We start from the raw sequence: 98,622 nt of genomic DNA on the forward strand, positions 1-98,622 counted from the left end.
CACTGCCTGATACATCGACCTGACAAGCTGTTCGCTTACCGGGTCAGGGAGGCGCATTCTACAGGGTTGAAACACCTTGTCAACGCCTTCCTCACATCCCTTTCCACTGCCTGGCAATCCTGCTGCTGACCTGCCCCGGCGGTGAGCGGCGCATTATAGAGTGATCAGCAACGACGTCAAGCCCTTTTCTCAAACTGAGTTCGTCTCATCCTGCCGGCGACCGTGACGACGCCAGCGCCAGAGCGCCTGGACCGGCCCCGAGAGACTGTAGGCAATGAAGATAACCCACAGGATACGCGACGGGTCGGTGGATATGATCGCAAAAACCAGTACCACCAGCAGGATGACAAAAAACGGGACGCGCCCGCGCATGTCGAGATCCTTGAAGCTGTAATAGCGGACATTACTCACCATCAGCAGCCCGCCCATCGCGGTCAGGATGCCAACCAGCCAGGCAATATCCTGCCCTTCGATGCCGAAATCGCTCAATGACCAGACCATGCCCGCCACCAGCCCCGCCGCTGACGGACTGGCCAGACCGGTGAAGTAGCGCTTGTCGGTGGAGCCGATATGGGTGTTGAAGCGCGCCAGGCGCAGCGCCGCCCCGGCTACATAGATGAACGCGAAGATCCAGCCCACCTTGCCCATGCCGTCGAGCGCCCAGGTGAACGCCACCAGCGCCGGCGCCACGCCGAAGGCCACCATGTCCGACAAGGAGTCGTACTCGGCACCGAAGGCACTCTGGGTGTTGGTGAGCCTCGCCACTCGACCGTCCAGACCATCCAGCACCATGGCCACGAAGATGGCTATGGCGGAGTGGGAAAAATTGCCGTTCATGGCACTGACTATCGCGTAGAACCCGGAGAACAGGGCTGCGGTGGTAAACAGGTTGGGCAGCAGATAGATACCCCGACGGCGGACCTTCTTGCCATCCGGCCCCGGCACTTCTTCGATATGCTCATCAATGGGCAACAGGGTGTGCGCGCCTTCGTCTTCGAAATGTGATTCTTGCTGATGCTCGTCTTTCATATCCTGAACCTTGACCACGTCGGCTGAGCGCCCAGTGTCGCAAACTTGACTCATGTATAGCCAGTCCCAGCGCTCCCCGGAAACGAAAAACGCGGCCGAAGCCGCGTTTTTCTCTGACCGAGAGCCGAATCAGTTCTTGGTCTTGTCAACGATCTTGTTGGAAGCGATCCACGGCATCATGCCACGCAGCTTCTCGCCCACCTGCTCGATCGGGTGCGCAGCGTTGTTGCGACGTGCTGCGGTCATGGACGGATAGCCCAGAGCACCTTCGGAGATGAACATCTTGGCGTACTCACCGGACTGGATACGCTTCAGCGCATTGCGCATTGCGGCGCGGGACTCATCGTTGATGATTTCCGGACCAGTCACGTACTCACCGTACTCGGCGTTGTTGGAGATGGAGTAGTTCATGTTGGCGATGCCGCCTTCGTACATCAGGTCGACGATCAGCTTCAACTCGTGCAGGCACTCGAAGTAGGCCATTTCCGGCGCGTAGCCCGCTTCGGTCAGCACTTCGAAACCGGCCTTGACCAGCTCGACCGCACCACCACAGAGAACGGCCTGCTCACCGAACAGGTCGGTTTCGGTCTCGTCCTTGAAGGTAGTCTCGATGATGCCGGTACGACCGCCGCCCACGCCGCTGGCGTAAGACAGGGCAACATTCTTGGCGTTGCCGGAAGCGTCCTGATAGATGGCGATCAGGTCGGGAATACCACCACCCTTGACGAACTCGGAGCGAACGGTGTGGCCTGGCGCCTTGGGAGCAACCATGATCACGTCCAGATCCTTGCGCGGCACGATCTGGTTGTAGTAGATGGCGAAACCGTGGGCGAAGGCCAGGGTAGCACCCTGCTTCAGGTTCGGCTCGATCTCGTCGCGATACAGCTGGGCCTGGAACTCATCCGGAGTCAGGATCATGACCACGTCGGCGGCGGCAACGGCAGCCGGCACGTCGGTCACTTTCAGGCCATGGGCTTCGGCCTTGGCGATGGAGGATGAACCGGCACGCAGGCCGACGGTAACGTCAACGCCGGAATCCTTCAGGTTGCAGGCATGGGCATGGCCCTGCGAACCGTAACCGATGATGGCCACTTTCTTGCCCTGGATGATGCTCAGATCGCAGTCTTTGTCGTAATAAACTTGCATGTGAATCCCCTTCCTATGCGGCCGTGCCAGGCCGCGACTCAATTGTTTTAGATACTCAGAACCTTCTCGCCGCGCGCAATGCCGGACACGCCGGTGCGCACGACCTCCAGTACCGTCGCCGGGCCAACCGCTTCGATGAAGCTGTCCAGCTTGTCAGACGTCCCTGTAAGCTGAACGGTATACACACTGCTGGTCACATCGACGATCTGGCCGCGGAAGATATCGGTGGTCCGCTTGACTTCCGCGCGCTGGGCGCCGGTAGCCTTGATCTTGACCAGCATCAGTTCGCGCTCGATGTGTGCGCCTTCGGACAGATTGACCAGCTTCACCACCTCGATCAGCTTGTTGAGGTTCTTGGTGATCTGCTCGATGACATCCTCCTGACCGATGGTGGTCAGCGTCAGGCGCGACAGCGTCGGATCCTCGGTCGCCGCCACGGTCAGGGTTTCGATGTTGTAGTTACGCTGGGAAAACAGCCCGACCACACGGGACAGCGCACCGGGCTCGTTCTCCAGCAGTACGGAAATGATATGTCTCATGTCAGGTACGCTCCGTCTTGCTCAGCCACATGTCACGCATCGAGCCACCCGCGATCTGCATCGGGTAAACGTGCTCGGTATGGTCCACACGGATATCCATGAACACCAGACGCTTGGTCTGAGCGAACGCCTCTTCCATCGCCGGCTTCAGATCTTCCGGCTTTTCGACACGCATGCCGACGTGGCCGTAGGACTCGGTGAGCTTGATGAAGTCCGGCAGCGATTCCATGTAGGAGTGCGAGTAACGACTGTTGTACTGCATGTCCTGCCACTGGCGAACCATGCCCAGCGCCTGGTTGTTAAGGGTGATGATCTTCACCGGCAGGTCGTACTGCAGACAGGTCGACAGCTCCTGAATGTTCATCTGGATGCTGCCCTCGCCGGTCACACAGGCGACCATCGCGTCAGGATGGTGCAGCTGGATGCCCATGGCTGCCGGCAGGCCGAAGCCCATGGTACCGAGACCACCGGAGTTGACCCAGCGGTTGGGTTTGTCGAACGGATAGTACTGGGCCGCAAACATCTGATGCTGACCGACGTCGGAGGTAACGTAGGCGTCGCCCTTGGTGACCTCCCAGAGGGTCTCGATCACGGTCTGCGGCTTGATGATGGAACCGTCGCCCATGTCGTAGGGGAACAGCTTGCCGTCACCGCGCCACTCGTCGATCTGCTTCCACCAGGCAGCCAGTACCTCGGCCCTGGGCTTGAGCTTGTGCTCGCGGGTCATGCCCAGCATTTCATTCAGCACGCTGTCCACCGGACCGACAATCGGAATATCCGCCTTGATGGTCTTGGAGATGGACGCCGGGTCGATATCGATATGGATGATCTTGGCGTTCGGGCAGAACTTGGACGCACCGTTGATCACCCGGTCGTCGAAGCGCGCGCCGACGCACATGACCACGTCTGCATGGTGCATGGCGACGTTGGCGGTGTAGCTGCCATGCATGCCCAGCATGCCGAGGAACTGGCGATCGGTACCCGGAAAGCCACCCAGACCCATCAGGGTATTGGTGACCGGGACACCCAGCTCCTTGCCCAGCTCTGTGAGCTGCTTCGCAGCGCCGCCCATGATCACGCCACCACCGGAGTAGATGATCGGGCGACGGGCTTCGACCAGCAGGTCCAGCGCCTTGCGGATCTGACCGGAGTGGCCGCGGACCGCCGGGTTATAGGAGCGCAGCTTGACCTTCTTCGGGTAGCTGTATTCGAACTTCTCGGCCGGGTTGGTCATGTCCTTCGGGATATCGATGACCACCGGACCGGGGCGACCGGTCTGAGCGAGATAGAAGGCCTTCTTGACGATTTCGGGGATCTCGCGCGGATCCTTGACGATGAAGCTGTGCTTCACGATCGGGCGGGAGATGCCGACCATGTCGGTCTCCTGGAAGGCATCGGTGCCGACCATGTGACTGGCAACCTGGCCGGAAATGACTACCATTGGTATGGAGTCCATGTAGGCCGTTGCGATACCGGTAATGGTATTGGTGGCGCCGGGACCCGAGGTCACCAGCACCACGCCCGGCTTGCCGGTGGCACGCGCGTAGCCATCAGCCATGTGTGCGGCGGCCTGCTCATGACGCACCAGCACGTGGGTCACATCATCCTGACGGAAAATCGCGTCATAGACGTGCAACAGCGCACCGCCCGGGTACCCGTAAATAAATTTAACACCCTCGTCACGCAGTGAGCGGACGACCATCTCAGCGCCGGATAAAAGTTCCACTTTTGAATCACCTCTAGCATACCGTTCACCCTTTGGGCGAGCGGCAGGATACCTGTTTACTGCTCGGCAGTGCATTGGCAACGGTGGTTGTCATGCAACAGCTTGACTGCGTGCAATGGAGACTGTCTCCCTGCAGGTAGCGGGAGCATCTCACCCAGCGCGAGGTAACGCGTTCGGGGCCAGGCCGGGAGCTTGTGGGTCAAGACCTCCCGGATTGAGCAACAAAGCAGGCTGCCCCGGTCGCCGAGTAGGCACCGATCACAGCATGCTTATGAGAACCCCGAATTGTTTACATTCATGACCTACAAGTCAAGTGAAGATGAGACGAAAGCCGCACCTCTGACATGACGGGGAGGTTGCCATATACCCCGGTTTCGGCAATTGGCTATAGTAGCGACATTCGATGCTCAACACAGGGATGACGATACATGCGCAAGCTGATGACACTCGCAACGCTGAGCCTGTTCTGCTGCAGCGCCACGGCCCAGCAGATATATCAATGGACTGACGAGCGCGGTCGAACGCAATACGGGCAGCTGCCTCCGGCGAACACCTCCTACCAGCAGGTGGACATACGCGCGCCCGCCCCCATCGGCGGCCAGCTCCGTGCGCCGGCCGGCACTCCCGCCGCGCCGGACCGAGCGGAAGCAGCCCGCGCCACTGAAGAACGGCAGCGTGAACGGGCGCGGGCGGAAGCCACCCAGGCGATGTGTGAGGAACTGGAGAAGGATCTGACCACTCTGGAGAACAATCCGCGGCTGCGCCGAACCAACGCGGATGGTGAAGTGGAGCGGCTAGGTGAAGACGAGCGCCAGCAACTCATTCAGCAGACCCGGGACAATCTGCAGCAACACTGCCGCTAGGCCTGGCAGCAGTCAGCCCCGGCTTGCCAGCTGACCCGCGGCGTGGTCGATACGACCGAGGATTGCAACCAGACCGGCAGCGTGACTGCCGAGATGAGCGAAGGCTTCCTCGCCCATCGGCCGGATATTGCACCCCGCCGGCATGCCGCCGCCAGCCTCGATGATCTGCCCCATCCGCGGGATGAAGATCCACTGCAGCCAGCCTTCGAAGGGCAAGGTATCCACGCAGAACGGCTCGCGGCTGGCCAGCGCCGCCGGCGAGGGCGGCAGCGCCGCCCACAACTCCAGCGCACGCAGCTCCTGCTCCAGCTCGAGCAGAGCATCGGCCAGGCCATGCCACTGCTGCATCACAGGTTCACCCTGGCACGCTGACGGGCCTGCTCCGCCCCGGCGGCATCACCCTGACGCTCCCGCGCCTCGGCTACCAGCCCCCAGAGTCCGGCCTGCAGGGTTGGCCTACCGGATGCATACGACAACCCGCGACGCGCCAGTTGCTCAGCCTGGGCCGCGTCGCCCTGGTCCAGCCGGACCCGGGCCAGGCGATACAGCACCTGGGGCTCCCGCGGCGCGATCCTGAGCGCCCGCTCGAGACTGGCTGAAGCACTGTTGAGGTCGCCACTGCTTTCCTGCTGGCGAGCTGACGTCAACAGCGCCAGCACCGGCCCGGAGAGCTGCTCGTCTTCCTGCAGGGCGTTGCCGGCACCGGGCCTGCTGCCCGTCGCAGGCTCGCTGCTGACCGGTGAGCTATCCAGCGGGTACGACTGAACTGCGCTGGAGCCACCCTGACCATCGGGCACCAGCACGACCACGCCGGCGTCATCCCGGACCTGCTCCTGCGGCTGCACCTGGGGTTGGCCGCGCATGCCCGCCCCCGTCTGCAGATCCTCGTTGGATACCGGACGGCCCGAGTCCACGACCGGCGCGTGACCACCGGTGCCGGCGCAGCCTGCCAACAGCATGATACAACCGGCCAGCAGGCCAATGTGCTTGGTACCCATTGCTTCACTCCTCATGTTCATTGCAGCCATCCGCGGATGACATCCATTACCCGCCCGGCGCCCTCACGCACCGGCGCGGTGTCAATCAGCGGCTGGCAACCAGGCCCCGGCAGCGGCTCGAAGCCATGCCGGAAGGGCACCCGAACCGTATCAGGGCAACTCGGGTCACTGCCTTCACCGGTCAGTCGGTCGACCCAGGCGTAAACGATACCCTCCGGCGGCACGTCGGACAGACTGCGCGGATGCGCCTCGGCCATGAACGCAGTCCACACCCGCAGAGCGCCGGTAGCGCCAGTGAGACGCGTCTGGCCATTGTCGTCACGGCCAAGCCAGGCCACCGCTACCAGATCATCCGAGAAGCCGGCAAACCAGCTGTCGCGCAGGTCATTGGTGGTTCCGGTCTTGCCAGCCAGACGCACACTCGACGGTATCCGATTATAGGCCGAACGCCCCGTACCTTCCGCCATGACCCGACTCATCGCCTCCTGAATGAGGAAGATGGTCGCCGAATCGAACTGCTGCTGCACTTCGAACGGATAGCGCCGCAGCTGCTCGCCGTCGGCGGTCAGCACGTTGCGGATGGCCCGCAACGGCGTATTGAAACCGCCGTTGGCCATTGTCTGGTACATGTCTGTCACCTGCATCGGCGTCATCGCACCCGACCCGAGCAGCATCGCCGGATAGGCCGGCCAGCCATGGCGAACGCCCATGCGCTCGATGGTATTGAGCACCCGGTCCACGCCCACTTCCACACCCAGCCGCACCGTGGCCTGGTTGTAGGAGCGCGACAGCGCCTCATGCAGCGGCACGATGCCGTGGCTCTGGCGGCTGTAGTTCTGCGGCGACCAGGTCTTGCCCGGCTCGGCGGTCAGGGTGATCGGCGAGTCGTCCACCGGCGTGATCAGCGAATAGCGCTCGGGCTGTTCCAGCGCCGCCAGGTAGACCGCCGGTTTGACCAGCGAGCCTATCGGCCGTGACGCATCCAGTGCGCGGTTGAAGCCGGAGAAGCGCGGATTGCGCCCCCCTACCAGCGCAAGTATCTCGCCGGTCTGGGCGCCGGTGACCACCATCGCCGCTTCCATTTCATCGGCACGCTCACCCAGGCTCTTCAGCGAATCGGCTACTGCCTTTTCCGCCTTCGACTGCAGCAGCGGATCGAAACTGGTGAAGATGCGCAGCCCTTCGCTGGTCAGGTCCTCATCCATATAGTCCTCACGCAGCTGACGCCGGACCAGATCCATGAATGCCGGATAGCTGCTGTCCGCCAGGCTGCCCCGCACGGTCACATCCAGCGGCTGACCGATGGCCGCTACCGCCTGCTCGGAACTGATCACCCCCTGCTCCTGGAGCATCTGGATGACCAGATCACGGCGCTTCTTGGCACGCTCGGGCTGGCGACGGGGGTTGTACAGCGACGGCCCCTTCACCATGCCCACCAGCAGCGCGACCTGATGCAGCTGCAGTTCATGCAGCGGCTGGGCGAAGTAGTACTGGCTGGCCAGACCGAAGCCGTGCACGGCGCGGCGGCCATCCTGACCGAGGAACACCTCGTTCAGATAGGCCTCCAGAATCTCCTCCTTGGAATAATGGAGCTCAAGCAGTATGGCCATGATCGCCTCGGTGCCCTTGCGCACCAGGCTGCGCTCACTGCTGAGGTAGAAGTTCTTGACCAATTGCTGGGTCAGGGTACTGCCGCCCTGCACCACCCCACCGGCGGTGAAGTTGACGTAGGCCGCCCGGGCAATGCCTTTGGGCGAGACGCCAAAATGCTGGAAGTATTCGCGGTCCTCCACGGCCACCAGCGCCTCGACCAGATAGGGCGGCGCCTGATCCAGCCGCACCAGGATCCGGTCCTCGTTGTGTGCGGGATAGATTCCGCCGATCATCAGCGGCTCCAGACGCGCCATCACCACATCGCCGCTGCCCGACAGACCGGACACCTGACGGCCGTCAAAGCGCACGCTGATGCGCTGGGCCGGCTCAGACCCTTCGAAGGACTGGAAACCGCGGGTATAGACATCCACCCGGCCCGCCGCAACGGACATCTGACCGGGCTGACTGATGGCGCTGACCTTGCGATAACCCAGTGCCGAGAGCTCCGTGAGAAAATCATCCCGACTGAGCTGCTGCCCCGCATAGAGTTCCAGCGGACGGGCAAACACCTTGGCCGGAACGGCCCAGCGCTTGCCGGAGAACTTTTCCTGGACCACCGCGTCCAGATAGATCGTCAGACCTGCCAATACCACCAGACCCACCAGCGCCAGCTTCCACAGCAGCCCCGTCCAGCGCCGCCAGAACCCGACCCTGCGGGCTGACTTCCTACTGCGTTTTCTACCCATAAAATCCCTGTTCACCCCATATCACGGGAAAGCAACACTTCCAGCAACGGTTGGCCTCACTGCGGCCAGGCTTCATAATGCCCGCATCGCCCGCCTACCACAGGATCCGACGTGAGCCAGACACTGCTTGATGCGCTGCAAGACCCGGCGCTGTACGACCACCCCGTCAGCAATTTCACGCTGATGGAAATCCACATATCCTGGGTTCTTCTCACCGGCGACTTCGTCTACAAGATCAAGAAGCCGGTCAACTTCGGCTTCCTCGATTATTCCACACTCGAGCAACGCGCCCACTACTGCGCCGAGGAGCTGCGGCTCAACCAGCGCCTCGCCCCGGATCTGTATCTGGAGGTGGTCGCCATCCGCGGCAGCGAAACCGCTCCCAGCCTCAAGGGCGACGGGCCGATCATCGAATACATGGTCAGGACCCGCCAGTTCCGCCAGGAGGATCTGCTCGGCAACCTGCAACGGGCCGGTGGGCTCATGCCCGGGCATATCGACGACCTGGCCACCACCCTGGCGGCGTTCCATCAGCGTATCGAGCGGGCCGCGACCGGCACCCCATGGGGCGAGCCGGAGCAGGTCCACGCGCCGGTAACACAGAACTTCGAACAGATCCGGCAGCTGCTCACGGACCCCACAGACCTGGCACAGCTCGAGCGACTGGAGCACTGGGCGCATACTACCTTCCAGCGGCTGATTCCCCAACTGGCACAGCGTAAAGCCGACGGGCTGATTCGGGAATGCCACGGTGACATCTATCTGGACAACGTCACATTGGTCGACGGACAAGTGACCCTGTTCGACTGCATAGAGTTCAATGACGCCTTCCGCTGGATCGATATCATGAGCGACGTGGCATTCATGGCCATGGATCTGGAGGACCGCGGCCTGCCACAACTGTCCCGCCGCTTCGTCAACGCCTGGCTGGAGCATACCGGCGACTATGCCGGGCTCGCCGTACTCAACTATTACAAGGCCTACCGTGCCATGGTCCGCGCCAAGGTGGCGCTGTTTCGCCTGGGCCAGGCCGAGCTGAGCGCGCAGGAGCGCGAACAGGTACTGGCCCGCTACCATGGCTACGCCGCCCTGGCCGAAAGCTACACCGACATCCCCCGGCGCTTCGGCCTGCTGACCCACGGGGTCTCCGGCTCCGGCAAGAGCACGGTCGGCGGCGCGCTGGTCGAGCGTCTGGGCGCCATCCGGGTACGCTCGGATGTAGAACGCAAGCGGCTGGCCACGGAGGGTGGCAATACCGGCGAGCTGTACGGCGAGGATGCCAGTCGCCAGACCTACGCCCGGCTCGCAAGCCTGGCCAGCAAGATACTGGCCGCCGGCTACCCGGTGATCGTCGATGCAACCCACCTGCAACGCTGGCAGCGCAACCAGTCACGCCAGGCAATCGAGAGCCAGGGCGTACCCTGCGTCATTCTGCATTGCCAGGCGCCGCTGGATACCGTGGAAATCTGGCTCAACGAGCGCCAGCGCAAGGGTGGCGATCCCTCCGATGCCGATATCCACGTGGTCAATCTGCAGCTGCAGGAGCTCGAACCGCTGGATGAAGAGGAACGCCAGATCACCCTTGTCGTCGCCACCGATCGCTCTGACAGCCTCGACCAGCTCACAGAACAGCTACAGCGCCGCCTGTGACGGACCCGCCAGCTGTACGGAACGGCTGGCGGCAACTAGACTGAACTCGGGACCCAATAAAAAGAAGCCCGATGCCATGCCACAAAACCACATCTGCCGTCTCCAGCGGGCCGGCGCAGACGCCGTCTGCACGGCCACCTCCGTTTCCCCCGCAGCGAGGTGGCCATGCCTGAAACGGAACTGATCAATCTGCGCAACCTGGGCAAGACCTCCGTGCAATGGCTGCGCGCCATCGGCATCCATGACGCCGCCGAGCTGCGCCGCCGCGGCCCGGTCGCGGCCTACAGCGCAGTGCGTGCGCGCGGTTTCCGGGCGTCGCGGACACTGCTCTTCGCCATCGCCGGTGCGCTCCAGGACATCCACTGGAGCAAGCTCGACCCCGATTACAAGCAACAGCTGCTGCAGCAGCTGGATGAATACGACCGCAGGGAATGAGCTGCCGCGCGAACAGACCTCTCGCGGCGTGCTTAAGCGTTAGCCGCAGGTGATGCTTTTGCAGTATCGTATCGATCAGCCAAGGAACAGGATCAAGGAACTCGTTATGTATCTCATCGGCGACCAACCCCCTTACGCGGAAAAGCTCATCAATAGTCTGCAGCGCATTCCCGCCCAGCTGCTGGATGGACTGGAGCCCCACGGCGAGCCCATCGCGCTGGAGGCCGTCGCCGACCTTTATCAGGTCATCGGCAATCGCGATCTCTATTTGCTGCGAAGCGGCCTGCTGCACGCGCTGATCGACGGAAAGCCATTGTTCTACATCCAGGAAGGCGATCTGATCGGGCTGCGCCAGGGGCTCAACGCGGCACCCTGCACCTATATGAGCGAGGAGCCGCTGGTACTGGTCCCCTATGATCGCGAGTCGCTGTTCCGGCACATCCACGCCAGCAATCAGCGCCAGGAGCTGTTCACCCAGTACATACTCGGCCAGGCCGCATTGATGTCCGATGCCCTGGCGCGCAGCAAGCCTGCCGACGTACGGCCGGTTACCGGCTTCCGCCACTTCGCGGCCGGTGAGGAGCTGATCAGGGAAGGTGACGATGCGGACCACGTCTTCATCATCACCGAAGGCCATGCCGAGGCGTTTGTCGGCGGCATCAAGGTGGGAGACGTTCAGCGCGACGAGATCTTCGGTGCCATGGCCCTGTTCACCCGGGAAAAGCGCTCGGCCACGGTAATTGCCAGCAGCCCGACCACGGTGATGATGATTCCCAAGGAACAGTTCCTGGCGCTGATGCAGAGCAACCCGCGGATCGCCCACAGCCTGATCGAAAGCATGGCCCGCCGCATCGACCTGATGAACAAGGAACTGACCCATTACAAACAGCTGGCCGCAAATTAATTTTGCGAGAAGCCTTGACTCTCAAATGATAACGATTATTATTAACAGCAAGTCACCGCAAGGTGGCTTGGGTAACGGGAGGTCGCAAGACTGACGGTTATCTCCTCATCAGGCTAATCACGGATTTTGGCCCGCTCCCTGAGCGGGCCATTTTTTTGCCTGTCAGGCTTCCGGTTCTGCCGAGGCCGCTGCCACTTCTTCCACCTGCCAGCCACCACCAAGCGCCTTGAACAAATTCACCTCGCTGACCAATTGATTGCGACGGTCATTGACCAACTGCTGCTGGGCCGTGAGCAATTGGCGCTGGGCATCAAGCAAGGTCAGGTGGCTGTCCACCCCGGTGCGATAGCGGCGCTCGGCCACCTCGTAGTAATCCTCGCTCACTTCCAGCAGGTTGCGCTGCGCCTGGACCTGCTCGACGTAAGTCTCGTGGGCCGCAAGGCCGTCTGCCACGTCGCGGAACGCATCCTGAATCGCCTGCTCGTACTCGGCCACACGGATATCCCGGGAGATTTCCGCGTAGTCGAGATTGGCCCGCAGGCGACCGGCCGTGAATATCGGAATGCTGATACTCGGCGTGAAGCTCCAGTAGCCGGATCCGCTGCTGAACAGATCGGACAGCTGAGTGCTGGCACTGCCGGCGGCGCCGGTCAACCCGATGCTCGGGAAGAAGGCGGCGCGGGCCGCGCCGATACTGGCGTTGGCCGCCATCAACTGCCGCTCGGCGGCAATGATATCAGGCCGTTTGAACAGCAGTTCGGAGGGCAGGCCCACTGGCAGATCCGCCAGCAGGTCCATTTCCAGCTTGCCTTCGCCGATGTCATCCAGTGCCACGTTCTGACCGAGCAGTTGTTGCAGCGCGTTGCGGTCCTGGGCCACCTGACGGCGGTACTGCGCCTCGGCGGCGCGGGCTGTCTCGACCGCGGTGCGGGCCTGGGTCAGTTCCAGGGTCGAGGCAACGCCGACGTCGTAGCTGCGCTGGACCAGGGCCAGGCTTTCCTCATAGGCATTCAGAGTCTGCTGGGTAACCCTGAGCAATTCCCGGTTGGCCTGCCAGGTGAAATAGCTGTTGGCCACGCCGGCGATCAGGCTGACCTGGACACTGCGCTGGGCTGCCTCGCTGGCGAGAAATTCCTGCAGCGCCTGTTCGCTGAGGCTGCGCAGTCGACCGAACAGGTCCAGCTCCCAGGCTACCCCCAGGGTGGCAAAATACTGCCCCCCGGTGGTCGCTTCGCCGGTGGGGCTCAGGTTCTCCGGGGTGCGGCTGCGGTTGCCGCTGGCGTCAGCGGAAACCGAAGGCAGCAGCGTGGCATGCTGGATGCCGTAAAGGGCCCGGTAGGCCTCCACATTCAATGCCGCGATGCGCATATCACGATTGTTCTCCAGCGCAACCTGGATCAGTTCGCGCAGCGCCGGGTCCCGGAAGAACTCCTGCCAGCTCAGGTCCATCGCTTCGGTCTGCGAATTGAGTTCGCCGTAGGCTTCACCGGCCGGCCAGACGTCGGCAACCGGCATCGCCGGCCGCTCGTACTGCGGAATCATCGAACAACCGCCGAGCAGGCCCAGCACCGCCAGACACATCAGGGAAGGTTTCACTGTGCGTTCTCCTTGTCGTCGGTGACGACCCTGCGTGAGAAGATGGACGACACCATCACGTAGAACAGCGGCACCCAGAAAATCACCAGCACCGTCGCCGTGAGCATGCCGCCGACCACACCAGTACCAATCGCATGGGAGCTGCCGGCGCCGGCACCAGTGGCAATCGCCAGCGGCACGACGCCGAGGGTGAATGCCAGAGAAGTCATGATGATCGGCCGCAGACGCATGCGACAGGCCTCTACCGCGGCATCGAACAGCGACATCCCCTGGGCATGCAGGTCCTTGGCGAACTCGACGATCAGGATAGCGTTCTTCGCCGTCAGACCGATCGTGGTCAGCAGCCCCACCTGGAAGAACACGTCGTTATCCAGCCCACGGCCCATGGTCGCCAGCAGCGCCCCTATCACGCCCAGCGGTACTACCAGCATCACCGCAAAGGGAATGGACCAGCTCTCATAGAGCGCAGCCAGACACAGGAAGACCACCAGCAGGGAAAGGGCGTAGAGCGCCGGGGCCTGATCGCCGGACAGCCGCTCCTCGAATGACAGCCCGGTCCAGTCGATGCCGATGCCCGCCGGCAGCTGCTGGGCCAGTCGTTCCATCTCGGCCATGGCATCACCAGTACTGTATCCGGGAGCCGCTTCGCCCTGAATTTCCATGGCCAGCACCCCGTTGTAGCGCGCCAGTTTCGGCGGGCCATAGACCCACTCGCCGGTAGCAAAGGCGCTGAACGGAACCATCTCACCCTGGTTGTTGCGTACGAACCACTTGCCCAGATCCTCCGGGTTCATCCGCGCTTCCGCTTCGCCCTGCAGGTAGACCCGCTTCACCCGCCCACGATCGATGAAGTCATTGACGTAGCTCGAGCCCCAGGCAATCGACTGGGCAGCGTTGACGTCACTGAGCGCCACGCCCAGCACCTGAGCCTTTTCGTCATCGATGATCAGCCGGTACTGCGGCTCGTCATCCAGGCCATTGGGCCGCACCGAGGTCACCACGTCGCTTTGAGCCGCCAGGCCGAGCAGCTGATTGCGCGCCTGCATCAGCGCATCATGGCCCAGCCCTGCGTTGTCCTGAAGGAAGAAGTTGAAACCGGTGGCGTTACCCAGCGCCATCACCGCCGGCGGCGCGAAAGCCATGACCTGCGCGTCACGGAAGGAAGCGAAGCGATCCATGGCGCGCTCGACCAGAGCAAAGACGCTCTGCCCATCCTCCTCACGCTCCGCCCAGGGCTTGAGGCCGACGAACGCAATGGCGGCATTCTGGCCGCGACCGGCGAAGCTGAACCCGGTCACGGTAAAGACCGACTGAACCACGTCACTCTCTTCGGTGAGAAGGTACTCGCGCATCTCGTCCACGGTCTTCTGCGTACGCTCCATGGTGGAGCCTGCCGGCCCCAGCACCTGAACGAACATCACCCCCTGGTCCTCATCCGGCAGGAAGGAACTGGGCAACTTGCCGAACAGGAATATCATGCCGCCGACAATCGCGACATACATCAGCAGATAGGGCGCCTTGCGCCGCAGTACTGCCGCCACTCCCCGCTCGTAGCGACGCACACCCTTGTCGAAGTTGCGGTTGAACCAGCCGAAGAAGCCACGTTTCTCATGAGCCTGCCCCTTGGGGATGGGCTTGAGAATGGTCGCGCACAACGCCGGCGTGAAGATCAGGGCCACCAGCACCGACAGCGTCATGGCCGAAGCAATGGTGATTGCGAACTGGCGGTAGATTACCCCGGTGGATCCACCGAAGAAGGCCATCGGCACGAATACCGCTGACAGCACAAGGCCGATACCGATCAGGGCGCCCTGGATCTGGGTCATGGATTTGCGCGTCGCCTCAAGCGGTGACAACCCTTCCTCGGCCATCACCCGCTCGACGTTCTCCACCACCACAATGGCGTCATCCACCAGCAGACCGATGGCCAGCACCATGGCGAACATGGTGAGGATGTTGATGCTGAAGCCGAACACCGAAAGCACCCCGAAGGTGCCGAGAATCACTACCGGCACAGCGAGGGTGGGAATCAGCGTGGCGCGGAAATTCTGCAGGAACAGGTACATCACCAGGAACACCAGGGCGATGGCTTCCATCAGCGTGTACACCACCCCGGTAATGGATTCGGAGACCACCGGCGCCGTTTCGAAGGGGTAAACGACCTCGACTCCCGGCGGGAAGAACGGCTTCAGATCGGCGATGGTCTGCTTGACCGCCCGGGTGGTTTCCAGTGCGTTGGCACCGGTGGCCAGCTGAATGGCGATACCGGTGGCCGGCTGGCCGTTGTACAGCGCACGGAAGTTGGCATTCTGTGCCCCGAGCTCGACCCGCGCCACGTCACCCAGACGGACCTGGGAGCCGTCGGAGTTGACCTTGAGCAGAATGGCGCGGAACTGCTCCGGTGTCTCGAAACGGGTCTTGCCGATGATGGTTGCGTTGAGCTGCTGCCCCGGCACCGCCGGCGCGCCCCCGAGCTGGCCACCGGATACCTGCACGTTCTGTGCGGCAATGGCGTTGCGCACGTCAACCGGAGTCAGGTTGAAGCGGTTGAGTTTGGCCGGATCCAGCCAGATGCGCATGGAATAGGCCGAACCGAATACCTGGAAGTCACCGACTCCGTTGGTCCGGGAAATCGGGTCCTGGACCGTGGACACGATAAAGTCCGACAGGTCCTCGTTGCCCATGCTGCCGTCGGTGGAGATCAGGCTCACCACCATCAGGAAGTTGGATGATGCCTTGGTCACCCGGATCCCCTGCTGCTGAACCTCCTGGGGGAGCATCGGCGTCGCCAGCTGCAGCTTGTTCTGCACCTGAACCTGGGCGATATCCGGGTCGACGCCCTGATCGAAGGTGACGGTGATCCGCATGCTGCCATCGGAGCCACTCTCCGACCGCATGTAGCGCAGACCATCGATGCCGTTCATCTGTTGCTCGATTACCTGGGCGACCGTGTCCTGCACTGTCTGTGCTGAGGCACCGGGGTAGTTGACCGCGATGTTGACCGCGGGCGGAGCAATGCTGGGATACTGGTTGACCGGCAGGCCGAGCACAGCCAGCCCGCCCATCAGCATCACCAGGATCGCCAGCACCCAGGCGAAGATGGGGCGGTCGATGAAATAATGTGGCATGGGAGATTATCCTTCCTGTCCGGCAGCGTTCACGGGCTCGACATTCTCTGCCGGCACCGGCTCGACCTTCATGCCCGGTCGTGCCATGTGCACCCCTTCGGTTATCAGCCGGTCGCCTACGTTGAGACCTTCGCTGACCAGCCAGCGGTTGCCCACGGTACGGTCGGTAACAATGATGCGCTGCTCGACCACATTGTCGTCGTTGACCAGCATCGCCACGGCCTGGCCCCGGGGGTTGCGCCCGACGCCCTGCTGCGGCACCAAGATCGCATCGCTGCGTGCCCCGGCGACCAGCTGCGCATGCACGAACATGCCCGGCAACAGGATCCGGTCAGGGTTGGGGAACACCGCCCGCAGCGTTACCGAACCGGTACCCTCGTCCACGCTCACTTCGGAGAATTCCAGACGTCCCTCGTGTTCATATTCGGAGCCGTCATCCAGACGCAGGACCGCCCGGGCCGCGTTCTCGCCCGCCTTCTCCAATCGCCCGCTGTCCAGATCACGGCGTAGCGCCAGCATGTCGCGGGCCGGCTGTGTCACGTCCACATAGATAGGGTCAAGTTGCTGGATGGTGGCCAGCGGCTGGGCCTGGCCATTGCTGACCAGCGCCCCCTCGGTCACCGCCGACCGGCCGATCCGTCCGGAGATCGGTGCGGAAACCCGGGTATAGCGCAGATCGATCCGAGCCCGTTCGAGCGCCGCATCAGCCTGCAGCTTGGCGGCACGCGCCTCGTCGTAGGCCTGACGGCTGACCGCCCGATCCTCGACCAGCACCCCATAACGCTCCGCCAGGGTACTGGCGGACAGCTGGGTGGCCTCGGCGCTCTTCACTGCCGCTTCATAGACGGCCGCGTCGATCTGGTACAACTGTTGTCCGGCCTTGACCTCGCTGCCTTCCTCGAACAACCGCTTCTGAATGATACCGTTGACCTGCGGCCGAACTTCCGCCACCCGGTAGGCACGGGTCCGGCCCGGCAATTCTGTGGTTACGACAAAATGTTGGGCTTCGACGCTGATGACCCCGACCTGCGGAATGGGCTGGGCCACCTCGTCCGGTTGCGGCTCGGAGCAGGCGGCGAGCAGGACGACGGCGGTAAACAGGGGGATCAGAGCAGCGCGTGCTGGCTTGACTGGCATGGGCGGGGCACCTCTTTGTGCAAACGTTTAACGCGATGCAGCGGCAGGGAAATAGTTCGTTTCGAAGCAGACAATAATACTTACATTCACGAATGTTTGTAAGTTGTTTTGCGATTGCTTAACATTTGTACACCAATTCAGTGGGATGTCTCGCATCCCCTCGCCATGACCGTACAGAGGGCTTACCAGCCAGATGGCCAGACGCACCAAACAGGAAGCCCAGGAAACCCGCGCCCAGATTATCGACGCTGCGGAGCTGTGTTTCTCCAGCAAGGGGGTGACGCATACCTCGCTGGCAGAAATAGCCAAGCGCGCTGGCGTCAGCCGCGGTGCCATATACTGGCATTTCCTCAACAAGGACGAAGTGTTCGAAGCCATGCTTCAGCGCGCCCGGACTCCCCTCCAGCACCTGGAAGAGGCCACCCGGGATATCGACCAGCCCGCCCCCCTTGACCGGCTGCGCGAACTCATTGCCGAAGTGCTCCGTCAGACCGAGCGCGATCCCGCGACCCGCCGGATAAACGAGATCGTCTTTCACAAGTGCGAATTTACCGATCGGATGTGTGATTTGCGTGAAAACATGCGCACCATGCGCCGGGCATCGCTGGATAAGCTGGAAATGGCCCTGCGCAACGCCGTCGAGAAGCAGCAGCTGCCCCCGGCGCTGGATATTCCGGTCGCAGCCCGCTGCATTCAGGCCCAGCTGATCGGCACGCTGGATACCTGGCTGCTGCGCCCGGAAGACTACTCCCTGGCCGATCAGGCCGAACGGCTGGCGGACATCATTCTGGATACGCTCAGATACAGCCCGGCGATGTTGCAGGAGCAAGCCGCCGGTGGGAAGTGAGCCGACTGTTCCGGTCTTGCTGTGCCGACTGGATGAGCTGGCGGACCCGGGCAGCAGAGGCTTCGAGCTGGCGGGGCGCCGGCTGTTCCTGGTACGCCAGGGGCAGCAGGTGTTTGCCTACCACAACCGCTGCCCGCACCGCGGCGTTCCACTTGAGTGGGTGCCGGATCAGTTTCTCGACCGCTCCGGGCGTCTGATCCAGTGCGCCAGCCACGGCGCGCTGTTCCTCCCCGAGTCCGGTGAATGCGTGGCGGGCCCCTGTGCCGGGGCCTATCTGATGCCCCTGGCCTGCGAGGTAAGTGCCGGCCAGGTGTGGTTGAATCAGCTGCCGCCCGCCGGCTGATCCAGCTCCACAGGTAGCTGACCTGCCAGCACCAGGCCCTGGGGCGTCGGCTCCACCCCCCAGGCGAGTACCGACACACCGGCGGCGCTGGCTTCACGCAACAGCATGCCGTAAACCGGATCGATCTCATCCGCGGGGCGCACCCGCGTGATGCCTCCGTGCATCACGCAGAACAGCAGGCAGCTTCGCCGGCCCGCGCGCGCCAACGCCGTCAACTCACGCAGATGCTTCTGGCCGCGCAGGCTGACCGCATCGGGAAAGGCGCCGATGCCACCTCCCAGCGCCAGGGTGACGCTCTTCACCTCTACGACACAATCGCCATCCGCGCCGGCAAGCAGGAAGTCGAAGCGGCTGCCGCCCACCTCGACACACACCTCGCGCCGTATCTCGGTAAAAGCAGCCAGCGGTGTGATGCGCCCCTGCGCCAATCCCGTCGCGACCACCGCGTTGGCCCTGGCGCTATGTATGCAGGCCAGCCCACCCGGCGTGGTTTCCACCAGCTCCCAGGTGCCCGGCAGCTTGCGGCCGGGCCGTGGGTTGAGGTCAACCCATACACGGCTGCCGGCCTCGGCACAGTTCTTCATTGATCCGGTATTGGGGCAATGCACGGTCAACTCCTGACCATCATGGAGCTGAACATCTGCAAGAAACCGCTTGTAGCGCCGAAGGAGTATGCCCGGCACCAGCGGCCGGTCGAACGGGATCAGCATCCGGACCAGTCCCGCAGCCCGCCGGCAATGCGCTCCACCGCCTGTGCCAGCCGTGGCAGGTCACTGGCGTAGGCGAAGCGTACATGTTCGCCCGCGCGGTGGGTGCCGAAGTCCAGCCCGGGGGTAATGGCCACGTGCTGGGTGTCGATCAGGTGTTGGCAAAGGCGTTGGGAGTCGCTGCCGAAGGCGCTGGCATCGGCATAGAGGTAGAACGCCCCTTCCGGTGTGTGGGGAATCGAGAAGCCCAGTTCCCGCAGTGCCGGCAGCAGGAAGTCCCGGCGCTGATGGAAGGCTTCACGTCTCGCCTCGCAGATGGCCAGGGTCTCGTCGCTGAAAGCAGCAAGTGCCGCCTGCTGGGACAGGTGCGGGGCGCAGATGTAGAAGTTCTGCGCCAGCTTCTCCAGCTCCGGCACCGCCTCCTCGGGAGCGACCAGCCAGCCCAGCCGCCAGCCGGTCATACCGAAATATTTGGAGAAGCTGTTCAGCACCCAGGCATCCGGCGCGACCTCCAGCGCCGAGACAGCATCGCAGCCGTAGGTCAGGCCGTGGTAGATCTCATCGACAATGAGCTGTCCGCCCAGGCGGCGGGTGGTGTCCGCCAGGCTGCGCAGCTGCGCAGCACTGAGCACACTGCCGGAGGGATTGGCCGGCGAGGCCGCCAACACCGCAACGCTGTCACCGGTCCAGTGCTGCTCTACCTGCTCCGCCGTCAGCTGGTAGCCGCTCTCCGGCCCGGTGGGAATCAGCCGCCCGCGCCCTTCGACCAGACGCAGGAAATGCCTGTTGCAGGGATAGGCCGGATCGGCCATCAGCACCCGATCGTCCCGCCCGACTAGCAGCGCGCTGATCAGCAGCAGAGCACCGGAGCCGCCGGGGGTGATGATGATCCGGCGAGGGTCGAGATCCACGCCATAACGGCGCTGGTAGAAAGCCGCGATCGCTTCGCGCAGCGCCGGCAACCCCAGCGCCGGGGTGTAACCGGTATGTCCGGCAGCCAGCGCCGCTTCGGCGGCACGCATGATCGGCTCCGGCGTGCCGAAATCAGGCTCGCCGATTTCCATGTGTATGACGTCATGGCCCTGCGACTGCAGAACCCGGGCCCGGTCCAGTACCGCCATGACATGAAAGGGCTCGATGTCACCCAGCCGTTGCGCCCAGCGCCGCTCCTTCATTGCAATCCTCCGCCGTTACGGCGCCAAAAGCCCGCATGATACCTCGCCGGACGCCAGTTGGCCCGCCGACAACCCGCCAGCCATCGCCGCCAGCGCGGAAACAGTCACGCCTGGCGGCCTTGGCACTATGCTCAGAACATGCACTATGATCTGCCGTGGGTAAAAAGTAGCGCCGTCGTGCGCGTTCTGGTAGCTTTGCCCGCTTGCAGGCCACAGGCCGCACCCCCGCCGGTCAGCACATGGTTTCGACCTGGCACAGGATGATTGAGCTAAGAGTGAGGCTGTCTATGCCCAGCAATACCAAAGAAAAAAATGCATTGTTGATTCGCGGCTTTGTTCCATACAAGGAAGAAAAGGGCGAGGAATACATGAACGAGCGCCAGCTCGCTCATTTCGCCGACATCCTGAACAGCTGGAAGCGCGAGCTGATGGAGGAAGTGGACCGCACCGTGACCTATATGCAGGACGAAGCGGCCAACTTTCCCGATCCGGCCGACCGCGCCAGCCAGGAAGAGGAATTCAGCCTGGAGCTGCGCACCCGCGACCGTGAGCGCAAACTGATCAAGAAGATCGACCAGACCCTGCAGCGCATCGAAGATGACGACTACGGCTTCTGCGACTCATGCGGTGTGGAAATCGGTATCCGCCGGCTGGAAGCACGCCCCACCGCCACCCTCTGCATCGATTGCAAGACCCTGGCGGAGATCAAGGAAAAGCAGATCGGCGGCTGACCCGCTTCCGGCCTGCTGGCAGGCAGTACACTCTACTGTCTGCCGCTGACCTGCCATGTCCTCCCCTCGCTACATCGGACGCTTCGCCCCTACCCCGAGCGGCTACCTGCATTTCGGCTCACTGCTCACCGCCGTCGCCAGCTATCTCGATGCCATGCATCATCAGGGATGCTGGCTGGTCCGCATGGAGGATCTGGACACCCCGCGCAATATCCCCGGCGCCAGCGACCACATCCTGCGCACCCTGCGCACCTACGGCCTGCACTGGAATGGCGAGGTGCTCAGGCAGAGCGATCGCCTGCAGCGCTACCAGCAGGTCATCGACCAGTGGCTGGAGAGCGGCCAGGCCTATTACTGCGACTGCCCTCGGCGGGAAATCATTGCCAACAACGGCGTTTACCCTGGCACCTGCCGCGAGCGGCAACTCCCCGCTGCGCCCGACCATGCGGTTCGGCTGCGGGTCACTGACCAGCCGCTGAGCTTCGATGACCGCCTGCAGGGAACCATTACCCGGAACATCCTGCAGACATCGGGCGACTTCATCATCCGGCGGCGCGACGGCATCATCGCCTACCAGCTGGCGGTCGTGATCGATGATATCGATCAGGGCATGACCGATATCGTCCGCGGCGCCGACCTACTCGACTCCACCCCGCGTCAGCTCTGGATGTACCAGCTGTTGCGACACCCCGCTCCGCGCTACCTGCATGTGCCGCTGATCATGCGCCTGGACGGCGAGAAGCTCAGCAAACGGCTGGGCTCCGCCCCGCTGGAAGCGGACCAGGCGGTCGCCACGCTGCATCGTGCGCTGCGCATCCTTACGCCCGATATCCCGCCGGAGCTGGCCTCTGCCCCGGTAGCCGACCAGCTGGAATGGGCCGTGCGGCACTGGCAGCCCGAGCGCCTGCCGCAGAGCCGTCAGATACTCGACCCGACCATGGTCCAGGGGTGACAAGCCAACCGGGCGTCATTACCATCGAGTCTCAGCCCGAGGACGTCTCCATGTATATCTACCGCCTGGTATTGCTGCTGGTCATCGGCATCTACCTGTTCTCTCCAGCCATCATGGACTGGTGGATAGAGCCCATGGGAGCCTGGTATCGCCCCTATGTGCTGTGGCTGATCCTGATCATCGCCGGCATGCTGCTGCAGAGTCCAAGGGATACCGATGAGCTTTGAACTCAGCCTGCTGATTCTGCTCAGCGTCGTCTATCTCATCATCCTGTTCAGCGTCGCCTGGGCCACCGAACGGGGCCTGCTGCCCAAGGCGCTGGTGCGCCATCCGGCGGTATATACCCTGTCGATCGGTGTCTATGCCAGCGCCTGGGCTTTCTATGGCACGGTGGGCCTGGCCTATCAGTACGGTTATGGCTTCCTCACCTATTACCTGGGCGTCTGCGGTGCCTTCCTGCTGGCACCGGTGCTGCTCAACCCCATTCTGCGCATTACCCGCACCTATCAGCTGTCTTCGCTGGCAGACCTGTTCGCCTTCCGTTTCCGCAGTACCTGGGCGGGCACCCTGACCACGGTCTTCATGCTGCTCAGCATGCTGCCGCTGCTGGCCCTGCAGATCCAGGCGGTGACCGATTCGGTACAGATCCTTACCCTGGAACCGCGCCAGCATCCCGTGGCACTGGGCTTCTGCCTGCTGATCGTCATGTTTGCCATCCTGTTCGGCGCCAGACATATCTCCGCCCGGGAGAAGCACGAGGGGCTGGTGATCGCCATCGCCTTCGAATCCCTGGTGAAGCTGGTGTGCCTGTCCGCAGTGGGCCTGTATGCACTGTTCATCGTGTTCGAAGGGCCGTCTGGCCTGGAGCTGTGGCTCAGTCACAACCAGGAAGCGCTCAAGACCCTGCACAGCCCCCTGCAGGAAGGCCCCTGGCGGACGCTGCTGCTGGTGTTCTTCGCTGCAGCCATCGTCATGCCGCACATGTACCACATGGCTTTCACCGAAAACCTCAACCCCCGGGCGCTGGGCGCTGCGAGCTGGGGCCTGCCGCTGTTCCTGCTGCTGATGAGCCTGGCGGTACCGCCGATCCTCTGGGCCGGGCTGTATCTCAACGTGCCGACCAATGCCGAATACTTCACCCTCGGGCTGGGCGTGGCCGCCGGCGCTGACTGGCTCACACTGGTGGCCTTCATCGGTGGCATTTCCGCCGCCAGCGGGCTGATCATCGTGGTCACCCTGGCGCTGTCGGGAATGGTGCTCAACCACATGGTGCTGCCGATCTACCAGCCCAGTGCCGACAACAACATCTATCGCTGGCTGCTGTGGACCCGGCGCGGCCTGATCGCCGCCATCATCATGGCCAGCTACGCCTTCTATCGCCTGCTCGGTACCGATCAGCACCTGTCCAATCTGGGCATAACCTCGTTCGTCGCCACGGTGCAATTCCTGCCCGGCGCCCTGTCGGTTCTCTACTGGCCCCAGGCCAACCACCGCGGCTTCATCGGCGGGCTGATCGCCGGCATGCTGGTCTGGGCCTCGACCCTGCTGCTGCCGCTGTTCACCGGCATCGATGTATTGCAGCTGCTGGGCGTGCAGCTGGCCTTCGACGAGGAAACCTGGCACATCGCGGCCATTGCCTCGCTGGCGGTGAACATCATCGTCTTTACCCTGGTATCGCTGTTCACCCAGCGCCCTGCGGACGAAGTCAGCGCCGCCGAAGCCTGCCTGGTGGACAACGTGCGCCGCCCCCAGCGCATGGAGCTGGTAGCCGGATCACCCCAGGAATTTGCCCAGCAACTGGCCAAGCCGCTGGGCAACCGGGCTGCCCAGCAGGAGGTGGAGCAGGCCCTGCGCGATCTCAAGATGCCCTTCGACGAGCGCCGGCCCTACGCCCTGCGCCGCCTGCGGGATCGCCTGGAAGCCAACCTCTCAGGTCTGATGGGCCCCGCCGTGGCGCAGGAAATGATTGAGACCTTCCTGCCCTTCAAACTGGCCCGCAATGCCTACGTTACCGAGGACATCCATTTCATCGAAAGCCGGCTGGAGGATTACCATTCCCGCCTCACCGGTCTGGCTGCCGAGCTGGACGCGCTGCGGCGCTATCACCGGCAGACCCTTCAGGACCTGCCGATGGGCGTCTGCTCACTGGCCGAGGACAGCGAAGTACTCATGTGGAACCGGGCCCTGCAGGCGCTGACCGGCATCCCCGAGCAGAGCGTGATCGGCTCCCGCCTGGAGAGCCTGCCCGAGCCCTGGGGAGAACTGCTGCAGCGTTTTGTCGCCGACGAATCGGCCCATCTCTACAAGCAGAAGCTGGTGATCAACGGCCATACCCAGTGGCTGAGCCTGCACAAGGCGGCGATCGATGAGCCGGGCAATGCGCGCGGCGGTCTGGTACTGCTGATCGAGGACCAGACCGAGACCCAGATGCTGGAAGAGGAGCTGATCCATTCCGAACGCCTGGCCTCCATCGGCCGGCTGGCCGCCGGAGTGGCCCACGAGATCGGCAACCCGATCACCGGTATTGCCTGCCTGGCGCAGAACCTGCGCGAGGAAACCAGCGAACCGGAGCTGCAGGAGATGGCCGACCAGGTGCTGGACCAGACCCGCCGGGTGTCGCGCATCGTCCAGTCCATGGTCAACTTCGCCCACGTCGGCAGCCGCCATCAGGGCGCCGCGGACGAGGTCGACCTGGCCGCCTGCACCAACGAGGCCATCCACCTATTGTCGCTCAGCCGACAGGGTGCCGAAATCGAGTATGTTAACCTGTGTGATCCAGCCCACCGGGTCGCCGGCGACAGCCAGCGGCTGGTGCAGGTACTGATCAACCTGCTGGGCAACGCCCGGGATGCCAGCAGCGATGGCGATCAGGTGACCGTGCGCACCGTCCAGGACGAACACCAGATACTGCTGAGCGTAGAGGACCAGGGCAGCGGTATCGACCAGGCACTGAAGGACCGTCTGTTCGAACCCTTCTTCACCACCAAGGCGCCGGGCAAGGGAACCGGGCTGGGTCTGGCACTGGTGTACTCGATAGTCGAGGAGCATTATGGTCAGATAACCGTGGACAGTCCGATCGATGAAGCCGGGCAGCGCGGGACGCGGTTCACCATTACCCTTCCCCGCTACGGCGTCTTTAGTTCCGGTTCTTCCGCCTGAGGTACAGCGGTAGCAATCGCAAGAGGTATATATGTCGCACATTCTGGTTGTTGAAGACGAACCCATCATCCGCTCCGCACTACGACGGCTGCTGGAACGCCACCACTACCAGGTCAGCGAAGCGGGGGCGGTACACGAAGCGGTCGAGCAGCACGATCTGAATCAGTTCGACCTGATCATCAGTGACCTGCGGCTGCCCGGCGAACCCGGCACCGAACTGATCCGCCGGGCACCCGATACGCCGGTGCTGATCATGACCAGTTACGCCAGCCTGCGCTCGGCGGTTGATTCCATGAAACTGGGCGCCGTGGACTATATCGCCAAGCCGTTCGATCACGACGAAATGCTGCAGGCGGTGGCGCGCATCATCGAGACCAGCAAGCGACCGCGGGCCCCGGCGGCCGCCGAGCCGCGGGCGCAGCGCAGCGAGCCCGCTGATAAGGATATGGGCATCATCGGCGCCAGTCCGTCGATGCAGACGCTGTTCAAGCGTATCCGCAAGGTGGCACCGACCATGTCCACGGTGCTGATCCAGGGTGAATCAGGCACCGGCAAGGAGCTGGTGGCACGGGCACTGCACGAAAACTCCCCGCGCGCCCAGGCACCGATGATCTCGGTGAACTGCGCGGCCATTCCGGAGACCCTGATCGAGTCGGAACTGTTCGGCCATGAAAAAGGTGCGTTCACCGGTGCCGTCGCCGGGCGGACCGGCCTGGTGGAAGCGGCCAACGGCGGCACCCTGTTTCTCGACGAGATCGGTGAGCTGCCCCTGGAAGCCCAGGCGCGTTTGCTGCGGGTGCTGCAGGAAAGCGAAATCAGGCGCGTCGGCTCGGTGCAGTCGCAGAAAGTCGACGTGCGCCTCGTCGCCGCCACCCACCGCGGCCTCAAGGCACTGGCTCATCAGGGCCTGTTCCGCGAAGACCTGTATTACCGCCTCAATGTGATCGAATTGCGGCTGCCGCCGCTGCGCGAGCGCGGCGAGGACGTGATGCTGATCGCCGAAGCGCTGTTGGCACGCATAGGTACCGGCATGAATACCCCCAACCTGCATTTCAGTCAGGAAGCAGCCGAGGCCATTCGCCGCTATCGCTGGCCGGGCAACGTCCGGGAACTGGAGAATGCAATCGAACGCGCGGCGATCCTGTGTGACGAGGACGAAATCTCAGCGGACCTGCTGGGTATCGAGCCGGACCTGGGCCAGGAACGGAGCTCCCACGCCACCAGCGCGCTGAACTCCATGCGCACCCCGGAAAAGACCGGCAGCGAGCCAGCGGAAAACCTCTCGCTGGAAGACTATTTTCAGCACTTCGTGCTGGAGCACCAGGAACACATGACCGAAACCGAACTGGCCAACAAGCTGGGCATCAGCCGCAAGTGCCTGTGGGAGCGGCGCCAGCGGCTGGGCATTCCGCGCAAGAAGACCGCCAGTTCCTGACCCCTTCTTTTCACCCTCCCGGCCAGGGACAATTGCCGATTCGTTACCTGTTACCCGCACAAAGTGTTACCGCTCCGCGGGGAGCGGTAACACTTAACCGAGGCATACGGTAACACTTCCCCACACCGGCTCCGCCGCCGCCCGAGCCCGAACAAACTAACCTGTTGATTTATAACGATTTATGCAAACTGGCATGGCAAGTGCTTTATTACATGCACAACAAGAATAAAAACCAGGCAGCACCCATAACAAGAACAAGATCGAACTCCACCCATAACAAGAACAAGACGTGCGAGTGCAGCAAACTGATTTTTTTGGAGAATGGGAAATCCAGCCGGCGAACGATGAGTTCGATTGGAACCGAGAAGAATAAAAGTTGCTCAAGCAACCCACCGGATCCGATGTCAACCTGACCACCGCTGCTTCCTGCGCGTCCAAAGCAATCCGCTTGCTTTTCGGCAACCCGGGATGGGTTTACGGGGTGGCACTGTCGCCCAGCCAAAAGAACAAGAAACAGCTCATAAAACAAGAATAAAAAAACCATTAGGGGGAGTGAAAACTCCCCTTGAGCTTTCCCCTCCCCCATCGATGTATTACACATCCCCCGGCATTCGAGTTAGAATGCGCAGCTTGTCATCACAGAACATCTTCTAAAACTCAGCCATGCACTTGCTGGCACTATGCCCCCAGCGACATGCATGTTAACGTCGGCCTTTTGCAGTCTCGGCGACCTGGCGACACAGGCGCAGCGGAGGCTGGACAAGCCGGTGGACTACCCACTCATATGATTCGCAAGCTACTGAAAAGAATTCCCTCACCCTTCGGGCGTCCTGCCCACAGGCGAACTACGCCCGCCATCATTCCCGCCAGCCAGCACCCGGTCAAGCGCAGCCAGATCAGCCGCAACGCCGTGACTGTGGTCGAGCGCCTGCAGCAGGCGGGCTACCAGGCCTTTGCCGTAGGCGGGTGCGTGCGGGACCTGCTGCTTGAGCTGGACCCCAAGGATTACGACGTGGCCACCAGTGCCACCCCGGAGCAGGTGCGCTCGACCTTCCGCAACAGCCGCCTGATCGGCCGTCGCTTCAAGCTGGCCCATGTTCACTTCGGCCGGGAAATCATCGAGGTGGCGACCTTCCGCGCCGCTCATGCGGAGGACGATGACGCCGCCCCGGGGCGTGAGCACTCGCTGCAGAGCGAATCGGGCCGGCTGCTGCGTGACAACGTGTACGGCAGCCTGGAAGACGATGCCCAGCGCCGCGACTTCACCATCAATGCACTCTACTACGACGTATGCACCGGCAATATTCATGACTACGTGAACGGCGTCCAGGATATCCGCAATGGGCGAATACGGCTGATCGGCCATCCGGTACAGCGCTACCAGGAAGACCCGGTGCGCATGCTGCGAGCCATCCGCTTTGCCGCCAAGCTGGACTTCGAGATCGAGCCCCACACGGCCGCACCGATCACCGAGCTGGCCGAGCTGCTGCATGACATACCTGCCGCGCGACTGTTCGATGAAGTGCTCAAGCTGCTGCTGGGCGGCCACGGCGAGCGGACCTTCGACCTGCTGCTGGAATACGATCTGTTCGCGCCGCTGTTTCCGGACACCGACGAGGCCATCGACGAGCAGCCGGACTACACCCTGAAGATGATTCGCCAGGCACTGCGCAATACCGACCAGCGCATCCGCGAAGGCCGTCCGGTAACCCCGGCCTTCCTGTTTGCCGCCCTGTTGTGGCCCGCGCTGCCCCAGCGCACCCGTGAACTCGAACAGCAGGGCATCCCGCTGATACCCGCACAGCAGCAGGCCGCCCACGAGCTGCTCGCCGAGCAGTGCCGGCACACAGCCATTCCCAAGCGCTTCAGCATTCCCCTGCGGGAAATCTGGGATATGCAGCCCCGGCTGGAGCGGCGCAACGGCCGCCGTGCCGACCAGATGCTCGAGCACCCGCGGTTCCGCGCTGCCTACGACTTCCTGCTGCTGCGCGAAGCGGCCGGCGAGCAGACCGACGGGCTGGGTGAGTGGTGGACCCGCTACCAGGATGCCAATGCAGAGACCCGCCGCCGCATGATCCAGCAACTGGGCAGTGGCTCCGGGCCGCGCAAACGCTCACGCACACCCCGCAAGCGCAAACCGTCCGGTGGGGCACAGCAGTGATGCAACGCTGTTTCGTGGCGTTGGGCAGCAACCAGGGCGATCCGATGGCCCAGGTCACCCGCGCCTTCGACGAACTGCAAGCGCTGCCGCAGTCCAGCCTCGCCGGTCGTTCCTCGCTGTATCGCAGCGCTCCGCTCGGGCCCCAGGACCAGCCGGCCTTCATCAACGCGGTGGCGATGCTGGATACCCAGCTGGAACCGGAAGCACTCTTGGATGCGCTGCAGGCTATCGAGCAGCGGGCCGGCCGGGTGCGCAATGCCGAACGCTGGGGCCCACGGGTCCTTGATCTCGACCTGTTGCTGTACGCCGACCGCAGAGTCGATACGCCACGCCTGCAGGTCCCGCATTATCATATGCACGCCCGTTCCTTTGTGCTGTATCCGCTGGCAGAATTGGCCGCGGATCTGATCCTGCCCGACGGCACGCCCTTGCAGCAGCTGCTGCTCGGCTGTCCTCCGACAGGGCTGGAACGCCTCAGCGACGCCGCTGGACGGGATTGATGGATGTACAGTCAGGAAGACTATACTGTGCGGGCAGCGACCGGCCCGCACAGTCGCAACGGCAGCCGGGATACCCGTCTGCCGATCATCGCCATGTTGCCTGCCGAAGGCCGAATTACTGGAATCTGCCATGCCTGACATTACCCTGACCACTCTCAACAAGCTCAAGCAGTCCGGCGAGAAGTTTGCCTGCCTGACCGCCTACGATGCGCTGTTTGCGCATCTGCAAAGCTCGGCGGGCGTCGAGTTGCTGCTGATCGGCGACTCGCTGGGGATGGTGTTGCAGGGCCACGACACCACCCTGCCGGTCACCGTCGAGGACATGGAATACCACACTCGGGCGGTGAAGCGCGGCAATCAGGGCGCACTGATCATGTCGGACCTGCCCTTCATGACCTGCGCTACCCTTGAACGGGCGCTGGACGCCAGTACCCGCCTGATGCAGGCCGGCGCCCACGTGGTCAAGCTGGAAGGTGCCGGATGGCTGGCGGAAACCATCAGCGTGCTGACGCGCAACGGCATTCCGGTATGTGCCCATCTCGGCCTCACCCCGCAGAGCGTCAACGTGACCGGCGGTTACAAGGTGCAGGGCCGTGAAGAGACCCAGGCCCGGGAACTGCTGGCCGATGCCATCGCGCTGGAACAGGCCGGTGCTGCGTTGCTGCTGCTGGAATGCGTACCCAGCAGCCTGGCCGCGGAGATCACCCGTTCGGTCAGCATTCCGGTGATCGGCATCGGCGCGGGGCCGGATACCGATGGGCAGATGCTGGTGATGCACGACATGCTCGGCCTGAGCACCACCGGGCGGCTGGCGCGCTTCGTACGTAACTTCATGCCGGGGCAGCCGGATATTCCCTCGGCTTTCAAGGCGTATGTTGCGGCGGTCAAGGCCGGCGAGTTCCCCGCCGCCGAGCACGAGTTCTGACCATGAATACGGTACATACGGTTGCCCAGCTGCGTGCTGCACTGAGCCGCGCCCGTCAGGAAAACAAGCGTATCGGCCTGGTGCCGACCATGGGCAATCTGCATGATGGACACCTGGCCCTGGTGGAGATGGCGCGGCAGCGTACCGACTACGTGGTCGTGAGCATCTTCGTCAATCCCCTGCAGTTCGGACCGAACGAGGACCTGGACAGCTACCCGCGGACCCTGGCCGAGGACCAGAGCCGGCTGCTGGATGCCGGTGCGCATCTGGTGTTCGCCCCCAGCGTCAACGAGATGTACCCCCACGGCATGGAGGGCCACACACTGGTCAGCGTCCCGGGTGTCTCCGAGGGGCTGTGCGGTGCCAGCCGGCCGGGGCATTTCGACGGCGTATCCACGGTGGTCACCAAGTTGCTGAACATGGTACAGCCGGATATCGCCGTATTCGGCGAGAAGGATTTCCAGCAGCTGGCGGTGATCCGCAAGATGGCCCACGACCTCTGCCTGCCGGTCCAGATCATGGGCGCGCCCATCGTGCGTGCCGCTGACGGCCTGGCCCTGTCGTCCCGCAACGGGTATCTGAGCGAGGCCGAGCGCCGTACGGCACCCAGGCTCCATCAGACCCTGAAATATGTGGAGCAGCAGCTGCTGGCGGGCAGGCGTGACTTCGCGTCGCTGCTCGATGAGGCCACCCGGCAGCTGGTCGATGCCGGCTTCCGCCTCGACTATCTGGAACTGCGCGACGCTGCTTCCCTGCAACCGGCATCAGCCCGGACCAGTGACATCGCCATTCTCGCCGCTGCCTTTCTCGGCACAACCCGCCTGATCGACAACCTCGTCCTCAAGCTCACCTGACTCCCCCGGCCGGCGCCCTGCCGGCCGCGCTCCCTTCATATCAGACCAAAGCAGGGTTGAACTGGCGGGTGTTCTGATCAAACCTTGATGTCAACAGCGCAGCTGTGTGCATCACCTCAGGCCCCAGAGCCCGACAATAACAATAGAGGAAGATCCATGTACAAGATTCAGAACCACAAGGTATCCGAGAATCCGCTCCGTCAGACCCACCTGGATCGGGATGGCTACGAGCGCATGTACCGCCAGTCCATCGAACAGCCGGACATGTTCTGGGCCGAGCAGGCGAACCGCTTCGTCGAATGGATGCAACCCTGGAGCAAGGTCCACCAGAGCAACATGGAAACCGGCGAAGCCGCCTGGTTCATCGATGCCAAACTCAACGTCAGCGTCAACTGCATCGACCGCCACCTGAAGAAGCGCGCCAACCAGACGGCCATCATCTGGGAAGGCGACAATCCCGACGAGTCCCGCCACATCACCTACCGCGAACTGCATGACGAGGTCTGCCGCCTGGCCAACGTGCTCAAGCAGCGCGGTGTCGGCAAGGGTGACCGGGTCTGTCTGTACATGCCGATGATTCCCGAGGCGGCCTTCGCCATGCTCGCATGTGCCCGGATCGGTGCCGTGCACTCGGTGGTGTTCGGTGGATTCTCCCCCGAGGCGCTGCGCGACCGCATTCAGAACGCCGAGTGCGAGGTGGTGATCACAGCCGACGAGGGCGTGCGCGGCGGCAAGATCATTCCTCTCAAGCAGAACGTCGACAAGGCGTTGAGCGCCTGCCCGGGCGTTCACAGTGTGATCACGGTGAAACGGACCGGAGGCGAGATCGGCTGGGAGAGCGGCCGCGATGTCTGGTACCACGAGGCCTGTGCCGAAGCCAGCACCGAATGCGCGCCTGAGCCGATGGACAGCGAGGACCCGCTGTTCATCCTCTACACCTCCGGCTCCACCGGCAAGCCCAAGGGCGTGCTGCACACCACCGGCGGCTACCTGGTCAGCGTGGCGCTGACCCACCATTACGTGTTCGATTATCAGGAAGGCGAGGTCTTCTGGTGCACCGCCGACGTCGGCTGGGTCACCGGCCACTCCTATATCGTCTACGGCCCGCTGTGCAACGGCGCCACCACGCTGATGTTCGAGGGCGTGCCGACCTACCCGACCGCCTCGCGTTGCTGGGAAGTGGTGGACAAACACAAGGTCAACATCTTCTACACCGCGCCCACGGCCATCCGTGCGCTGATGGCGCTGGGCGAGGAGCCGCTGAAAGGCTCATCCCGCGAGACGCTGCGCCTGCTCGGATCGGTCGGCGAGCCGATCAACCCCGAGGTGTGGGAATGGTACTACCAGGCCGTCGGTGACAGCCGCTGCCCTATCGTGGATACCTGGTGGCAGACCGAGACCGGCTCCATCCTCATCGCCCCGCTGCCCGGTGCCTGCGATCTCAAGCCCGGCGCTGCCATGCGCCCGCTGTTCGGTGTGGTGCCTGCTCTGGTAGACAACGAGGGTAACGAGCTGGAGGGCGTGGCCGATGGCAACCTGGTGATCAAGCAATCCTGGCCAAGCCAGATCCGCACCGTCTACGGCGATCATGACCGGCTGATCGAGACCTACTTCAGCACCTACAAGGGCACCTACTTCACTGGTGACGGCGCCCGCCGCGATGCGGATGGCGATTACTGGATCACCGGCAGGGTGGACGACGTCCTGAATATCTCCGGCCACCGGATCGGCACCGCCGAGGTAGAGAGCGCCCTGGTGCTCAACGACTACATCGCCGAGGCGGCGGTGGTCGGCTGCCCGCACGATATCAAGGGCCAGGCGATCTATGCCTACGTCATCCCGATGAAGGGGGTTACCGTCACCGAGGAGCTGATGACCGAGCTCAAGGCCATCGTCACCGCCCAGGTCGGCGCCTTCGCCAGGCCGGACTTCATCCAGCCGACCGCCGGTCTGCCGAAGACCCGCTCGGGCAAGATCATGCGCCGCATACTGCGCAAGATCGCCTGTGACGAGCTGGACAACCTGGGCGATACTTCGACCCTGGCTGATCCTTCGGTGGTCGACAGCCTGATCGAGAATCGGCTCAATCGGGGCTCCTGACGAAAGTCGGTTGTCCAACCTGACCGCGGCCACTATTCTTGCCGGTTCGTCAGATTGTCAGAGGTAGTCGTTCATGCAAGAGGTCGTGATTGTTGCTGCCACCCGGACTGCCATCGGCAGTTTCGGTGGCCAGTTCGCCGGTGTGCCTGCCCATCAGCTGGGTGCCACCGTCATCCGGGCGCTGCTGGAGCAGACCGGAATCGAACCGGCCAGTGTGGACGAGGTCATCCTGGGCCAGGTTCTGACTGCGGGATGCGGTCAGAACCCGGCGCGCCAGGCGGCCATTTATGGTGGCCTGCCGCACAGCGTGCCGGCACTGAACATCAACAAGGTCTGCGGCTCCGGACTCAAGGCGGTCCATCTTGCTGCGCAGGCCATCCGCTGCGGCGATGCGCAGATCATGATCGCCGGCGGCCAGGAGTCCATGAGCCTGTCCCCCCATCTGCTGCCGAACTCCCGTACCGGCCAGCGCATGGGCAACAGCCAGCTGATCGACAGCATGGTGCACGACGGCCTGTGGGACGCCTTCAACCACTATCACATGGGCATAACTGCGGAGAATCTCTCCGAGCGCTATGAGGTCAGTCGCCAGCAGCAGGACGCCTACGCCCTGGGCTCCCAGCAGAAGGTCGCTGCAGCGCAGCAAGCCGGCCGATTCAGGGACGAGATCACTCCTGTAGAAGTGCCTCAGCGCAAGGGCGAAGCCCTGCTGGTTGACCAGGACGAGCAGCCCCGTGCCGACACCACCCTGGAATCCCTCGGCCGGCTGCGCCCGGCCTTCCGCCAGGACGGTACCGTCACCGCCGGTAACGCCTCCAGCCTCAATGATGGTGCAGCCGCCGTATTGCTGATGAGCGCCGCCAGAGCGGCCGAGCTCGGCCTGCCAGTACTGGCCCGCATCGCTGCCCATGCCAGTTCCGGCGTGGACCCGGCAGTGATGGGTATCGGCCCGGTGAGCGCCACCCAGCGCTGCCTCAACCGCGCTGGCTGGAAGGTCGAGGAGCTGGATCTGATCGAAGCCAACGAGGCGTTTGCCGCCCAGGCGCTGGCAGTGGCCAGTGATCTGCGCTGGGACATGAGCAAGGTCAACGTCAACGGTGGGGCCATCGCGCTGGGTCATCCCATCGGCGCATCCGGCTGCCGAATCCTGGTTACCCTGCTTCACGAAATGCAGCGACGCGATGCCCGCAAGGGGCTGGCTACGCTGTGTATCGGTGGCGGTCAGGGCGTGGCGTTGGCGCTCGCACGGGACTGAGTACCCTGATCAGCGCTTCGCCAGGCTGAAGCGCTCGATCACCTCGTAGCGCACCCCCGACGGCCCCCCGTGGCTTACGTACAGGCAGAACTCCTGTACCTCGAAGGGTGGCAGCCGAAAATCCCGATAACGCTGCAGAAAATCCTGCAGCGCCTCCCCACCTTCCTTCACCCTGGCCAGGGTGACATGCGGCCGGTAAGGCCGCTCATCCCTGATCAGGCCCAGAGGCAGCAATTGCTGTTCCACGCGCTGCTGCAGTTGTGCAAGCAGCGCGCTGGCCTCCACCCCTGCCCAGAGGACGGTGGGCTTGTGCACCGGGCCGAAATGGCCGACGCCCGCCAGCTCGAGCGTCAGCGCGGCGCCATGCAGGTCCGCCAGCGCCGCTGCCATCTGCCTGGCCTGTGCATCTTCCACATGACCGATAAAGACCAGCGTCAGATGCAGTGCCTCCGGTGGATGCCAGCGTGCCCCCGGATAATCGGTGCGCAGGGTGGTCAACTTCATCCGTGCCGATGCTGGAATCTCGATACCCACAAAGAGTCGTTGCTGCATTTGTCCTCCCAGAGCGGCCAGGCGCGGGGCACAGCGGCCCGGGCCTGCCGTTTGGTTTAGCAGAAAACCCGCTGCTATGCTTAAAAGCCCCATCATCTGTGAGGCGATGCCCATGCATAACATCATTGCAGGCCGATTCACGTTGCAGGATCAAGCCGACATCGCACTGGCGGAACTCCAGAAAGCGGGATTCCCCCGGGATGCGCTGGCCGCATTCTATCTGAACCCCAACGGTCAGCACGATCTGTATCCCATCGGCGGCGACGCTGAAAGCTCCGCCGGTGCGCGCCATTCCGGTTCCGGCGCGGCCAAGGGCGGCGGCGTGGGGGCCGTGGTGGGTGCCGTCGCGGGCGCAGCCGCCACGCCGGTGATCGGCCCTGCAGGCATCGCCATCGGCGCGGGACTGGGTGCCTATACCGGTTCACTGGTCGGTGCTGTCAGCAGCACCGACAAGCAATCCGATGTGGACGAGCAGACCGGCGAGCCTTCCTTTGCCCAGCCAGATGTTACCGAACGCGCCGCCGGCGTGCTGGTTGCTGTGCGGGTATCCGAAGACACTCGCCAGACTGCCATCGATACCCTCACCCGGCTGGGCGCCGAGGACGTGGAAGAGGCCGAGGGCGAGCTGCGTGACGGGCACTGGTACGACTTCGATCCGCACGCCGTGGTGCGCCGGGTCTGAACGCAGGCAAATAGGCTGAATCTTCAGCCGCCGCCAGCGTCAACCGAAGGGACAGATGTGGAGGTGACCATGAACGATTCACACGAACCCGACGAGAAGATGCTGACCGACGCGGTACGCCGCCAGGTGGAAGCCGACAACCGCGAATCCGCCGCCGATGACAGCCCCATGGGCCCGGTTGGCAACGTGCCATCGCGCCAGGAGAGCAACCAGCGCGCCGCGGAAGGCGGCCTGACCGCAGCAGCCAGGCCGGGACAGGGCCCGACGGCGGACGACGCCGCGCCGGAAACCCTGCTGCCGGATGATGGCAGCCGCTCCCCCGCGGAGGCGGTGATCGAGGATGGTGCCGCCGACACCGAGCTGACCGAAGTCGGCCGTGGCGACATCGGCGGCGGCCGCGGTCTGGACGAGGCGGAACTGGGCCGGGCCCGACCGCTGGACGGCAAGCCCTGGGACGGCGATCCCGACGAGCCGCTGGAGCCGGCAACCGCAGTGGATAATAATCTGGCCACGCCTCCGCTGGACGAGTCCGACAAGGCCTGACGGGCAGCGGATCGGGCCATTCGAGCGATCACAAAAAACCCCGGCGCCTGCGGCTACCGGGGTTTTTCATGCGGACCGCAAACCGCGGCCCGGGGATCGTCAGACGCCGCTGTCTTCAGCCGCCTCGACGTCCTTCATGGACAGCTTGATGCGGCCGCGGTTGTCCACGTCCAGTACCAGCACCTTCACTTCCTGGCCTTCCTGCAGCACGTCGGTGACCTTCTCGATACGCTGGTTGGCGATCTGCGAGATGTGCACCAGGCCGTCCTTGCCCGGCAGGATGCTGACGAAGGCGCCGAAGTCGACGATGCGCTCGACCTTGCCGGTGTAGACCTTGCCGATTTCCGCTTCGGCGGTGATGCCGTCGACCCGGGCCTTGGCAGCGTTGGCTGCGTCCTTGCTGGCAGCGAAGATCTTCACGGTGCCGTCGTCGGTGATGTCGATGGACGCGCCGGTCTCTTCGCAGATGCTGCGAATGGTGGCGCCGCCCTTGCCGATCACGTCACGGATCTTGTCGGAATCGATCTTCATGCTGATCATGGTCGGCGCGTTGGCGGACAGCTCCTTGCGCGACTCCGGCAGTACCTGATTCATCTGGCCGAGGATGTTCAGACGCGCCTCATGGGCCTGGTGCAGGGCCAGCTCCATGATTTCCTCGGTGATACCCTTGATCTTGATGTCCATCTGCAGCGCAGTGACGCCCTTCTCGGTCCCGGCGACCTTGAAGTCCATGTCGCCCAGGTGGTCCTCGTCACCGAGGATGTCGGTCAGTACGGCGAACTTCTCGCCTTCCTTGACCAGACCCATGGCAATACCGGCCACCGGCGCCTTCAGCGGCACACCGGCGTCCATCAGTGCCAGGGAGGCACCACAGACCGAGGCCATGGAGCTGGAACCGTTGGATTCGGTGATCTCGGACACCACGCGGATGCTGTAGGGGAACTGGTCCATGTCGGGCATGACCGCCTGGATGCCGCGGCGGGCCAGACGACCATGGCCGATCTCACGGCGACCGGTGCCACCCATGCGACCACACTCGCCCACCGAGTAGGGAGGGAAGTTGTAGTGGAACATGAAGGGGTCTTTCTTCTCGCCTTCCAGGGTATCCAGCAGCTGCGCGTCTCGGGCGGTGCCGAGGGTGGTGACCACCAGCGCCTGGGTCTCGCCACGGGTGAACAGTGCCGAGCCGTGGGTGCGATCCAGCACGCCGACTTCGATGTTCAGCGGACGCACGGTGCGGGTGTCACGGCCGTCGATACGCGGGTTGCCGTTGACGATGTTCTCGCGCACGGTGCGGTATTCGATCTCGCCGAAGGCTTCCTTCACCTCGCCGGCGGAGGGCTTGCCCTCTTCGTCACCGGCCAGGGCCGCAACGGCGGCTTCACGCAGCTCACCGAGACGGTCGTAGCGCGACTGCTTGTGGGTGATGGTATAGGCTTCGCTGATGCCGGCACCGAACTGGGACTTGATGGCGTCCAGCAGTGCGGTGTTTTCCGGCGCCGGCTGCCAGTCCCAGGCCGGCTTGCCCGCTTCGGCGGCCAGCTCCTTGATGGCGTCGATCGCCGGCTGGAATTCCATGTGGGCAAACAGCACCGCGCCCAGCATCTGGTCTTCGGTCAGCTCCTGGGCCTCGGACTCGACCATCAGCACGGCGTCTTCGGTGCCGGCTACCACCATGTCCAGGCGGGAGGTCTTGAGCTGCTCATAGGTGGGGTTCAGCACATAGCCCGCCACGTCGTCGAAACCGACGCGGGCACCGGCGATCGGGCCATCGAAGGGAATGCCGGAAATGGCCAGCGCGGCGGAGGTGCCGATCATCGCGGCGATATCCGGATCGGTGGTCTTGTCAGTGGACACCACGGTGCAGACGACCTGGACTTCGTTCATGAAGCCTTCGGCGAACAGCGGGCGGATGGGACGGTCGATCAGGCGGGAGGTCAGGGTTTCCTTCTCGGTGGGACGGCCTTCACGCTTGAAGAAGCCACCGGGGATGCGGCCTGCCGCATAGGTCTTTTCGATGTAGTGAACAGACAGAGGGAAGAAATCACGTCCGGCTTCGGCGGTCTTGGCGCCCACTACGGTTGCCAGCACGCTGACCGAGTCATCGATGCTGACCAGAACCGCACCCGATGCCTGACGCGCAATGCGACCGGTCTCCAGGGTAACGGTGTTATTACCTAATTTGAATTGTTTGATAACCGGTTTCACGGCGTATTCTCTCTCTGCTGTTTGCTTTACTTGCCCTGCGGGGAAACTCTGGGCACGACCGGGTTTCGGACCCGGCCATGTCCAAACGGGACTGGTCTCAGCGACGCAGACCCAGGCTGCTGATCAGGCTTGCATAACGGCCCAGATCCTTGCTCTTCAGGTAGTCCAGCAGCTTGCGACGCTGGTTAACCATGCGGATCAGGCCGCGACGGGAGTGGTGATCCTTCTTGTTGTCCTTGAAGTGACCTTGCAGCTTGTTGATGTTTGCGGTCAACAGAGCAACCTGGACTTCAGGAGAACCGGTATCACCTTCACCACGTGCATACTCGGATACGATTGCAGCTTTTTCTTCAACGCTCAGTGCCATGACAGCTTTCCTCTGAGGTAACAGGCCGGGAGGTTGGTCCCGTGTTTTAAATCGAGGAATGACCGCGCCTGTTGACAGCCACCCTCGTTGCGACCCGTTACGGGTCAACTTCGGAGCGAGCCCTAAGGGCTCGCCGAATTCTTCAGCCATTGAAACGCATCAGGCGCTTCGGAGCTACCCGGGCGTCCTCGGTCATTTCACCGATACCGATGAACTGACCTGTGTGGTCACGCAGACGTACCATGCCGAACGCCGGACTGCCCGGCACGCGAACCGCCTGCCCATGATTCAGATAATAGGCGGTCTGCTCGGTGAGCTTCACTTCCGGCCAATCCAGCAGGCCGCTGTCGCTGGGCAGCAGCAGATGATCCAGCGCCTGGGCACCGCCTTCGGCGTGCAGCGTTTCCAGCTGCTCCAGCGTCACTGCCTGGCTCAGATCGAAGGGCCCGGCCTGGCTGCGGCGCAGCTCGGCAACATGCGCACCACAGCCCAGTGCGGCGCCGATGTCCTCCACCAGAGTGCGGATATAGGTGCCTTTGCTGCAGTGTACTTCCAGTCGCAGCCGGTCGCCCTCGAGTCCGAGCAGCGTCAATCGGCGTATGGTAACAGATCGCGCCTTGCGCTCCACTGTTTCCCCGGCCCGGGCCAGCTTGTACAACGGCTGACCTTCATGCTTGAGCGCCGAATACATCGGCGGGATCTGCTCGATGTCACCGGTGAAGCGCGGCAGTACCGCTTCCACGTCGGCCTGGCTGACCTGGCATGGCTTCATCTCCAGTACCTCGCCCTCGGCATCGCCGGTGGTGGTGGTCATGCCCAGGCGTGCCTCGGTGACATAGGTCTTGTCGGCATCGAGCAGGTACTGGGAAAATTTCGTCGCCTCGCCCAGGCATAGTGGCAGCACACCACTGGCCAGCGGATCAAGGCTGCCGGTGTGACCGCCCTTGTTCGCGTTGAACAACCAGCGAACCTTCTGCAACGCGGCATTGGAGGTCATGCCCAGCGGCTTGTCGAAAATCAGGATGCCGTCGATATCACGGCGTTTGCTGCGTGGCGCTGACACTGTTATTCCTCATCATCCCTGGCATGCTGGCGATCCTCGGCGACGGCACGCTCGATCAGCGAGGACAGGTGCACACCGCGGCGCACGCTCTCGTCGTAGAAGAAGTGCAGTTGCGGAATGCTGCGCAGCTTCATCACCCGACCCAGCTGGGCGCGCAGAAATCCTGCGGCATCCTTGAGGGCGGCGAGGTTGAGCGCGATGTCATCATCACTGGCCTCGCCCATCAGGGTGATGAAGATCTTCGCGTGCGCCAGGTCGCGGCTGACCTCGGCGGCGGTCACGGTAATCATGCCGACACGCGGGTCACGCACTTCACGCTGGATCAGCAGCGCAAGCTCACGCTGCATCTGGTCGGCTACGCGCTGGGTGCGACTGTATTCTTTGGCCATAAAAATGCACTCAAAAATCGGTGGAGCTGAAAACGCCAAAGCCGGAAGCCACCCATGGGGCGACTTCCAGCTTCAGACTGTCAGCTTGAGAATCCCTTACAGGGTTCTGGCTACCTGAACCCGCTCGAAGACCTCGATCCGGTCGCCGACACGCACATCGTTGTAGTTCTTCACGCCGATACCGCACTCCATGCCGTTGCGCACTTCGCCGACGTCATCCTTAAAGCGGCGCAGGGATTCCAGCTCGCCTTCGTAGATGACCACGTCTTCACGCAGTACACGGATCGGACGGTTGCGGTACACGGTGCCTTCGATGACCATACAGCCGGCCACCGCGCCGAACTTGGGCGAGCGGAACACGTCACGCACTTCCGCCACACCCAGGATTTGCTCGCGGACGTCGCTGCCGAGCATACCGGACAGCGCCTTCTTGACGTCTTCGATGATCTCGTAGATGACGCTGTAGTAACGCAGGTCCAGACCTTCGTTCTCGATGACCTTGCGCGCCGACGCGTCGGCCCGGACGTTGAAGCCGAAGATCACGGCGTTGGAAGCCAGTGCCAGGTTGGCGTCGGTCTCGGTGATACCGCCCACGCCGCCGGATACGATCTTGACCTGAACCTCGTCGTTGCCCAGCTCGCTGAGCGAGCCCTGCAGCGCTTCCAGGGTACCGCGCACGTCGGTCTTGACCACCAGATTGAGGGTCTTCTTCTCGCCCTGTCCCATGTTCTCGAACATGTTCTCCAGCTTGGCGGATTGCTGACGTGCCAGCTTGATCTCGCGGAACTTGCCCTGACGGAACAGCGCCACTTCCCGCGCCTTCTTCTCGTCAGCCACCACGGTCAGCTCGTCGCCGGCCTCGGGGGTGCCATCCAGACCCAGGATCGCCACCGGAATGGACGGACCGGCTTCCTTCACGTTCTTGCCGTTCTCGTCAAGCATCGCCCGGACCCGGCCATGGTTGAAGCCAGCCAGCACCACGTCACCCTGACGCAGGGTGCCGTTCTGCACCAGTACGGTTGCGATCGGACCACGGCCCTTGTCCAGACGGGATTCGATGACCACGCCGCGCGCCGGGGCGGTGGGCTGGGCCTTGAGCTCAAGTACCTCGGCCTGCAGCAGCACGGCCTCCAGCAGCTCGTCGATGCCGGTACCGACCTTGGCCGACACATGGACGAACTGGGTATCGCCACCCCACTCCTCGGGGATGACGTCCAGCGCACCCAGATCGTTCTTGATGCGATCCGGATCGGCCTGCTCCTTGTCGATCTTGTTCACCGCCACGACCAGCGGCACACCGGCGGCCTTGGCGTGCTGCACGGCTTCTTCGGTCTGCGGCATGACGCCATCATCGGCGGCGACCACAAGAATCACGATGTCGGTGGACTTGGCACCACGGGCGCGCATCGCGGTAAACGCGGCGTGGCCGGGGGTATCCAGGAAGGTGACCATGCCACGCTCGGTTTCCACGTGGTAGGCACCGATGTGCTGGGTGATGCCACCCGCCTCGCCGGACGCCACACGAGTACGACGGATGTAGTCCAGCAGCGAGGTCTTGCCGTGGTCAACGTGACCCATGACGGTCACCACCGGAGCACGACTCACCTCCTCGCCCTCGAATTGCTTGGCGGCAGCGGTCACGCTGTCCTCCAGATCGGTCTCGCGGACGTTCTTGACCTGGTGCCCCATGTCTTCGGCAATGATGGTCGCCGTTTCCTGATCGAGCACCTGGTTGATGGTCACCATGGTGCCGTTCTTGAACATGTACTTGATGACTTCGGCAGCCTTGATCGACATCTTCTGGGCCAGCTCGGCCACAGTGATGGTTTCACCGATAACAACTTCTCGCACTATTGGCCCTGTCGGCTTCTCGAAGCCGTGCTGATTGCGTTTCTTCTGAGCCTTGAGCTTGCCACCGCCACCGCGGCGGCGCGCCATGCCCTCGTCGTCCACACCGCGTGCAGCACCGCGGCCCTTGCCCGGGCCACCGGCACGCTTGCGACTGCGCTCTTCTTCCTCGGCGCGGTCCTTGCGGCGCTGCTCATCCTTCTTCTTGGCGATAACCGCAGGAGAGGGAGCAGCCTCCACCTCGGCAGCCACTTCAACCGCGGGCTCGACAGCCTCGGGCGCCGGGGCGGCGGCTTCGGCCTGCTCGCGAGCGGCCTGTTCCTGGGCGGCCTTCTGCGCGGCCTCCTCAGTGGCCTTGCGCGCTTCCTCTTCCTCGGCCCGCAGGCGTGCTTCGGCGGCGGCCTGGCGTGCCTCTTCGGCGGCACGCAGCTCCTCGAGCTCACGCTGACGCTCGGCTTCCAGGTCCACTTCGTCGCGCTTGACGTAAGTGCGCTTCTTGCGCACCTCCACGTTAACTGTCTTGCTGCCAGGCACCTTGAGCTTGCTGACGGTCTTGCGCTTCAGGGTGATCTTGCGCGGCTCGCCGCCACCTTCGCCATGGGCGTTCTTCAGGTGCGCCAGCAAGCGCTGCTTCTCATCATCGGAAACCGTCTGCTCCGCCGCCTTGTGCGGCAGTCCTGCTTCCTGCATCTGTTGCAACAGGCGCTCTACCGGCGTACCTGTCACCTCAGCCAACTCTTTGACCGTCACTTCAGCCATTCACTTTCTCCTCAGTCGGGGGCCTGGCGTATCCGCCTGGTGTTACTGCCAGCCGACCGGTTTATTCAAACCAGGGGGCCCGCGCTGCCATGATCAGCGCAGCGGCACGGGCTTCGTCGATTCCATCTATGTCCAGCAGGTCGTCCACGGACTGCTCTGCAAGGTCCTCCATGCTGAGGATGCCCCGGGCAGCCAGCTGGAGTGCCAGCGGACGATCCATGCCTTCCATATTCAGCAGGTCGTCGGCAGGCTGAACCTCTTCCAGTTTCTCCTCATTGGCGATCGCCCTGGTCAGCAGGCGGTCCTTGGCCCTCGAGCGCAGCTCGTTGACGATGTCTTCGTCGAAGCCGTCAATCTCGAGCATTTCTTCCATGGGCACATAGGCGACTTCCTCGAGCGAGGTGAAGCCTTCATCAACCAGAATCTGCGCCAACTCCTCATCCACATCCAGCTCTTCGATGAAGCTGCGCAGGACGTCGCCGGTCTCGGCTTCCTGCTTCGCGCGGATGTCTTCCTCGGTCATCACGTTCAGCGTCCAGCCGGTCAGCTGACTGGCCAGGCGCACGTTCTGACCGCTGCGGCCGATGGCCTGGGCGAGGTTGTCCTCGGCCACGGCGATATCGATGGTGCGGGTATCCTCATCGAGAATGATCGAGGCCACCTCGGCCGGGGCCATGGCGTTGATCACGAACTGGGCGAGGTTGTCGTCCCACAGTACGATGTCGACCCGTTCGCCACCCAGCTCACCGGATACCGCCTGCACGCGCGATCCGCGCATGCCGATACAGGCACCCTGGGGATCGATGCGCTTGTCCTTGGAGCGCACCGCGATCTTGGCACGGGAGCCCGGATCACGGGCCGCGCCCATGACTTCGATCAGCTCCTCGGAGATCTCCGGCACCTCGATGCGGAACAACTCGATGATCATTTCCGGGCAGGCACGGGACAGCACCAGCTGCGGACCGCGGTTCTCCACCCGGATTTCCTTGAGCAGCGCGCGGATGCGGGTGCCGGTGCGGAAGGTCTCGCGGGGGATCATTTCCTCGCGGGGCAGCACCGCCTCGGCGTTGTTGCCCAGGTCGACGATGACGCTGTCGCGGGTCACCTTCTTCACGGTGCCACTGATGATCTCGCCGATGCGGTCACGGTAGGCGTCGACCACCTGGGCGCGCTCGGCCTCGCGCACCTTCTGCACGATGACCTGTTTGGCGATCTGGGCGGCGATACGGCCGAACTCCTCGGACTCGATCTTCTCTTCCACCACGTCACCGATGTCCAGGGCTGGGTCGCGTTCGCGGGCCTGGTCCAGCGTCAGCTGCATGCCGGGCTCGACAAATTCCTCGTCGGCGACAACTGTCCAGCGACGGAAGGAGTCGTGATTGCCGGTCAGACGGTTGATCTGTACGCGGATATCAACTTCTTCTTCGTAGCGCTTCTTGGTAGCCGTAGCCAGGGCCAGCTCCAGAGCCTCGAATATGACTCCGGGCGGTACGCCCTTCTCATTGGAAACGGATTCCACAACCAGCAGCACTTCTTTGCTCATCGTATGCCTCGCCTAACGCCATCCATTGGGGCCACTGGAGCCCGGAAAATGCTCAAAACCGCGGAACGATCTGACCTTTGTCGATACTGTCGATGGGCAGCAGGTACTCATGATCCTCCACCTGCAGAACCACCTCATCGCCTTCCACCCCGCGGATGACACCCTGAAAGTTGCGCCGCCCTTCGTAGGGCGCGCGCAGTCTGATCTTCGCCTGCTCACCTGCATAAGCTGCATACTGCTCCAGGGTGAACAGCGGGCGGTCCATACCCGGCGAAGACACCTCCAGGGTGTAATCGCCGCTGATCGGGTCCTCCACATCCAGCACCGCGCTGGCCTGCCGGCTGACCGTGGCACAGGCTTCGACGCTGACGCCATCGGGATGGTCGATGTACACGCGCAACAGGCTGTGCCTGCCCTGGGAAAGAAATTCTATTCCCCAGCAACGATAGCCCAGAGCTTCGACCACCGGGATCAGCAACTGCTCCAACTCGGTAAGTTTGCCGGACAATTTGACCGCCTTTCTTCACGAATAAAAAATGGGCCTGATAGCCCATCCTGGTTCCGGCCACTTCATGAAGATGAAGTCCGGAGTTAACAAAAAGCCCCTGAAAAGGGGCCTTTGACTGGTTGCGGGGGCAGGATTTGAACCTACGACCTTCGGGTTATGAGCCCGACGAGCTACCAGACTGCTCCACCCCGCGGCGAATCCAAGGCAGAAATTATACGCCCGCCTGCCGGTTATGACAACCGCGGGCATTTCCTGCCGGAAAAAAACAGGGCCTGCGCGAACGCAGGCCCTGTCTGATTGGTGCGGAAGATGGGACTCGAACCCATACACCCTAAGGCACTACCCCCTCAAGATAGCGTGTCTACCAATTCCACCACTTCCGCAAAACTGTTGGCTCAATCCAGTGTCGGCACGTCGTCCGATACGGGGGCCTGAGGAGCCTGCACTTCATCCAGAACAGGTACATCATCGCTGGCCGGAGCGGCCGGCTGGCTCTGCAGTGCCGGAACCGGCAGACCTGCGTCGCGAATCTCGCTTGCCTTGTAACTGGCGTAGTACGCCAGGCCCAGCGAGGTCAGAAAGAATACAGTGGCCAGCACAGCTGTCAAGCGGCTGAGAAAAGTAGCCGAACCCTGACTGCCGAAAACGGTGCCGGACGCGCCCGCGCCGAAAGACGCACCCGTCTCCGCGCCCTTGCCTTGCTGGATGAGAATCAACCCAACCAGGGCAATAGCGACCAGAAGATGCACAACAACAATCAGGGTTTCAATCATTAAGCTTGTCCCGCGGCGCGCGCAATCGCGCCAAATTCATCTGCATTGAGAGAGGCTCCACCCACCAGCCCTCCGTCGATATCCGGCATGCCGAACAAGGCTCGAGCGTTCTCCGCCTTGACGCTGCCGCCGTAGACAATCTGCACGCACTGGGCCTGCTCGTCATCCAGAACCGCCAGCCGCGCACGGATCATCGCGTGCACTTCCTGCGCCTGCTCGGGGCTGGCTGTCAACCCGGTGCCGATTGCCCAGACCGGCTCATAGGCCACCACACCCTGGGCCAGACCGCTCACACCGAAGCGCTCCAGGATCACCTGCAGCTGACGCCCGACCACCTCGGCGGTATCACCCGCGTCGCGCTGCTGCCGGGTTTCGCCGACACACAGGATCGGTCGCAGACCGCAGGCCAGTGCCGCAGCGAACTTGCGACATACGACCTCATCGGTCTCACCGAACAGGCTGCGGCGCTCGGAATGCCCTACCAGCACGTACTCACAACCGGCATCCCGCAGCTGGGCCGGGGACACCTCGCCGGTCAGCGCGCCGGGCTCGGCCTGATACGCACAGCTCTGACCCGCCAGCTTCAGGGGAGAGCCGTCAAGCGCTTCACGGCATTGCTGAATATACAGGGCCGGGGGCGCTATCAGCAGATCGACCTGATCCGGCCACTGCTGGGCGTTCAACCCCGAGAGCAACTCACCAATCGAGTGCCGGGTACCGTGCATTTTCCAGTTTCCGGCGACCAGCGGACGACGCATGCCAAACCTCTCTGCTCAAGCGGGCGCCAATGTTACCCAGAATGCCCGCCTGAAACAACCGCTTTTCAGTCCGCGGCAAACATTTTGCGCACCTGCTCGGCGAGGGTCTCCGCTTCCCGGTTCACCAGCTCGGCATCCTGCCCTTCCACCATCACCCGGATGACCGGCTCGGTGCCCGACAGACGCAGCAGCACGCGGCCGGTATCGGCCAGCCTGCCCTCGGCTGCAGCCACTGCGGATTTCAGCTCGGGAGCCTCGAGCGGCGATTGGCCGTTGCTCTGATAGCGCACGTTGATCAGTTTCTGTGGACATTTGTTCATTCCCTGGCAGGCTTCGGCCAGGGTCTTGCCGGACATGCGCAGCGCCCGCAGCACCTGCAGCGCGGCAATGATGCCGTCACCGGTGGTGGTGTGCTTGAGGCACACCAGATGGCCGGAGGATTCGCCGCCCAGATGCCAGCCACGCTGGTGCAGCTCGGCCATGACGTAGCGGTCGCCGACCTTGGCGCGGACAAAGGGAATGTCCCGCTCGCGCAGGGCCAGCTCGAGCCCCAGGTTGGTCATCAGGGTGCCGGCAACCCCACCTTCCAGCGCGCCGCGCTCATAGAGGTCGAGGGTCATGATGTAGAGCAGCTGATCACCGTCCACTTCGTTGCCTGCCGCATCGACCATCATCACCCGGTCGCCGTCGCCGTCGAAGGCAATACCCAGGTCGGCCTTCTGCTCCACCACCGCCCTGCTCAGCGCCTTGAGGTGGGTGGAGCCCACCCCGTCGTTGATGTTGAGCCCGTCGGGGGTCACCCCGATGGTGCTGACGGTGGCACCGAGTTCGCGGAACACGCTGGGCGCCACCTTGTAGGTCGCCCCGTGGGCACAGTCGAGGACGATCTTCATGCCCTTGAAGCTGGTACTGGTGGGCACACTGCTCTTGCAGAACTCGATGTACCGACCGGAGGCGTCCTCGACGCGCGCCACCTTGCCCAGCAGGCTGGCTTCCACCAGCTCCATCGGCGAATCCACCAGCCGCTCGATCTCGTGTTCCAGCGAGTCGGCCAGCTTGGTCCCCTGGGCCGAGAAGAATTTGATGCCATTGTCGTAATGGGGATTATGCGAGGCGCTGATGACGATCCCGGCGTCGGCCTGGAAGGTACGCGTCAGATAAGCAATGGCCGGCGTGGGCATCGGACCGAGCAGCTGCACCTGGGCACCCGCCGCGGACAGACCCGCCTCCAGGGCGGATTCGAACATGTAACCGGAGATGCGCGTGTCCTTGCCTATGACTACCCGGCAGTGACCGTTGTTTCTGAAGGCCTTCCCCGCCGCCCAGCCGAGCTTGAGCATGAATTCCGGGGTGATGGGGTGAGTGCCGACAAGTCCTCGAATACCGTCGGTGCCAAAGTAGCGTTTTTCCATGTGTGAGTATCCTGACTCGATTATCGGGAGCAACCCGAAAGCGGTTATCTTCTAGCCCTGCTCCGCCGCCAGTACCGCTTCGGCCATGCGGACAGCGTCGACGGTTTCCGCGACGTCGTGCACCCTTATGATGCGTGCGCCCATGGTCACGGCCAGCGTCGCCAGCGCCAGGCCGCCCGCCAGACGCTGGTCGACCGGCCGATCCAGCGCCTGGCCTATCATGCTCTTGCGGGATACGCCGACCAGCAGCGGCAGATCAAGGGGCCGTACCTGCCGCATGGAGGCGAAGAGTTCCAGATTGTGCTGCAGGCTCTTGCCGAACCCGAAGCCCGGATCCAGAACCAGCCTGCTGCGTTCGATGCCGGCATCCAGACAGGCTTGGACCCGGAGCTCGAGGAAGGAGTTCACCTCGGCCAGCACCGAATCATATACCGGAGCCTGCTGCATGGTCTGCGGCTCGCCCTGCATGTGCATCAGACATACTGCCAGACCGGTGTCGACCGCCGCCTCCATCGCCCCCGGACGAAGCAGCGCGCGGATGTCATTGATCAGTCCGGCACCGACCCCGGCGGAACCGCGCATGACCTCGGGCGTGCTGGTGTCCACGGATACCACCGTATCGAATCGCGCCGTGATCGCTTCGACCATCGGCACTACCCGGTCGACCTCCTCCTGGACACTGACCAGGGCTGCACCGGGGCGCGTGGATTCGCCGCCGACATCGATGATGGTGGCACCGGCGGCGAGCATCTGCTCGACGCGCTGGAGCGCGGTATCCATCCGATTGTAGCGACCGCCGTCGGAGAAGGAGTCAGGGGTGATATTGAGGATACCCATGATCTGGGTACGGGAAAGGTCGAGCTCCCGGTTGCCGCAGGGCAGCCGGGAGTTATTGCGATCAGTGTTCATCCGGGACTCAGTGCTCGCCAGCGGGCCCGCCAATGATGCCGTCATCGCGAGGCTTGTCCCTTGCATCGGCCGGGTCGTCGCTGGTAGAAGCGGCAGCCCCCGGACCGCGGCGGTCGTCATCGGTCCAGCCCTTGGGCTCGCGCACCGGCTTGCCGGCCATGATGTCATTGATCTGGTCGAGGTCGATGGTTTCATACTTCATCAGCGCCTCGGCCATCACGTCCAGCTTGTCGCGGTTTTCCTCGAGGATGCGCTTGGCGGTGTCGTAGCACTCGTCGATGATCCGGCGCACCTCCTCGTCGATCATGCGGGCGGTTTCAGCCGACACGTTGGACGCCTGCGAGCCGGCACTGCGACCCAGGAACACCTCACCCTCTTCCTCCGCATACATCAGCGGACCGAGCCTTTCCGACAGGCCCCATTTGGTCACCATGTTCTTGGCCAGCTGGGTGGCGCGCATGATGTCGTTGGAAGCGCCGGTGGTCACGCCGTCGAAGCCCAGCGTCATCTCTTCGGCGATACGGCCACCGAACAGCGAACAGATCTGGCTGGTGAGCGCACGCTTGGACAGACTGTAACGATCCTCCTCCGGCAGGAACATGGTCACGCCCAGGGCGCGACCGCGGGGAATGATCGATACCTTGTACACCGGGTCGTGTTCCGGCACCAGGCGGCCCACGATGGCATGACCCGACTCGTGATAGGCGGTATTGAGCTTCTCCTTCTCGGACATGACCATGGACTTGCGCTCGGCGCCCATCATGATCTTGTCCTTGGCCAGCTCGAACTCGTTCATTTCGACCACGCGCTTGCCGGCACGGGCAGCGAACAGCGACGCCTCGTTCACCAGGTTGGCCAGATCGGCGCCGGAGAAGCCGGGGGTACCCCGGGCAATCGAGGACGGCACCACGTCGTCACCCAGCGGCACCTTGCGCATGTGTACCTTGAGGATCTGCTCGCGACCACGGATGTCCGGCAGACCGACCACCACCTGGCGATCGAAGCGGCCCGGACGCAGCAGTGCCGGATCGAGCACGTCGGGGCGGTTGGTGGCAGCGACGACGATGATGCCGTCATTGGCCTCGAAACCGTCCATTTCGACCAGCAGCTGGTTCAGGGTCTGCTCGCGCTCGTCGTGACCGCCGCCCAGACCGGCGCCACGGTGACGACCGACGGCATCGATCTCGTCGATGAAGATGATGCAGGGCGCATGCTTCTTCGCCTGCTCGAACATGTCGCGCACCCGGCTGGCACCGACGCCGACAAACATCTCGACAAAGTCGGAGCCGGAAATGGTGAAGAACGGCACCTTGGCCTCACCCGCCACGGCCTTGGCCAGCAGCGTTTTACCGGTACCGGGCTGACCGACCATCAGCACACCGCGGGGGATATGACCGCCGAGGCGCTGGAATTTGCCCGGGTCACGCAGGAATTCGACCAGCTCGGCGACTTCCTCCTTGGCCTCGTCACAGCCGGCCACATCGGCAAAGGTGGTCTTGACCTGGTCCTCGGACAGCATGCGCGCCTTGCTCTTGCCAAAGCTCATCGGGCCGCCCCGGCCGCCGCCACCGCCCTGCATCTGGCGCATGAAGAACATGAAGATGGCGATGATGATCAGGATCGGGAAACTGGCGATCAGCAGCTGGGTCCAGATACTCTGGCGCTCCGGCTGCTTGCCTTCGACGACCACGTTGTTCTCCAGCAGATCGCCGATCAGGCCATTGTCCTGAATCGCCGGCCGGATGGTCTTGAAGCTCTCGCCGTCGCGGCGCTGACCGGTGATCACGAAGCCGTCCACGGTCACCCGTTCGACCTGGCGATCATTCACCAGCTCGAGAAATTCGGTGTAGTTCATCGTGCGGGGCTCTGCCGGACTGTTGAAGTTGTTCATCACAGTCACCAGCACTGCAGCAATGATCAACCACAGGATGAGGTTTTTCGCCATGTCGTTCAAATCGCTATCCTCTTGCCCCGTAATTCGCCGGGGCATGGCTGTATTCGTCTGTTGATTAGACCTGTCTACCTTACACCAGATTCCGCCGGCTCGGCAGTTTCAGCTGTGTAACGCCCTGTGTCATCCTGATCATTGTCCGGGCCTGAAGCCCTTGCCCAGCAGATAGGTTTCCCTTGACCTGTCCCGCGATGCCCCCGGCTTGCGGGTAACGATCTTGTCGAACCGGCCGCGCATTTCCCGGAAGTATTCATCAAAGCCTTCGCCATGGAAGACCTTGATCAGAAAGTCTCCGCCCGGGCGCAGTACCCGCGCGGCCATATCCAGCGCCAGTTCGCACAGATACATGGCCCGCGGCTGGTCCACCGCAGGTGTACCACTCATGTTGGGGGCCATATCGGAAATAACAAGGTCAACCGGCTGATCACCGATGGCGGCAAGGATCGCCTCGAACACCTCATCCTCGGTGAAATCACCCTGGATGAAGGTGACGTCGGCTATGGAGTCCATCGGCAGGATGTCCGAGGCGATGATGCGGCCCTTCTCGCCGATCAGCCGGCTGGCCACCTGTGACCAGCCGCCCGGCGCGGAGCCGAGGTCCAGCACCGTCATGCCCGGCTTCATGAGGCGGTCCTTCTCCTGGATCTCCAGCAGCTTGTAGCTGGCTCGGGAGCGGTAACCGTCCTTCTGCGCCTTCTTCACATAGGGGTCATCGAAATGTTCTTTCAGCCAGCCCTTGCTGGTCTTTGATCTTGCCACGGAATACCTCATGCAGCGGATCGCGCCGCCGGTTATACTAGCGCTCTTCAGCCAAGAACACTCACGAAACAGGAATCACCCGAACATTATGGCGCTCAGCTCTGAACAGAAGAAGGCCTTCAAACGCATCGGCCACCATCTCAAGCCTGTGGTCATGGTCAGCGAGAACGGCATCACCGAAGGCGTGCTCGCCGAGTTGAACCGCGCCCTCGACGATCACGAGCTGATCAAGATCCGAGTCTCAGCGGGTGATCGCGAGGCCAAGCAGGAGCTGATCACGGAAATCTGTGCAGCCAGCAAGGCCGAACTGGTGCAGGTGATCGGCAAGATGGCGATCCTGCTGCGCCGCAACAAGACCCCCAACGCCAACCTCTCCAACCTGGTGCGTTACAAGGACTTCTGAGCCGGACGCACTGTCTCCTCGTCCGGTCGCGGCTGAAGTATGAGCACGAGACCGGCAAAGGCCAGTACCAGATAGCTGAACAGTTGCCAGTACGGACCATTGGTCAGCGAGCCCACCAGATAGAACGCTGCCGCGGCAACCAGCACCAGCAGCAGCATCTGACCCCGCAGGTCGTGCCAGATCGGCCGCCGCAGAACCAGCCAGGCCAGCAGACACTGCAGGGCGACACAGACTGCGGCAAAGCCGACGACGACCGGGCGCATGAAGGCGCCGATCTCGTCGATCAGTATCGGCGCCAGGCCAAAGCGCTCCAGCGCCGGCAACAGCACGAAATGCAGCATCCAGGCCCCGCCGACCCAGAGGGTCTGGGCGAGCTGCCAGGCTACTCGTCCGCTGCGTACAGCGGGCAGAGCGCCTGCTGGATTCACAGGTGCTGCACCTCGATGATTTCGTACTCCACCACCCCGCCGGGTGTGCGTACGGCAACGATCTCGCCCTCTTCCTTGCCGATCAGCGCGCGGGCAATGGGCGAGGTCACGGAAATCTTGCCCTCCTTGATCTCGGCCTCATCCTCACCGACGATCTGATACTTCACCTCTTCGTCGCTGTCCACGTTGGCGATGGTGACCGTGGTGCCGAAGATGACCTTGCCGCTGTAGGGAATGGTCGTCACGTCTATCACCTGGGCCGCCGCCAGGCGCCCCTCGATGTCACTGATGCGCGCCTCAACCATGCCCTGCTGTTCGCGGGCGGCATGGTATTCGGCGTTTTCCTTCAGGTCACCCAGCTCGCGTGCCTCGGCGATGGCTTCGGTGATCTGCGGGCGCATGACGGTTTTCAGATGCCTGAGCTCGTCTTCCAGGGCCTGAGCGCCCGCTTTGGTCATGGGGTACTTCATGTTCATAATCTCTCGTGTAGATCCTGCAGGCGACGTACTGCCCGCTCGGGTCCGAATTTCAGCGCCATGCATACAGCCTGCCCGCCTGCCAGGGTGGTGGTGGAATACACCTTGTGCTGCAGGGCGTTGCGGCGAATGGAATAGGAGTCGGCAATCGACTGGCGACCTTCGGTGGTGTTGATCACCAGGCTGACTTCCTCGTTCTTGATCATGTCGACGATGTGCGGACGCCCTTCGGTGACCTTGTTCACCCGACGTACCGGCAGGCCGGCCGCCTCGATAACCCTGGCGGTGCCGGCGGTAGCGACGATATCGAAGCCCAGGTCAACCAGTTCGCGGGCCATGTCGGCAACGAAGGGCTTGTCATCTTCGCGCACGCTGATGAACACGGTGCCGGAGGTCGGCAACACTTCGCTGGCACCCAGCTGGGACTTGGCGAAGGCCTCGGCGAAGCTGTCACCCACACCCATCACCTCGCCGGTGGACTTCATTTCCGGCCCGAGGATCGGGTCAACGCCGGGGAACTTGGCGAAGGGGAACACCGCTTCCTTGACGCTGTAGAAGTTCGGCACGATTTCCTCGGTGAAGCCCAGCTCCTTCAGCGTCTTGCCGGCCATGACCCGTGCGGCGATCTGCGCCAGCGATGTGCCGATGCACTTGGATACGAAGGGCACGGTACGCGAAGCACGGGGGTTCACCTCGATGACGTAGATAACGCCGTCCTGCAGTGCCAGCTGCACGTTCATCAGACCGACCACACCCAGTTCCAGCGCCATGCGCTTGACCTGATCGCGCATCTGATCCTGAACCTCGGCGGACAGCGAGTACGGCGGCAGCGAACAGGCCGAGTCACCGGAGTGCACGCCTGCCTGCTCGATATGCTGCATGATCGCGCCGATGACCACATCGGTACCGTCGGACACGGCATCCACGTCGACTTCGATAGCGCAGTTGAGGTAATGATCCAGCAGCACCGGACTGTCGTTGGAGACCTTCACCGCATCACGCAGGTAGCGCTTGAGCTCGTCTTCCTGATAGACGATCTCCATGGCGCGGCCGCCCAGCACATAGGAGGGACGCACCACCAGCGGGTAACCGATCCTGTTGGCGGCGATGATCGCCTCGTCTTCGCTGCGCACGGTGGCGTTGGACGGCTGACGCAGTTTCAGGCGCTCGACCATCTGCTGGAAACGCTCGCGGTCCTCGGCACGGTCGATCGCCTCGGGGCTGGTGCCGATGATCGGCACGCCGGCTTCTTCCAGGGCACGGGCCAGTTTCAGCGGGGTCTGCCCGCCGTACTGGACGATCACGCCCTTGGGCTGCTCGACGCGGACGATCTCCAGCACGTCTTCCAGGGTGACCGGCTCGAAGTACAGGCGATCGGAGGTGTCATAGTCGGTGGAGACGGTTTCCGGGTTGCAGTTGACCATGATGGTCTCGTAACCGTCTTCGCGCATGGCCAGCGCGGCGTGCACGCAGCAGTAGTCGAACTCGATGCCCTGACCGATGCGGTTCGGCCCGCCACCCAGCACCATGATCTTGTCGCGATCGGATGGATTGGCCTCGCACTCTTCCTCGTAGGTGGAGTACATGTAGGCGGTATCGGTGGCGAATTCGGCGGCACAGGTGTCCACCCGCTTGTATACCGGCAACACGCCCAGTTTCTGGCGCTGGGAGCGCAGGTTCTTCTCGCTTACCCCCAGCAGCTGGGCCAGGCGGGTATCGGAAAAGCCCTTGCGCTTGAGGCGATACATCAGATCACGGTCGATATCGGCCAGCCCCATCTCACTGACCCGCTGCTCGTCCTTGATCAGATCCTCGATCTGTACCAGGAACCAGGGATCGATCTTGGTCAGCTCGAAGATGCGCTCGACGCTCATGCCGGCGCGGAAGGCGTCGCCGATGTACCAGATGCGCTCGGCACCGGGCACGGTCAGTTCGCGGGTCAGCTCGGTGGCTGCGTCGGTAGCACTCAGATCCAGCTGCGGGTCGAAGCCACAGGAGCCGACTTCCAGACCGCGCAGGGCCTTCTGCAGGGATTCCTGGAAAGTACGACCGATGGCCATGACCTCGCCCACCGACTTCATCTGGGTGGTCAGGCGGGCGTCGGCATTCGGGAATTTCTCGAAGGCGAAACGCGGGATCTTGGTCACCACGTAATCGATCGACGGCTCGAAGGAGGCCGGAGTACGACCACCGGTAATGTCGTTGCTCAGCTCGTCCAGGGTGTAACCGACGGCCAGCTTGGCGGCGATCTTGGCGATCGGGAAGCCGGTGGCCTTGGAGGCCAGCGCCGAGGAGCGCGACACCCGCGGGTTCATCTCGATGACCACCATGCGGCCGTCCACCGGGTTGATACCGAACTGGACGTTGGATCCACCGGTTTCCACACCGATTTCACGCAGCACCGCCAGCGAGGCGTTGCGCATGATCTGGTATTCCTTGTCGGTCAGGGTCTGGGCCGGTGCCACGGTGATGGAGTCACCGGTGTGCACGCCCATGGGGTCGAAGTTCTCGATGGAACAGACGATGATGCAGTTGTCCTTCCTGTCGCGGACCACCTCCATCTCGTATTCCTTCCAGCCGATCAGCGATTCGTCGATCAGCAGCTCCCGGGTCGGCGACAGATCGAGACCACGGGTGCAGATTTCCTCGAACTCCTCGCGGTTGTAGGCGATGCCACCACCGGTGCCACCCATGGTGAAGGACGGACGGATGATGCAGGGAAAGCCCACCTGATCCAGCACGCCGTAGGCTTCTTCCATGCTGTGGGCGATGCCGGAGCGCGGGCATTCCAGCCCGATGGCGCGCATCGCCTTGTCGAAGCGCGAGCGGTCTTCGGCCTTGTCGATGGTATCGGCATTGGCACCGATCATCTCGACGCCGAATTTCTCCAGCACCCCATGCTTTTCCAGATCCAGCGCGCAGTTCAGCGCGGTCTGGCCGCCCATGGTCGGCAGCAGCGCGTCAGGGCGCTCCTTCTCGATGATCCGGGCCACGGTCTGCCACTTGATCGGTTCGATGTAGGTCGCATCGGCCATGGCCGGGTCGGTCATGATGGTGGCCGGGTTGGAGTTGACCAGAATGACCCGGAACCCCTCCTCGCGCAGCGCCTTGCAGGCCTGGGCACCGGAATAGTCGAACTCGCAGGCCTGGCCGATGACGATGGGGCCGGCGCCGAGTATCAGGATACTCTTGATATCAGTACGTTTTGGCATAAGTGCTTTTGATCCTTGGATATTCCGGTGATTCAGGCGCGCTTGGTCATGGCTGCGATGAAACGCTCGAACAGCGGGGCCACGTCACCCGGGCCGGGACTGGCCTCCGGGTGCCCCTGGAAACTGAACGCGTCCTTGCCGATCAACTCGATTCCCTGCAGGGTGCCGTCGAACAGTGATTTGTAGGTAGCCCGGACGTTGGCCGGCAGGGTCGCCTCGTCCACCGCGAAACCGTGATTCTGGCTGGTGATCATCACCTCTCCGGTGATCAGATCCTGCACCGGATGGTTCGCGCCGTGGTGCCCGCTCGGCATCTTCACGGTCTGCGCGCCGGCCGCCAGTGCCAGCAGTTGATGCCCCAGACAGATTCCGAGGATCGGAGTATCGGTCTCCAGCAGTTCACGGATGGCGGTAATGGCGTAGTCACAGGGGGCCGGATCGCCGGGACCGTTAGCCAGCAGCACACCATCGGGATTCAGTGCCAGCACCTCTGCGGCAGTGGTCTGCGCCGGCACCACAGTCAGGCGGCAACCGCGGGCAACCAGCATGCGCAGGATGTTGTACTTGACGCCGTAGTCGTACACCACGACATGGTGGGGCAGCTCGGCAGGGTCGATCTCAGGGTAGCTGTCGGTGGCCAGATCCCAGGTGCTCTGGCGCCATTCGTAGGGCTGCTTCACGCTGACCTCTCTGGCAAGGTCCATGCCCTTGAGTCCGGCAAACCCGCGCGCCAGTTCCAGCGCCTTCTCTTCGCTGGCGTCCGCGCCCGCCATGATGCAGCCATTCTGCGAGCCCTTCTCGCGCAGGATGCGCGTCAGCCGGCGCGTATCCACCTCGGCAATGGCAACGGTACCGTTCTCCCGAAGATATTCGTCCAGCGGCTGGCGGTTGCGCCAGTTGGAAGCCACCAGCGGCAGGTCCCGGATGATCATCCCCGCTGCCCATACGCGGTCGGATTCGGCGTCCAGCGGCGTGGTGCCGGTATTGCCGATGTGAGGATAGGTCAGCGTCACTATCTGGCGTGCATAGGATGGATCGGTAAGGATCTCCTGGTAACCGGTCATGGCCGTATTGAAGACGACCTCGCCGACGCTGTGGCCGTCGGCGCCGATAGCTACACCCCGGAAAATACTGCCGTCGGCGAGAGCAAGAATGGCGGGCTGGGACAAGAAAACCTCCGAAAGACTGACACGTTTTTGCCGAACGCGGGCTGCACAAAAGCGGGAATGATGTGGCTTCCACTTCACCCCACTGCAAAGGCATTGTCAGATACGCGCTGAGATAGACAGATTAGCCCGACATTTTACCGGTTTGATCAGTAAATATCCACACCGACCATCCACTTGAGCGCGCCGGCCGGACAGCTTTCCGATCTGTTTCATAATCCCGGCGAACGTGTTAAAACTGCAACTGGATCACATTTCCTGGCCAGCCGGAGGATGGGGAACCTCCTGGTTGCAGTCCTCCGGGCACGGGAACAACAAAAAGAACAGGGACTTCGAACAATGAAAACCTACCTAGAGTACGCAAAGTACATGCTTGCGCTGGCACTTCTCGGCCTCGCCACCCAGGCCCACGCCAGCGCTCAGCTGGCCCAGACGCTGCACGAGCTGCGCAGCGAAGGTTACCGCGCCGCCACCTACCTGCTGATCGACAACAACCTCTATGAACGCGTCCGCGAGCCGGGCAATCGCGAGGCCTACAACGACGCGCTGGGGAACATGGATCGACTGTTGCGTGGCCTGGACAACCCGAGCGACCTGCGCGGCCCGTACTCCCAGTTCGTTCGTCTGATCCGGGAACTGGAAACCCAGACCGAAGACGAGGCGCATTATCACCTGGCAACCGTGAACCGGATCATGATGGCGCATGCCGAAATGGACAAGGCGATTGCCGCACAGTACGGCCAGGCGGCCGGCCAGATCGACGAGAAGCTCAAGACCCTGCATCAGCAGAGCCTCGAGACCAGCCAGATTCTGCTGCTCTATCAGAACAACATGTTCAGCTCAATCGGCGTGTATTTCATGGAAACCAGCGAAGGCATCTTCCGCAGCATGGACGCCAGCCTGACGGCCAGAGCCGAGGTGCTCAAGGGCCTGCTCCCCGAACTGTCCTCCACCCTGCAGGACCTGGACAAGCAGTACGGGTTCATTCAACCACGTCTGCTGGATCACCACACCGACTGGGTGCCGACCATTGCGGCGTTTTATCTGCTGCGCAATACCGAAACGCTCAACAAGCTGGCGCGGGCTCAGGCGCAACAGGGCTAGAGCGTCCAGGGAGATCGGGACTCTCGGGAGACTGCGCCCTGTGGTTTCCCGGCACCCCCTCCCCCGGCGTAGAGCTCAAATAAAAACCCGGCGCCTCTCGGCAGCCGGGTTTTTGATTACAGCTGATGTCAATCGCGCAGCGACAACACATCCTGCATATCGAACAGACCACTGCGGCGCTCACCCAGCCATACCGCCGAACGCACCGCGCCCTTGGCGAAGGTCATGCGGCTTGATACCTTGTGGGTGATCTCGACCCGCTCGCCTTCGGTGGCAAACAGCACCGTATGGTCACCGACCACGTCGCCGGCGCGCACGGTGGCAAAGCCGATGGTGTTGCGATCACGGGCGCCGGTCTGACCTTCGCGGCCGTATACGGCGACCTCCTGAAGATTGCGGCCCAGCGCATCGGCCACCACTTCACCCATGCGCAGCGCAGTGCCGGATGGCGCATCGACCTTGTGCCGGTGGTGCGCCTCGATGATCTCGATATCCGCTTCGTCACCCATGACCCGGGCGGCCATGTCCAGCAGCTTGAGGGTCAGGTTGACGCCCACGCTGAAGTTCGGCGCGAACACGATCGGCACCCGCTCAGCCGCAGCGGCGATGGTCTGCTTCTCCTCCTCGGAGAACCCGGTGGTACCGATCACCATTGCCTTGCCGGCATCACGACACAGCTCCAGATTGACCAGGGTACTGGTCGGATGGGTGAAATCGATCAGCACGTCGAAATCATCGAGCACCTGCGCCAGATCACCCACCACCTGCACTCCCAGCTTGCCGACCCCGGCCAGTTCGCCGGCATCGGTGCCGATCAGGGAGCTCCCCGGTCGCTCGATCGCCGCCGTGAGGCTGGCCCCCTCGGCCTGCTGGATGGCTTCGATCAGCGTCTTGCCCATGCGTCCGGCTGCGCCGATAACCGCTATTCTTCTCATGCTTGCCCCGGTCAGAACTTCATGTCTTCAAAGAAATTTTTCACGCCTTCGAACCAGCTCTTGGCCCGTGGCGACTGATTGCTGCCTTCGGCCTGCAGGGTATCACGCAATTCACCCAGCAGTTCGCGCTGGCGCCTGGTCAGATTGACCGGCGTCTCCAGCACCACCCGGCACAGCAGATCACCCGGCGCACCGCCGCGGACCGGCACCACGCCCTTGCCACGCAGGCGGAACAGTTTGCCGGTCTGGGTCCCCTCCGGAATCTTCAGCTTTACCCGACCATCCAGCGTGGGCACTTCCAGCTCGCCACCCAGGGCCGCATCGGCAAAGCTGATCGGCACCTCGCAGTACAGGTTCTTGCCGTCACGCTGGAAGATCTTGTGCTCGCGTACCGACACCACCACGTACAGGTCGCCGGTGGGGCCACCATTGACGCCTGCCTCCCCTTCACCGGCCAGGCGGATGCGGTCGCCGCTGTCCACGCCCGGTGGAACCTTCACCGACAGGGTCTTGTGCTCCTCTACCCGCCCCTGGCCATGGCAATCGCGACAGGGATCGGTAATCATCTGCCCCGTGCCATGACAACGCGGGCAGGTCTGCTGCACGGCAAAGAAACCCTGCTGCATGCGTACCTGGCCATGGCCGCCACAGGTGGTACAGGTCGTCGGGCTGGTGCCCTTCTTCGCACCGCTGCCATCACAGGTCTTGCAGCCGACCAGAGTCGGCACCTTGATGGTGACGGTGGTCCCGCGTACCGCCTCCTCCAGGTCCAGCTCCAGGGTATAGCGCAGGTCGCTGCCGCGCTGAACCGAGGAGCGGCCGCCGCGGCCGCCACCGAAGATGTCGCCGAATACGTCGCCGAAGATATCCGAGAAGTTGCCGCCGCCGAAGCCGCCTGCACCGGCGCCCATGTTCGGGTCGACACCGGCATGGCCATACTGGTCGTAGGCCGCCCGCTTGTTGGCGTCGGTGAGGATCTCGTAGGCCTCGTTGGCCTCCTTGAACTTCTCCTCGGCCTCCTTGTCATCCGGGTTGCGGTCCGGGTGATACTTCATCGCCAGTCGGCGGTAGGCCTTCTTCAGCTCGGCTTCACTGGCGCCGCGCTCTACGCCCAGCACCTCATAATAGTCACGCTTGGCCATACATTCTGTTCCTTTGGAAAGTCCTACGGCACAAACGGCAACGCGGGAATGACTCCCGCGTTGCCCTGCCGTACCGTGTCCGGGCCCGGATCATGCCAGGCCCAGTCACCCAAGGACTACTTGTTGTTGTCCTTGACCTCTTCGAACTCGGCGTCGACCACGTCATCGGCATCGGCCTTGCTCTCTCCGGCATTGGCCTGAGCGTCACCCTGGGCGGCCTGCTCCTCGTACATCTTCTGCACAACCGGAGCGGAGGCTTCGGACAGGGCATTGATCTTCGCTTCGATCTCCGCCTTGTCGTCACCCTTGACCGCTTCTTCCAGTTCGCTCAGCGCCTTCTCGATCGCCGCCTTCTGCTCCTCGGTGGCCTTGTCACCGGCCTCGGTCAGCGTCTTGCGGGTCGCGTGAACCAGCTGGTCGCCCTGGTTGCGGATGTTCACCAGCTCCTCGAACTTGCGGTCTTCCTCGGCGTTGGCCTCGGCATCGCGCACCATCTGCTCGATTTCCTCGTCACTCAGACCGGAGTTGGCCTTGATCACGATCGACTGCTGCTTGCCGGTGGCCTTATCTTTCGCGGACACGTTGAGGATGCCGTTGGCGTCGATGTCAAAGCTGACCTCGATCTGCGGTACGCCACGCTGCGCCGGCGGAATGTCAGCCAGGTCAAAACGACCCAGCGACTTGTTCTGCGACGCCTGCTTGCGCTCACCCTGCAGCACGTGAATGGTCACGGCGGTCTGGTTGTCCTCGGCGGTGGAGAACACCTGCGACTTCTTGGTCGGGATGGTGGTGTTCTTCTCGATCAGCGCAGTCATCACGCCGCCCATGGTCTCGATACCCAGCGACAGCGGGGTCACGTCCAGCAGCAGTACGTCCTTCACGTCACCGGCCAGTACCGCACCCTGGATGGCTGCGCCGACTGCCACGGCCTCATCCGGGTTGACGTCCTTGCGCGACTCCTTGCTGAAGAACTCGGCAACGGTCTGCTGTACCAGCGGCATGCGGGTCTGACCACCAACCAGAATCACTTCGTTGATCTCGGAAACGTCCAGACCGGCGTCCTGCATGGCGATGCGGCAGGGCTCGATACTGCGCTTGACCAGGTCCTCGACCAGCGATTCCAGCTTGGCGCGGGTCACCTTGACCTGCAGGTGCTTGGGACCAGTAGCGTCAGCAGTGATGTACGGCAGGTTGACCTCGGTCTGCTGGCTGGAGGACAGCTCGATCTTCGCTTTCTCCGCCGCTTCCTTCAGGCGCTGCAGAGCAAGCGGGTCGTTGTGCAGGTCAACCCCGTTTTCCTTCTTGAACTCGTCGGCCAGATAGTCGATCAGGCGCATGTCGAAGTCTTCACCGCCGAGGAAGGTATCCCCGTTGGTGGCCAGCACTTCGAACTGGTGCTCGCCATCCACTTCGGCAATCTCGATCACCGACACGTCGAAGGTACCGCCACCCAGGTCATACACGACTACGGTGGAGTCGCCCCGGGCCTTGTCCATGCCATAGGCCAGCGCCGCTGCGGTCGGCTCGTTGATGATCCGCTTGACGTCCAGACCGGCGATACGGCCGGCGTCCTTGGTCGCCTGGCGCTGACTGTCGTTGAAGTAGGCCGGAACGGTGATGACCGCCTCGGTCACGGACTCGCCCAGATAATCCTCGGCGGTCTTCTTCATCTTCTTCAGGACTTCCGCGGAAATCTGCGGCGGCGCCATCTTCTCGCCCTTGGCCTCGACCCAGGCGTCGCCGTTATCGGCCTTGACGATCTTGTAGGGCACCAGCTTGATGTCCTTCTGTACCACGTCCTCGTCAAAGCGGCGACCGATCAGACGCTTGACCGCATACAGGGTGTTCTGCGGGTTGGTGACCGACTGGCGCTTGGCCGACTGGCCTACCAGGGTCTCGCCATCATTGGTGTAGGCGACGATGGACGGAGTGGTACGACCGCCCTCTGCGTTTTCGATGACTCTGGCGGTACCATTCTCCATTACTGCGACGCAGGAGTTGGTGGTCCCCAGGTCGATACCGATAATCTTACCCATGTGCTATCTCTCCGAATGTGCCCGCCGCTGGTTGACCGCGGCGCTGTTCAATCTCTGATGTCCCTTGAATGGGGCCGAAAAATGCGATTTCAAGCCTGCTCGTCAATCGTTCCGCCGGTCGCACCGGCAGCCGCCTTGCTCACCACCACCATGGCCGGGCGCAACAGCCGCTCGTTCAGGGTATAGCCCTTCTGGAATACCTTGATCACGGTGTTGGGCTCGACGTTGTCGCGCTCTTCCATCGTCATCGCCTGATGCAGTTCCGGGTTGAACGGCTCGCCATGGGGATCCACCGCAACGATCTGATGGCGCGCGAGGGTGTCGGTGAACAGCTTCAGGGTCAGTTCCATACCGTCACGCATCGGCTTGATGGCAGGATCCTCGTCACTGGACAGCTCGAGACCGCGCTCCAGGCTGTCGACCACTGCCAGCAGATCGTTGGCAAAGCGCTCCAGCGCAAACTTGTGCGCCTTGGCTACTTCCTGCTCGGAACGGCGACGGGCATTCTGCGCGTCCGCCACGGCCCGCAGGGCCTGGTCCTGGGCCGCCGCCAGCTGCTCCTCGAGCTCGGTGATACGTGCCACCAGATCCTCTTCGGCTGCCACGGTTTCCTGCTGCTCCGCTTCGAGGTTCTCGTCCTGCGGCTCCTGTCTCTGTTCGTCCACCATGTATCCTCCTGTCTGAAGTTGGCCGTCCGGATATCGAGCCGGACCGATGACCCCTATATGGGGCTGGCCGGATGATGTTCAAGGGGGTTGAACAACAAACCCGGAGTACTGTATAAACAACCAGAACAACAAGCCCTGCGGAGATGACTCCATGCTGCTGCACCTGGCGGTGAACAATTACGCAATTGTCGATCACCTGGAGCTCGAGCTCGATCCCGGCATGACGGTGGTCACCGGTGAAACCGGCGCCGGCAAATCGATCATGCTCGACGCCCTGGCGCTTACCCTCGGTGACCGTGCCGACAGCGGAGCAGTACGACCGGGTACCGACAAGGCCGACATTCTCGCCACCTTCGATGTCAGCAACATTGCCGAGGCCCGCCAGTGGCTCGAGGAACGCGATCTGGCAGGCGAAGACCAGCAGGTGATCCTGCGCCGCGTGGTCACCGCCGAGGGGCGCTCCCGTGGCTATATCAATGGCAGCCCCTGCCCGCAGCAGGACCTCAGAACCCTGGGCGGGATGCTCATCGACATCCACAGCCAGCATGAGCACCAGTCCCTTCTCAAGACCGACACCCATCGTCGCCTGCTCGACGAATACGCCGGTGCCGGCGAACTGGCCCGCCAGGTGCAGCTCGCGGCGCAACGCTGCCGCCGCACCGAACAGGCCCTGCAGCAGGCCAGCGAGACCAGTGACGAGCAGAACGCCCGACTGCAGCTGCTCAGCTATCAACTGGAGGAGCTGGAGAATCTGGGCCTGGAGGAAGGCGAACTGGAGCAGCTGGAAGCCGAACAGCGCCAGCTCGCCAATGCCGAGCAGATCATGCATTCCTGCCAGCAGGTCATCAATATCTGCAGCGAGAGCGACAGTGGCAGCGTATTGCAGGCGCTCACTTCCAGCCTCAGCCGCCTTGCCAGCCTGCGCCAGCATGGCCGCAGTCTGGACGAAGCCCACGACCTGCTGGCCGGCGCGCAGATACAGGTGGAAGAAGCGATAGGCGAGCTGACCCGTTACCTGGACCACTTCGAAGCCGACCCGCAGCGTCAGCAACTGGTGGACGAACGCCTCGGCGTCATTCATGACCTGGCCCGAAAGCACCGGATAAATGCCGACGAGCTGCCTGCCCTCCAGCAGCGCCTCATCGAGGAGCTCGAGGGCATCCAGCAGAGCGATGCCGACAAGGAACGGCTGACCGACGAGCTGGCCGCCTACCGCGCCCACTATGAGCAGCTGGCTGCCCAGCTATCCGGCGCCCGCAACAAGGCCGCCACCCGTCTGGCCGCCGCCGTCACCGCCGAGATCCAGCAGCTGGGCATGCCGGGAGGCCGGATTCAGGTCGAGCTGCGCCCGCTTCAGGCGGCGGATTACCCCACGCAGGGGCTCGAAAGTGTGGAGTTTCTGGTCAGCGCCAATCCCGGCCAGCCCGTCAAACCGCTGGCCAAGGTCGCGTCGGGCGGTGAGCTGTCCCGCATCAGCCTGGGTATCCAGGTGATCACGGCACAGACATCGAGGGTACCCACCCTGGTGTTCGACGAGGTGGATGTGGGCATCGGGGGCCCCACCGCCGAGATAGTCGGCAAGCTGCTGCGCCAGCTCGGGGAGCGTGGCCAGGTGCTCACCGTTACCCACCTGCCGCAGGTAGCCGCACAGGGGCACCAGCATCTGTTCGTGCGAAAGGAGCAGCAACGCGACTCCACCCGAACCCGTATCGATCGGCTGGATGAGGAGGGGCGAGTACAGGAGGTCGCGCGGATGCTGGGCGGGGTGGATATTACCGAAGAGTCGCTTGCGCATGCCCGCAAGCAGCTTGCTGGCAGCCGCCAGACAGGATGAAGGCGAGGCAGACGCCTCGCCCCCCGGAAGCCTTGATCAGGCGTCTTTCTTCTTCACATAGAGCACGAGGTTGTGATCAACCAGCTCATAGCCGTGTTCGTCGACTATCTGCTGCTGACGCCGCTCGATCTCCTGGTCGAAGAATTCGATAACCTCACCGGTATCCACGCACACCATGTGATCGTGATGCTCGCCATCGGCCAGCTCGAATACGGCGTGACCGCCATCGAAGTTGTGGCGCACCACCAGACCGGCGGATTCAAACTGGGTAAGCACCCGATAGACGGTCGCCAGCCCCACGTCTTCCCCCGCCTCCATCAGCGCCTTGTAGACATCCTCCGCACTCATGTGCCGGTCATCATCATTGGCCAGCATCTGCAGAATCTTGACTCGCGGCAGCGTGACCTTGAGGCCGGCCTTGCGCAGTTCCTGATTTTCAACCATGGTTCAGTTTCTCTCCACAATGCTTCGCAGCGCTGGATCAGTCGGGTATGATTCAGGGCCATTCAGCAAACTTTCGATAGTGGATGTTACCACGCGATGCCAAATAGTCTGAACCGTGCCCTTTGTATCCTGGTATTTTGTGCCGCCGGCGCCAGCCTTTCCGGCTGCGGCTTTCCCGGTGTGTACAAGATCGATGTACAGCAGGGCAACGTCGTCACCCAGGAAATGGTAGACCAACTGCGACCCGGCATGACCACCCGTCAGGTGCGCTTCATCATGGGCACGCCGCTCATCCAGGATACCTTCGAACCTGATCGCTGGGATTACCTGTACAGCATGCAGGCCGGGCACAATCCGCGGGAGCAGGAACGCATCAGCCTGATGTTCGAGAACGATCGGTTGGCAGGCCTGGCCGGCGACTTCATCCCCGGCACCAGCCGCGATGAAGCGATCATGGGCAGCGGCAGCACCGATGAAACCGAACCCGCTGCCACCAGTTACCCGGTCGATCTGGGTGCGCCGCTGGGTACCGGCGAATAACCGACCTGGCGGAGCACCGCTCCGCCGTTCACTGCACCATCACCCTGCCCGGGGCGCCCCCTTCGCCCTGGCGGCCCGCTGCCGGCGAACCTCCCTGGGATCGGCGACCAGCGGACGGTAGATTTCAACTCTGTCCCCGTCCCTCAGTGCGTGCTCGGCCGGCGCTGATACCACCTTGCCGAATATGCCCATGGCACTGGCCTCGATATCCAGGCCGGGAAAGTGATCGGTGATACGCGACAATCGTGCTGCTTCCAGCATGCTGGTGCCTTCCGGCACGGTCAGGCGAATGATGCGCTGCCGCTCCGGCAACGCATAGGCCACCTCGACTGTGATGCCGGCTTCAGCCATACAGCTCGTGGGCACGTTTGGAAAACGCTTCCACCATGGTGTTGGCCGCATGGTTGAACAGCGGCCCGAGGGTCGCGCGCACCAGGGTGCCGGAATAGTTGAACTGCAGATCCAGGGTGATCTTGCAGGCCTGCTCGTTCAGCGGCTGGAATTCCCAGACGCCATGCAGCTCGCTGAAGGGGCCATCCTCCAGATGCATGTCGATGCGACGGCCCGGCTCCAGCTCATTGGATGTAGTGAAACTCTGATGCAGGCCCGCCTTGCCCACCGTCAGACGGGCACGCATGCTGTCTTCGGTCTCGCTGAGGATTTCCGCCTTGGTACACCAGGGCAGGAACTCGGGGTAATGCTCAACCCGGTTGACCAGGTCAAACAGTCGCTCGGCCGGGAACGGCAGCAGAGCGGAACGCTTGATATGCGTCATAGGATCATCACTTGTACAGTCATGGATTTTCTCGATCTTGAAGCAACATAGCCTACCAGTGAATAGACCGCAGGGGACAGAAGCAGGTCCCGCAAATTTCCGTGTATCACTTCAATGAGATAGCCGAAGATACACGCACTCCCTATAATACGGCCCCATGAGCAAACAGAAGAAATCCCAGCCCACCGGCGGCACCATTGCGCTGAACAAACGGGCCAAACACGAATACTTCATCGAACAGCGCTTCGAGGCCGGACTCGCCCTCACCGGCTGGGAAGTGAAAAGCCTGCGTGCCGGAAAGGCGCAGCTGGTGGACAGTTACGTGCTGCTGAAGGACGGCGAAGCCTTCCTGTTCGGCGCCCATATCACCCCGCTGCTGGCCGCCAGCACCCACGTCATCGCGGATCCCACGCGGACCCGCAAACTGCTGCTGCACCGTCGGGAGCTGGAAAAGATCATCGCCGGTGTAGAGCAGAAGGGGTACAGCTGCGTCCCGCTGGCCCTGTACTGGAAGAAGCATCTGGTCAAGTGCGAGATAGCACTGGTCAAGGGCAAGAAGGACTACGACAAGCGCGAGACCGAGAAGAACCGCGACTGGGATCGCGAGAAGCAGCGTCTGGTCCGCGAAGCCAACCGCTGAGCGGCCTGTACAGCGGGGAACCTTTCCCCTAGAATAGGCTCTGATTCAACGAGTACCAATGGTTTTGGGGCCGATCAGGATTCGACGACGGTTACAAAGCTTGAGGGGCATGCCGAGTTGGTAACAGAACTCGTAAATCCACTGTTGCAAACTAATAGTTGCCAACGACGACAACTACGCCCTAGCCGCTTAAGTCGGCTAGCAGCCTCTAGGGGATGCCTGTAAACCCGAAGATCTGGCTGTCATATAGAACAGGATCGCCGCCAAGTTCGCTGTAGACGTAACGGCTAAAACTCATACAGCTCGCTCCAAACACCCTGTCACTCGGGCGGTGAGGAGTTAACGAAATAGAGATGACTACGCATGTAGAACCGATAGTGGCGGACTGACGGACGCGGGTTCAAATCCCGCCGGCTCCACCAATACCAGGCCCCGACTGGCAACAGTCGGGGCTTTTTCTTGCGCGCACGCACGCCCTCTGACTCTTCAAAGCTGCGCCGAAAAAGTATCGCACTGCGCCATATCTCCGCTCTCGAAGCCACGTCTGAACCATTCAACCCGCTGGGCCGACGTGCCGTGGGTGAAGCTGTCCGGCACGACTTCGCCGCCGCTGCGTTTCTGCAGCCGATCATCACCGATGGCGGCAGCGGCCTGCAGCGCTTCTTCCAGATCGCCCGGCTCGAGCATGTCCCGGTAATTTCCCGCCGCATGCCCCCACACCCCGGCGAAGCAGTCAGCCTGCAGCTCCTGGCGTACCGACAGTGCATTGACCACCGCTGCGGATTTACCACGCCCGGCGTTGCGCACCTGATGACTGATGCCGAGGATGGTCTGGATATGGTGCCCCACCTCGTGAGCGACCACGTAGGCCTGGGCAAAGTCGCCGGGCGCGCCGAGCTGACGGTCAAGATCACGGAAGAAACTCAGATCAAGGTAGACCCTGCGATCCGCAGGGCAATAGAACGGACCGACCGCGGAACTGGCCGTGCCGCAGGCCGAGGCGACCCGCTGGCTGAACAATACCAGCACCGGCTCTTCGTAGCTCATGCCCTGCTCGGCAAAGATCGCCTGCCAGGTATGTTCCGTGTCCGCCAGCACCACCGAGACGAACTCGGCGAGCTGCTGCTCTTCGGCGGAGAAGCTGGCGGTCTGCTGACCCGGGGCGGATGTGAGCTGCAGGAGATCGATGCCCAGCAGGCGCGCTCCGACAAAGGCCATCACCCCCACCGCCAGCACCACTCGCCCGACCCTGCTGCGCAGCAACCAGGGCAGCAGACGCAACAGCAACAGCAGCCCGGCACCCCCGCCACTGCCCTGCAGCGGCTGCCCGCGGCGATCCTCTATGTTGCGGCTCTGCCGCCTGCCTCGCCAATCCATATCCGCCCTCTGCTCAACCACGTTTCCACCAGTGTAGTGCGCCGCCGCAGTAATGCCTCGGGTCAGCCAAGCCCCTGCGCTTGCGAAACGCCCCACCCCGCCTACTATTACTGAGTTGATCCTTACCCTGAAACCCGACAACAGGAGCTGTCATGATCCCTTTCAGGCATTCGATCCTCTTTCTCGCCATGCTCGGACTGCTGGCGGCCTGCGATAACTCGTCGGACTCGCCCGACCAAGCCCAGGACACGCCGGCCGTTGCAACCGAGCCCGAACCAGCGCAGACAGCCAGCCCGGCGCCGGAGACCGCCGAGGCGGACATAGAAGGCGAAGAGCAGGCTGCCGAACAGGCCGCAGCCGGTCAGCCCACCGCGGACCCCGGCACCGCCGATCTGCCTTTCAGCGTGAGCGAGGTAGCGCGGTTCGATGCGCCCTGGGCGATGACCTTCCTGCCCGATGGGCGCGCACTGATAACCGAGATGGCCGGCACCCTGCGTCTGTATGACGTAGCCAATGACAGCACCGGTACCATCAGCGGTGTCCCTGAAGTGGTACATGCGGGCCAGGGAGGCCTGGGTGATGTGCTGCTGCATCCGCAGTTCGGCGACAACCAGTACATTTATCTGAGCTATGCCGAGGAAGGGGATGGCGGCACAGGGGCGGCAGTGGCCCGGGCCCGACTGGTGCTGGACGACCAGGGCGGCGGCGCGCTGGAAGATGTGCAGGTGATCTGGCGTCAGACGCCGAAGCTGGAAGGCAATGGCCATTTCGGCCATCGCCTGGCCTTCGACCGTGACGGCATGCTGTGGATCAGCTCCAGCGAGCGCCAGGCCTTCGACCCGTCCCAGGACATGAATTCGAACCTGGGCAAGATCGTTCGCCTGAAGGATGATGGCAGCGTTCCGGATGACAACCCCTTCACTGATCAGGGCGAGGTGGCAGCCCAGATCTGGACCCTCGGTCATCGCAACATCCTCGGCATGGCGTTCGACGCCGAGGGGCGCCTGTGGGCCCATGAAATGGGTCCCAAGGACGGCGACGAGCTCAACCTGATCGTCAAGGGCGAGAACTACGGCTATCCCCTGGTATCCAACGGCAACCACTACGACGACACCCCCATCCCCGATCATGACACCCGGCCGGAATTCAAGGCCCCGGTGATTACCTGGACCCCGGTCATCTCTCCGGCGGGGTTCATCATCTACGATGGTGACCTGTTTCCCGACTGGAAAGGCAGCGGCTTCATCGGCGGCATGTCGTCCCTGTCGCTGGTGCGGGTGAGCTTCGACGGCGAAACCGCCGAGGAAGCCGACCGCTTCGACATGCAGCGCCGCATCCGCGAGGTGGAGCAGGGTCCAGACGGAGCGATCTGGCTGCTGGAAGACGGCACCCGTGGCGGGGACGGCGCGCTGCTCAAGCTGACCCCGACTACCGAGTAAAGCGTGAGGATCCCGGTGCAGCGCAGGATGCTGCACCGGGATCCACCGGTTTTCAGCATGGCCTCTGGCGCGCCGGCACCACCCGCCTGCTGCGCACCCTTTGCAGCCGCCGCCATCCGAGTACCATCCCGCTGCCACTGATCACCAACCCGCCCACGCTGCCCAGCCACATCCAGCCGTCCCAGAGCGGCCGGCGCTCCAGCAGCGGCAACCAGTCCCAGCTGTGCAACAGCGCGAACAACCAGCGGGAGGCTCGCTGCCTGCGATCGAGAGTATTGACGATAGTGCCGCTGCGCGGGTCGATATGCAGCCAGGTCTGCTCTGGATCATCGAGCCGCACCCGCAACACCGGCAGCGACCGGGGCAGGTGCCCGAGCATGCTGTGCTCGGCGCGCGGGTAATAATAAAAATCGTGAGCGGCCAGCCGCTCCACATGCAGCTGCACCCCGGGACTGACCTCCTGTATCGCATCCAGCAATACCGCATCGGGGAGCGCCTCAAGCACCGCACTGCCATCGGCCGCCAGCAGCAGACTGTTGCCCTCGGCATCCACGCCCAGCAGATAGCCCCGCCCACCGATCAGCAGCCAGTGCAACTCCCGCGCCTGCAGGCCCCGCGCCTGCAACTGCTGCAGCGCCGCATCCGGCGCCAACGGGAAATGCGCGGCGTGCAGCTCACCGCCGGCGTACCCGGACGTATCCAGGGGCGCGCTGCTGGTAAATATCCGCCAGGGATTCATCGACATCAATCCGCTGAAAATCCAGGCCAGCGCCAGCAGGCCGAACAGCAGCCCACCAACATGATGCCAGCGGGCGAACCCTCGATAGGGGCTGCGCGAGCCATTGCGATAAGGCCGCGTGAAGCGCCAGCGCAACACGCCCAGAACCAGACCCAGAAGGGTCATCAGCGTAGCAGCCAACGACAGATAGATCACGATATCCGTCCACCAGTCATCAAGCGCACCGCCACGCAGCGGGTATACCCAGTGCAGCCAGGCACCCGCCCTGTTCCAGATACGCTCGGTGGGGCTGGCATCGCGCACCACCTCGCCGCTCTGGCTGGAGATGTACAACAATGTGCCGTTATCCAGCGCCAGCCGATGCAGAGGTCGATGCGCATCGAGCGAGCGCGTATGAGTCCAGGCGTCCTCGTTCACCAGCCGCTGGTACTGCGGGTTCTGCAGGCTGGCGAACTGTCGCGCGCTGGCGACGGCCTGCGCTTCATCAACAGGGCCAAGCGGCTCGCCGGTGCGGGCATCCAGCACCTGAATACGCGAACCGTGGCGCAGGATATATCGCATTTCACCGGCCACTGTGGTCAGGCGCAAGCTGTCCGGTGCCTCGCCCTCCCCTGTCAGCACCTGACTCACCGGCACGCAACACTGCTGCTGCGCCAGCGGTGGCAGCCGGGCCAGGTGTTCGCGGGGCGTCAGCTTGGGGTAGCCGACATACAGCATGACCAGTCCGGACAAAAACCACAGCGCCATGAACGTGCCCAGGCCTATGCCCAGCCAGCGATGCCACAGATAGAGGTAGCGTTTCATCTCAGAACCTCATATCCAGACTGACATCGAAGCTGCGCGGCGCGCCTGCGTAGTACTGCCCGCCATAGGCCTGCATGGCATATATTTCATCGGTCAGATTGCGCACTCGCGCGGTTACTGCCAGATGCTCATCGAAACGATAGCGGCCAAACGCACCATACAGGGTGTAGGAGGGTGCCCGCAGAGTGTTGGCATTATTGGCGTAGACCGAGTCCACGTGGCGCAGATCCGCGCCCAGCTCAAGGGCCGGCGTCAAGCGCCAGGTCAGCCAGAGGTTGGCGACGCTGTCCGGCACGTTGACCGGCGTGTTGCCCTCGCGCGATACCGACACGCCGTCGACTGCCTCGTTGAACTCGTCATACTCGGCCTCCACATGGGCATAATTCGCCTCCACCAGCAGCGCAGGCGTAAGCTGCAGACGTCCAGCCAGCTCGATCCCTCGGGAGGTCTGCTGCCCGGCCTGCACCCACAGGTTGGGATTGGTTGAGTCACGTACCGCGAAATCCCGCCGCACGATCTGATACAGCGCCACGGTTGCCGCGCCGCGCCCATCGAGAAAATCGAACTTGCTGCCCACTTCCCACTGCTCGCCACTGGACAGGTCGAACAGCCCCACATTGGAATAGGTCGCCGAGGCCAGTGCTCCCGCCGGAAGATCCGCGGAGGTACTGTATTGCACATACAGACTGGCGTTGGGGGTCAGATCAAGGACCAGACCGAGACGGCCGCTGAGCGGCTCCCAGCGGCGCCGGAAGAACGCCGGACTGGTCGGGCTGACAGCGCCGTGGTTAGTCACTTCCATCTGCAGATGGTCATAGCGCAGGCCGCTGAGCAGTGCCAGCCGGTCACTCAGCTGCAGGTGGTTCTCCACGAACAATGCGCGACTGTCGATTTCGTGGAAGCGCTGTTTCTGCAAACCCTGCGCCATGCCGGGAATATCCCTGAAGCGTCTCGGGTCGAAGTCCTGCGGGTCGACCACATCAAAATCTCCACCGGAGCGCGGGTACAGCGTCTGGCGCATGCGCGAGTAGTCCAGCCCCAATGCCCAGCGACTGGGCAGACCGAACAGCTGGTGGTCGTGGCTCAATTCCACCCGGCTGCCCAGCAGATTCTGGTCGTGGCGCTGCAGGTAGGCAGCGGACCGCTCTACCTGGCTGTTGTCCCCGGAATAGGCGTACTGTTCCAGATTGCGGTAGTCGCGCTGGCCGTCGTAGTGGTACAGCGTATTGCGCAGACGGGTGGCGTGGCTCCAGTGGTAATCGGTGATCGATCGCAGCCAGCGCACCCGCTGTTCATAGCGGCCATCGGCCACGTTGTAGTTCTCGAAGCGTCGGCGCCTGTCGATCTTCATGGTGCTGCCACCGGTGTTGAGAACGGGCGAGCCCCAGTAGGGACTGTCCTCCCGGTCTTCCAGGTATTCCAGTGCCAGCGTATGGCTGAGTCTGGATGTCACATCACTGAGCAGTGACAGGGCGATACTGCCGGTCTCGCGCTCGTTGCGGTCAACGTAGCCGTTGCTGTCACCCCGGCTGACATCCAGACGCATGAAATGGCGGCTATCAGCCAGTTCGCCGAGCGCCTGGTTGAATCCCAGCGCCAGCTGCGACTCGTCGAAACGGCCATAGCGCAGGCGCCCTTCCAAACCCTGCGGCTCCCGGCTGGCCAGTTTGCTGATGTAATTGACCGAGCCGCCGACCGCGCCGGCCCCGTGCAGGAAGGATGACGGCCCGCCGAGCAGCTCGATGCGTTCGATCTGCCAGGCATCCACCGGGCGCGTGGCACTGCCGTAGCCCAGATTGATGCCGTTATACAGCTGGGTGATCTGGTTCTGGGTGAAGCCACGGTAGGAAAGAAAGCCACCGTAGCCGGGATTGGCAGAGGCATTGATGCCGGTCATGCCATTGATCACGTCATGGGTGTCCACCGCACCGCGGGCATCGATGACGGCGCGGTCCGCCACGCTGACCGAGGCGGGCGTCTCGCGGGCAGTGAGGTCCAGCCGGGAGCCGGTATTGATGGGCTGATCCAGTTGAACAGCGGACGGCGCACTGACCGGCGCTGCGGCCCGGGCGGATACGGTACTGGCGGGCAGATTCAGGGCGGCATTCTGCGCCCACAGCAAGGGGGCGGCACTGATCCACAGCGCCGCAAGGGAAAGGCGTAGCAACATGCAAGGGCTCCAGCTTGTTTCGACAGGCCCGACCGCGCCGTGGCCTCAAGCCACGGCCCGGTCGGCATCAGTTCAGCAGCAGGAAGTCGAGGGGGGCGCCCGCGGATTGGTCGGAGGCCATCGCAGACGCGGGTGATGTGCTGCGCTCCACGCCGCGAACGGACTAGCCGCCGCAGGCGCCAGCATGGCCAGCAGGCCGAAAAAGGCGGCGAGTATGATCGCGCTGAACGGGCTGGCAAATTCGCAGCCCCCAGCGGCCGAAGAATGGTGGTGGGCATCTGCCTCGGAATCGGAATGCCCATCAGAGTGATGCGCGTGCTGGTCCGCTGCACCGTGCCCGGGGAACACCATCTGACCCGCCCCGTAGGCGCAATGCAGCGCGCTGAACAGGATGCAGCACAGCAGCACCCAGGCAGACAGGTATCGATGGTGGCGGGCTCGCTTCATTCGGCTGTGTTCGACATGTGTTGTCCGGAGACGGACCCCCGAGCGCCCGGCGCCGGCGAACCGTTATCGAAGATGACAGGGTAGCAGCTGATCGCCGGGCGCGCCCCGGCTGATAGTGTCATGCGCATGACAGTCCGCTGCCCGGCCATCAACTAGACTGCCCGGACACGGCATGTCCGCCCCGCCGTCCATCACGCGAATGAACAAGAAGAGGAACGCCCGATGAACGCAATGCAGCCACTACCGGTGCCCGATGTACGTGACCAGGTCTCGCCTGAGGAGTGGCAGACCCGTGTCGACCTGGCCGCCTGCTACCGCCTGGTCGCGCTCAATGGCTGGGATGACGTGGTCTTCACCCACATCTCGGCGAAGATTCCCGGGACCGAGCATTTTCTGATCAACCCCTACGGGCTGATGTTTGAGGAAATTACCGCCTCCAACCTGGTGAAGATCGACCTGCATGGCAACAAGGTCATGGAGTCGCCCTACGAGATCAACCCGGCGGGGTTCACCATCCACAGTGCCGTTCATGAGGCACGCCATGACGCGGGCTGCGTGCTGCATACCCACACCGCCGCCGGTGTCGGCGTTTCCGCGCAGAAGGAAGGAATCCTGCCGATTTCCCAGCAGGCCCTGTTCGTGCTCAGCAGCCTGGCCTATCACGATTACGAAGGTGTGGCCCTGCGTGAAGACGAGAAAGCCCGCCTGCAGCAGCATATGGGCCGCGCCAAGAACCTGGTGCTGCGCAACCATGGGCTGCTCACCTGCGGCCGGGACGTGGCCGAAGCCTACCTGGCCATGCATACCCTGCAGCGTTGCTGCGAGATCCAGATCAATGCCCAGGCCGGCGGCGCCGAGCTGGTGCCGATCCCGCAGAACATTCTGGATGGCGCCATCGAGAGCATGCGCCAGGTCACCCGGGGTGCCGGGGCCAACCTGGCGTGGCCGGCATTGCTGCGCAAGGCACAGCGCGACAGCCCCGGCTTCGACCGCTGATTCACCCGCTGCGCGGCCGCCCTGTCCCGACAGGGCGACCGCGCGCCGGGCATTACCCGCCTCCAGGCATTACACTGTCCCAACGACCATGGCTGGACAGTGCCGATGCAAGTTGAACTGATCGAGATCCGCGACCACTTCAGTCGCTTCGCCCCCTTTGACGAACTGCCGGAAGAGGTGCTGGACGAGCTCAGCTGTCATACCCAGGTGCGCTATTTCAAGGCCGGAAGCTCCATTCTGGAACGCGACGAAGCGATAACCGACCTGCATTACATACGCAGCGGCGCGGTGGAGATATACCGGCGCAGCGGCGAGCTGTACAACCGTCTGGGTGAAGGCGACATTTTCGGTCAGGCCAGTCTGCGCCGCGGCGGGCGGGTACGCTTTCCGGCCCGGGCGCTGGAAGATACGCTGATCTACTTCATCCCCGGGGAGCTGTTCAGTCGGCTCTGTGAACAGCACGACAGCCTCGCCGACTTCGTCGATACCGAAGGCGCCAAGCGACTGCGCATGGCCGCGCAACCCCATGGCCGCGCCAGCGAGCTGGTCAGGGTCAGGGTCAACAAGCTGATCAGCCGTCCGCCGGTGATGCTGGATACCCAGGCCAGCATCCATCGCGCGGCGGCAGTGATGACCGAGCAGAGCGTATCCGCGCTGCTGATCACCGAGCCCGATCCGCTGCAACCGGAACTGCCCCGGGTAGCAGGCATCATCACTGACCGCGATTTCCGCACCCGGGTGGTGTCCGCAGCGCTGCCACCCGAAACCCCGCTGCACAGCATCATGACGCCGGACCCCATCACCCTGCAGATCAATGCTTCGGTACTTGATGCCATTCTCTGCATGCTGCGGCACAACATCCATCATCTGCCCATCCTCAACCGGCGCCGCCCGGTCGGCCTGATCAACCTGGCCGACGTCATCCGCTACCAGTCACAGAGCAGCCTGTATCTGGTCAATGACATCTATAACCGCTCGTCGGTCAGCGAACTGCAGAGCCTGGTGCCGGCCGTACGCGAGACCTTCCTGCGCATGGTCGAGGACGAGGCCAGCGCCCGGATGATCGGCAGCGCCCTGTCGAGCATCGGTCGCAGCTTCATCCAGCGGCTGGTGGACCTGGCCGAGAAGGAGCTCGGCCCCCCACCCGTGCCCTACAGTTTCATGGTGATGGGTTCGATGGCCCGGGATGAACAGCTCATCGTGACGGACCAGGACAATGCCCTGGTGCTGGATGACAGTTTCGATCCGGCGCAGCACGACGACTATTTCCTGCGCCTGGCGACCTTCGTCAGTGACGGGCTGGCCGCCTGCGGATACAGCTACTGCAAGGGCGACATCATGGCTACCAACCGGCGCTGGCGCCAGCCGCTGTCCGTATGGAAAGGCTATTTCCGCGAGTGGATGGAGCGCCCCGACCCCCGGGCATTGCTCAACAGCAACATCTTCTTCGACCTGGAGTCGGTAACCGGTCAGGCGGATTTCATCGAGCAGCTGCGCGAACTGATCGCCACCACGGCCAGCCGCAATGCCCGATTTCTTGCACTGCTGGCACGCAACTCGCTCAACCGGACCCCGCCGCTGGGGTTCTTCCGCACCTTCGTCATGGAACAGGACGGCCAGCAGAAGAACATCATCAACATCAAGGGCCGCGGGACGGCTCCGCTGACCGACCTCATCCGGGTACATGCGCTGGCAATCGGCTCCAGCGCACAGAGCTCCCATGACCGCCTGGACGACATCGCCAGGACCCGGATCATGCCCCCGGAAGCGGTGGAACGGTTGCGCTATGCACTGGAGTTTCTGTCGCTGGCACGCATTCGCCACCAGGCGCTGGATCTTCAGGAAGGGCGGGAGCCGAACAACTACATCGAGCCGGAGAACGTGTCCGCGGCGGAGCGCCACGGGCTCAAGGATGCCTTCCAGATACTCAGCAACGCGCAGAAATTCCTGCGCTTCCGCTACCCGCTCACCGCCGCAGGGCGTCTGCCGTGAATGAGCGTAGACGAACAGACTGGCCGCAGTATATGGCCGACCGCGCGCGCAGCACCAGCCACCCGGCGCTGGCCGCATTCCACAGCACCAGCTGGCCAGATGCCGGGACGCCCCTGAAGGAGCTGCAGCTGGTGGCGATGGATATCGAAACCACCGGGCTGGACGCCCGGCGCCACGCCATCGTCAGCATCGGGCTGGTGCCCTTCACCCTGGAGCGCATATACACCGACCGGGCATGGTATCAGCTGGTTCGCCCCTACGGTGACCTGCTGCCGGAGTCGGTGACCTTTCACCACATCACCCATTCGGATATCCGCCAGGCGCCGCGCTTTGCCGAAATCATCGGGCCGCTGCTTGAACGTCTGGCAGGCAAGGTAGTGGTGGTACATTACCGCAAGATCGAACGCCCTTTCTTGGACGAGGCGGTCAAGCATGCAATCGGCGAAAGCCTGCAGTTCCCTGTGATCGACACCATGCAGATAGAAGCGGACCTGCATCCGCAACGGGACCCGGGCTGGTTCGCCCGGATGCTCGGGAGGCAACCGCTGTCCATCCGCCTGGCCGACAGCCGCAGCCGTTACCGGCTGCCGCTGTATCAGGCCCACCATGCGCTGACCGATGCCCTGGCGACGGCGGAACTGTTCCAGGCCCAGGTGGCCACGCACTTCTCGCCGGACGCCCAGGTCGGAGACCTGTGGTATTGATCACTCAGCGCGGCTCGCTCATCAACCCCTTGATGATGGCCACGCAGCCGGCCAGCAACACGATGGTGAACGGCAATCCGGTGGAAACCGCCATGGCCTGCAGCGCGACCAGCCCGCCGCCGAGCAGCAGCGCGATCGCCAGTACCCCTTCGAGTATCGTCCAGAAAATCCGCTGACCGACGGGGGCATTGATCTTGCCGCCAGCGGTGATGGCATCGATCACCAGCGAACCCGAGTCGGAGGAGGTGATGAAGAACATGATCACCAGTACCACACCGATGAACGAGGTGATCGCCGACAACGGCAGCTGGCCGAGCATGGCGAACAGCTGCAGTTCAAGGGCCGCTTCCTGTACCCCGGTGAAATTGTCGGTCAGAAGCTGGTCGATCGCGGTACCGCCGAAGGCGGTCATCCACAATACCGACACCACCGACGGCACCAGGGTGACCGCAATGAGGAACTCGCGCACTGTCCTGCCGCGACTGATACGGGCGATGAACATGCCGACAAAGGGCGACCAGCTGATCCACCAGGCCCAGTAGAACGCCGTCCAGCCCTGGCTGAAGTTGGCATCCTCCCGTCCAACCGGGTTGGCCAGCGCCGGCAGGTAGCTGGCGTAGGAACCAAGATTCCTGAAAAAGCCTTCCAGAATACCCAGCGTCGGGCCGAACGTGATGACGAACAGCAGCAGCAGAAAAGCCAGGCCGATATTGATCTTGGAGAGCCGCTGGACCCCCTTGTCCACCCCGGATACCACCGACCACAGGGCTACGGTGATGATAGCGATGATCAGCAGCACCAGGGTCAGGTTGGTGTTGGGTATGCCGAACAGCAGGTTCATCCCCGCCCCTGCCTGCTGCGCACCCAGTCCGAGCGAGGTGACCAGACCGAACATGGTGGCGAATACCGCGAGGATATCGATCACATGGCCAGGCCAGCCCCAGATGCGCTCACCCAGCAGGGGATAGAAGATGGAACGAACGCTCAATGGCAGGCCCTTGTTGTAGGCAAAGATCGCCAGTGACAGCGCGACGATGGCGTAGATCCCCCAGGGGTGCAGCCCCCAGTGGAAGATGGTGGCTGCCATGCCCAGTCTGAGCGACTCCGTCGCATCCCCGGCGGCGCCACCGAGCGGCGCCCAGTCGGTACGCTCACCTGTTGCCCCCACGGTGATGCCCTCGAAGGCGGCCGAAAAATGGCCCATGGGTTCGGCCACACCGTAGAACATCAGGCCGATTCCCATGCCCGCAGCGAACAACATGGAAAACCAGCCCAGATAGGTATAGTCCGGCACGGCTTCCTTGCCGCCGATGCGAACCCTGCCCAGTGGCGAGATCACCAGTGCCAGACACAGCAGCACGAAGATGTTCGCGGCGCTGATGAAGAACCAGGCCATGTTGCTGGTCAGCCAGCCCCGCACCCCGGTGAAGGCTTCGGCGGCCTGGTCCTGCAGGGCCAGGGTAAGCAGCACGAACAGCAGAATGGTACCGGCCGAGATGAGAAATACCTTGCTGTGGATATCCAGGCTGAGGGTGATCTTACCCGAGAAGTTGTCCTGGCCGACCACATAATCGGTGTCGATCAGATTGGCCTCGCCCGAGGGGGCCGGAATGCCATCATCCTGGACTTCCGGCTCATGGATCGGCTTGTCGTTATTCGGGTCGGTCCCCATGTCTGCTCCTTGTATAGCGTTGCGCGCCAGCTCTTACTACTCTAGACGGCGAATCGAGGGTTGCGCCATGGTAACCCAATCAGCGTGCCGGCTGCCTCCGACCCGGGCAGCGCAACCCGCGCCTGCCGATCAGCCGCCCTGGTGCTGCCGTTCGTCAACAGATTCGAGAATACCGACCACATCGGCCGCAGTCATGCGGTAGCTCTTCATCAGCGCCTTGAGCTCGTCTCCGAACTCCCGCGCTTCGCGCAGGCGTTCGGTTTTTCTGTTGGCCTCGAGCTGCGCCAGACTCTCGGCGAGTTTGCGTTCGATTTCCCGAAACGAAGCATTCCTGGTCATGTTCAACCCATTGCAATGCACATGTCTGTGAAAGATTCGCGGCACGGCGCGAAGCAGCAAGAACTTATCCATTAGCGGACAGCCATTGCTCAGACAGATGATGATGTGTTCAGAAGCGAGACACCGTGTACGGTGGAGCTGTGTTCGACCGGCATCCACCGATCAAACGGACCCAGCAGACCTGCTGGAGTTCACGAAGTCTATCATGAAAATTCGTCACGGGCTCAGGGCCCGGCCCAGTCCAGCGCCAGGCCGCTGATCCGGCGCACCGGCTGGGACACCGCCGCCTCGAAGATGCCGCTGCGGGTTTCCCCCAGGCTGAAGTGCGCGCTGGCCCGGGTGATGGCGGTATACACCAGTTCCTTGGTCAACAGCGGACTGCGGCTGTCCGGCAGCACCAGCAGGGCATGGGCGAACTCCGAGCCCTGGGATTTGTGCACGGTCATGGCGAATACCGTTTCCACCTCGGTCAGCCGACTGGGCAGTACGAAGCGTACCCCCCTGGAGCCGTCATTGCGCGGAAAGGCCACCCGCAGCATCAGCCGCTCCTGCTCACCCGGCTGCAGGGCCGGCTCCCGGATCCGCAGGGCGATGCCGATATCGCCGTTCATCAATCCCAGCGAGTAGTCGTTGCGCGTCACCAGCACCGGTCGCCCTTCATACCAGCCGCTGGGCTCGGGCAGCAGACCACGGCGGTGCAGCAGACCGGCGATATGCTGGTTGAGCCCTTCAACACCCCAGGGCCCGCGGCGCAGCGCGCAGAGCACCTGGAACCGGTCGAAGGCCTGCAGTACCTGTCGCGCCCAGTCCTCCCAGACCGGATCCTCGGCGCTTTGCTGTGGCGACGGACGCTGTTCCTGCAGCTGCTGCAGGTAGCTGGCGTAACCCGGCAGCCCATCGCTGCCCAGCAGCAGGCTCGCCCAGGCCGGGTCCCGCTCGCCGCTGAGGCTGTACTGGCGGATATCTCCGTAGCGCTGATCGGAAAGAATCTGCCGGGCGGCAGCCGGATCGGCCCGGTTGACAGCGCGCGCCAGCTGGCCGATACCGCTGTCCGCACCGAAGCGGTGAGAGTGGCGCAGCATCACGGTCTGTTGTGCCAGCCGATGGTGCCGGTCATCCCCCGGCTCCAGGCCGCTGCCGGCAATACTCTGACCGCTGGCCTGCTCCAGCCAGCGGCGGGTTTCCTCGCTGTAACGGCCGGCTTCGGCATCCCGGCACAGATCACCCAGCACCGCGCCCGCCTCCACCGAGGCAAGCTGGTCCTTGTCCCCCAGCAGGATCAACCGGGCCCGGGGCGGCAAGGCGTCGAGCAGACAGGCCATCATCTCCAGATCGATCATCGACGCCTCGTCTACTACCAGCACATCCAGCGCCAGGGGGTTGCCGGCATGGTGGCGGAACCGGCGGGTGTCCGGCAGACTGCCGAGCAGCCGATGCAGCGTGGTGACCTCCCGGGGGATCTGGTCCCGCACCGCAGGGTCGATCTGCAGACTGCCGATCTGGCCACCGATGGATTCGGTCAGCCGTGCAGCAGCCTTGCCGGTGGGCGCCGCCAGGTGAATGCGCAGCGGCTGCCCTGCTTCCACGGCCGGTCCCTGCAACAGGGCGAGCAGGCGCACCACGGTGGTCGTCTTGCCGGTACCCGGCCCGCCGGTGATGATGCTGAACGCGCCGCGCGCCGCCAGCGCACAGGCCAGTTTCTGCCAGTCGGGGTGCTGGCGACTGCCAGCGAAGAGCGCGTCCAGCTGCGCTGGGAGATTGTCCGGCAACGACATGCGGGTAGCCAGCCGCTCCCGCAGGGCTGACGAGACCTGACGCTCATAATTCCAGTAACGACGCAGGTAGAGTCGTGAATCCTGCAGTATCAGCGGTCGGTTCTGCTGGTCGGCACCGGGCCTGGCCACCAGCGAGCTTGCGCTCAGCACCTCGGCCCAGCGGGCTGCGGTAACCGTGCGCAACAGCTCCGATGGCAACCGCACATCATGCCCGGCTTGCTGGCCCTCCGGCGGCAACGAGAGGCTGGCGTCCGGATTGTGCAGGGTTTCAGCCAGGTCCAGACAGACGTGGCCGTGCCCGAGCTGGTGACTGGTGAGGGCAGCGGCCAGCAGCACCAGTGGCTCGGCGTGCGGCTGCATATCGAGCAGGAACTGCACCAGGGCGCGGTCCAGCGCCCGCAGCCAGCCGACCTCGACCCATTGCTGCACCTGGTGCAGCACGGCGTCCAGGTCAGGCTCGGTTACCGACAGGTCGGCCAGCAGGTCCAATTGCATGTCATTGCTCATGTCGCTACCTCTGCCAGCCGCCCGGCAAACAGTTGATCCAGCTGTTCGATCAGCTCCCGGGGCGGGCATTGATGCCACAGCCCACCGCTCTGCCCCTCGCTGCCCCGTACGAACCAGTACAGCGCACCGCCCATGTGCCGGTCGTAGTCATAATCCGGCAGTCGGGCCTGCAGCTGGCGATGCAGCGCCAGCAGGTAGAATATGTACTGGAGATCGTAACGATGTTCCAGCACCGCCGCGGTCATCGCCTCCGGGGTATACGCCTGGGCATCGGTACCCAGCCAGTTGGATTTGTAGTCCACCACGTAGTAACGCCCCCCGTGCTCGAATACCAGGTCGATGAAGCCCTTGAACATGCCGTTCAGGCGGTCACGCATCAGCACGGCGCGGGGCTGGCCGCCCAGCGTGCGCTCGCAGATCAGCTGGTCGACCTGTTGCACATCCACCCGGGCGGCGCTGAACATGAATTCCAGCTCGACCTGGTACTGGCCATCCACCAGATCTGCCAGCGCCAGCCCGGTGCCGGGGACCAGGCCTGGGCGACGCAGCAACCCGGCCAGCCAGTCGGCCAGGCAATCGCTCCATTGCTCCCAGCCACGCCGCACACAGCGCGGGCGCAGACGCTCCCGGCTGAGCTGGGGGTCGGCGAAATGTCCAAAGCCTTCCGCCCCCGCCAGCTCAAGCAAGCCGTGGAGAAAGGTCCCCGGCTGCGGCCCTCGGGGGAAGCGGTGGATGGTGGGCGCTTCCCCGGGTCTGAGGGGCAGAAACTGCGGGCGGCGATCATCGTCTGCCATCTGTGCAGACAGTGGCGAATCCGGCGCATCGCCTCCTGTGACCAGGGCGCTGTAGGAGCTGATCCACCAGGGCTCGAAGGGGGCGTGTCCGGGCGTCCGCTCATGCAGCGCGCTGCTGTCGCCCGGCTCCGGCTGATAATGGCTATCTGCTGCTTCAGGGGCGGGACTGACGGCAACGCCGGGGATGTCCTGCCAGCTGACGAGCCAGCGTGCCAACCCTTCCGTTGTTGCCAGCCGCTCGCCTCCACCCAGCAGCCAGGCTGCGGCTCCCTCATGCAGCACCGACGCCCTGGAATTGCCCCGCCGCAGGTCCGCCAGCCCGAGCCAGCAGGCGTGCCGGGCCCGGGTCAGCGCCACATAGAGCAGACGCAGGTCTTCACCAAGCCGCTCGCGGTCAGCCTGTTGCGTCTGCTCGTCGTCGGGATTCATTACCCAGGTGCTTTCCCCATCGCTGTGCAACCGCACCGGCTCACCCTTCTTCACCGGCCGGCTGTGGGCGATGAAAGGCAGAAACACCAGGGGGTACTCCAGCCCCTTGGACTTGTGGATGGTCACTACCTTGACCAGCTCGGCGTCGCTTTCCAGCCGCAGCACCTGTTCCTCGGCGGCGCCGCCCTGCTGGACCCGGCGGATGCTTTCACTCAGATGCCGGATCAACGCCTGCTCGCCATCGAGCTCCCGCGCGGCCTGCTGCAGCAGCTCGGCCAGGTGCAGCAGATTGGTCAGCTGACGTTCGCCATCGCCCTGGCGCACCAGACGCGCCGGCAGATGAAAATCGTGCATGAAACGATGCAGCATGGGCAGCACGCCCTGCCGCAGCCAGATATGACGATAGCTGCGGAAGCGCTCGACCCACCGCTCCCAGCGCCGCTCGTCCTGATTCAGCTGTTCCAGTTCCGCCCAGCTCAACGCCAGGGTGGCCGTGGCCAGGGCGGCGCGCAGCAGCCGGTCGTTACCGGGGTCGGCACAGGCGCGCAGCCAACGCAGCACGTCCTCGGCCTGCCGGGTGGCCAGCACCGAGTCCTTGTCCGACAGGTACACGCTGCGCACCCCGCGGGCGGCCAGCGCATCGCGGATGGCCTGGGCTTCGCGTCCGGTTCGCACCAGCACCGCCATGTCTGCCGGTCGCACCGGCTGCAACCCGCCTTGCGGATCATCGAATCCGGCATCGCCCGCCTGGCCGGCCTGCAACAACTCGACCATGGCGGTGGCACAACGGGCTGCCATCTCGCGGCGGTAATCCTCTGCGGTGAGCGGTTCTGCCGAGGCGAGGTGCCAGGCGGTCAGTGCCGGAGCCGGCTGCCCGCGTACCGTCCACACCTCGCTGCGCCCTCTGGCGGCCACCGGCAGAAAGGGCAGTGGATTGGGCTCGCCCTGTCCCCCTCGGAACAGGAAGGCGCCGTTATTCCAGCTGGTTTCAGCCTGGCTGAATACGCCGTTGACCGCCTCGACCATGTTCCGGCTCGAACGAAAGTTGGTATCCAGGTTCTCATGCCGTCCGTCCGTCGCTTCGCGCGCCTTCAGGTAGGTATGGATATCCGCCCCGCGGAAGGAGTAGATCGCCTGCTTGGGGTCGCCGATCAGCAGTAACGCCGTATCCGGATCGCTCTGTCCGACCCGGTAGATGCTGTCGAAGATGCGGTACTGCAGCGGGTCGGTATCCTGGAACTCGTCGATCAGCGCTACCGGGAACTGGCGGCGTATCACCTCGGCCAGGCGTTCGCCGTTGGGCCCCTGCAGAGCGGCATCGAGCCGGGTGAGCATGTCATCAAAGCCCATCTGTGCGCGGCGCTGCTTTTCCCGCTCGAAGCGCTGACTGATCCACCAAGCGGCATGCCGCAGCGCTGGCTCCGCCGGGTCCGGCAGCGCGGCCAGCCGCTGCTCCAGGGTGGCCATGTCATCCAATGCCGCACAGATGCCCGGCGGCAGGTCCAGCTCTATGCCTTTCTTGCAGGCATCACGCAGCCCTTCGTGGGTAAAGCGCTTGAAGTGGTCGCCGTTCTTGAATTCCAACTTGCCGACGCCGTCGCACCAGGCCCGCAGCTGAGCGAGACGCGGCTCGTAAATGGACGGCTTGAGCTTGTTGCCGTTGAAGTGGCCGGCTGCGCAGGCCTGTTCATAAAACGCCTGCAGCTCCTCCAGCCATGGTGCCCAAGGCCGTCGGATCTGCTCCAGTTCACTGGCGGCCTGCTGCATGGCACGGGTCAGCAGCTGCTGCAGGTCACCTTCTTCAGGAGCACTGGCGCTGCTCATCCACGGTTTGATCAGCCGTCCCAGCTCATCCGGCTGTTGCCAGTGCTGGCGGACCCACAACAGCGCCTCCCCCTGCAGCGGGTAACAATGCTCGCGCCAGTAATCGCGTACTACTTCGGCCAGCAGGTCGGATTGGTCGGTTTCCAGGGTCTGCTCGAACAGGCTGCCGCTGTCAAACGCGTGTTCGCGCAACATGCGCTGGCACCAGCTGTGGATGGTGGAGACGGCGGCCTGGTCCATCCACTGCCCGGCGATATCCAGCTTGCGTGCAGCAGAGGCGTAGTGAGCCGGGTCGATGTCATCCAGCAGGCCTTGGAGGATGGGGTCTATCTCCTGCAGCTCACCGCGGAATGCCTGTGCCGCCTGCACCAGCCGTGCGCGGATGCGGTCTCGCAGCTCCTGTGTCGCGGCCTCGGTGAAGGTCACTACCAGAATGTCCGGCGGCAGCAGCTCACGGGTGAAGCCGTTGTCCCCGCCATGCCCGAGCACCAGCCGCAGATACAGGGCGGAAATGGTGAAGGTCTTGCCGGTACCGGCGCTGGCTTCGATCAGGCGGCTGCCGCGCAACGGGCAGCGCAGCGCCAGCGGTGTATCACTCATGGCTGTTCTCCCCCGGCGGGACGGATGGTGAGCAATCCGCCCTGTTCGGCATCCAGCAGCGGCTGATAGAGCCGCTGTGCCCACTCCTCGAATTCGCCACTGGCCAGCAGGCTGGCGAAGTCCGGAAAGGTCCGCTGCAGCACCGGGCTTTTGCCCAGCTCGCCCGTGACATATTCCGATCCTTCATAGCAGCCTCGCGCCTTGCTTTCACGCTGGTCTTCCTTCGCGGTCAGATAGTTGAAGGCGGTTTCCGGTACTACCGGCAGCGGCCGGCGCAGGCCAGCCTGCCAGGCACTGAGCCAGCCCGCTGCTATCCGCTGCGCCTGATCCGGGCTGACCGGCGCCATGGCGATGTCGCCATTGGCTCCGACCAGCACGCTGTGCAGAGGGTATCCGCTGGCGGCGGCCAATACATGCACACACCAGTCCATCATCAGCTTGTCCCAGCGCGGGCAGCCCTTCCTGTCCAGCAGCTTGCTGGTAACCAGCACAACCCGGGCCAGCCCGTCACCGGTTGACGGCCGGCGAAGGCCGGCCAAGGCTGATTCAAGCTGCGTCCCGCCGGCGATCCCCTGGCGCAGCAGCAGCGGCTGCTGCTGCAGCTGGTCCCACAGCTGCCATTGCATGCTCAGGCGCTGCAGCTGTTCCTGCAGCGGATCAATCAGCTGTTCCAGCGCCAGCCTTCCAAACCCCGCCAGCGGCAGTTCCCCGCGAGCCTGCAGCCGGGCAGCGGCCTGTTCGAGGCGCCGAGGCCACTCCTGCGGCTCGGCTGCGGTCGCCTGCTCCAGCAACCACTGACTGAGCTGATGCTGCCGCAGACCATCGAGGCCGAAGGGTTCGTCATCTTCGGTGGGGCTGTCCTGCTCGCGCATGAACACCTTGAGTCGGTAGCCAAAGAAGTGCTCCGGGGGATTGCGCAGAAAGCGCTGCAACTGACTGGCCTCGATCGGGCCGTCCTGAACCATGGGATCGAGTTCCACATCGGGTTGTGGATCAGCCATGCCATCATGCAGCACCCGCCATTCCCGGGCGTAACTGAACAGCCGCCCGTCGTCGGAAAAGTATTGCCGGCTGAAGGGTTGCAGCGGGTGTTCCGTGGTCAGCGCTTCGAGCAGGTCACCGCCATCTGCCCGTTGCCAGCCTGCGGCAAGATGGTCTCGCAGCTGACCGATGAGCACCGAGGGCGGCCGCTCGCTGTTGTCGCGGATGCTGCGCCCAACCCAGCTGATGCTCAGGCATTGACGCGCCGACAGCAGCGCTTCGAGCAGCAGGTAGCGATCATCCTCGCGCCGCGAGCGGTCGCCGGGGCGGTAATCCTGTCCCATGAGATCAAAATCCAGCGGGGGCTGCGCCCGGGGATAATCGCCGTCGTTCATCCCCAGCAGGCAGACATGGCGGAACGGGATCGCCCGCATCGGCATCAGCGTGCAGATATTGACTGCGCCCGCGAGAAAGCGCTGACTCAGGGACGACTGACCGACACCTGACAACCAGGCTTCGGCAACCACCGTCAGCGGCAGATTTTCGTCCAGCTCGACTGATTCGCAGAGCTCCAGCCAGCTTTCCAGGCCTTCCTGCAGCTGTGCGAGCAACAACTGGTCCTGCTCGTTGCCGGCGAGAAAGAAGTCTTCCAGCAGGCGGCGAAGGCGCTCGCCCCACTGGCTCGGTGGCGCAGGCTCCGACAAGGCCTGCTCGTGGTAATCCAGCCGTTCGAGCAAAAGACTGAGCGGGCCGACCAGGGCTGCCTCCAGCCCGGCCACCTCCTCGTAGGGTTCGACGCCGCTCCATGCCGCACCGCTACCGCTGGCATAGCCCAGCAGCATGCGGCGCAGACCGAAACGCCAGCTGTTTTCCTCCAGGCCGGTGGGCATTCCTCGGGCCCGCCGACGCTGTTGATCCAGCCCCCAGCGGATACCGGCCCCCTCGATCCAGCGGCGCAGCGTCGGCAGGTCCGCTTCGTTCAGGGCGAAGCGCTTGCGCAGCGCCGGTACATCAAGCAGGTCCAGCACCTCACTGACCGGCAAGCGGCTGTCGGGCAGGCGCAGCAGGTGCTCCAGTGCAATGAGTATCGGCTGCTGGCCGCGCTGGCCCTGGTCGGCCAGAGTGAAGGGGATGTGTCGCGGATCATCGCTGGCGTACTGGCCGAACACCGCCTGAACGTGGGGAGCATAGCTGTCCACGTCAGGCACCATGACAATAACGTCCCTGGGCCTGAGCGCCGGGTCGCGGTCGAAGGCGTCCAGCAGCTGGTTGTGCAGTATCTCCACTTCGCGCTGGGCGCTGTGGGCAATCTGGAAGCGCAGCGAGGCATCGGTCTCGGCAACCGGCGGCCAGAGCGCGCGGGTTTCCGCCAGCGGACGCAGTTCAAGAATGTCCTGTTGCAGCTGCTCCAGCAGGGTATCACCGGCGGGCGGGTCAAACAGGTCCACACGGCCACCATTGATATCGGCAAAGCGCGCTTCGTAGGTGCCGCGCTCATCGTGCTGATCCAGCAGGTTGATGTAGTCCCGCCCCTGCTTTCCCCAGGCGGCCAGCAGCGGATGGGCATGCTGGTGCAACAGGCTGTCGTCCAGCTGGACCGGCACACCGGGACGGCGCTGCTGGCGTCGGTACTGATGCCGCAGCAGGTCCTGATCGGCAACGATATCGCCCCAGTGGTACTGGCAGGGGTTGAGCACCGCCAACAGTACCTGACTGTAGCGGCCGATCACCGCCAGTGCCTCCAGCGTCTGTGCCGGCAGGGAGGAGATGCCAAAGACCACTACCCGTCTGGGCAAGCCCGCAGGACGCCGGTCGGCCCCCAGCATATGCTCGACAAAACGCGGGTGGATCCCGGCCCGGCTGTCGCTCAGGCGCTCGGTACCAACGTCTTCCAAGACCGCGCGCCACAGTGCCGGCTGCCAGCATTCCTGCTCATCCAGCTGGCGCAGCCCGTCCCGGGCCAGGGCGATGCGGTCCTGGCCCCGGGCCCAGTCATTCAGCCAGTCAGCTCGGTAGACCTGATACTGGTCGAACAGGTCCGCCAGCCGCAGAGCCAGCTGATAACGCTTGCGGCAGTCGTGGTCATCGGCAAGGAAGCGTTGCAGCGGGGCAAATTCGGCCTGGTCCAGCAGGCCGGGGAGCAAACGCATGAGACGCCAGCTCAGCGGCTCCTTGTCCAGCGGCGAGGTCTCCGGCACCGCTTCGCGGCCCAGCACCGTGCGATAGGCATCCCACAGGAAGCGCGCCGGCAGTTGCACATCCACTGCCGCTGCGATGCCACAGCCGCCCTGTTCCGGGTCCGCCGCGAGCGCCATCTGCAGCCACTGGGCGATGCCGTTGCTCTGCACCAGCATCACCTCGTTCTCCAGCGGGCGCAGCGGGTTGGCGCGCAGCCAGTCCACTACCAGTTCACGCAGGGTTTCCAGGCGATTGCCATGGATGATCATCAGACCGGGAGCAAGGTCCTGGGCGTCCGGCATGGGCACTCCGTGTATTCAGCTAAGGGAACTGCAGACCACAGCCTACTCTATCTGGCCACGGCGCTGCAGCATCACGCCCCGTGAGCGCCCTCAGACCTGACTGCCGAGATAGCGCCTTTCCCAGGGGCTGATCTCGTCCATGAAGCTTTCCAGCTCCAGCTCCTTGCAGGCCAGATAGCCATCGATGAACTCGGGGGTGAAAAAGTCCGCCGCCACCTCGCTGATCCGCAGCCGGCGAATGGCGCGGTGAACGGTGCAGCTCAGTCGCAGGTCGTCGGGCACATCGAACTCGCGCTGGGCCGGCAGATCCGGCTGCAGTTGACGATCGATGCCGTAAAGCCCCGCAGCGAGGGTGGCTGCGATGGCCAGATAGGGGTTGGCATCGGCGCCGGGTACACGATTCTCCACGCGTCGCGCCTCCGGCTCGCTGTTGGGAACGCGCAGTCCGGTACGGCGATTATCCAGCGACCAGCAGAGGTTGTTCGGCGAGGCGTAGGTATGACAATAGCGCTGGTAGGAATTGACGTTGGGCGCCATCAGCAGGATCAGGTCGCCGAGTCCGGCCTGCAGGCCGCCCAGGTAATGGCGGAACAGCTCACTCGGGCCCTGGGTAGCGGGGTCGGTGAAGATGTTCTGCCCGCTCCGGTCCACCACGCTCTGATGGATGTGCATCGACGAGCCCGGCATGCGCGACAGCGGCTTGGCCATGCAGACGGAGATCAATCCGTGCTTGAGGGCGATCTCGTGCAGCATGAACTTGAACAGAAAGGTCTGATCGGCGATCAGCAGCGGATCGTCATGCAGGAAATTGACCTCGTACTGACTCAGCCCCATCTCATGCAGCACCGCTTCGCAGGGGATACCCAGCGCTGCCATGCCGGCCTTCAGCTCGGCGAAAAAAGGCTGCAGCGCATAGGCCGAGCCCGCGGCGAACGCCTGATTGCCCACTTCCCGGCGGCCATCCAGGCCGACCGGCGGGCGGAACGGCTGCATCACATCGGGGTTGTGCTCAAACAGGTAGAATTCCAGTTCGGTCGCCACCTTCGGCGCCCAGCCCCGGGCCTGGTAGCGCTCGACCACCCGCTGCAGCATGGCGCGGGAGGACAGCCGCGACGGTGTACCGTCCATCTCCAGGGCTTCGCAGACAGCCAGGGCGCGCGGCTCCGCAGTCCAGGGCGTGACATGCAACTGCCCCGGGATGGTGCGCAGCAGAAAATCGCTGTCGTCATACCCGTAGAAGCGAGGCTCGGGATAGTCACCGGTAAGACTCTGCACCAGCACGCCGTGGGCCATCTGCACCCGCCGGCCCTGGCTGTAGGAAGTGGCATTGATCAGCTTGCCGCGCGGGATGCCATTCATGTCGGCAATCACGCACTCGACCGCGGCGATGCCGGCCAGTCGCTCGGATAGCGCAGTGGGTGCGGAGAGGGACGTCATGAAAGAAACCTTGCAGCGACAGCTGATTGCCCGGAAAGGGCACGATATTACCGCATCGTGGCGCCGGAGAATAATCCGGCTCCACCCAGCAGATGAAAAAATCCCCGGGCGAGCCGGGGATTTCTCAAGGGATCAGAGTTTTCAGTAGCTCAGCGCACGATCACCGTCCTCGTCCTTGATCCGGGTCGGCAGGCCGATTTCATTCAACAGGTTGATGAAGGGCTTGCAGTCCAGCTCCTCGACGTTGACCATCTTCTGCACGTCCCAGACGCCCTGGGCGATCAGGATGGCAGCGGCGACCGGCGGCACGCCCGCGGTATAGGAGATGCCCTGGCTGCCCACTTCCTCGTAGGCTTCCTTGTGGTCGGCGACGTTGTAGATGAAGATCTCCTTGTCCTTGCCATCCTTCTTGCCCTTGAGGATGTCACCGATGCAGGTTTTGCCGGTGTAGTTGGGAGCCAGCGAAGCCGGGTCGGGCAGCACGGCCTTGACCACTTTCAGCGGCACCACTTCCAGCCCCTCGGCGGTGGTCACCGGCTGCTCGGAGAGCAGACCCAGGCTGTTGAGCACGGTGAAGACATTTATGTAATGGTCACCAAAGCCCATCCAGAAACGGATGTTCGGCACGTCGAGGTTCTTCGACAGCGAGTGCAGCTCGTCGTGACCGGTCATGTAGCTGGTGCGCTGACCTACGACCGGCAGGTCGTCGGTACGCTTGACCTCGAACATCTTGTTCTGCACCCACTGGCGGTTCTGCCAGCTCCATACCCGACCGGTGAATTCACGGAAGTTGATCTCCGGGTCGAAGTTGGTGGCGAAGTAGTGTCCGTGGTCGCCAGCGTTGATGTCGATGATATCGATATCGCTGACGCTGTCGAAATGCTCCATGCCCAGCGCCGCATAGGCGTTGACCACACCCGGGTCGAAGCCCACGCCGAGGATGGCGGTGACCTTGTTCTCTTCGCACAGCTCGCGGCGCTTCCATTCGTAGTTGGCATACCACGGCGGCGTCTCGCAGATCTTGTCCGGGTCTTCATGGATGGCGGTGTCGAGGTAGGCGGCGCCGGTCTCGATACAGGCCTGCAAGACCGACATGTTAATGAAAGGCGATCCGACGTTGATGACCAGTTGCGACTGTGTCTTGCCAATCAGAGCCTTGGTCGCTTCGATATCCAGCGCGTCCAGGGCATGGGCTTGCAATTCACCGGCAGTCTTCAGACTGCCCTTTTCCCGCACGCTGTCGACGATCTGCTGACACTTATCGACAGTACGCGAGGCGATGTGGATGTTACCCAGTACGTCATTGTGCTGCGCACACTTGTGCGCAACCACCTGGGCAACCCCTCCGGCACCAATAATCAGAACGTTTCTTTTCATTACGTTTCCTCTATACGCCTCCTTGGGCTAGGGTTCTGGCCTCAGGAGAGGCCGCTTTCAAAGTCGTCGTAACCGAACTCGCGCACCACCTCGATGCTGCCATCGAGCTGGCGAACCGCAATGGAGGGCATCTTCACACCATTGAACCAGTTCTTCTTGACCATTGTGTAACCGGCTGCGTCAATGAAGGACAGACGGTCCCCCACCTGCAGCTCGCGGTCAAAGCGGAATTCACCAAAGATATCGCCGGCCAGACAGGACTTGCCGCAGACCATGTATTCATGGGGTCCGTCACAGGGGGCCATTTTCGCCGACTCGCGATAGATCAGCAGGTCGAGCATGTGGGCCTCGATCGAGCTGTCGACAATCGCCAGTTGCTTGCCGTTGTACAGGGTATCCAGCACTGTCACTTCCAGCGAGGTGCTGTTGGTGATGGCCGCCTCGCCCGGCTCCAGATACACCTGCACGCCGTAACGCTCGGAGAATGCCTTGAGCCGTGCACAGAGCCTGTCCAGCGGGTAACCTTCACCGGTGAAATGGATGCCGCCACCGAGACTGACCCACTCCACACGCTTGAGCAGTGAGCCGAAGCGCTGCTCGATCTGCTGCAACATGCTGTCGAACAGCTCGAAGTCACTGTTTTCGCAGTTGTTATGAATCATGAACCCGGAGATCTGGTCCATTACCTGCTCGACCTTCTGCGCATCCCATTCGCCCAGACGGCTGAACGGGCGCGCCGGGTCGGCAATCAGCCAGTCCGAGCTGCTGACCTGGGGATTGAGACGGAGACCACGGACATGGTTGGCAGAGGCGTCAGCGAAACGCTGCAGCTGACCGATGGAGTTGAAGATGATCTTGTCCGAATGGGCCAGCACCTCTTCGATCTCCTCATCGGCATAGGCCACGCTGTAGGCATGGGTTTCACCGCCGAACTTGCGCTTGCCCAGCTTGACCTCGTACAGCGAGGACGAGGTAGTGCCATCCATGTACTGATTCATCAGGTCGAATACCGACCAGGTGGCAAAACACTTGAGAGCCAGCAGCGCCTTGGCGCCGGAGTGCTCGCGCAGGTACGCGATCTTCTCCATGTTGCGCAGCAGCTTGCTCTTGTCGATCAGGTAATACGGCGTCTTGATCATGGTGATGGGCCCTCAGTCAGGTCCGGCGCCGGAGCCGGGTATTGCGCAAACGCGCGATTATAGAGCAAAGGCGGGGGCGCTTGGGGGAAATCTGACCGGACGGGGCGGGCAACACAACGCGCCCGGGTCGGTGCCCGGGCGCGTGTGGATCAGAAGTTGTAGCGCAGGCCGATGGAGGCCAGATCGATATCGGCATCAAAGCCGCTATCGTTGAAATTGTCTGCCACCTTTTCGTAGCGCTCATATTCTCCGACAATTTCAAACTGCGGGGTGAGAGCGAAGGTGGCGCCGATGGCATAAGAGGCGACCCATTCCTTTTCTTCTTCACCCCAGCTCAGGCCGAAAGCCTTCTCCCTGACTTCATATTCCATCTTGTGATAACCGACTTTGCCATAAAGCTTGAAGCGATCCAGCGGCAGGGTCATAACCAGATTCGCTCCGTAACCTTCCGCTGAATCCTCGCCTTTGAAGCCGTTGTCTTTATAGGTCAGCTCCCCCAGATCCACATATTGGAACTCGATCCCGATATAGGGGTTGAGCTGGATGCCAGCGCCGACTTTGAAACCTACGTCCTTTTCGTCCAATGAACCCGCTGTTCCACTGTAGAAGCTGCCGGTGTCGTAATCAGCCTGCCCCACATTACCGAACAGATAACCATTGACCTGATTACCCGCCGCCTGCGCACCGGAGACCATTGCGCCCGAAATCAGTACTGCCAGAAACGTCTTACGCATCATGATTTTTACCTTCCCTAGTGGCCGTCCCCATGACGGCCAATCCCTGCATGCGATGACATGCGCTCAAAATAGTAAATCAGCGCACCAGCAATGTCACCATGCCGCTATTTCGGCATCATATCATCGCAGCGGGATCGTCCATTTCTCCAGCTCGCCAGCGCAGCGTCACGGGGGTATGGGCGTTTACCGCAATCGCATGGGCCACCTGCGGCACGGCAAAACACTGGTCGCCACGGCTGGGCTGCCAGCTGTTGAACTGGGCATGGGTGATGCCTACCTCCCAGAGCTCCTCGGCGTGCCAGCCCAGGGGCGTCAGCTCCAGCCGCACCTCGGCCCCCACCAGGCTGATCGACTCGATCCGAAGCGGCAGGTGGGCGTGGGAAGCCGCCGTGCTCTGCAGGCGCACCTCATGGGAACGCATATAGAGTTGCTGCTGGGCAGCAGCGGGAGCTTCCGGCAGGTGTACCCAGGCCTCACCCTGACGCAGCACTTCACCGTCGGCTTCGCCGGCGAATACATTCACGTTCCCCATGAAATCGAAGACAAAGCGGCTGCTGGGCTGGGCATACAGTTGCTGAGGGCTGTCGATCTGCTCGATGCGGCCGGCACTCATGACAGCCACCTGATCGGACAACTCCAGCGCTTCTTCCTGGTCGTGGGTCACGAACACGCTGGTGAAGTGGAACTCCTCGTGCAGGGTACGCAGCCAGCGACGCAGGTCCTTGCGGACCTTGGCATCCAGTGCGCCGAAAGGCTCGTCCAGCAGCAGGATCTTGGGCTTCATCGACAGTGCCCTGGCCAGCGCAATCCGCTGCTTCTGGCCGCCGGACAGCTGGGAGGGATAACGCTGCGCCAAGTGGCCGAGCTGCACCATCTCCAGCAGGGTTTCCACCCGTTTGCGTATCTCTGCCGCCGGGGGGCGCTGCCTGGCAGGGAGCACATCCAGACCGAACGCCACGTTCTCGGCCACCGTCATGTGCCGGAACAGCGCGTAATGCTGGAACACGAAGCCTACCCGGCGCTCACGTACATGCAGGCGGGTGACGTCCTCGCCCTCGAACAGGATGCGGCCCTCGTTGGCGGTTTCCAGACCCGCGATGATCCGCAGCAGGGTAGTCTTGCCTGACCCGGACGGACCCAGCAGGCCGACCAGCTGCCCGTCCGGCACCTCCAGAGAAATATTCTTGAGGGCTTGGAAAGAGCCGAAGTGCTTGGTGATACCTTCGATGGAAATACTCATCAGCGATTATCCGATAATTCATTCAGGGGGGCACGCTGACGGGCCTGGCGCCACTCCACAAAACTCTTGACGATGATGGTGATCAGCGCAATCCCCGCCAGCAGGGAGGCAGCGGCGAAGGCGCCCACCACGTTGTAATCCTGATACAGCAACTCGACATGGAGCGAAAGCGTATTGGTCTCGCCGCGAATATTGCCGGATACAACAGACACCGCACCGAACTCGCCAACGGCCCGGGCATTTGTGAGCACCACCCCATAAAGCAGTGCCCACTGGATATTGGGCAGGGTGATCCGACGGAACAGCTGCCAGCCGGTGGCGCCCAGCACCACACCGGCTTCTTCCTCTTCGCGCCCCTGTTGCTGCATCAACGGAATCAGCTCCCGAGCGACGAAGGGACAGGTAACAAACACGGTAACCATGACAATCCCCGGCCAGGAGAACATGAGCTGCACGTCATGATTCATCAGCCAGCTGCCGACCCAGCCATTGCTGCCGTACAGCAACAGGTAAAGCAGGCCGGCAACCACCGGGGAAACCGCAAAGGGTATATCGATCAGCGTGATCAGCGCCTTGCGGCCGGGAAACTCGAAGCGGGTGACCAGCCAGGCCAGAAACACCCCGAACACCAGATTGATCGGCACGGTCAGCGCGGCCACCAGCAACGTCAACCCGATGGCGTGTACCGTATAACGGTTGGTCAGGTTTTCCCAGTAGGTGCCCGCACCCGCCGAGAACGCCGTCTCGAAGATCAGAATGAGCGGGATGACCAGCATCAACAGGGTGGTGACCACGGCCAGGGTTATCAGGGTCCACCTCACCAGCGGCTGATCACCGGCCCGCATTTTCTTGCGCTGCATGACCTACCTCCCGTGCAGCCGGCGCAGATACCGCGCCTGCCAGAGATTGATGCCGAGCAGGAGCACCAGCGAGGCCATGAGCACCACCGATGCAATCGCACTGGCAGCGGCGTGGTCGAACTCCTGCAGGCGAACGAAGATCATCAGGCTGGTAATCTCGCTGACGTAGGGCATGTTGCCGGCGATGAAAATGACTGCACCGAATTCTCCCAGGCTGCGGGTGAAGGACAGGCCAACGCCGGTCATCAGTGCCGGCCAGATCGCCGGAAACAGGATGCGGCGAAATACCGTCCAGTCGGACGCACCCAGGCTCACCGCCGCTTCTTCATCCTCCGGCGCCTGATCTTCGAGTACCGGCTGCACTGTCCTCACCACGAAGGGAAGGCTGGTGAAAGACATCGCGACAATGATGCCCAGGGGGGTGAAAGATATCTTCAGGCCCATCGCTGCAAAGAACTGGCCGTACCAGCCATCCTGGGCAAACAGTGCGGCGAGCGTGATACCCGCGACAGCAGTGGGCAATGCGAAGGGCAGATCCACAAGTGCATCCATGATGCCCTTGCCCGGAAAATCGTAGCGCACCAGAACCCAGGCCAGCAGCAGACCTACCAGTGCGTTGATCAGTGCTGCCACGGCAGCCGTCCAGAGCGTGACCTTGTATGAGGCGACCACCCGCTCATCGGTAATGACGGCCCAGTACTGCTCCCAGCCCATGCCTGCGGTATGTGCAATGAGGCCTGTCAGGGGCAGAATCAGAACAACGCTGATAAAAAACAGTGAAATACCGAGGCTCAAAGCAAAACCCGGCAAGACACGCTTGCCGGGCTGGCTCGAACCTCCCGGCAGGAAACCGGAGAGAGATCGATTCATTATGAGGGCTAATTACCGACGTTGAAGTTGGTCAAGTTTACCACCGCTGGCGAAATGTTCCTTCATCACATTCTCCCAGCTGCCACCGATCTGTTCGACGGTAACCAGTTCAAGCTCCGGAAACCTGTCGGCAAACTCGGCCTTGACGGTTTCGTTGTGTACGCGGTTGTAGAAGCCGGCGATCAGTCGCTGTGCATCTTCGCTGTAGAGCCCTTCCAGATAGGCCTTGGCCAGTTCCTCGGTGCCGTTCTGCTTGACGCTGCGATCAACCCAGGTAACCGGGAATTCGGCCATGAAGCTGATTTTCGGCACGACTACCTCGTAGTCTGGATTTTCCGCTGCGATGTTGTTCACTTCAGCCTCGAAGGTCAGCAGCGCATCACCGATGCCACGTTCGACGAATGTAGTGGTCGCCCCACGCCCGCCGGTATCAAATACCGCTACATTGCCGAGGAAGGTGCGCAGGAAATTATCAATCGCCTGCTGATCGTCACCGTAGGTCTTCTGGGCGTAGCCCAGCGCGGCCAGATAGGTGTAACGACCATTGCCGGAAGTCTTGGGGTTCGGCAGCACGGTGCTCACGTCATCGCGGGCCAGATCATCCCAGTTCTGGATGTTCTTCGGGTTACCCTTGCGGACCAGAAACGCCATGGTCGAATAGTAGGGGGAGCTGGCATTTGGCAGCCGCTCGCGCCAGTTCTCCGGAATCAGATTGCCCCGCTCGTGGAGGATGTCCACGTCGGTCACCTGGTTGTAGGTCACCACGTCGGCACGCAGCCCCTGAATAATGGCCTGGGCCTGGCGGGAAGAGCCAGCGTGGGATTGCTTGATCTCGACGGTCTTGCCGGTCTTCTCTTTCCACTGTTCGACGAACAGCTCGTTATAGGCGGAGAACAGCTCACGGGCGATGTCGTAGGAGGAATTGAGCAGCTCCTGGTCGGCGGCCTGGGCGTGACCGATGGAGAGGCCTGCGCTGAGCATCAACGCGCCACCCCAGCGGCTGGCTCTCTTGAACAGGGAAAGGCGAGTTGTCATACATCCTCCGATAGGAACAGCGCTTCAAAAATCGAAGAATGAGCATAACGAAGGCAGGCGCTTATAACAAGAAATGCATTAGAACGATTTACTTAGCATTTAAAACAATAAGACATAAGCAAAAGACGTTAAGAAAAAACCCCGACCTGTTTCCAGATCGGGGTTTTAATTTGATGCTTGACGATGATTCCAATGCTCTATGGTCGTCAAGCAATTCGGTTGCTGCGCGGGGTTGAGTCCTCACAGCGAAAAGGGGGAAAAGTGATAGTTGACTGTCTTGTAATCTCTGTGCCGTTCCTGACTGTCGTTTCTCATGGCAGACCACGACCCGGATTGCTTGGGTGTTATATGGTCAAGCCACACGGGCAATTAGTACTGGTTAGCTCAACGCCTCACA

At 63.0% G+C, this 98,622-nt stretch carries 81 protein-coding genes, 2 tRNA genes, 1 other RNA gene and 3 pseudogenes; 30 read left to right on the forward strand and 57 right to left on the reverse strand.

Annotation, left to right across the window (positions count from 1 at the left end; all coding sequences use genetic code 11):
• Positions 1 to 189: 189 nt before the first annotated feature.
• The 4 genes from pssA to IEW63_RS13435 form a co-directional block, all read right to left on the reverse strand.
• Positions 190 to 1,029 carry a CDP-diacylglycerol--serine O-phosphatidyltransferase gene (gene pssA, locus IEW63_RS13420; protein WP_188637150.1) on the reverse strand — a complete coding sequence of 280 codons (840 nt, stop codon included), beginning with the start codon at positions 1,027 to 1,029 and terminating at the stop codon, positions 190 to 192.
• Positions 1,030 to 1,158: 129 nt separating this feature from the next.
• Positions 1,159 to 2,205, reverse strand: coding sequence for a ketol-acid reductoisomerase (gene ilvC / locus IEW63_RS13425; RefSeq protein ID WP_373288235.1), 1,047 nt, complete (start codon positions 2,203 to 2,205; stop codon positions 1,159 to 1,161).
• A gap of 17 nt (positions 2,206 to 2,222) precedes the next feature.
• Positions 2,223 to 2,714 (reverse strand): acetolactate synthase small subunit, encoded by a 492-nt coding sequence (ilvN, locus tag IEW63_RS13430; protein ID WP_105646582.1) that lies wholly within the window; start codon positions 2,712 to 2,714, stop codon positions 2,223 to 2,225.
• Between the two features lies 1 nt (position 2,715).
• Positions 2,716 to 4,440, reverse strand: coding sequence for an acetolactate synthase 3 large subunit (locus tag IEW63_RS13435; RefSeq protein WP_188637152.1), 1,725 nt, complete (start codon positions 4,438 to 4,440; stop codon positions 2,716 to 2,718).
• 428 nt (positions 4,441 to 4,868) lie between these two features.
• On the opposite strand from IEW63_RS13435, the gene IEW63_RS13440 reads away from it, so the two are divergent.
• On the forward strand, positions 4,869 to 5,303 hold the full coding sequence (locus IEW63_RS13440; protein ID WP_188637153.1) for a DUF4124 domain-containing protein: 435 nt from the start codon (positions 4,869 to 4,871) through the stop codon (positions 5,301 to 5,303).
• Positions 5,304 to 5,315: 12 nt separating this feature from the next.
• Here the strand turns inward: IEW63_RS13440 and IEW63_RS13445 are convergent, their stop codons facing one another.
• From IEW63_RS13445 to mrcB, 3 genes are read right to left on the reverse strand one after another with little or no spacing between them, the layout of a single operon-like run.
• Positions 5,316 to 5,651 (reverse strand): YqcC family protein, encoded by a 336-nt coding sequence (locus tag IEW63_RS13445; RefSeq protein ID WP_188637154.1) that lies wholly within the window; start codon positions 5,649 to 5,651, stop codon positions 5,316 to 5,318.
• Positions 5,651 to 6,301 (reverse strand): tetratricopeptide repeat protein, encoded by a 651-nt coding sequence (locus IEW63_RS13450; protein WP_188637155.1) that lies wholly within the window; start codon positions 6,299 to 6,301, stop codon positions 5,651 to 5,653. Before IEW63_RS13450 ends, IEW63_RS13445 begins: the two co-directional genes overlap by 1 nt.
• A gap of 17 nt (positions 6,302 to 6,318) precedes the next feature.
• Positions 6,319 to 8,640, reverse strand: coding sequence for a penicillin-binding protein 1B (mrcB, locus tag IEW63_RS13455; protein ID WP_188637156.1), 2,322 nt, complete (start codon positions 8,638 to 8,640; stop codon positions 6,319 to 6,321).
• 111 nt (positions 8,641 to 8,751) lie between these two features.
• Here mrcB and IEW63_RS13460 point away from each other — a divergent pair, with 111 nt between their 5' ends.
• From IEW63_RS13460 to IEW63_RS13470, 3 genes are all read left to right on the forward strand, one after another.
• Complete coding sequence (locus IEW63_RS13460) at positions 8,752 to 10,290, forward strand: bifunctional aminoglycoside phosphotransferase/ATP-binding protein (RefSeq protein ID WP_188637157.1); 1,539 nt, start codon at positions 8,752 to 8,754, stop codon at positions 10,288 to 10,290.
• Positions 10,291 to 10,455: 165 nt separating this feature from the next.
• A complete protein-coding gene (locus tag IEW63_RS13465; RefSeq protein ID WP_188637158.1) occupies positions 10,456 to 10,725 on the forward strand; it encodes a TfoX/Sxy family protein in 270 nt (89 codons plus the stop codon).
• Between the two features lie 106 nt (positions 10,726 to 10,831).
• A complete protein-coding gene (locus IEW63_RS13470; protein ID WP_188637159.1) occupies positions 10,832 to 11,629 on the forward strand; it encodes a cyclic nucleotide-binding domain-containing protein in 798 nt (265 codons plus the stop codon).
• A 162-nt stretch (positions 11,630 to 11,791) separates the two neighbouring features.
• Here IEW63_RS13470 and IEW63_RS13475 read toward each other — a convergent pair whose 3' ends face one another.
• Genes IEW63_RS13475 through IEW63_RS13485 form a run of 3 tightly spaced genes read right to left on the reverse strand, consistent with a single transcriptional unit; the run spans position 11,792 to position 17,490 of the window.
• Positions 11,792 to 13,225: an efflux transporter outer membrane subunit gene (locus tag IEW63_RS13475; protein WP_188637160.1), complete on the reverse strand. Its 1,434-nt coding sequence runs from the start codon at positions 13,223 to 13,225 to the stop codon at positions 11,792 to 11,794.
• A complete protein-coding gene (locus IEW63_RS13480) occupies positions 13,222 to 16,353 on the reverse strand; it encodes an efflux RND transporter permease subunit (RefSeq protein ID WP_188637161.1) in 3,132 nt (1,043 codons plus the stop codon). Before IEW63_RS13480 ends, IEW63_RS13475 begins: the two co-directional genes overlap by 4 nt.
• Positions 16,354 to 16,359: 6 nt before the next feature.
• The gene (locus tag IEW63_RS13485) at positions 16,360 to 17,490 is read right to left on the reverse strand and encodes an efflux RND transporter periplasmic adaptor subunit (RefSeq protein ID WP_188637162.1); all 1,131 of its coding nucleotides are present in this window, start codon (positions 17,488 to 17,490) and stop codon (positions 16,360 to 16,362) included.
• A 193-nt stretch (positions 17,491 to 17,683) separates the two neighbouring features.
• Between IEW63_RS13485 and IEW63_RS13490 the strand changes: the two genes are divergently transcribed.
• Together IEW63_RS13490 and IEW63_RS13495 are read left to right on the forward strand one after the other, a co-directional pair.
• Positions 17,684 to 18,337, forward strand: coding sequence for a TetR family transcriptional regulator (locus IEW63_RS13490; protein WP_188637163.1), 654 nt, complete (start codon positions 17,684 to 17,686; stop codon positions 18,335 to 18,337).
• A complete protein-coding gene (locus tag IEW63_RS13495; RefSeq protein WP_229710527.1) occupies positions 18,327 to 18,680 on the forward strand; it encodes a Rieske (2Fe-2S) protein in 354 nt (117 codons plus the stop codon). The genes IEW63_RS13490 and IEW63_RS13495 overlap by 11 nt, the downstream gene beginning before the upstream one ends.
• Here IEW63_RS13495 and sfsA read toward each other — a convergent pair.
• A complete protein-coding gene (sfsA, locus tag IEW63_RS13500; RefSeq protein ID WP_188637226.1) occupies positions 18,659 to 19,384 on the reverse strand; it encodes a DNA/RNA nuclease SfsA in 726 nt (241 codons plus the stop codon). The two genes, IEW63_RS13495 and sfsA, sit on opposite strands and share 22 nt — an antisense overlap.
• Positions 19,384 to 20,562, reverse strand: a complete 1,179-nt coding sequence (locus IEW63_RS13505; protein WP_188637164.1) for a pyridoxal phosphate-dependent aminotransferase — start codon at positions 20,560 to 20,562, stop codon at positions 19,384 to 19,386. Before IEW63_RS13505 ends, sfsA begins: the two co-directional genes overlap by 1 nt.
• 287 nt (positions 20,563 to 20,849) lie before the next feature.
• On the opposite strand from IEW63_RS13505, the gene dksA reads away from it, so the two are divergent.
• The 12 genes from dksA to IEW63_RS13565 all read left to right on the forward strand — a co-directional run bounded on the left by dksA (position 20,850) and on the right by IEW63_RS13565 (position 34,634).
• Positions 20,850 to 21,293 carry an RNA polymerase-binding protein DksA gene (gene dksA, locus IEW63_RS13510; protein WP_188637165.1) on the forward strand — a complete coding sequence of 148 codons (444 nt, stop codon included), beginning with the start codon at positions 20,850 to 20,852 and terminating at the stop codon, positions 21,291 to 21,293.
• Positions 21,294 to 21,348: 55 nt separating this feature from the next.
• Positions 21,349 to 22,245 carry a tRNA glutamyl-Q(34) synthetase GluQRS gene (gluQRS, locus tag IEW63_RS13515; RefSeq protein ID WP_188637166.1) on the forward strand — a complete coding sequence of 299 codons (897 nt, stop codon included), beginning with the start codon at positions 21,349 to 21,351 and terminating at the stop codon, positions 22,243 to 22,245.
• 50 nt (positions 22,246 to 22,295) lie between these two features.
• Positions 22,296 to 22,472, forward strand: coding sequence for a hypothetical protein (locus IEW63_RS13520; RefSeq protein ID WP_036993100.1), 177 nt, complete (start codon positions 22,296 to 22,298; stop codon positions 22,470 to 22,472).
• The gene (locus IEW63_RS13525; RefSeq protein ID WP_272872598.1) at positions 22,462 to 25,404 is read left to right on the forward strand and encodes a sensor histidine kinase; all 2,943 of its coding nucleotides are present in this window, start codon (positions 22,462 to 22,464) and stop codon (positions 25,402 to 25,404) included. Before IEW63_RS13520 ends, IEW63_RS13525 begins: the two co-directional genes overlap by 11 nt.
• A gap of 31 nt (positions 25,405 to 25,435) precedes the next feature.
• The gene (locus IEW63_RS13530) at positions 25,436 to 26,839 is read left to right on the forward strand and encodes a sigma-54-dependent transcriptional regulator (protein WP_188637167.1); all 1,404 of its coding nucleotides are present in this window, start codon (positions 25,436 to 25,438) and stop codon (positions 26,837 to 26,839) included.
• Positions 26,840 to 27,623: 784 nt separating this feature from the next.
• Positions 27,624 to 29,000, forward strand: coding sequence for a polynucleotide adenylyltransferase PcnB (locus tag IEW63_RS13540; protein WP_188637169.1), 1,377 nt, complete (start codon positions 27,624 to 27,626; stop codon positions 28,998 to 29,000).
• Positions 29,000 to 29,500, forward strand: coding sequence for a 2-amino-4-hydroxy-6-hydroxymethyldihydropteridine diphosphokinase (gene folK, locus IEW63_RS13545; RefSeq protein WP_188637228.1), 501 nt, complete (start codon positions 29,000 to 29,002; stop codon positions 29,498 to 29,500). Before IEW63_RS13540 ends, folK begins: the two co-directional genes overlap by 1 nt.
• Positions 29,501 to 29,503: 3 nt before the next feature.
• Positions 29,504 to 29,638 carry a hypothetical protein gene (locus IEW63_RS14740; protein ID WP_272872599.1) on the forward strand — a complete coding sequence of 45 codons (135 nt, stop codon included), beginning with the start codon at positions 29,504 to 29,506 and terminating at the stop codon, positions 29,636 to 29,638.
• The gene (gene panB, locus IEW63_RS13550; RefSeq protein WP_188637170.1) at positions 29,631 to 30,425 is read left to right on the forward strand and encodes a 3-methyl-2-oxobutanoate hydroxymethyltransferase; all 795 of its coding nucleotides are present in this window, start codon (positions 29,631 to 29,633) and stop codon (positions 30,423 to 30,425) included. The genes IEW63_RS14740 and panB overlap by 8 nt, the downstream gene beginning before the upstream one ends.
• Positions 30,426 to 30,427: 2 nt before the next feature.
• Positions 30,428 to 31,279, forward strand: coding sequence for a pantoate--beta-alanine ligase (gene panC, locus IEW63_RS13555; RefSeq protein WP_188637171.1), 852 nt, complete (start codon positions 30,428 to 30,430; stop codon positions 31,277 to 31,279).
• A gap of 156 nt (positions 31,280 to 31,435) precedes the next feature.
• Positions 31,436 to 33,379: an acetate--CoA ligase gene (acs, locus tag IEW63_RS13560; protein ID WP_188637172.1), complete on the forward strand. Its 1,944-nt coding sequence runs from the start codon at positions 31,436 to 31,438 to the stop codon at positions 33,377 to 33,379.
• Positions 33,380 to 33,452: 73 nt separating this feature from the next.
• The gene (locus IEW63_RS13565; protein ID WP_188637173.1) at positions 33,453 to 34,634 is read left to right on the forward strand and encodes an acetyl-CoA C-acetyltransferase; all 1,182 of its coding nucleotides are present in this window, start codon (positions 33,453 to 33,455) and stop codon (positions 34,632 to 34,634) included.
• Positions 34,635 to 34,643: 9 nt separating this feature from the next.
• Here IEW63_RS13565 and thpR read toward each other — a convergent pair whose 3' ends face one another.
• Entirely contained in the window at positions 34,644 to 35,186 is a 543-nt protein-coding gene (thpR, locus tag IEW63_RS13570; RefSeq protein WP_188637174.1) for an RNA 2',3'-cyclic phosphodiesterase, read from the reverse strand.
• Between the two features lie 112 nt (positions 35,187 to 35,298).
• Between thpR and IEW63_RS13575 the strand changes: the two genes are divergently transcribed.
• Together IEW63_RS13575 and IEW63_RS13580 are read left to right on the forward strand one after the other, a co-directional pair.
• Positions 35,299 to 35,868 (forward strand): hypothetical protein, encoded by a 570-nt coding sequence (locus tag IEW63_RS13575; protein WP_188637175.1) that lies wholly within the window; start codon positions 35,299 to 35,301, stop codon positions 35,866 to 35,868.
• A gap of 69 nt (positions 35,869 to 35,937) precedes the next feature.
• Positions 35,938 to 36,411, forward strand: a complete 474-nt coding sequence (locus tag IEW63_RS13580) for a serine kinase/phosphatase (RefSeq protein ID WP_188637176.1) — start codon at positions 35,938 to 35,940, stop codon at positions 36,409 to 36,411.
• Positions 36,412 to 36,510: 99 nt separating this feature from the next.
• Here the strand turns inward: IEW63_RS13580 and pnp are convergent, their stop codons facing one another.
• The 16 genes and pseudogenes from pnp to rlmE all read right to left on the reverse strand — a co-directional run bounded on the left by pnp (position 36,511) and on the right by rlmE (position 51,658).
• The gene (pnp, locus tag IEW63_RS13585; RefSeq protein ID WP_188637177.1) at positions 36,511 to 38,619 is read right to left on the reverse strand and encodes a polyribonucleotide nucleotidyltransferase; all 2,109 of its coding nucleotides are present in this window, start codon (positions 38,617 to 38,619) and stop codon (positions 36,511 to 36,513) included.
• A gap of 97 nt (positions 38,620 to 38,716) precedes the next feature.
• Complete coding sequence (rpsO, locus tag IEW63_RS13590) at positions 38,717 to 38,986, reverse strand: 30S ribosomal protein S15 (protein WP_188637178.1); 270 nt, start codon at positions 38,984 to 38,986, stop codon at positions 38,717 to 38,719.
• A 142-nt stretch (positions 38,987 to 39,128) separates the two neighbouring features.
• On the reverse strand, positions 39,129 to 40,049 hold the full coding sequence (gene truB, locus IEW63_RS13595; protein ID WP_188637179.1) for a tRNA pseudouridine(55) synthase TruB: 921 nt from the start codon (positions 40,047 to 40,049) through the stop codon (positions 39,129 to 39,131).
• A gap of 2 nt (positions 40,050 to 40,051) precedes the next feature.
• Entirely contained in the window at positions 40,052 to 40,438 is a 387-nt protein-coding gene (rbfA, locus tag IEW63_RS13600; protein ID WP_188637180.1) for a 30S ribosome-binding factor RbfA, read from the reverse strand.
• Positions 40,439 to 40,534: 96 nt separating this feature from the next.
• A pseudogene (infB, locus tag IEW63_RS13605) lies at positions 40,535 to 42,409 on the reverse strand (translation initiation factor IF-2); the annotation flags it as partial.
• 137 nt (positions 42,410 to 42,546) lie between these two features.
• A pseudogene (locus tag IEW63_RS14770) lies at positions 42,547 to 43,045 on the reverse strand (translation initiation factor IF-2 associated domain-containing protein); the annotation flags it as partial.
• 61 nt (positions 43,046 to 43,106) lie between these two features.
• Positions 43,107 to 44,588 (reverse strand): transcription termination factor NusA, encoded by a 1,482-nt coding sequence (gene nusA, locus IEW63_RS13610; RefSeq protein ID WP_188637182.1) that lies wholly within the window; start codon positions 44,586 to 44,588, stop codon positions 43,107 to 43,109.
• A gap of 52 nt (positions 44,589 to 44,640) precedes the next feature.
• The gene (gene rimP, locus IEW63_RS13615; RefSeq protein WP_188637183.1) at positions 44,641 to 45,096 is read right to left on the reverse strand and encodes a ribosome maturation factor RimP; all 456 of its coding nucleotides are present in this window, start codon (positions 45,094 to 45,096) and stop codon (positions 44,641 to 44,643) included.
• A gap of 116 nt (positions 45,097 to 45,212) precedes the next feature.
• Positions 45,213 to 45,289, reverse strand: a tRNA-Met gene (locus tag IEW63_RS13620).
• 105 nt (positions 45,290 to 45,394) lie between these two features.
• Positions 45,395 to 45,479, reverse strand: a tRNA-Leu gene (locus tag IEW63_RS13625).
• Between the two features lie 12 nt (positions 45,480 to 45,491).
• Complete coding sequence (gene secG / locus IEW63_RS13630; protein ID WP_188637184.1) at positions 45,492 to 45,869, reverse strand: preprotein translocase subunit SecG; 378 nt, start codon at positions 45,867 to 45,869, stop codon at positions 45,492 to 45,494.
• Complete coding sequence (gene tpiA / locus IEW63_RS13635) at positions 45,869 to 46,627, reverse strand: triose-phosphate isomerase (protein ID WP_188637185.1); 759 nt, start codon at positions 46,625 to 46,627, stop codon at positions 45,869 to 45,871. Before tpiA ends, secG begins: the two co-directional genes overlap by 1 nt.
• A gap of 65 nt (positions 46,628 to 46,692) precedes the next feature.
• Entirely contained in the window at positions 46,693 to 48,039 is a 1,347-nt protein-coding gene (gene glmM, locus IEW63_RS13640) for a phosphoglucosamine mutase (protein WP_188637186.1), read from the reverse strand.
• Between the two features lie 51 nt (positions 48,040 to 48,090).
• On the reverse strand, positions 48,091 to 48,948 hold the full coding sequence (gene folP / locus IEW63_RS13645) for a dihydropteroate synthase (RefSeq protein WP_188637187.1): 858 nt from the start codon (positions 48,946 to 48,948) through the stop codon (positions 48,091 to 48,093).
• A 7-nt stretch (positions 48,949 to 48,955) separates the two neighbouring features.
• Entirely contained in the window at positions 48,956 to 50,893 is a 1,938-nt protein-coding gene (gene ftsH, locus IEW63_RS13650; protein ID WP_188637188.1) for an ATP-dependent zinc metalloprotease FtsH, read from the reverse strand.
• A 138-nt stretch (positions 50,894 to 51,031) separates the two neighbouring features.
• A complete protein-coding gene (gene rlmE / locus IEW63_RS13655) occupies positions 51,032 to 51,658 on the reverse strand; it encodes a 23S rRNA (uridine(2552)-2'-O)-methyltransferase RlmE (protein ID WP_188637189.1) in 627 nt (208 codons plus the stop codon).
• 88 nt (positions 51,659 to 51,746) lie between these two features.
• On the opposite strand from rlmE, the gene yhbY reads away from it, so the two are divergent.
• Positions 51,747 to 52,061 (forward strand): ribosome assembly RNA-binding protein YhbY, encoded by a 315-nt coding sequence (yhbY, locus tag IEW63_RS13660; RefSeq protein ID WP_188637190.1) that lies wholly within the window; start codon positions 51,747 to 51,749, stop codon positions 52,059 to 52,061.
• Here the strand turns inward: yhbY and IEW63_RS13665 are convergent.
• The 4 genes from IEW63_RS13665 to carA are packed head-to-tail and all read right to left on the reverse strand — an operon-like array spanning position 52,046 to position 57,346.
• Positions 52,046 to 52,489, reverse strand: coding sequence for a DUF4149 domain-containing protein (locus IEW63_RS13665; protein ID WP_188637191.1), 444 nt, complete (start codon positions 52,487 to 52,489; stop codon positions 52,046 to 52,048). The genes yhbY and IEW63_RS13665 overlap by 16 nt on opposite strands.
• The gene (greA, locus tag IEW63_RS13670; RefSeq protein WP_188637229.1) at positions 52,486 to 52,959 is read right to left on the reverse strand and encodes a transcription elongation factor GreA; all 474 of its coding nucleotides are present in this window, start codon (positions 52,957 to 52,959) and stop codon (positions 52,486 to 52,488) included. Before greA ends, IEW63_RS13665 begins: the two co-directional genes overlap by 4 nt.
• Positions 52,960 to 52,961: 2 nt before the next feature.
• Complete coding sequence (carB, locus tag IEW63_RS13675; RefSeq protein WP_188637192.1) at positions 52,962 to 56,177, reverse strand: carbamoyl-phosphate synthase large subunit; 3,216 nt, start codon at positions 56,175 to 56,177, stop codon at positions 52,962 to 52,964.
• Positions 56,178 to 56,209: 32 nt separating this feature from the next.
• Positions 56,210 to 57,346 (reverse strand): glutamine-hydrolyzing carbamoyl-phosphate synthase small subunit, encoded by a 1,137-nt coding sequence (gene carA / locus IEW63_RS13680; RefSeq protein ID WP_188637193.1) that lies wholly within the window; start codon positions 57,344 to 57,346, stop codon positions 56,210 to 56,212.
• A 336-nt stretch (positions 57,347 to 57,682) separates the two neighbouring features.
• Between carA and IEW63_RS13685 the strand changes: the two genes are divergently transcribed.
• The gene (locus IEW63_RS13685) at positions 57,683 to 58,447 is read left to right on the forward strand and encodes a hypothetical protein (RefSeq protein WP_188637194.1); all 765 of its coding nucleotides are present in this window, start codon (positions 57,683 to 57,685) and stop codon (positions 58,445 to 58,447) included.
• 128 nt (positions 58,448 to 58,575) lie between these two features.
• On the opposite strand, the gene dapB is transcribed toward IEW63_RS13685, so the two are convergent.
• The 4 genes from dapB to grpE form a co-directional block, all read right to left on the reverse strand.
• The gene (gene dapB / locus IEW63_RS13690; RefSeq protein WP_188637195.1) at positions 58,576 to 59,382 is read right to left on the reverse strand and encodes a 4-hydroxy-tetrahydrodipicolinate reductase; all 807 of its coding nucleotides are present in this window, start codon (positions 59,380 to 59,382) and stop codon (positions 58,576 to 58,578) included.
• A gap of 11 nt (positions 59,383 to 59,393) precedes the next feature.
• The gene (gene dnaJ / locus IEW63_RS13695; RefSeq protein WP_188637196.1) at positions 59,394 to 60,524 is read right to left on the reverse strand and encodes a molecular chaperone DnaJ; all 1,131 of its coding nucleotides are present in this window, start codon (positions 60,522 to 60,524) and stop codon (positions 59,394 to 59,396) included.
• A gap of 116 nt (positions 60,525 to 60,640) precedes the next feature.
• Complete coding sequence (gene dnaK / locus IEW63_RS13700; RefSeq protein WP_188637197.1) at positions 60,641 to 62,560, reverse strand: molecular chaperone DnaK; 1,920 nt, start codon at positions 62,558 to 62,560, stop codon at positions 60,641 to 60,643.
• A gap of 89 nt (positions 62,561 to 62,649) precedes the next feature.
• Positions 62,650 to 63,228: a nucleotide exchange factor GrpE gene (grpE, locus tag IEW63_RS13705; protein ID WP_188637198.1), complete on the reverse strand. Its 579-nt coding sequence runs from the start codon at positions 63,226 to 63,228 to the stop codon at positions 62,650 to 62,652.
• A gap of 151 nt (positions 63,229 to 63,379) precedes the next feature.
• Between grpE and recN the strand changes: the two genes are divergently transcribed.
• Positions 63,380 to 65,062, forward strand: coding sequence for a DNA repair protein RecN (recN, locus tag IEW63_RS13710; protein ID WP_188637199.1), 1,683 nt, complete (start codon positions 63,380 to 63,382; stop codon positions 65,060 to 65,062).
• Positions 65,063 to 65,098: 36 nt separating this feature from the next.
• Here the strand turns inward: recN and fur are convergent, their stop codons facing one another.
• Positions 65,099 to 65,506, reverse strand: a complete 408-nt coding sequence (gene fur, locus IEW63_RS13715) for a ferric iron uptake transcriptional regulator (protein ID WP_188637200.1) — start codon at positions 65,504 to 65,506, stop codon at positions 65,099 to 65,101.
• 96 nt (positions 65,507 to 65,602) lie between these two features.
• Here fur and IEW63_RS13720 point away from each other — a divergent pair.
• Positions 65,603 to 65,995, forward strand: a pseudogene (locus tag IEW63_RS13720) (outer membrane protein assembly factor BamE); the annotation flags it as partial.
• 90 nt (positions 65,996 to 66,085) lie between these two features.
• On the opposite strand, the gene IEW63_RS13725 reads toward IEW63_RS13720, so the two are convergent.
• Positions 66,086 to 66,397, reverse strand: a complete 312-nt coding sequence (locus IEW63_RS13725; protein ID WP_188637202.1) for an RnfH family protein — start codon at positions 66,395 to 66,397, stop codon at positions 66,086 to 66,088.
• The gene (locus IEW63_RS13730) at positions 66,390 to 66,821 is read right to left on the reverse strand and encodes a type II toxin-antitoxin system RatA family toxin (RefSeq protein ID WP_188637203.1); all 432 of its coding nucleotides are present in this window, start codon (positions 66,819 to 66,821) and stop codon (positions 66,390 to 66,392) included. The genes IEW63_RS13725 and IEW63_RS13730 overlap by 8 nt, the downstream gene beginning before the upstream one ends.
• 157 nt (positions 66,822 to 66,978) lie before the next feature.
• Between IEW63_RS13730 and smpB the strand changes: the two genes are divergently transcribed.
• Entirely contained in the window at positions 66,979 to 67,461 is a 483-nt protein-coding gene (smpB, locus tag IEW63_RS13735; protein ID WP_188637204.1) for an SsrA-binding protein SmpB, read from the forward strand.
• A 66-nt stretch (positions 67,462 to 67,527) separates the two neighbouring features.
• Positions 67,528 to 67,883: a transfer-messenger RNA gene (gene ssrA, locus IEW63_RS13740) on the forward strand.
• A gap of 64 nt (positions 67,884 to 67,947) precedes the next feature.
• Here the strand turns inward: ssrA and ypfJ are convergent.
• On the reverse strand, positions 67,948 to 68,838 hold the full coding sequence (gene ypfJ, locus IEW63_RS13745; protein WP_188637205.1) for a KPN_02809 family neutral zinc metallopeptidase: 891 nt from the start codon (positions 68,836 to 68,838) through the stop codon (positions 67,948 to 67,950).
• Between the two features lie 152 nt (positions 68,839 to 68,990).
• Between ypfJ and IEW63_RS13750 the strand changes: the two genes are divergently transcribed.
• Positions 68,991 to 70,277 carry a PQQ-dependent sugar dehydrogenase gene (locus IEW63_RS13750; RefSeq protein WP_229710529.1) on the forward strand — a complete coding sequence of 429 codons (1,287 nt, stop codon included), beginning with the start codon at positions 68,991 to 68,993 and terminating at the stop codon, positions 70,275 to 70,277.
• Between the two features lie 52 nt (positions 70,278 to 70,329).
• On the opposite strand, the gene IEW63_RS13755 is transcribed toward IEW63_RS13750, so the two are convergent.
• The 3 genes from IEW63_RS13755 to IEW63_RS14775 form a co-directional block, all read right to left on the reverse strand.
• Positions 70,330 to 71,820, reverse strand: coding sequence for a PepSY domain-containing protein (locus IEW63_RS13755; protein WP_188637206.1), 1,491 nt, complete (start codon positions 71,818 to 71,820; stop codon positions 70,330 to 70,332).
• Between the two features lies 1 nt (position 71,821).
• Entirely contained in the window at positions 71,822 to 73,990 is a 2,169-nt protein-coding gene (locus tag IEW63_RS13760) for a TonB-dependent receptor (RefSeq protein WP_188637207.1), read from the reverse strand.
• 72 nt (positions 73,991 to 74,062) lie between these two features.
• On the reverse strand, positions 74,063 to 74,437 hold the full coding sequence (locus tag IEW63_RS14775) for a DUF2946 family protein (RefSeq protein WP_188637208.1): 375 nt from the start codon (positions 74,435 to 74,437) through the stop codon (positions 74,063 to 74,065).
• 222 nt (positions 74,438 to 74,659) lie between these two features.
• On the opposite strand from IEW63_RS14775, the gene IEW63_RS13770 reads away from it, so the two are divergent.
• The 3 genes from IEW63_RS13770 (at position 74,660) to IEW63_RS13780 (ending at position 78,129) form a co-directional block, all read left to right on the forward strand.
• Positions 74,660 to 75,433 carry a class II aldolase/adducin family protein gene (locus IEW63_RS13770; RefSeq protein WP_188637209.1) on the forward strand — a complete coding sequence of 258 codons (774 nt, stop codon included), beginning with the start codon at positions 74,660 to 74,662 and terminating at the stop codon, positions 75,431 to 75,433.
• 105 nt (positions 75,434 to 75,538) lie between these two features.
• Entirely contained in the window at positions 75,539 to 77,425 is a 1,887-nt protein-coding gene (locus tag IEW63_RS13775; RefSeq protein ID WP_188637210.1) for a DUF294 nucleotidyltransferase-like domain-containing protein, read from the forward strand.
• Positions 77,422 to 78,129 carry a 3'-5' exonuclease gene (locus IEW63_RS13780; protein WP_188637211.1) on the forward strand — a complete coding sequence of 236 codons (708 nt, stop codon included), beginning with the start codon at positions 77,422 to 77,424 and terminating at the stop codon, positions 78,127 to 78,129. Before IEW63_RS13775 ends, IEW63_RS13780 begins: the two co-directional genes overlap by 4 nt.
• 4 nt (positions 78,130 to 78,133) lie before the next feature.
• Here IEW63_RS13780 and IEW63_RS13785 read toward each other — a convergent pair whose 3' ends face one another.
• The 13 genes from IEW63_RS13785 to cysP form a co-directional block, all read right to left on the reverse strand.
• On the reverse strand, positions 78,134 to 79,801 hold the full coding sequence (locus IEW63_RS13785) for a BCCT family transporter (protein WP_188637212.1): 1,668 nt from the start codon (positions 79,799 to 79,801) through the stop codon (positions 78,134 to 78,136).
• Positions 79,802 to 79,930: 129 nt separating this feature from the next.
• Positions 79,931 to 80,140, reverse strand: coding sequence for a hypothetical protein (locus IEW63_RS13790; protein WP_188637213.1), 210 nt, complete (start codon positions 80,138 to 80,140; stop codon positions 79,931 to 79,933).
• Between the two features lie 224 nt (positions 80,141 to 80,364).
• A complete protein-coding gene (gene recD, locus IEW63_RS13795) occupies positions 80,365 to 82,410 on the reverse strand; it encodes an exodeoxyribonuclease V subunit alpha (RefSeq protein WP_373288236.1) in 2,046 nt (681 codons plus the stop codon).
• Positions 82,411 to 82,418: 8 nt separating this feature from the next.
• Positions 82,419 to 86,069, reverse strand: coding sequence for an exodeoxyribonuclease V subunit beta (gene recB / locus IEW63_RS13800; RefSeq protein ID WP_188637215.1), 3,651 nt, complete (start codon positions 86,067 to 86,069; stop codon positions 82,419 to 82,421).
• Positions 86,066 to 89,530, reverse strand: a complete 3,465-nt coding sequence (gene recC, locus IEW63_RS13805; protein ID WP_188637216.1) for an exodeoxyribonuclease V subunit gamma — start codon at positions 89,528 to 89,530, stop codon at positions 86,066 to 86,068. Before recC ends, recB begins: the two co-directional genes overlap by 4 nt.
• A 90-nt stretch (positions 89,531 to 89,620) precedes the next feature.
• Positions 89,621 to 90,967, reverse strand: coding sequence for a glutamine synthetase family protein (locus tag IEW63_RS13810; RefSeq protein WP_188637217.1), 1,347 nt, complete (start codon positions 90,965 to 90,967; stop codon positions 89,621 to 89,623).
• A 141-nt stretch (positions 90,968 to 91,108) separates the two neighbouring features.
• Positions 91,109 to 92,344, reverse strand: coding sequence for a saccharopine dehydrogenase family protein (locus IEW63_RS13815; RefSeq protein WP_188637218.1), 1,236 nt, complete (start codon positions 92,342 to 92,344; stop codon positions 91,109 to 91,111).
• Between the two features lie 41 nt (positions 92,345 to 92,385).
• Positions 92,386 to 93,483 carry a carboxynorspermidine decarboxylase gene (gene nspC / locus IEW63_RS13820; protein WP_188637219.1) on the reverse strand — a complete coding sequence of 366 codons (1,098 nt, stop codon included), beginning with the start codon at positions 93,481 to 93,483 and terminating at the stop codon, positions 92,386 to 92,388.
• Between the two features lie 149 nt (positions 93,484 to 93,632).
• Positions 93,633 to 94,220, reverse strand: a complete 588-nt coding sequence (locus IEW63_RS13825; RefSeq protein WP_188637220.1) for an outer membrane beta-barrel protein — start codon at positions 94,218 to 94,220, stop codon at positions 93,633 to 93,635.
• A gap of 115 nt (positions 94,221 to 94,335) precedes the next feature.
• A complete protein-coding gene (locus IEW63_RS13830; protein WP_188637221.1) occupies positions 94,336 to 95,460 on the reverse strand; it encodes a sulfate/molybdate ABC transporter ATP-binding protein in 1,125 nt (374 codons plus the stop codon).
• On the reverse strand, positions 95,460 to 96,320 hold the full coding sequence (cysW, locus tag IEW63_RS13835; RefSeq protein ID WP_188637222.1) for a sulfate ABC transporter permease subunit CysW: 861 nt from the start codon (positions 96,318 to 96,320) through the stop codon (positions 95,460 to 95,462). The genes IEW63_RS13830 and cysW overlap by 1 nt, the downstream gene beginning before the upstream one ends.
• 3 nt (positions 96,321 to 96,323) lie before the next feature.
• Positions 96,324 to 97,190, reverse strand: coding sequence for a sulfate ABC transporter permease subunit CysT (gene cysT / locus IEW63_RS13840; RefSeq protein ID WP_188637223.1), 867 nt, complete (start codon positions 97,188 to 97,190; stop codon positions 96,324 to 96,326).
• Between the two features lie 12 nt (positions 97,191 to 97,202).
• Complete coding sequence (gene cysP, locus IEW63_RS13845; protein ID WP_229710534.1) at positions 97,203 to 98,171, reverse strand: thiosulfate ABC transporter substrate-binding protein CysP; 969 nt, start codon at positions 98,169 to 98,171, stop codon at positions 97,203 to 97,205.
• Positions 98,172 to 98,622 lie beyond the last annotated feature (451 nt).

The sequence above is a fragment of the Halopseudomonas pertucinogena genome (assembly GCF_014646575.1).
GTDB classification, from domain to species: domain Bacteria; phylum Pseudomonadota; class Gammaproteobacteria; order Pseudomonadales; family Pseudomonadaceae; genus Halopseudomonas; species Halopseudomonas pertucinogena.

Coding starts and splice junctions, on each gene's coding strand:
- smpB (WP_188637204.1), top strand. CDS start 66,979: ATGAGCAAACAGAAGAAATCCCAGCCCACCGGCGGCACCATTGCGCTG.
- IEW63_RS13810 (WP_188637217.1), bottom strand. CDS start 90,967: ATGACGTCCCTCTCCGCACCCACTGCGCTATCCGAGCGACTGGCCGGC.
- dksA (WP_188637165.1), top strand. CDS start 20,850: ATGCCCAGCAATACCAAAGAAAAAAATGCATTGTTGATTCGCGGCTTT.
- IEW63_RS13480 (WP_188637161.1), bottom strand. CDS start 16,353: ATGCCACATTATTTCATCGACCGCCCCATCTTCGCCTGGGTGCTGGCG.
- panC (WP_188637171.1), top strand. CDS start 30,428: ATGAATACGGTACATACGGTTGCCCAGCTGCGTGCTGCACTGAGCCGC.
- mrcB (WP_188637156.1), bottom strand. CDS start 8,640: ATGGGTAGAAAACGCAGTAGGAAGTCAGCCCGCAGGGTCGGGTTCTGG.
- recD (WP_373288236.1), bottom strand. CDS start 82,410: ATGCAATTGGACCTGCTGGCCGACCTGTCGGTAACCGAGCCTGACCTG.
- glmM (WP_188637186.1), bottom strand. CDS start 48,039: ATGGAAAAACGCTACTTTGGCACCGACGGTATTCGAGGACTTGTCGGC.
- cysW (WP_188637222.1), bottom strand. CDS start 96,320: ATGCAGCGCAAGAAAATGCGGGCCGGTGATCAGCCGCTGGTGAGGTGG.
- folK (WP_188637228.1), top strand. CDS start 29,000: ATGCAACGCTGTTTCGTGGCGTTGGGCAGCAACCAGGGCGATCCGATG.
- IEW63_RS13785 (WP_188637212.1), bottom strand. CDS start 79,801: ATGGGGACCGACCCGAATAACGACAAGCCGATCCATGAGCCGGAAGTC.
- IEW63_RS13790 (WP_188637213.1), bottom strand. CDS start 80,140: ATGACCAGGAATGCTTCGTTTCGGGAAATCGAACGCAAACTCGCCGAG.
- acs (WP_188637172.1), top strand. CDS start 31,436: ATGTACAAGATTCAGAACCACAAGGTATCCGAGAATCCGCTCCGTCAG.
- rbfA (WP_188637180.1), bottom strand. CDS start 40,438: ATGGCCAAAGAATACAGTCGCACCCAGCGCGTAGCCGACCAGATGCAG.
- recN (WP_188637199.1), top strand. CDS start 63,380: ATGCTGCTGCACCTGGCGGTGAACAATTACGCAATTGTCGATCACCTG.
- nspC (WP_188637219.1), bottom strand. CDS start 93,483: ATGATCAAGACGCCGTATTACCTGATCGACAAGAGCAAGCTGCTGCGC.
- IEW63_RS13725 (WP_188637202.1), bottom strand. CDS start 66,397: ATGGCTGAAGCCGGCATCACAGTCGAGGTGGCCTATGCGTTGCCGGAG.
- nusA (WP_188637182.1), bottom strand. CDS start 44,588: ATGAGCAAAGAAGTGCTGCTGGTTGTGGAATCCGTTTCCAATGAGAAG.
- IEW63_RS13485 (WP_188637162.1), bottom strand. CDS start 17,490: ATGCCAGTCAAGCCAGCACGCGCTGCTCTGATCCCCCTGTTTACCGCC.
- IEW63_RS13770 (WP_188637209.1), top strand. CDS start 74,660: ATGAACGCAATGCAGCCACTACCGGTGCCCGATGTACGTGACCAGGTC.
- IEW63_RS13750 (WP_229710529.1), top strand. CDS start 68,991: ATGATCCCTTTCAGGCATTCGATCCTCTTTCTCGCCATGCTCGGACTG.
- IEW63_RS13450 (WP_188637155.1), bottom strand. CDS start 6,301: ATGGGTACCAAGCACATTGGCCTGCTGGCCGGTTGTATCATGCTGTTG.
- IEW63_RS13520 (WP_036993100.1), top strand. CDS start 22,296: ATGTATATCTACCGCCTGGTATTGCTGCTGGTCATCGGCATCTACCTG.
- IEW63_RS13760 (WP_188637207.1), bottom strand. CDS start 73,990: ATGTTGCTACGCCTTTCCCTTGCGGCGCTGTGGATCAGTGCCGCCCCC.
- dnaK (WP_188637197.1), bottom strand. CDS start 62,560: ATGGGTAAGATTATCGGTATCGACCTGGGGACCACCAACTCCTGCGTC.
- IEW63_RS13465 (WP_188637158.1), top strand. CDS start 10,456: ATGCCTGAAACGGAACTGATCAATCTGCGCAACCTGGGCAAGACCTCC.
- IEW63_RS13525 (WP_272872598.1), top strand. CDS start 22,462: ATGAGCTTTGAACTCAGCCTGCTGATTCTGCTCAGCGTCGTCTATCTC.
- rpsO (WP_188637178.1), bottom strand. CDS start 38,986: ATGGCACTGAGCGTTGAAGAAAAAGCTGCAATCGTATCCGAGTATGCA.
- thpR (WP_188637174.1), bottom strand. CDS start 35,186: ATGCAGCAACGACTCTTTGTGGGTATCGAGATTCCAGCATCGGCACGG.
- cysP (WP_229710534.1), bottom strand. CDS start 98,171: ATGCTCAGCGCAGGCCTCTCCATCGGTCACGCCCAGGCCGCCGACCAG.
- panB (WP_188637170.1), top strand. CDS start 29,631: ATGCCTGACATTACCCTGACCACTCTCAACAAGCTCAAGCAGTCCGGC.
- IEW63_RS13530 (WP_188637167.1), top strand. CDS start 25,436: ATGTCGCACATTCTGGTTGTTGAAGACGAACCCATCATCCGCTCCGCA.
- fur (WP_188637200.1), bottom strand. CDS start 65,506: ATGGTTGAAAATCAGGAACTGCGCAAGGCCGGCCTCAAGGTCACGCTG.
- yhbY (WP_188637190.1), top strand. CDS start 51,747: ATGGCGCTCAGCTCTGAACAGAAGAAGGCCTTCAAACGCATCGGCCAC.
- IEW63_RS13490 (WP_188637163.1), top strand. CDS start 17,684: ATGGCCAGACGCACCAAACAGGAAGCCCAGGAAACCCGCGCCCAGATT.
- IEW63_RS14775 (WP_188637208.1), bottom strand. CDS start 74,437: ATGAAGCGAGCCCGCCACCATCGATACCTGTCTGCCTGGGTGCTGCTG.
- tpiA (WP_188637185.1), bottom strand. CDS start 46,627: ATGCGTCGTCCGCTGGTCGCCGGAAACTGGAAAATGCACGGTACCCGG.
- IEW63_RS13440 (WP_188637153.1), top strand. CDS start 4,869: ATGCGCAAGCTGATGACACTCGCAACGCTGAGCCTGTTCTGCTGCAGC.
- grpE (WP_188637198.1), bottom strand. CDS start 63,228: ATGGTGGACGAACAGAGACAGGAGCCGCAGGACGAGAACCTCGAAGCG.
- IEW63_RS13755 (WP_188637206.1), bottom strand. CDS start 71,820: ATGAAACGCTACCTCTATCTGTGGCATCGCTGGCTGGGCATAGGCCTG.
- dapB (WP_188637195.1), bottom strand. CDS start 59,382: ATGAGAAGAATAGCGGTTATCGGCGCAGCCGGACGCATGGGCAAGACG.
- IEW63_RS13505 (WP_188637164.1), bottom strand. CDS start 20,562: ATGAAGGAGCGGCGCTGGGCGCAACGGCTGGGTGACATCGAGCCCTTT.
- IEW63_RS13575 (WP_188637175.1), top strand. CDS start 35,299: ATGCATAACATCATTGCAGGCCGATTCACGTTGCAGGATCAAGCCGAC.
- IEW63_RS13730 (WP_188637203.1), bottom strand. CDS start 66,821: ATGACGCATATCAAGCGTTCCGCTCTGCTGCCGTTCCCGGCCGAGCGA.
- IEW63_RS13470 (WP_188637159.1), top strand. CDS start 10,832: ATGTATCTCATCGGCGACCAACCCCCTTACGCGGAAAAGCTCATCAAT.
- IEW63_RS14740 (WP_272872599.1), top strand. CDS start 29,504: ATGTACAGTCAGGAAGACTATACTGTGCGGGCAGCGACCGGCCCGCAC.
- IEW63_RS13565 (WP_188637173.1), top strand. CDS start 33,453: ATGCAAGAGGTCGTGATTGTTGCTGCCACCCGGACTGCCATCGGCAGT.
- IEW63_RS13540 (WP_188637169.1), top strand. CDS start 27,624: ATGATTCGCAAGCTACTGAAAAGAATTCCCTCACCCTTCGGGCGTCCT.
- recB (WP_188637215.1), bottom strand. CDS start 86,069: ATGAGTGATACACCGCTGGCGCTGCGCTGCCCGTTGCGCGGCAGCCGC.
- greA (WP_188637229.1), bottom strand. CDS start 52,959: ATGAAGTACCCCATGACCAAAGCGGGCGCTCAGGCCCTGGAAGACGAG.
- gluQRS (WP_188637166.1), top strand. CDS start 21,349: ATGTCCTCCCCTCGCTACATCGGACGCTTCGCCCCTACCCCGAGCGGC.
- ypfJ (WP_188637205.1), bottom strand. CDS start 68,838: ATGGATTGGCGAGGCAGGCGGCAGAGCCGCAACATAGAGGATCGCCGC.
- IEW63_RS13830 (WP_188637221.1), bottom strand. CDS start 95,460: ATGAGTATTTCCATCGAAGGTATCACCAAGCACTTCGGCTCTTTCCAA.
- ftsH (WP_188637188.1), bottom strand. CDS start 50,893: ATGGCGAAAAACCTCATCCTGTGGTTGATCATTGCTGCAGTGCTGGTG.
- ilvN (WP_105646582.1), bottom strand. CDS start 2,714: ATGAGACATATCATTTCCGTACTGCTGGAGAACGAGCCCGGTGCGCTG.
- folP (WP_188637187.1), bottom strand. CDS start 48,948: ATGAACACTGATCGCAATAACTCCCGGCTGCCCTGCGGCAACCGGGAG.
- recC (WP_188637216.1), bottom strand. CDS start 89,530: ATGCCGGACGCCCAGGACCTTGCTCCCGGTCTGATGATCATCCATGGC.
- carB (WP_188637192.1), bottom strand. CDS start 56,177: ATGCCAAAACGTACTGATATCAAGAGTATCCTGATACTCGGCGCCGGC.
- IEW63_RS13775 (WP_188637210.1), top strand. CDS start 75,539: ATGCAAGTTGAACTGATCGAGATCCGCGACCACTTCAGTCGCTTCGCC.
- IEW63_RS13685 (WP_188637194.1), top strand. CDS start 57,683: ATGAAAACCTACCTAGAGTACGCAAAGTACATGCTTGCGCTGGCACTT.
- secG (WP_188637184.1), bottom strand. CDS start 45,869: ATGATTGAAACCCTGATTGTTGTTGTGCATCTTCTGGTCGCTATTGCC.
- pssA (WP_188637150.1), bottom strand. CDS start 1,029: ATGAAAGACGAGCATCAGCAAGAATCACATTTCGAAGACGAAGGCGCG.
- dnaJ (WP_188637196.1), bottom strand. CDS start 60,524: ATGGCCAAGCGTGACTATTATGAGGTGCTGGGCGTAGAGCGCGGCGCC.
- IEW63_RS13825 (WP_188637220.1), bottom strand. CDS start 94,220: ATGATGCGTAAGACGTTTCTGGCAGTACTGATTTCGGGCGCAATGGTC.
- cysT (WP_188637223.1), bottom strand. CDS start 97,190: ATGAATCGATCTCTCTCCGGTTTCCTGCCGGGAGGTTCGAGCCAGCCC.
- IEW63_RS13445 (WP_188637154.1), bottom strand. CDS start 5,651: ATGCAGCAGTGGCATGGCCTGGCCGATGCTCTGCTCGAGCTGGAGCAG.
- IEW63_RS13580 (WP_188637176.1), top strand. CDS start 35,938: ATGAACGATTCACACGAACCCGACGAGAAGATGCTGACCGACGCGGTA.
- IEW63_RS13815 (WP_188637218.1), bottom strand. CDS start 92,344: ATGAAAAGAAACGTTCTGATTATTGGTGCCGGAGGGGTTGCCCAGGTG.